The organism is Bradyrhizobium sp. AUGA SZCCT0176 (assembly GCF_018130145.1).
Taxonomy (GTDB): domain Bacteria; phylum Pseudomonadota; class Alphaproteobacteria; order Rhizobiales; family Xanthobacteraceae; genus Bradyrhizobium.
The window spans coordinates 739,952-854,193 of the sequence record NZ_JAFCMB010000001.1; the positions used below are offsets into that span (position 1 = coordinate 739,952).

A 114,242-nucleotide genomic window follows, 5' to 3' on the forward strand; every position below is an offset into this window, starting at 1 on the left:
CCGCGGAAGGCCCGCAGGGCATCGGCTATTCCAACGACAATGTCGGCGCCTATGCCGAGCGCATGCTGCTCAGCGAAGCGCTGCTGCTGGAAGTCCCGAACGGCCTGGCGGCCGAGCATGCGGCGCTGACCGAGCCGCTGGCGGTTGGCGTTCACGCGGTTGCCAAAGCCAATATCAGCGGCAACGAAGTGCCGCTGGTGATCGGCTGCGGCCCGGTGGGGCTCGCCGTCATCGCCGCCCTCAAGATCAAGGGGTTGCACCCGATCGTGGCGGCGGATTATTCGCCGGCGCGCCGGGCGCTGGCCGAAAAGCTTGGCGCCGACATCGTCGTGGACCCTGCGCGCACGCAACCTTATACGACCTGGGCGGAGCACGCCGCGATGTCGCCGGAGGAAAAAGCCGCGCGGCCGCCGCTGCAGGCCCTGTTGCCGGCGCTGAAGCCTGCGCTGATCTTCGAATGCGTCGGCATCCCCGGCGTGATCCAGCAGGTGTTCGAGGGTGCGCCGCGCGATGCGCGCATCGTCGTGGTCGGCGTCTGCATGGAGACCGACCGTTCCGAGCCGATGCTTGGCATCCTCAAGGAGCTCAACGTCCAATATGTGCTCGGCTACACGCCGGATGAATTCGCCTATTCCTTGCGCCTGATCGCGGAAGGCGAGGTCGATGCGGCCTCGCTGGTGACCGCAAGCGTCGGCATCGACGGCGTCGCGCAGGCCTTTGCGGATCTGGCCAATCCGGAGCGGCATACCAAGATCATCGTGGAGCCGTGGCGGTGATTCCGTCGTCCCGGACAAGCGAAGCGCGATCCGGGACCCATACGCCGCGGCAGTAGTTGTTGAGCGCAATGGTCGACGGTTTCTTTCAACAACAGACCGGGATTATGGGTCCTGGCGTTCGCCGGGACGACGGCGTGATCCGTGTGCTAGGCAGGGCCGATGAACAGCACACCAGCCCAGCCAAAACCTCCCGTCGGTGCGATCGCGGCCGGTATCGTCCTCAGCGTCGTCATTCTCCTGCTATGGGCCCTGCAGCTGGTGACCGTGGCCAGCCTCGGTCAGAGCGATCCGGCGGGCAACGGCCTGGCGCAGGCCTATGCCGCGATCCAGATGATCGTGCTGTGGCTGCTGCTGATGGTCCTGACGATTCTCGCCGGCGCCAGAGGTGTAGCACCCCGGGCCGCCAAAATTGCCGCGCTTGTCATCGTTCCGGCTTCGGGTCTCGTTACGTCCGCGGCCGCCGGTTTGCTTTCGCGGCCTTTCGTCTCGCCGTTTTTGTGGCCAATCGTTATTCCGGCGCTGGTTCCGCCGCTGATCGTTATGTGGTGTCTGTTCGCGCTGTCGGCTGCGCGGTTGCGCGCAGGCACCATCCGGATTGTGGGCGGCGCCCTGCTGGCGATGGCCGTTGCGGTTTGCGTCTCGATCTGGCCGCTGTCGCACATGCGCAAGGCGGTGGACGATCAGGAGGTCGCCCGGCTGCAGCAATACGATACCGATCTCGCGCGCGTGGCCGCCAATGCGCCGCTATGGGAATGGACGCCGTTCCTCGACACGCGTGACGGGACCAAGCAACAGAAGGTGCTCGACGATATTCGCAAGCTCGATCAGCGTCAGGTCCAGGCCGAAGCGATGCTTGAGCGTGGTGACTTTCCGCTTCGTTACCTCGCCTTCTTCGATCTCGATCCGACGCCGGCGCTGTGTGCGAAAGCCCGCGCGTTGCTCGGCAAGCGCGCTGAATCGCTGATGCTTGATAGCGCCAAGCCCCAACCCTATGCCGCGATCGCCGACCAGGTATCCGCTGCGCTCGCCGCGATGGGCTGGCTGGTCGGATATGGCTGTTCCTGCGATACGGAATCGACGGCGTGGGAAACCATGGCGAAGGCGTATACCGACCCCCTCTACGACGTTCATCGCCTGGCCGAGCTTCGTGACCCCAAACAATTGGGACGAACTGCGCGGGAGCGTCCGGAGCGCTTCTCGATGTTGAACGCGCAGTCGCATTTGCGGGGATGGCTCAGGTTTGTCGATGAGGCGGGCCTGCAGGCGCAGGCGCTGGCCGGCGCCCGCCAGGTGGGCAGCCGCACCGCCGACGCCGTCGAAATCCTGCGCGACAAATACGACGAGGAAAGCCGCTGGAAACTGCAGCGCTTCCTCGTCAGGCTCGACCTCGAGGCGACGCAGCCTCTGTGCATGAACGCGCTGAGCGAGCTGCACGCCCAGTTTGCAAAAATCTACCGCCCGGCGCCGGCCGACGAGCCGCGGCCCTATTCGGAACTGCTGCAACGGCTGGGGACCAGCGAGCAACTGCCCAATCTGATATGGCTGTCGCGGCATGGCTGCGCCGCGGGGCCCGAACTGGATGAGGCCATAGCGCTGGTGAAGGCGTATCAGGACTCGGCCGATCGGGCGAAAATGCTGGCAACGCTGACCGCGCTTCGATCGGCGCGTTAGCACCAAAGCCGGCGCGCGTGTAGAGTGATAAAAAACCAGTCGCAAGGGGAGACGAGTAAATGATCACACTGACCGCAAAAGACGTCCTGCCGGAAGACGGCGCTGATGGCACGCTGGTGGGGCGGGTCTGGATGCCTGATCTCGCAGGCCCGGCCGTGGTCGCAGTCCGCAACGACGGCGTCTTCGATGTCAGCGCGCGGTTCTCCACCGTCAGTGCCCTGTGCGAGGAGGCCAACCCCGCGAACGCGCTGCGCGACACCGCGGGGACGCGGGTCGGCGATCTCGAAAGCATCGTCGCCAACACGCCGCCCGATCGCCGCGACAGGGCAAAGCCCTGGCTGCTGGCGCCGCTCGACCTGCAGGTCCTCAAAGCCGCCGGCGTCACCTTTGCGATCTCGATGCTGGAGCGCGTGATCGAGGAGCGGGCGCGCGGCAATCCGGCCTCGGCGGAAGCGATCCGCAAGGAAGTGGTGCGGCTGGTCGGCGACGACCTTTCAAAGCTCAAGCCTGGCTCGGGCGAAGCGATGAAGCTGAAGGCGGTGCTGATCGAGCAGAACGCCTGGAGCCAGTATCTGGAAGTCGGCATCGGTCCGGACGCCGAAGTGTTCACCAAGGCGCCGACGATGTCTTCCGTCGGCACGGGCATGGATGCCGGCCTGCATCCGAAATCGACCTGGAACAATCCGGAGCCGGAAGTCGTGCTGGTCGTGTCGAGCCGCGGCGCGATCGTCGGCGCGATGCTCGGCAACGACGTCAATCTGCGCGACTTCGAGGGGCGCTCGGCGCTGCTGTTGTCGAAAGCCAAGGACAACAACGCCTCCTGCGCCGTCGGCCCGCTGCTGCGGCTGTTCGACAACGGTTTTTCGCTCGATGACGTGCGCAAAATGGATGTCGGGCTGACCGTGAAGGGACAGGACGGTTTCGTCCTCGACGGCCATTCCTCGATCAGCAAGATCAGCCGCGATCCCACTGACCTCGTCGCCCAGACCATCGGGCCGGTGCATCAATATCCCGATGGCTTTGCGCTGTTCCTCGGCACCATGTTCGCGCCCGTGAAAGACCGCGATGCGCCGGGCGAGGGCTTTACCCACAAGCGCGACGACATCGTCACGATCTCGGCGCCGCAGCTTGGCAAGCTCGTCAACCGCATGCGCACCAGCGACGAGTGCGAGCCCTGGACCTTCGGCATCGGCGAACTGATGCGGAACCTGGCCAAGCGGAAGGTGCTGTAGCGTTGCTTCGTAGGGTGGGCAAAGCGCAAGCGTGCCCACCATTTCGCTTCGTGCAGGTGATGGTGGGCACGGCGCAAGGGCGCCTTTGCCCACCCTACGATGCCTGTGATTACGGCATCACGAGCGTAATGACACCGTCGTCGACGGTGCCGCCCTTGATGCCGTCGCGCGCCATCTCTTCGATGACAGGCCATTTCTCGCGGAACAGAACCGATGCCTCCTGCATGCTTGGCGCGTCGACCTTGACGCAGCAGGCCCGACGTTCACCGTCATTCGCGATCTGGAAGAAGAAACTGTAGCCACCCGGTTCCCCATCGCCATTCATCTGATTTCGTTGTTGTCGCATTCAGTGTCCCCTGATTTGCGTCGATCGGAGACCAATTGCGTTTTCAATTTGGATTTTCGTGCGGCGCGATTGTGTCGCCGGAAATTTTCGCCGCACCTGTTGCAAACATAAGACAATTGGAACCAGCGCAGCTCTGCGAACTGCCCATCTCATTGGCAGATGCCTGAGTGTTGTTCAGCGGACTAGAGCCTTTTCCGTTCCGATGGAATCGGAACGGGGCTCTAGATTCTGCTTTGACGCGTTTTCTTGACGCGACCCGGTGTCCACTTGGCTGGAAAACGCTCTACCGCCACATCCCGCGCATGCGAGCACCGACGTCAATGCGCGGACCGTTGCTTGCGGGCCGGGAAGCGGCTCCGGTCACCGCGAGCGGCCAGGTCGTCTTGTCGAACAAGGCGAGCAGGCGATCGGGAATGAAACGGGTTCTCGACGCATAGACGTGGCGGTCGCCCTTCGCGTGCTGCCCGTGCGTGAAGAAACGCTGTGGGACGAGAAGATGCAGATCATCCTTGGCCCTGGTCATGGCGACGTAGAGCAGCCGTCGTTCTTCTTCGATCTCGGCCGTCGTTCCGGTACCGAGGTCGGAGGGCATGCAGCCGTCGACCACATTGAGCACGAACACCGACTTCCACTCCTGGCCCTTGGCGGAGTGAATCGTCGACAGGATCAAATAGTCCTCGTCGAGCAGGGGAACCCCGGCCTGGTCGCTGGTGGCGTCGGGTGGATCGAGCGTCAGTTCGGTGAGGAAGCGTTCACGGGAGGCATATCCGCTCGCGATTTGTTCAAGCTGGACAAGATCGGCCCGGCGGGTTTCGGCATCCTCGTGAATTCGATCCAGATGCGGTTCGTACCACAAACGCGCGCGTTCGAGGTCGGCCGGCCAGGTTGAATGACGCAGGTCCGCAAGGACGGAAGTGAATGTTTTCCAGTCCTCGCCGGCGCGCGGCGGGATTGGCGCCCGGGCAAGCGCTGCAATCGGATCGGGATCGTTGGCCATGTGATCAAGCACGCGCTGCGCCGAGGCGGGGCCGACGCCCGGGATCAGGTGCATCAGCCGAAAGCCGGCCACACGATCTCGCGGGTTCTCGACGAAGCGCAGCAACGCCAGCATGTCCTTGACGTGGGCAGCGTCGAGAAACTTGAGGCCGCCAAACTTGACGAAGGGGATGTTGCGCCGGGTCAACTCGACTTCCAGCGAACCGCTATGGCTGGATGTCCGGAACAGAACGGCCTGCTCCTTCAGCCGCGCGCCGGACTCCCGGTTCTCCAGAACGCGTTCCACGATGCAGCGCGCCTGGTCGGCTTCGTCGCGCACCGTGACAAGCTGGGGTTTTGTCCCCGAATTCCGGTCGGTCCAGAGATTCTTGGTGAAGCGCTCGCGGGCCAGATCGATCACGCCATTGGCCGCGGCCAGAATGGCCTGTGTCGACCGATAGTTTCGATCAAGCGTGATGATGCTGGCCGGTGGCGAGAATTGTGTCGGGAAGTCGAGGATGTTGCGCACCGTCGCAGCGCGGAATGAATAGATCGCCTGCGCATCGTCGCCGACGACGGTGAGGCCGTGGCCGCCTGGCTTGAGTGCCAGCAGAATGGACGACTGCAGGCGGTTGGTGTCCTGGTATTCATCGACCAGGACATGGTCGAAGCGGCCGCCGATATCGTCGGCGATTTCAGCATCGTTCATGGTCTGCGCCCAGTAGAGCAGGAGGTCGTCATAGTCGAGCACGTTCTGGCGCTGTTTGGCCTCGACATAGCCGGCGAACAATTCTTTCAATTCGGCTGCCCATCCGGCGCACCAGGGGAATGAAGCCCCCAAAACCTGCTCGATCGGCGCCTCGGCGTTGACGCATCGCGAGTAGATCGAAAGACACGTACCCTTGGTCGGGAAACGGTTTTCGGTCTTGGAGAAGCCGAGATCATGCCGGACCAGATTCATGAGGTCGGCTGAGTCCTCGCGGTCGTGGATCGTGAAGGCGGGGTTGAGGCCGATCTGGTCGGAGTATTCGCGAAGCAGACGCGCGCCGATACCGTGGAAGGTGCCTGCCCAGGACAGCGCATCGGTCATCACGCCGGCATTGTCACCCATAACCTTCCGCGCGATCCGCTCAACGCGCCTGGTCATTTCGGATGCAGCACGGCGTGAAAACGTCATGAGAAGAATGCGGCGGGGGTCGGCACCGCTGACGATCAGGTGGGCCACGCGATGCGCAAGCGTGTTGGTCTTGCCGGATCCGGCTCCGGCAATCACCAGGAGCGGCGCAACAGGGCCCGGTCCGATCGCGCCATGCTCGACCGCGCGGCGCTGTTCCGGATTGAGATTGTCGAGATAGGCAGCGGCAATTGACACGAATGGTTCGTCCCCAGGAGCGAATCAACGGTCACTGATTCTCGCTTTGTTCGCAATGATCCCGCGCCACTGCCGGGCAGGGAACTCAGCAAGTTCCAGGGCGTTTGAATGGGATATGCGTTCTCATTCAGCAGAGGTGATAACTGCTTCAACGTGCATCCATTCTCGTCCCTGGCCAGACCATCTGGAAAAAGGGCGAAGCAAGCCGGGTGGCTGTGCTGAACGACGCGGCCGAATATTTCGCGGCCCTGCGGGACGTGCTGCTCCGCGCGGAGCGGCAGGTCTATATCGTCGGCTGGGATATTCACAGCGAGACCGATCTGGTGGGGCCGTCAGGCCGTGCCGAAGATGGATTGCCGGTCAAGCTCGGCGCCTTTCTGAAGGCGTTGCTGCAGAGCAAGCCGGCGCTGCACATCAACATCCTGACCTGGGATTTTGCGGCGCTGTATGCCGCGGAGCGCGAATGGAATTCCGCTGCAAAATTCACCGCGGGCTGTGACGGACGGCTTTGCTTCTGCCTGGATGCCTGTCTGCCGCTGGGCTCCGCCCAGCATCAGAAGATCGTCGTGGCCGACAATGCGATCGCCTTCGTCGGTGGCCTCGACCTCACGATCCGCAGGTGGGACACCAGCGAGCACCGTCTCGACCATCCGTTGCGCCGCGATCCCGACGGCAAGCCTTACCCGCCATTCCATGATGTCCAGTGCATGGTCGAGGGCCCGGCGGCAGCCGCGCTCGGCGAAATCGCAATGGCGAGGTGGACGGCGGCCGGCTGCACCAGTGAACCGCTGCTGCCCGTCGCAGGCGATCATTGGCCGGCATCCGTACCGGCGCAGGCGCAAGCGATTACGGCCGGCATCGCGAGAACCGAACCGAAAACCGAGACCTGCGAGGAAATAGATGAGGTCGCCCGGTTGTTCGAGGCCTCGATCAACGCGGCGAACCGCTTCATCTATATCGAGAACCAGTTCACCAGCGCCAACGAGATCGCGCGCTCGCTGGCGCGGCGGATGGTGGACGTTCCCGCGCTGCGTGTTCTCATCGTGACCCCGAAGGGGCATTCGTCATGGTTCGAATCCCAGGCGATGCAGGGCGGCCGGGGAGGCTTCCTCGATCCGTTCGTTGCCGCCGGGGTTACCGATCGTCTTCGTATCCTTTATCCCTCGGTCGCCGATGAGAAATCATCCGCAGCGGTGATGGTGCACAGCAAAGTCATGATCGTCGACGACGGCTTTCTCCGCGTCGGCTCCGCCAATATCAACAACCGCTCGATGGGGGCGGATACCGAATGCGACCTGGCATTCGAGGCGACGTCCGAACGTCACCGTGATTTCATCCGCAGCCAGCGGCGCCGCTTGATCGGGCATTTTTGCGGGCTTGACGAAGCTGTCATCGCGGACAATGAGGACGATTTGTTTGGATTTATCGACCGCCATGCGGCGAGTGGCGCGGGCAGGGCGCTGGTGCCGATCGATTTTGAACATGCGCCGGCGCTGATCGGCATCGTCCAGCCGCTCGCGGATCCAAGGCATCCGCTCAACCTCCAGCGCGCCGCGCGGCGGATGTGGAACGGGCGTACCGTGATGGCGGCGGCCGGCACCGCGGCCGCGCTGGCGGGACTGGCCCTTGCCTGGCGCTATACGCCGCTGAGCAACTACACCGATCTCGGATACGTAGCCTCGCTGATTTCGCAGCACGCGCAATCGGCATTCGCGCCGCTGTATGCGGTTGCGCTGTTCGTGCTGGGCGGGCTGGTGGTATTTCCAGTGATCGTCCTGATTGCCGCGACGGCGGCGGCGCTGGGGCCCTGGATCGGCGCCCTGAGCGCCACGGTTGGGGTCCTCTTGAGCTCACTGCTGCTGTTCATGATCGGCCGTCTCATGGGTCACAAACGCCTTCAGGCGGTACTCGGCGCCCGCGCCTTGCGCGTTCAGAACCGCATCACCGGCCGGGGTGTTGTCGCGGTGGCGATGATCCGGATGGTCCCGATCGCTCCCTTTACGCTGGTCAACCTTCTGGCTGGCGCGAGCCAGCTCCGACTGAGCGACTTTCTGATCGGAACCCTGCTTGGAATGGCGCCGGGCATCATCACGATGGCCGCGCTGGGCGCGCAGATCGCGGACTTCGCCAGGAATGCCTCATGGTCGAACATCGTGCCGCTCGGCCTGACCATCGTGCTGTGGATCGCCGTTTGTCTCGCGGTCCAGTTCCTGGTGACCTGGCTGAGCGGTCGGCGAACGTGACGGGTACGCTGCGCGTGATGACATGGAACGTGCACGGCACGTTCAATCTCAATCCCGACTTCGACCTTGAAGGTGTCTGTTCGGTTATTGAGAAATGGTCGCCTGACGTCGTGGCCCTGCAGGAGGTCGACTCGCGCGGACGCCTCGACGATGTGTTCGGACGGCTGGCGGACGCCGTAGGCGAGCACCGCGTGGAAGCCCACTCGATCGTCACGCAGGATGGTCACTATGGCCAGGTCCTGCTGAGCCGATGGCCCTTCGCCTGCGAACCCACAGTGACCGACGTCTCCTATCAGGAGAGGGAACCGCGCCGGGCGATTTCCGCGCGCATCCTCGCGCCGATCGGCGAGGTGAATGTGGTGGCGACCCATCTTGGTCTGAGCATGCACGAACGTTACGCGCAGGCGCAGGCGCTCGCCGCGCTGGTGAATGCGCCCTGGACCATCGTCCTCGGTGACTTCAACGACTGGTTCTGGTTCAAGTCCGTGCGCCGGGCCCTGGCAGCGCGATGTCCGGTTCGAACGCGCCTGCGGACGTTCCCGTCGCGATTCCCCGTCCTGCGCCTCGACCGCGTCTACGCCACCCCGAGCGGGACGATTGTGAAGGCGTGGACCGATCACGAGGCGAGGAGTTGTTCAGACCATCTGCCGGTTATTGCGGACATCGCGTTTTCTCATGATAATTTGTGATATCGGTTGATAATTCCAACTGTGCGATCGCCGCCATGAATGATTTGCGCATCCGGCCGATGCGGCCGGACGACATCTCGATAGCCGTCGACTGGGCGGCGGCCGAAGGCTGGAACCCGGGCTTCGCCGACGCCGCCTGTTTCGCAACCGTTGATCCCCAGGGCTTTTTCATCGGCGAGCTCGATGGCGCTCCGGCGGCGATGGTCTCCTGCGTCAATTACAGCGATCATTTTTCCTTCCTCGGTTTCTATATCGTGCGCGCGGATCTGCGCGGCCGCGGTTACGGGCTGGGGATTTGGAACGCGGCCATCGCGCATGCGGGCCAGCGGGTGATCGGGCTCGACGGCGTGGTCGCGCAGCAGCAAAACTATCGGCGGTCCGGGTTCGAATTGGCTTATGCCAACATCCGTTACGGCGGCACCGTCGCGGCCCCGGCCGTGCCATCTGGCGTCGTGGCGCTGACCGAACTTCCGTTGGCGGCCGTGGCGGCCTACGACGCGACCGTGTTTCCGGCGCCGCGCACCGCGTTCCTGCGCGCCTGGATCAACGCGCCCGGGCATAGCGGTCGCGCCCTCGTGCGCGATGGCGCGCTTGCCGGATGGGGCGTGATCCGCGCATGCCGGAAGGGCCACAAGATCGGCCCGCTGGTGGCCGACGATCGCGCCACGGCCGAGGTCGTTCTATCGGCTTTGCTGGCCAGCGTGGGCGGCGGCGAGATCTTCCTCGACGTTCCCGGCATCAACCGCGACGCCGTCGCGTTGGCGCAGGATCTGGGGCTCACGCCGGTGTTCGAAACGGCGCGGATGTATACCGGCACGATCCCGCCGTTGCGGCTGGAACGGGTGTTCGGCGTTACGACGTTTGAGCTCGGGTAGCGGCGCTATTCTGCGGGCGCGAGCTGTCCGCCAGGTCGTGTCGCCGCGGTCTCGCGCACCCGGACCCGGGCACGGCGCTTGCGCCACCAGATCACGACGCCGGTCACCGACAGCGCCGCAACCACCAGCCCCATGATCGAGATCAGGATGCGGCCGGGCAGCCCGACGATACGGCCGGAATGCAGGGGGAACTGCGCCTGCACGAAGATGTCGGCGGCGGTGCCGACCCACGGCAGCCGCGCGCCTATCGGACGCCCGTCCTCGCTGTCGTAGTAAAGCTGCGCCGGTCCGACGCCGCCGCTGCCGTGATCGTCGCCGGGGTGGAAGAAGCCCGCGGCATAGACGCCGTGCGCCGGACCGTAATTGATCGAGCCGACCGGCGTGGTCCAGCCGCGGCTCTTGCCGTCGGCCGCCGCACGTGCGGCGATGTCGGCAAAGCTGACCTTGGGTTCGATCGGATCGTCGAGATGCCGGTACGGACGCTGCTCATAGGGCGTCGGGGTATAATCCGACACCGTCTTCATCAACGGCGAGAACACCTCGAAATACAAATTGAGCGAGAACGCCGTGAAGGCGATCACGAACAGCAGCGCCCAGGTCCACAGGCTGAAGGCGCGGTGGATGTCGAAATTGATCCGGTAGGTGCTGCCCGAGGTTTTGATCTTCCAGGCCGGCGCCCAGCGCACCCAAAAGCCACGGCCGAGCTCGCGCTCGACGGCAGGTGCGCGGCCCGCCCGGGCGCGGCGACGCGACGGCAGCGTCAGATAGAAACCGACGAAGCAATCGATGGTCCATATGATGGCAATGACGCCGAGCACGCGCATGCCCCAGCGGTCACTGCCCCAGAACTCCGGAATGTGCATGGTGTAGTGCAGCTTGTAGAGGAACGAGACGAAGTTCTCGCGCGTCACCGGCCACACCGCGCCCCAGTAGCGCCGGCCGAGCTCTGCGCCGGTGTTGGGATCGAGGAATATCTGGTTGTAATCGAGGCTATATCGCTTGCCGGTGGCGGGATCGATCCGAGGCAACACGAAGAACCACAGCGAGTGGTCTTTTTCCGGCGTCATGAACATGTGGACGACGCGCGCGCGTGGATCGCGCTGCTCGATCAGCTTGGCGAGATCGATGGAGGGAATCGCCGGACCGCTGCTGGTCACGTCGAACAGCTGCTTGTTGAGCAAATCGTCGATCTCGTGATCCCACGAGATGATCGCGCCGGTAATGCCCGAAAAAAACAGAAAGCCGGCCGTGAGAAGGCCGGCCCAGCGATGTAGTCGCCCGAAGATCGATCTCATGGCGTTCGCCCGTTCTCTTGGGGTTGCCTCACCATCGATAGGTTACCTTGCCGATCGCCTTGCGCCCCTCCGCGTAGAAGCATCCCGAGAGGCTGTAGCAGGCAGCGACATAGCGCGTGTCGGCGAAATTGGTGACGTTCAGCGACAGGCGCCAATTGTCCTTGTTGTAGGCGAGCAGCGCATCCAGCACGGTGGCCGCTTCGACCTTGAAGGTGTTTTCGTTATCGCCCCAGGTCGCGCCGACATAGCGGATGCCGCCGCCGAACTGGACCCCGGCAAGCGGCCCGCTCCGCAGCGTGTAGTCGCTCCACAGCGAGGTGCGGTTGAGCGGCACCGTGGGGGGCGCCTTGCCGACATTTACCGGGTCCTGCGTGATCACGGCGTCGACATAGGCGTAGGCCGCGCGCAGGTTCCAGCCGTCGGCCAGCGACACCGTGCCTTCGAGCTCGATGCCGCGGGACTTCACCTGGCCGGTCTGTTCAGCGGTATAGAGCGGTGGCGGGTATGTAACGACGTTGGAGCGCGTCAGGTCGAACGCCGCGAACGTGAACAGGGCGTTCAGGCCGACCGGCTGGTACTTGACGCCTACCTCATACTGAACGCCGGTCTCCGGGTTGAGCAACTGGCCCGCCGCGTTGGTCGCCAGCACCGGCAGGAAAGATTCGGAATAGCTGAAATATGGCGCGATTCCATTGTCGAAATTGTACATGACCGCTGCGCGGCCGGTGAACGCCGAGGCGTCGGTCGTGGCCGAGGTGTTGAAGAGACCGCTGTCGACCTTCGTGGTGACGAAATCCTGGCGGCCGCCGAGCTGGAACGAGAGCCGGCCGAGCTTGATCTGGTCCTGCGCGTAGAGACCGACCTGCGATTGCTTGATGCCGGTGTTGTCGCTCATGGCCCCAATGGTCCAGTCGTAGCTGTAGACCGGGGTGAACACGTTGATCTCGGGGGCCGAGGTCGTCACGCTGTAGGCGGTGTCGCGGAATGAGGTGTTGCGGTAGTCTATGCCCACCAGCGTCGTGTGGCTGAGGAAGCCGGTGGTGAACCTGCCCTGCAGCTGATTGTCGACCGCGAAGGAATTGATGTACGAGTTGCTGGTGCTGCCGTAACGCGCAAGCAGACCCGCAGCCTCGTTGGTGTAGCCGCCGCCATAGAACACTTTTTCTTCGTTGTGCTGGTAGGCGTAGCGCAGATTCTGCCGGAAGGTGACGGCGTCGCTGAAGTCGTGCGAGAGCTGGTAGCCGACGGTCGCGATCTCGGTGTTGAAAGCGTCGAAACTGGGCACGCCCGCGAAAAACGAGACCGGGATGGTACGGCCGTTATTGGGCCACACCGTGCCCGAAGCCGGCAGGAACTGCAGTCCCCATCCTGCCCTGTCCCTCTGATAGTTGGCCAGGAAGGTGATGGTCGTATCCTCGTTCGGCTTGAAGGTGACGGCCGGCGCGATAAAGACGCGGTTGTCCTTGGTGAAGTCGACCTGGGTCTCGCCATCGCGAACGACGCCGGTCAGCCGCCACAGCACGGTGCCTTCCTTGTTGGCGGGGCCGCCCATGTCGAACTGGCCCTGATAGCGGTTGAAGCTGCCGCCCGAGATCGAGGCTTCACCGAACTGCTGCGCGGTCGGCAGCTTGGTAACGTAATTGAGGATGCCGCCGGTGCCGCTACCGCCATACATCGCCGACGACGGCCCCTTGAGGACCTCCAGGCGCTCGGCACCGTATGGATCGAGACCGTTGAAATGTACGTAGTTGCTGGATGGCACCCGCAGGCCGTCGATGTAGAGTCCCGGCATGGTCATGTCGAAGCCGCGGATCTGCAGGCCACCGAAGCGCGTGTCTGAACCGCCGTTGACATCGCCGCTGACGCCGGCGGTGTAGCGCAACGCCTCACCGATCGACACCGCACCCTGGTTTCTGACCTGATCGGTGGTGACGACGGAAATCGACTGTGGCGTTTCGATGAGCGGCGTGTCGGTCTTGGTCGCGGTGCCGGAGCGAGTCGCGACGAAGCCCTGCACCGGACCATTGGCGCGCTCGCCGGCGCCGGGGCCGGATGGGATCGCAGCCGGCACCGCTAGCGGCGCCCGGGCTGCGCGATTGGCGCGTGCGCCGCGCGTGGTTGCCGCGCGGCGGGATGGTTGGGCCGTGGCCGGGCGCGCCCGCTGCTGCGGCGATTCCACTGTGATTGGCGGGAGTGACGACTGCGCCAGCGCGGCGCCCGTCGGCAGGACGAGGGCAAATCCGCTGACTGCCCCGAGGCAGATCATCCGTGTCAGCTGAAGTCGAGTGGCGGAAGGCGAGTGGAACTCTTTTGGTCTCACGCTGCGTGTATCCTGAAGCCTGCCGGCTTGGCCGGTACGATTTTTTGAGGCCTCGCTCTAACGCAGGCACCTTCGCAGCGCGATGGGTGGTTACTAGAATTGCTCCAGATTGAGCAGTTCCGTTTACGGGTGGCCGCAACTGACGTGTGCAGACCAACAACGCAAATGCGGGCTAGCGCGGGCAATACTTTGGCAATCGCACGTGCGGTGGGATGCGGTGGCCGCTGATGTTGCGACTGACGAGCGTGGCTGAAGCGGACCGGGAAGTCGTGTGGTCCTGACGCCGCGATGCTGGCAATTCCGCCGTTGCGGCTGGAGCGGGTATTCGGCGTTACGACCTTTGAGTTGGGATAGCGGTCGGCGTTGCGGGAACGATCGGCCATATCAGCTGTTTATGAGATCACGAGCATCTTGGAGATGCAGCACGGTCGGCGATTGGCACCCGATGCTTGCAACGGAGCGGCAAAAAGCCCCGGCTGCTTTCAGGAGGAGCGAGATGGCCATCCATTTCAACCACACGATCTTGTCGACCCGCGACAGCAAGGCCTCGGCTAATTTCCTGGCCGAGATGCTGAATCTTCCGGCCCCGACGCGGTGGGGGCCATTTCAGATGGTCGCCACCGAAAACGGAGCCAATCTCGATTACATGGACACCGACGGCGAAATCACGCCGCAGCACTACGCCTTCCTGGTTAGCGAAGCCGAATTCGACGAGATTCTCGGCCGGATTACGGATCGAAAGCTGTCCTACTGGGCCGATCCCGGGCGGAGCCAATCAGGGGAGATCAATCGTCACGACGGCGGACGCGGTGTCTATTTCCAGGACCCGAACGGCCACCTGCTTGAACTTATCACCCGCCCGTATGGCAGCGGCGGGTGGAATCCTTGAGGTCCGGTCGTGCGACGTCCGCTCCACTTCCAGAGCAGACATCGCACGGCACTTGGACGTGATCATGGTTTACGATCGTCGAAGCACCGAGGCTCTCGGATATCGAAGAACCGCCGCTACCTCACCGCGATCGGTGACACCGTCGAGCCGGAGCCGCCCTGAATCTTGAGCGGCTGCATCACGAAGGCGAATTCTCCGACGCCCTTTTGCGCGAGTTCGTCAAGCTTGAGGTTCTCCAGCAGGTGGATGCCGTTTACGACAAGCGCGATCTGGTGCACCGGCAGCGACAATTGCTTGTCGGGGTTGGGCGAGACTTCGACTGGCCAGTTGTCGGCACCGAGCAGCATCGGGTCTTTCGTGGCGAGCCAGAGCGCGGCCGGCACGCCGATGCCGGGGCAGGATTTCACGTAGCGTGGATTGTCCTTGCCATAGATCTTGCCCCAGCCGGTGTGGATGAGCACCGCGTCGCCGGGCTGCAGCGTCAGGTTCTGCTTCTTCAGCGCGCCTTCGAGATCCTCCACGGTGATTTCGTAATTGTCACCCAGCATCTCGACGCCCTTGAAGCCCGCGACGTCGATCAGGACGCCGCGGGTGAACAGCGTGCCGACATTGTGGATGCCGAACTTCTTGAAGCCGTTGCGCTCGGCGTTCTCGTCGACCTTCTGGCAATTGTACCAGCTGTTGAGATGGGTCTGGTGTGCAAAGCCGTCGAACTGCGTGCCGACCTGGCCGAGTTCGGTGACGACGAGTTCTTCGTTCGAACCGCGCATGTTGGAGAACTGGTTCATGAAGGGTGCGCTTGGTGTGCACGTCGAAGCGCCGTGTCCCGAAAAACGGCATGCTGGGACCGAGCACGTATGCGAGCTCGATGACCTCGCCGCTCTTGATCAGCTTCGCGGCGTTCATCACGGCCGCTGGTTTCTGGTGATTGGCCGAACCGCGCTCGTCGGCGGCGCCCCATTTCGAGGGGCAGCGCTGGCTTTCCGCCGGAACGGTCCAGCTTGGCGCTTGCGCATAGGCGGCGGCGGAAAACGCAAGCGTGATCGCCGCACCCAAAGTGAATGCTTTCATCCCAATTCCTCCCAAGAGCGGGTGCTCTGGAAAACGGCACCCCAGGATAGAGTATGCGGGTCCCGTCCGAGCGGTTCAAGGCATGACAACGTGCCTGAGACGATCTGCCATCCGGGCGAGGTAATCCAGATTGTGCTGCAACGGAATTGCAGAAGCACGCTAAGATAGCGCGAAGCAGACGCAACTATCGACGTCGGTTGGGTGCCAAAGCAGACCCTGCACCGCAGCAAACAACATGGTGCCTCCGACGAAAAACACGCTAGATTGAAGTCGCCACGTGCTCGCGATTCGGAGGAGCCATGTCAACACAGCGCCGGCGAGGCTTGCAGGGTGCGGGTCCAGCGAAGCGACCAACCGTCGATAAATATCCTGCCCGGCGATTTCCAATCCAACATGGAATTCAGAAACTGGAAGAAGAACTGAATGCCTTCAACGACCGGATCGCAGAATTGGAAGATGAAGGCCACCGCGGTCATGCGATGAACGTGTTGAAGGCAAATGCGATAGATCTTGCGCAACGGATCGACGAACTTCGCAGCGTGCTGGTCGAACCCACAACGAGAGGTCGGTCTCCGTAGGCTGCTCCAGGCGATGCCCTCAGGCTCAGTCTCTGATGCCCTCAGGCTCAGTCTCTTAGAGCTTTCTCGTGAGCTTTTAGCGCGGCAGCCATCAGCTTCGGCAGGCTCCTGGCATAGGACTCAATGAATGCCGCATCGCCGCACGCTTGAGGGGCGCGGGCGGCCTGCTCGGCGATGCGAGCGGCCTTCGCCTCGCACTTCGCGAATATGTGCCAAAACCATTCCGGCTTTTTAGCCATCGCATGCTTATGCCTCTTGAGGACTGCGGCCCCAACGGCGCTCATCGCACTTACCGCACCCGCGCTCAGAGTACTGAGGGCTTGCGCGCTGATGATATCTTCGCGCGCTTGCGCGGGGCCGGCGGATGCGGTTGCTCGAGCTTTGGTCGGCATGATCGGCTCCTGATGCGCCCCATCGATTGCACCCAGCATCAGCCCGCGAAGTTGAGGAACACTCAATTTAAATAGGTTGCGAACCGTTTTGGATTTCGCTCCGTTTTATCTTTCTTTTTAGGTTCCCGAAGGCACTGCTTCAAAGCAGTGCAGGCGCGGACACGGACGGTCGTGTCGCCGCTTGCGCCGCCGGGCGCCTCATTTTTCCAGCCCTCGGGCGATCTTGCCCTTGATCTTCTTCGCTTCGGCTGGATCGGGCTTGAGCGACAACGCCTGTTCCCAGGATTTGCGTGCCTCGTCCTGGCGTCCCGCCCGCCAGTGCACATCGCCGAGATGGTCTCTTATTTCGCTATACGTTGGTTCGAGAGCGGCCGCGCGCTCCAGGACCTTGATCGCCTCCGGGTAGTCGCCGAGGCGGTAGTGCGCCCAGCCGAGACTGTCGAGCATGTTGCCGTCGTCCGGCCTGAGCTTGACGGCCTTCTCGAGCAGTGCCAGGCCTTCCCTGAGCTTGAGCTTCCGCTCGACCCAGTTATAGCCGAGTTGATTGAGCACGTCGGGTTGATCGGGATCGAGCTCCATCGCCTTGAGAAAATTCACCTCGGCCTGAGGCCATTTGCCGAGCCGCTCAAAGCTCACGCCGCGGTAAAGCCAGTAGGTCCAGTGCGCCTTCTCCGGCTTGCCGGCCAGTTCGATCGCCTTGCCGTAATCCCTGGCGGCGCGATCGAAATCGCTCTTGCCGCGCCAGGCATCGCCGCGACCGCTATACGCCCGCAGATTTTTCGGATCGAGGCGGATCGCCTCGCTGTAATCCTTGATGGCGCGGTCATTGTCGCCCTTGCTGGCGTAGACGCTGCCGCGATTGGCATAGGCCGCCGTATCTTTCGGCCTGAGGCGGATCGCCTCGTCGTACTCCTTGATGGCGCGGTCAGAATCGCCCTTGGCGACGAAAACAGCCGCGCGATTGAAATAGGCGGACACATATTTCGGGTCGAGGCGGATCGCCTCGCTGTAGTCAGCGATGGCGCGGTCGTTTTCGCCCTTCTCCCTGTGCATATTGCCGCGATTGTAATAGGCAATCACATATTTCGGATCGATGCGGATGGCCTCGTCGAAATCTTTAATGGCGCGATCGTTATCGCGTTTGCTGGAGTAGACGACGCCGCGGTTGTAATAGGCCTTCGCATCTTTCGGATCGAGACTGATCGCCTCGTCGTATTCCTTGATGGCGCTGTCGTAATCGCCCTTGGTGACGTAAACCACCCCGCGATTGAAATAGGCCGCCGCATATTTCGGGTCGAGGCGGATCGCCTCGTTGTAGTCCTTGATGGCGAGGTCGTGATCGCCCTTGTCCCTGTAGGCGCTGCCGCGATTGAAATAGGCAACCACAAATTTCGGATCGAGGCGGATCGCCTCGTTGAGATCCTTGATGGCACGTTCGTTGTCGCCCTTGTTGGAGTAGGCGCCGCCCCGATTGCTGTAGGACGTCGCATTTTTCGGATCGAGGCGGATCGCCTCGGCGAAATCCTTGATGGCGCGGTCGTGATCGCCCTTTTCGGAGTAGGCGTGTCCGCGATCATTATAGTCGTCGGCATTCTTTGGGACCAACGCCGTTTGTCCCGCTCTCGGCCGCAGCCGCGCCGCCTCGTCGAAATCCTTCCTGGCCCGGGCGGCGTCTCCCCTGTTTTCATGGGCCCGCCCGCGGATCTCATAGGCAAGCGCATATTTCGGATCGAGGCTGATCGCCTCGTCGTACTCCTTGATGGCGCGGTCGTAATCGCCTTTGAAGAAGTAGGCGCCGCCACGATGCAAATAGGCGCTCGCGTCTTTCGGATTGAGGCGGATCGCCTCGCTGTAATCCTTGATGGCGCGGTCGTGATCGCGCTTGCTGGTGTAGGCAAGCCCGCGATTGAAATAGGCCTCCGCAAAATTCGGATCGAGGAGGATCGCCTCGTCGTGATCCCTGATGGCGCGGTCGTTGTCGCCCTTGCCGGAGTAGGCATTGCCGCGATTGCTATAGGCATCCGCCAATTTCGGATCGAGGCGGATCGCCTCGTCGTGATCCCTGATGGCACGATCGTTATCGCCCTTGCTGTGGTAGGCCTTGCCGCGACCGGTATAAGCAAGCGCATATTTCGGATTGAGGCGGATCGCCTCGTCGTAATCCTTGATGGCGCGGTCGTAATCGCCTTTCAAGAAGTAGGCTCGACCGCGGGCGTTATAGGCACGTTCAACTTTCGGATCGAGGCGGATCGCCTCGTCGTAGTCCTTGATGGCGCGGTCGTTATCGACGGTGCCGTAGGCATAGCCGCGATTGACGTAGGCGTTGGCGCGGCTTGTCTCGCTCTCGGCCGCGCCGCGTCCCAACACCTCCGTGCATCCGGCGATCTTGCGTTCCTGATCGGCGATTTGACCGCAATCCTCCCACGCCTTGTCCGCCGCGGGGGCCGGCGACGCGAGCAGGGGCAGGAGCGCCGGAGCAAGGAAAAGGGTTAGGAAAAGGCAACGCCGAAACATCTCGTACTCCATCCAAAGCGCGTAGGGGGAGGCGGCGCGGCGCATATCGTCGTCACGGCGTGGATCGCGCCCCCGGGTATGGCCAGCATAGCCTGCGACGAGAATGAGGCCGCTCGCGCGATTGCGCAAGGCGAAGATGAAGGCTCGTCCATGCCCATGTGCATTCTGTCGTCTTGTTCGAGCGCGTGCGGCCATGGCGGGCAACTCACCGTTACTTACCGGAAATAGCCGCCGCCCTCTTTCGAACGGCCGCTTCTGGCCGCAAAGGAGACGTTAATGCGCAAACAAATGCATTTGAGCTCGTGACTGATTGCGAATGAACAGGACCAATGTTGTGCATGCCGATGCATCGATGCGCAGGGTTTGAAACGCCTCTCTCAAGATTTGACGAAATCGCGCGATGGCGTACTTCAAATATTGCCGATTGGCTCCAATGAGCATCAGGCGCGACTGTCTGATCCGGGATCTGGCGCTGTAAAGGGCGGAAAGGGATTGAAGCACTATGAGGTGGTGGACTTCACTCCCCGTGACCTTTTCCGGTTTCTGCTAGGTTATCTTCGGGGCCTTCGGTCACGTTGGACGGAGCAGGCCCCCTCGCGAAGGGCGTCGTCATGGCGTCGTAGTTACTCGCAAGACGCAACAGTCGTTTCTTGATGAAGGGGTCGGCTTCGTTGGCAAGTTGCCTGATATGCCGGGCTCGGTCTTTATAAAACGCGTCGTCCATAAAGATCCCCAAATGCGGCAGGTCCGGCATCCAGCGGCTAGTGGCTTGGAACGATTAGCAGAGCCCTGAAGACGCTCGTGTGAACGAGATCACAAGAGCATGCAAAATGAACGATCAGTGGAACTTTGGCGGCTCGGCACGAATGTTCGTCGCGCCAAATGGAGTTGGTAGCCTGATAGCAAAGTGCAACGGACCATCGGGCGCAAACGGCCGCTTCTGGCGCGAAGCGGCCATTCGGCCAGATGCGGATGTCAGTGCCTTACGTCAAACGCGAATCGATCGGTGGCTACAAACGACGACGACATCGCGCGACGCATAGCGCGCTGTATCGGATCAAAGCGCTGTTTCAGCACAAGACTTTGATGGACGTTGCATCGAAGGTTACCAGTCCTCGTCATAGATCCACTCTCTTTGGATTCGAGGCCGCGCCCTTACGTGCGGCGACGGAAGCGTGCGCTCGGGCTTGCGCAAGGTCGGAGTCGGCTGCGCCGGAGGCGGTGACGTCTTGGGCGGGTTCTGCTCGGAAACTCTCGCCAGTACGCGTTTCATCTCTTCCTGGTTCGCCTTGAGCTCCTCAATGGCCTTTGAACTGTCGCGGACTATTTGTTGCTGGTTCGCCTTGAGCTGTTCGATGTTTCGCTCGAGATTCGCGAGATCGCGCGCCATCGTTTGCAGCAACTCTGTGTGATCAGGAAGCGCTGCAGTGGTTGTCGGCGCGGCGTCTTGCGGTGCGGTCTGAGGCAAGGGCGATGCTTGCGGTGGTGTTGGCTCCGCCGCGGCCACTTGAACGGTAGATGGCGCCTGCAGGGCGGGTACCGGCGGATTTTCCGACGGCAATGTTGAAACCAGCTGGGGGGCCCAACGGGCGACAACCAGCTTGGCCCCGGCTCCATAGGAGGACTGCAAAACCAGGGCAGCGACAACGATGCACGCCGCCAGCACCAGGCCGACGAGCGCCCGGCGCGCCGGCTTTCCAGGCGGTGATTGCGGGCGAGGTCCGGCCGAAGGAGGTCCGGCCGAAGGTGGACGCTCGGCATCGTGCTCCATTTTTGCAACCTGTTCACTCACGCGCGCAAGCTCTTCACTCGCGCGTGTGATCTGTCCGTAGGCGTGCGCGAGTCGTTCATCGGTGCGCGGGACCGGGGCATCGGGGGAGGCATTTGCCTTCGAAGTGGGTGTGGAGTTCATTGGCGCTTCCCTTTTCCGTCCAACGTCATCCCAAGGTTGAGGTCGACTATTCGTCGGGTCGACCAGCCGCCGACACTGCGTTCAGTCTTGTTCAAAGAATGGCCGCATGATGGAGAGAATGCTCCTATGCTGGTCGGACATCAGCAGACCAGCCGGGCCGGCCTATAGGTGCCGTCTCCAGGCCTGCTCAAAGCAATCGAACAGGCAATCAGCTCAGATGGTGGGCCTTCTGGAGGCCGTAAACCGATGTTGGAATGCCTTCCATTCGTGCCTTCAACTGGAGGGACAGAAACTGGGAGTAGTGACGTGACTGGTGCAGGTTACCGCCATGGAACCAAAGCCCCTCCTGCTGCGTCGGCTTCCACATATTTCGCTGTTCGCCTTCCCATGGGCCGGGGTCTTTGGTCGTATTCGAGCCCAGTCCCCAGACCTTACCGACCTTGTCGGCAACTTCCCTGGAGATCAGGTCCGCGGCGAAGCCGTTCATCGAACCGTAGCCGGTGGCGTAAACGACGAGCTCAGCCGGCAGCTCGGTCCCGTCGGTCAAGATGACGAAATGTTCCGTGAGCTTTTTGACATCGACGCCGCTCTTCAGCTTGATGCTGCCATTGGCTACCAATTCCGAAGCGCCGACGTCGATGTAGTATCCGGATCCACGCCGCAGGTATTTCATGAACAAACCGGAATCGTCGTCACCATAATCGAGCAGGAAGCCTGCCTTCTCGAGGCGTTTGTAGTAATCGGCATCGCGTTCCCTGATCGCGTTATAAACCGGGATCTGGAACTCGTGCAGAATCTTGTAAGGCAGTGACGCAAAGATCAGGTCGGCCTTGGCCGTTGTCATTCCAGACTGGACCGCCTGTTCGGAGTAAAGCGAGGCCAATCCGAGCTCCATCAGCGAGTCCGACTTCACAACGTGGGTCGTCGAGCGCTGAATCATGGTAACGTCCGCTCCGGCTTCCCAAAGCGCGGCACAAATATCGTGGGCGGAATTGTTCGAGCCGATCACCACGGCTTTCTTGTTCTTGTATTTGTCCGGCCCCGGATGCTGCGACGAATGGTGGTGATCGCCCTTGAAAATCTCCATGCCTTCGAATTTCGGCGTGTTGGGCTTGGCTGACATTCCCGTCGCTAGTACGAGCTGTTTTGGCTTGAGGACGATTTCCTTGCCGTCGCGCTGCACGATGACGGTCCACTCGCGGCTCTTCTCGTCGTAGGATGCCTTCTTGCATTCGGTTGAGCCCCAGTAATTGAGCTCCATCACCTTTGTATACATTTCGAGCCAGTCCCCGATCTTGTCCTTCGGTGAGAAGACCGGCCAGTTCCGGGGAAACGGCAGATAGGGCAGATGATCATACCAAACAGGATCATGCAGGCAGAGTGACTTGTAGCGTTTGCGCCAGCTGTCGCCGGGGCGTTCGTTCTTTTCGATGATGATTGTCGGCACATTGAGCTGGCGCAGCCGGGCTCCGAGTGCGATGCCGCCCTGACCGCCACCAACAATGACACAATAGGGTTGGCGCGTGTAGCCGAGTTCGGCAGCTTCGGCCTCGCGTTCTTCCTTCCACGTTTTTCGATTGCGTTCGGCGCCGTGTTTTGCCCCCATCGGACGGTCGAAGCCCACGGCCTCTTCGTGTCCCTTGAGTTCGCTCATGGTCGTCAGCAACGTCCAGATCCGGCCGTCTTTCAGGCGGATGTGGCCAAAGCCACGCGCGACCTCCGTTTCGAATTGTATCCAGCTCTCTATTATTCCGTCTGTTTCGGAAGCGTCCTCTCCGTCCGCAATTTTCCAGTTCGACGGTTTCGTATCGGCGAGCCGCGCCTTGAGCATGTCGCGAACCTGTTCCTTGCCCTCCATTGTCTTGATATTCCAGGTGAAGGTAACGAGGTCGCGCCAGTAGCAGTCAGCCTGAAAGAGATCGACGGCGCGTTCCACCTCGCCAGCGGACAGCGCTTTGTCGAGCGCGTTGAGCAGATCAGACATTTTTCCGTCCGGGGCCTTGTCGAGCATGATGTCCTCCCTTGTGCCGATGGCAGAGCTGCGCTCTTTTCTCGTTCCGGCGAACTGAAGCCGAGGCGCCCGACGAAAGCGATGAGCTCGCGCAGTGTCATTCGGTCATTCAGGACATATCTAAATTCTAGCACTTTGCGGCGAAGAGGCGAGGGGGAATCAGCCAATCGGGGTCAGAATGCGGCCAGGCATCGGGATTGGGTCCGATACCTGATTTTCAGGGAACGTCCGGTTTTTTGACGCGCAAGCGACCGCAACGAGCAGCGCATGCTGAGCCATCGAGAGATCTCCTCTCGTTCAGAAAGGCTGAGCGCCTGTTTGGCACGGTGCCGATCCGGAGGACGAATGCCGTTGGCCTGCCAGCGATCCCAGATCTCGGATCGCTGGGCCGCCGAGTAGTAAATGCGACGTCGCTGCTTCATGTCCACACTCCATCTTTGCTAAAAGATTAGAGTGTTGCGCTGACCAATTGAGCCCACCCCCCATTTCGGACATTCGATTGCAATGCTAATGCGAACATCACCGCGACACGACGTTACTTCGGAGAATGGACCACTAGCGAATGCAGAGGAGGCCAGCATGACGATTTACATTTCTCAAGGTCGTTACACCGCAGCGGCCATCAAGGGGATGACGGCGAAGCCGGAGGACCGTTCCGAGGCGGTCGCGGAGTTGTTCGCCGCCGCCGGTGCTCGACTGATCAGTTGGTATCTGACTTTGGGACCCTACGATTGGCTAATCATAGCGGAAGCGCCGGATGAACCCACGATGATTTCAGCGGTGCTTGCAGCCGCGGCGGGTGGAAGCCTTTCAGACATAACCACTACCGTGGCGCTCACGGCGAGTGATACGGCAAAGGCCTTCCAGCGGGCAGGCGAGCTTACTCTGAAATTCAGATCGGCGGGCCGTGCTGATTACTACGGAGTAGGGATCGATTCGGGCCGTGAGATCGGCGAGGCTTGAATGCCAAATTCCGGGATCGGCGCTGCCGCCGACATGACGGAGCCAGCAGGGTCGTGGGCAATAGGCGTGCCCGCTGCTGCTTCGTCAGCCGAGCGTGGGCTGCCGGATCGCTAATGCAACTCGAGCGAACGGCCGTTTCCGGCGCAAGGCAGCCGCTTGTTGCTGTTTGCAATTTGGCATCGTTCGGCCGCATTATGCGCGCTTGATGGCTTGCGGGGCATGACGCCCGCGGTGAACCGAAGGGAGGACCGACATGACGGTTTCGACGGAACGCGCAGTCCTTGCCGGTGGCTGCTTCTGGGGTGTGCAGGATTTGCTGCGCCGCTATCCCGGGGTGATTTCAACGCGGGTGGGCTATACCGGCGGCGAGGTGCCGAATGCGACCTACCGCAACCACGGCAATCACGCGGAAGGCATCGAGATCATCTTCGATCCGAAAGTGATCAGCTATCGCAAGCTGCTGGAGTTCTTTTTCCAGATCCACGATCCCTCGACCATGAATCGCCAGGGCAACGATCTGGGCCCGAGCTACCGGTCGGCCATCTTCTATACCAATGACGAGCAGAAGCGGGTCGCGGAAGACACCATCGCCGATGTCGATGCATCCGGATTGTGGCCCGGCAAGGTCGTTACCGAGGTGGCGCCCGTCGGGCCGTTCTGGGAGGCGGAGCCCGAGCATCAGGATTATCTGGAGAAATATCCTGATGGGTACACCTGCCACTTCATCCGGCCGGACTGGACGCTGCCGCACCGGGCGGAGAAAGCGGAGCCGGGGGTGAGGGGAGCCGCGTGACCAAGGCCTCCGATCTGCTGGTGGCCGCCCTCGAAAACGAGGGCGTCGAATACATCTTCGCCATTCCCGGCGAGGAGAATCTCGACGTGCTGGACTCGCTGCGGCGCTCGAAGATCAAGCTGGTGCTGACGCGGCACGAGCAGGCTGCCGGTTTCATGGCGGCCACCTATGGCCGGCTCACCGGACGGGCGGGCGTCTGTCTGACGACGCTCGGTCCCGGCGCGCTCAACCTGACGACATCAGCGGCCTACGCGCATCTCGGCGCGATGCCGATGGTGATGTTGACGGGGCAAAAGGCGATCCGGAGCAGCCGTCAGGCGCGTTTCCAGATCGTCGACATCGTCGCGACCATGCGGCCGCTGACCAAGATGGCGACGCAGATCGTGTCGGCACAGAGTATTCCGACCCTGGTTCGCGATGCTTTCCGCGTGGCGCAGCAGGAGCGGCCGGGCCCGGTGCATCTCGAACTGCCCGAGGACATCGCGGCCGATGACGCCACCGCCGATATGATTCCGCCGCACACCGTCGAGCTGCCGGTGGCGCCATCGGCGGCGATCGATCGCGCCGCCGCCATGATCATGGCCGCCAAGAAGCCGCTCGTGATGCTGGGCGCCGCGGCGAGCCGGACGCTGCTCGCCGAGCCGCTGTCGGCGTTCGTGCGGCGATGCAAGATTCCGTTCTTCAATACCCAGATGGGCAAGGGGGCCGTCAATGCCGGCTCCAATCTCTACATGGGCACGGCGGCGCTGTCGGAACGGGATTGGGTGCACGAGGCCATCGACCAGGCCGACCTGATCATTTCGATCGGCCATGACACCGTCGAGAAGCCGCCGTTCCTGATGGGCCATGACGGCCCGCAGGTGATCCATGTCGGCGTCACGCCGGCGACGGTGGAGCAGGTCTACTTCCCGCAGGCCGAGATCGTCGGCGACGTCGGCGCGGGCCTTGCCGCGCTCGCCGATCGCCTCGAAGGCAAGCTCCCCAACGGTCAGGCATTGCTGGGCCTGCGCGAAGGCATTCTCGCCCATCTCGCCGAGCGCTCGACCGAGGACCGGTTTCCGCTGACGCCGCAGCGCATCGTGCACGACGTCCGCGCCGTCATCCCGCCTGACGGCATCGTGGCCCTCGACAACGGCATGTACAAGATCTGGTTCGCCCGCAACTATCGCACCAGCGTCGCCAACACGCTGCTGCTCGACAACGCGCTGGCGACCATGGGGGCGGGGCTGCCTTCGGCGATCGCAGCGGCGCTGCTCCATCCCAAGCGGCGCGTGCTCGCGGTCTGCGGCGACGGCGGCTTCATGATGAATTCGCAGGAGCTGGAAACGGCGGTGCGGCTCAAGCTGAACCTCGTCGTGCTGATACTGGAGGATCGCGCCTACGGCATGATCCGCTGGAAACAGGAAGTCGACGAGTTTCCCGACTTCGGCCTGGAGTTCGGCAACCCTGATTTCGTCGCTTATGCCAAATCATATGGCGCCAAGGGCGCGCGCGTCGGCAAGGTCTCGGAACTCTCGACGATGCTGGAGGCCGCTTTCAGTGCAGGCGGCGTGCATCTCGTCGTGGTGCCCGTCGACTACAGCGAGAACATGCGCGTGCTGGTCGAGGAGCTGCACGCCGGCGTCCCGGGTGGTTGAAAATTTCAGCGCCGGGCTTGTGACCACTCACCAAAATGGCGACGCAGATCGTCTCCGCGCAAAGCATTCCTGCCCTGGTTCGCCCGGTGCATCTCAAACTGCCCTAGGCGGAAAATTTAATGCGAACCTCGCCGAGAGGACCATAATCGGCCACATGCTCATCGCCTGGCCGCGCCAGTGCCATGCCGGTCAACGTGCCGGTGCTGACCATCGCTCCGGCTTTGAGGCCGATACCGGTACGCGAGAGTTCGTTGGCGAGCCATGTGAGTGGCACCAGCGGATGGTCGATGGCGTCCGCCGCGCGCCCACGGCGTTTCACGACGCCGTTCACCCACAGCACGGCTTCCTGCCCGGCGATGTCCTTGCTGCGCCAATCTGCGATTGGCTCCCCGTAGATGATGAAGCCTGATCCGCTGCCATCGGCCAGAATGGCCGTCAGGGGCGGGAACGACGCGTCGTGCACGAAACGGCATTCGGCAAGCTCGAGCCCGGGGTGAAGCGACAAAATCGCGTCGGCAACTTCGCTTTCAGAATAGGGCTGCTCGCGCGGCGGCATATCCTTTCCCAGCAAAGCTGCGTATTCGATCTCCGAAAGCGGATGCAGCAGCCTGCGCCCTGCAAAATTCGTCGGACTGGCGAGAATGAACTGTTTGAAGACGCGACCGTAGATGGGGCGGTCGGTGCGCAGCGCCCGTTGCATCTCCGCTTTCATCGCGGCGATTTTCCAGCCGCCGACGCTCCAACCGAGTTCCCGGCCGATGTCTGCCGCGATCGTGTAGGCCGTGCCCACATCCGGAGGGACGAGGGAGGGATCAAGCCCGCTTTGCTGGCGATTCTCGCGACGGAGTGTGGACAGCAACGTCGTCAGGCCATGCTGCATTTTGAGTTTCCCGGTTGATTCACGACATGGTCGACGCAACCTGCGCCGCCGCCCTCCGCATCAGCCTTTTGGCGCTTTGTTTTGAGCCGTGAAGATTCCGCTGGCGCGTGCGATCCACCGGTCGTCGGCCATCACCGCCGCCTGTGCGAAGCCGAGCGTATTGCCGGCCCGTACGCGATCCACGACGACCGTGACGTGTTGACCGGCGACTGCCGCGGCCAGGTAATCGATGTTGAGCGACGTGGTCAGGTAGCGCGAGGTCGCCTCAGGGCGGCTAGCCACATTGTGGCCAAGCGCCATGTCACAAAGCGTTGCGATCAGGCCGCCATGGGCGCGGCCGCGCGCATTGCAATGTCGTTCCTCGATGGCAAGCCCGATCTCAATCACCCCGTCGCGTTCGCGTTGCCAAAATGGGCCAATGCTGTCGAGAAATGGACTGGGTTTGACGAACGGTTCCCAGTCGCTCACGCGGCCCTCCGTTGGGCAATGAATTGTTCCAGCTTGAACACCCGCACGGCATTGCCGCCGAGGAAGAGAGCTTTTGCTTCGTCGTCAAGTGCGAGTTCGCCCAGTCCCTCCAGCGCCTTGGCGGCCCTGATCATCGGATAGTTGGTGCCGAACAGGACCTTCTCCCGGCCGTGGCCACGCATGTACTGCACCAGCTCCGCCGGATATCGCTTCGTGGTATAGGCCGATGTGTCGATGAAGACGTTTTCGTGCTTGGTCGCGACCGCGATCATCTCCTGAGTCCAGGGATAGCCGATGTGACCGGCGACGATCCGAAGCTCCGGAAATTCGAGCGCGACCTCGTCGATGTAGGGAATCGGGCGCCCCGTTTCCGACGGCCGCAGCGGGCCGGTATGGCCGACCTGCGTGCAAAACGGAATATCGAGTTCGATGCATTCGGCGTAGAGCGGATAGTAGCGCCGGTCGGTCGGAGGAAGATTCCAAAGCCACGGCACGACCCGCAAAGCCCGAAAGCCAAGCTGCTTCACGGCCCTGCGCAGTTCGCGGACCGCGTCCATCGGTTTGTGCAGGGATGCGCTTGCAACGCCGATGATGCGGTCGGGATACGCGGCTGCAACGGCGGCAACCTCGTCGTTGGAAATCATCCATCCGTCGGGGGCACACCATGCTGCAGCGAGCCCCGCGGTAACATGGCCTTCGTCCATGGCCGAGATAGTCATTTCCGGCGTGATCACCGCAGGCCGGGGTGTCGCGCGTGTCCAGCGGCGAAGCGAGGCGAACATTTCGTTGGCGGAATGGCGTTCGGTTGGATGCTGCATCCACGCATCGACAATCATACTAACTCTCCAGGTTTACGACGGATCGGATCGCGCATTCCGCAAGAAAAGCTGTGTGCTCGCGCGGATCGCTGCGCTCGCGTCCGGATAACCAGGCGCGACAATGTATCTGGGCGGGGCCGATGATCTGGCTGGTGAAAATCGAGATCGGCATACCGCGTATCGCGCCGGATGCGACATGCGGATCGAACCAGCGCGCCATGCCGGCCCGGAAAGCAGAATTGACTTCCTGCTGATCCTTCCGAATTTCGGTCAGCCATTCTGCTCGCGATTGCTCGAACAGGAAATTGGCTTCGCGGCGACTTTCCACGACCCATCGAAGATGGGCTGCGACCAGTTCAGCAACCCCGGTGGCGGCGTCCGGATCCTGGCTCAAAGGCGCGAGCATTGCTGCGTGGTAGGAGCGAAGCGCCCGCAGGAACAGTTCCGCTGCGAGACCACGCTTCGATCCGAAGAAATGGAAGAAGCTGCCGTTTGAGGCGCCGGCCAATTCACAGACCGACATCACAGTGGCCTGGTCGAACCCGACTTTGTCAAAGGTTCGCAGGCCTGCCGCCAAAATCGCGTCTTTCGCAGCGCCGTATGGGTTCATAACCATTAGATTTACATTCTAGAGTGTGACTCTAGTTAGCATTGTGCTCGCCTGAGCACAAGCATTTTCAACCTCGAATGTCCGTTGGGTGAAAGCCGGCTTTTCGGGAATGCCGGATTTGGCGCGAAGCCGACGTTCCGCTATGGCCGATCGCCTGGAGGGCAAACTCCGCAACGCTCGGCGCTGCTGGATTTGCCGGGCTGCCTTCGGCGATCATGGCGGGATTGATTCATCCGAACCGGCGGGTGCTCGCAGTCTGCGGCTACGGCAGCTTCATGATGACGCAGGACTGGAAACGGCGGAGCGGCGGGGCAGTGCGACACAAGACCCGGATATCGCGTTGCCCATCCGGGCTACGGACCACAACATCTAGCCCGACGGGCAAATCACTTCTGACTTACAGAAATCGTGTCAAGTGCAAAATTTCTGTAAATCAAAAATATTTCCGTTGTCGGCCGACCCAAATCAGTGCGCATCTATCGCCATCCCGTCCCACTCAGAGGGCGTCGGCCGTCGTCACGGACGTTGGGCGGGTTGCGGTGGACGCTGGTCTACGTCTGACGATGGCGTGGACCTAGCGTACGGCAAAACCGTGTGGTCCTGGCGCCCGTTGCAGGCGTCAAGCTGTCGAAGAAGCGCGAGCGGAAACGGCAGCGACGGAGTCAACCCAGAACTCGTCTCCGGGGAGAGCACGGCATAAGCCGTAAAGCCATTGCGCAGGGAAGGCCGGGTGTTCTCCGCTGCCCTGTATGCTCGTGTGCAGCCTACTTAGTGCAAACCGCACACGAGACCGCGGGTGCAGCGCGCACCCGGTCTTCCCTGCGCCCTCTTATTTCGAGGGCGGGAAGTTTCCAGCAAAGCTCGGGCGCAATGCGTCGCGAGAATGCGAAGCTGCGTTTAGGTCACGCTGCAACAACAAACACCGCCGTCGTCCCGGCTTTGAGCCGGGACCCATACGCCGCAGCGGTTGTTGTTTCGCACGATAGTCGACGGCTTTTTTCAACAACAGATGACCGGGGTTATGGGTCCCGGCGTTCGCCGGGACGACACCTGTATTTATGCGACCCCTACAGCAAATCCCCGCCCACAGCACTCGCCGTCGTGCCATGCTCGCGGAACGCCTTGATGACGTTCTTGCCGATCTTCCACCGGTGCACCTCGTCCGGACCGTCGACCAGCCGCTGCGAGCGCACCTGCGTGTACCATTTGGCGAGCGGCGTATCCTGGCTGAAGCCGAGCGCGCCGTGGAGCTGGATCGCGGTGTCGATCACCTTGTGCACCATGTGCGCATGGTAGACCTTGGCGATCGAGTTCTCCTGCCGGATATCAAGGCCCTTCTCCGCCTTGTAGGCGATATGGAGGAGCATAAGCCGGCCGATATAGAGCTGCTCGGCGCAGTCGGCGAGCATGAACTGCACGGCTTGCCGGTCGGCGAGCAACTGGCCGAAGGTCGAGCGTTTGGTGATGTGGCCGACCGCCATGTCGAGCGCGCGCTGCGCCTTGGCGACGTTGTGCATGCCGTGGCGAAGGCGGCCATAGGCCAGCCGGTGCTGGCCCATATTGAAACCGTTGCCTTCGCCGCCGAGCAGATTGTCGGCCGGCACTTTCAAATCCTTGATCTCGATCTCGGAGTGGCCACCGTGGATCGCGTCGGCATGCGGCCCCTCGATCGCCATGTTGGCGACGTTGCGCTTGATCTTGTAGCCGGGGTTCGGCAGTTCGACGATGAAAGTCGAGTGCTGCTTGTGACGCGGCGCGTTCGGATCGGTTCTGGCGACCACCAGCGCCATGTCGGCGACGCTGGCCGAGGACGAAAACCATTTCTCGCCGTTGAGGATGTAATTCTCGTTGCCGTCCTTCACGGCCGTGGTCTGCATGCCGGTGGCGTCGGCGCCGGCGGCCTTCTCGGTCATCGAGAAGCAGATGCGCTTGTCGCCGTTCAGCAGGGGTTTAAGGAACTTCTCCTTCTGATATTCCGTGCCGTGGGCCAATATCGTCATCATCGAGGCGTCGTCGGGGCCCTGCGTGTTCATCGACAGCGCCCCGAGCATGCTTTCGCCGAGCTCCATCTGCACCAGCGCGTTGGCCAGCGGACCGAGGCCCATGCCGCCATATTCCTTCGGCACCCACGGGCACCACAGGCCGCGCGCGCGGGCCTTGGCCCGCAGCGGCCCGAGGACTTCAGCGAGCGGCTTGGTATCGAGTTCCTTTTCCGCGGGGATGCACTCTTCCTGCACCCATTTGCGGACCTTCTCGCGGATTGCCTTGGCTTCGGCCGGAATCTCGAAATCGATCGACATGGCACTTCCTCGCTTTTGCTTCTTGTTGGGCAGACTTGATGAATGGCATAAACCCGGGACGTGCCAGCGGCAACGCCAAACAATGTTTAAAGCAGCGGCCCGCCGCGAAGGGAGCGCTCACCATGTCTGATCTTGCCGATCTGTTTCCCGGCTACGCCTCCGAATGGATCAACACGTCGGCGGGCCGCATTTTCGCCCGCGTCGGCGGCAAGGGGCCGCCGCTGTTGCTATTGCACGGATTCTCGTCGACACATGTGATGTGGCACCCGGTCGCGCCGCAGCTGGCGGACAGGTTCACGCTGATCATCGCCGACCTGCCGGGCTATGGCTGGTCGGACATGCCGCGCAGCGACGAGCACCACACGCCCTACACCAAGCGCGCGATGGCGAAGGTGATGGTCGAGGCGATGGAGCAGCTCGGCCACGTTCACTTTGCACTCGCCGGTCACGACCGCGGCGGGCGGGTGTCGTATCGCCTCGCGCTCGACCATCCCGGCCGGCTGTCGAAGCTCGCCGTGCTCGATATCGCGCCAACCTATGATTACTGGGAGAAGCTGAACCGGCTCTCCGCGCTGAAGATCTACCATTGGGCGTTTCTGGCGCAGCCGCATCCGCTGCCGGAAACGCTGATCGACGGCCATGGCGAGTTTTTCCTCCGGCAGAAGATGGCGAGCCAGACCAAGAGCCAGACGCTTGACGCCATCGACCCCCGCGCGCTGGAGCATTACCTGGCGCCGTTCCGCGATCCCGCCCGCGTGCATGCGATGTGCGAGGACTACCGCGCCGGCGCTTATGCCGACTATGAGATCGACAAGGCCGATTTCGACGCCGGCAAGAAGATCACGATCCCGATGCTGGCGCTGTGGGGCGACGCCGGCGTCGCCAGCGCCGCGACGACCCCGCTCGACACCTGGAAGAAGTGGGCGACCAACGTACAGGGCGCGCCGGTCGACAGCGGGCATTTTCTGCCGGAGGAGAATCCGGATGTGACGGCGAGATTGTTGAAGGAGTTTTTCACCGCTGCGTAACTCATTTTCCGTCATTGCGAGGAGCGAAGCGACGAAGCAATCCATCTGTCCGCTATGCTGCGCGATGGATTGCTTCGCTTCGCTCGCAATGACGGGCAAGCGGGGTCGGCTACCTTCTCACCCTGAAAAAATCCTTCAGCAGCGTCGCCGCCTCGGTCTCGCCGACCGACGAATACACTTCCGGCACGTGATGGCAGGTCGGCTGCGCAAAGAACCGCACCCCGGAATCGACCGCGCCGCCCTTCGGGTCGGCGGCGCCGTAATACAGCCGCCGGATGCGCGCAAACGAGATCGCGCCGGCGCACATCGTGCAGGGCTCGAGCGTGACATAGAGGTCGCAATCGACCAGCCGCTCGGTCCCGATGGCCTCCGCGGCCTGCCGGATCGCCAAAACCTCGGCATGGGCGGTCGGATCGCGGTCGGTCAGGGTCCGGTTGCCGGCGGTGGCGATGACCTCATAACCCCGGACAATGACGCATCCGATCGGAACTTCGCCCGCCTTGGCGGCATTTTTGGCCGTTTTGAGCGCCAAATCCATGAAAGAAGGGGCAGTCATCCCTCGTATCATCGGAAGAAACCTGCTACTAGAAGCGCCTTCAGCAAACGTGGATACCGGTTTTGCGTGAGATTGCGCCTTGAGCCAAGTGCGCGCGCGTTACCGCTATGACAGCCGATCCACATCCGCCTGATCGCCATTTCAGCTACGAACGAGAGACTATTCATGCCCCGCGACAACGACAAAGACAACGATTCCCGCGGCCGGCGTGATCGCCCCGGCAGCGGGCGCCCCTCAGGCGGCAAGGGCCGTTCGGGCGCAGCGAGGGGGCCGGAGAAGAAATTCGCCAAGCGCGGTTTTGCCGGCAAGGGTGACGGTGACAAGCGCGACGGCGAGCGGCGTCCCTATGCCGGCAAGCCAGACGGCGCGCGATCGTTCGACAAGAAGCCTTATGCCGGCGGGGCTAAGCCCTACGCCGGCAAGCGCGACGGCGATCGTCCGCCGCGCCGCGATTTCGACGCGCCGCGCCCGCCGCGTGGCGACCGGCCGTTCCGCGATCGCAGCGAGGGCGGCGATCGTCCGCAGCGTTTCAACCGGGATGACCGTCCCCGTGGCGACCGGCCGTTTTCCAGCCGTCCGTCCCGTGGTGACGACGGCGAAAAGCGTTCGTTCAAGCCGCGCGAAGATCGCGGTGGTGAGAAGCGCCCCTACACGCCGCGCGGCGATCGCCCGAACTTCAATCGCGACGACCGTCCGCCGCGCCGGGACCGCGACAGCGGCCCTCGGGACCGCAAGAGCGGCCCTGGGGATCGCGACGATGCTCGTCCGGCCGCGCGCTTTGGCGAGAAGAAATTCGGAGAGAAGCGTCCCTATACGCCGCGCGAAGGCGCCGGCGAGAAGCGGCCGTATACGCCGCGTGGCGAAGGTTTCCGCAAGGACGGCGACCGTCCCCGCGGCGATCGTCCAGAGCGCAAATTTGGCGGCGACAAGAAATTCTCCTCGCGTGGCGCGCCCGACCGCGGCCCGCGCAAGAGCTTCGGCGCCGACCGTAGCGATTCAAAGCCGTGGCAGAAGCGCGAGGATCGTGGCGAGCGCGATGCGCGTCCCGCCCGTGACGGCGCGCGCAGTTTCGACAAGCCGCGCTTTGACCGTTCCCGCGACGACCGCGGCGGTGACGAGCGTCCGCGCTTCTCGCGTTCGCGCGAGGATCGTCCCGCCGGTGATCGTCCGAAGTTCGACCGGCCGCGTCAACGGCCCGAAGGCCGCACCGACTGGCAGGAGCATCCGCGCAGCGAGCCGGGTGACGAACGTCCGCGCCGCGAGAACGAGGACGACAGCAGGATCTTTGCAAAACGTCCGGCGTTCGGCGGCCGTGGCGCTTATCGCGAGCGCAAGACCGAATTCGAAAAGCGCGGGCCGCAGCCGCCGAAGGTCAAGAAGTCAGGTGAGCGCATCGCCAAGGTGGTGTCGCGCGCCGGTCTGGCCTCGCGCCGCGACGCCGAGGAATGGATCACGCAAGGCCGCGTCAGCGTCAACGGCCGCGTCATCAATTCGCCGGCGCTTGATGTCACCGTCAATGATGTAATCACCGTCGATGGCAAGCCGTTGCCGCCGCGCGAGCGCACGCGCCTCTTCATGTTTCACAAGCCGCGCGGCCTGATGACGACGCATGCCGATCCCGAGGGGCGGCCGACGGTATTCGACAATCTGCCCGAAGGCCTGCCGCGGCTGATCTCGATCGGGCGGCTCGATTTCAATACCGAGGGCCTGCTGCTGCTGACCAACGATGGTGGGCTGGCACGCGCGCTCGAACTGCCCGACACCGGCTGGCTGCGGCGCTACCGCGTCCGCGCCCATGGCGAAGTCACGCAGGCGCAGCTCGATGAACTCAAGAAGGGCGTCGAAGTCGACGGCGTCAAATACGGCTCGATCGACGCGACGCTGGAGCGCGACCAGGGCGCCAATGTCTGGCTGGTGTTTGCGATCCGCGAAGGCAAGAACCGCGAAGTCCGTAACGTGATGGCGCATCTCGGCCTCGAAGTGAACCGGCTGATCCGGGTGTCCTACGGCCCGTTCCAGCTCGGCGAACTCGCCGAAGGCCAGGTCGAGGAAGTCAAGACCCGCGTGCTGCGCGAGCAGCTCGGCGAAAAGATTGCTGAGTTGGCAGGCGCTGACTTCAACCGGCCGATGCCGGGTGACAAGGAGCCAACGCCTCCCAAGCCCGTGACCCAGCGAGGCGTGATCGCCGACCGCAAGGGCCGCCGCGTGCTGGTGCAGCGTACTGGCAGCGAGGAAGCCCGCGCGCGCAACGAGGAAGAAGCCAACGGCTACGGCCCGCCGCGCCGCCCGCAGCGCGGCTATCACGGCAAGCGCGATCTGAAGCCGCGGGACGAGTAGTTGGGCTATGCGTGTCGTCGGCGGACGGTTGAAGGGTCGTAATCTGGCCTCGCCCTCATCGCGCGAGATCCGCCCGACCGCGGATCGCTTGCGCGAATCTGTGTTCAACATCCTCATTCACGCCTATGACGATCCGATCGAAGGTGCGCGCGTGCTCGACCTGTTCGCGGGCACCGGCGCGCTCGGCATCGAGGCGACCTCGCGCGGCGCATCATTCACGCTGTTCGTCGACAACGGCGCGGAGGCCCGTGCGTTGTTGCGCAACAATGTCGAGGCGCTCGGCCTCGGCGGCGTGACAAAAGTCTATCGCCGCGACGCCACCAATCTCGGCCCCGCGCATCCGATTGAGCCGTTCTCGCTGGTGTTCCTCGATCCGCCCTACGGCAAGGGACTCGCCGACAAAGCGCTGGCCTCGATGCGCGACGGCGGCTGGCTGACGCCGGGCGCGCTGCTGGTGGTGGAAGAGGCGAAGGCCGCGGCGTTCGCGGTACCTGAAGGGTTCGAAGAGCTGGAGCGGCGGGCGTATGACGATACGGAGTTCGTGTTCCTGCGCGCTGTCGCAAAACCATAACTCGTCATCCCCCGCGAAGGCGGGGGACCCAGTATTCCAGAGGCGGTAATGGTCGATTGAGAGGCCGCGGCGTACTGGGTCGTCCGGTCGTAGGCGAGCGGAAGCGACGCCGTTCTTCGAACGGCTATGCCGGACGATGACAGGTGAGTGGGGCGCGACGTCACGGCCCTATCGTCGCCCGAACAGCTTCTCGATATCCGACAGCTTCAGTTCCACATAGGTCGGGCGGCCGTGGTTGCATTGGCCGGAATTCGGCGTGTCTTCCATCTCGCGCAGCAGGGCGTTCATCTCTTCGGGCTTGAGGCGGCGGCCGGCGCGGACCGAGCCGTGACAGGCCATGGTGGCGGCGACATGCATCAGCCGGCGCTCCAGTGGCAGTGCCTCATCCCATTCCGCCATGTGCTCGGCGAGGTCACGCAACAGACCCGCCGCATTCGCCTTGCCGAGCAGCGACGGCGTCTCGCGCACCGCAACCGCGCCGGGGCCAAAGGAATCGATCGCCAGTCCGAATGTCGCCAGTTCCAGCGAACGATCGAGCAGCTTCTCGACCGTGGCCTCGTCGAGTTCGACGATCTCGGGGATCAGCAATATCTGCCGCTGCACGCCATTGCGCGCCAGCGAGGCCTTCAGCTTCTCGTAGACGATGCGCTCATGGGCGGCGTGCTGGTCCACGACGATAAGCCCGTCGCGGGTCTGCGACACGATATAGGTCTCGTGGATCTGCGTTCGCGCCGCGCCAAGCGGGCGATCGAGCATGTCGGCGGCGGGCTGCGCCTCGAAGCGCACATCGGCCGTCGGCGTGCCGACATCGAATGCGGCCTGTCCGGCTTCCGCAAAGGCCGGCGCTGCCGAGCCTCCGAAGGCGGGCATCGGTCCTGTCGGATAGGAAGGCGAACTGCGCCAATCCCAATTGCTCGGGCGCGGCGCGAAGGATGGGCGGAACGAGGCGAGCGTAGCACCATCGGTGTTCGCAGCCGTGCGCCGGCCTTCGCGCGCGAGGCCGTCCTTGAGTGCATGCACGATCAGCGCACGGACCAGGCCGGCGTTGCGGAACCTGACCTCGGTCTTGGCGGGATGCACGTTGGCATCGACTTCCTGCGGCTCCAGCGTCACGAACAGCGCCACGACCGGATGGCGGTCGCGCGGCAGATAGTCGGAATAGGCCGCGCGCACCGCGCCGAGGATCAGCTTGTCGCGCACCGGGCGGCCGTTGACGAACAGATACTGTCCGAGCGCATTGGCCCGCGTCAGCGAGGGGGCGGCGGCAAAGCCTTCGACCACCACGCCGTCGCGCTCGCTGCGCACTTCGATCGCGCTGGAACGGAAATCCGCGCCGAGGATATCGCCCAGTCGCGTCAGCCGACCCGGAGCACCGGGCAGTGCTGCGGCCCAGGTCACCGGCGCGCGCTCTTCGCCGGCCAGCGTAAAGGCGATGTCGGGCCGCGCCATTGCCAGCCTTCGCACCACTTCGCGGATCGCTTCGGCTTCGGTGCGGTCGGTCTTGAGGAATTTCAGCCGCGCCGGCGTCGCATAAAAGAGATCGCTGACCTCGACGCGGGTGCCCTGGCTCAGCGCCGCCGGCATGATCGGCGACTTCGCGCCGCCTTCGACCGACAGCGACCAGGCATGCGGCTCGCCTGCGTGCCGCGTCGTGATGCCGAGCCTCGCCACCGCGCCGATCGAGGGCAGCGCCTCGCCGCGGAATCCCAGCGTACGAATCCGCAACAGATCCTCGTCGTCGAGCTTGGAGGTGGCGTGGCGATCGACCGCCAGCGTCAGGTCGGCATGGGTCATGCCGCTGCCGTCGTCGGTGATGCCGATCCGACGCCGGCCGCCGCCATCGGTGAAGATGTCGACCCTGGAGGCGCCGGCGTCGATGGCGTTCTCGACCAGTTCCTTGACTACGCTTGCAGGCCGTTCCACCACCTCGCCGGCGGCGATGCGGTTGACGACCTGTTCTGGGAGCTGGCGGACGGGCATGGGCTTCGTTCAGGGACCGATTCTGGGCTTGCAGCATTCTAGGCCGCCGTGACGGCAATTGCATTGGGCGGCGACCGAATCGGTTCCCGCTGGGGATGATCCTGACTATCACATTGAAGATGCTGATGTTCGGCGCCGCAACGCGGAGCTCGCGAGAGATGTCGCTGTCCACGACGTGGGATTGTGAGGTCGCCTGCGCAGGTATATCGTTTAGAAAAGTTATAAACTGACGGGAGGACTGCCATGTGCCAGCTGTTCGCACACCAGCCGCAACGCGACTACGAATCGCAGACCCGATCGCTGCGGATCGGTGGCCATTGCACCTCGATCCGGCTGGAAATGTCGTTCTGGGACACGCTGGAGGAGATCGCGGCGAAGGAGGGAATGAGCCTCGCGAAATTCCTTACCAAGCTGCACAACGAAGTCCTCGACCACCATGGCGAGGTCAACAATTTTGCGTCGCTGCTGCGGTGCTCGTGTCTGATCTATCGCTCGAGGAGTGCGTTGGCAGTGAGTGCCGCGGCGATCGCGGAGTTTGGTGGCAATGCGCCCGTCATTCTCGACGCGGCCGAATAGAGCTTGCGCCTTCCAAATAGAATGCGGCCCTGTCCGGGACAGGGCCGCATTGTTATTCAGGCAGCTAGATTTCCTTGCGTTGCATCGCACCTGCGATGTGATCCGCCTGTCGGATCGCCAATGAGACGATCGTCAGCGTCGGATTGCAGGCAGCTCCGCTGGTGAACTGGCTGCCGTCGGAAATGAACAGATTCTTGATGTCGTGCGTCCGCCCGAACTTGTTGACCACGCCATCCCTTGGCTTCTCGCTCATCCGGTTGGTGCCCAGATTGTGGGTGCTGGGATAGGGCGGCGTCGGATAGGTCACCGTGGCGCCGATCGCCTCGTAGACGGCGGCACCCTGCTTGTAGGCGTGATTGCGCATCGCGATGTCGTTGGGATGGTCGTCGAAATGCACACTCGCCACGGCCATGCCGAACTTGTCCTTGGCCTTGGGATCCAGCGTGATGCGGTTGGTTTCCTGCGGCATGTCCTCGCCGACCAGCCACATGCCGGCCATGCGCGGATAGGCCTCCATCGCGGCTGAGAACGGCCGTCCCCACGCGCCCGGATTGAGGAACGCCGCCATGAAGGGCACACCGATCGACAGCGTTTCCATCTCGTAACCGCCGACGAACCCACGCTTTGGATTGTTGGTGGCCTCATCCCGGATGATGCCGGCCATCGTGGTGCCGCGATACATATGCACCGACTTCTCGAACGCCGCGTAGACGCTGCCGGTCATGTGCCGCATGTAGTTGCGGCCGACCTGGCCGGACGAATTGGCAAGACCGTCGGGGAACATGGTCGATGCGCTGTTGAGCAACAGACGCGGGCTCTCGATCGAGTTGCCGGCAACCGCCACCACGCGCGCCTTCTGGCGTTGCATCGCGCCTGACGCGTCGGCATAGACGACGCCGGTCACTTTGCCCGATGCATCGTGCTCGATCTTGATCGCCATGCTGTTGGGCCGCACCTCGAGATTCCCGGTGTCTTCACCCTTTGGAATCTCGGTATAGAGCGTCGACCACTTCGCACCGGACTTGCAGCCCTGGAAGCAGAATCCGATCTGCTGGCAGGCGGCGCGCCCATCGCGGGGCTCGCTGTTGATGGCCATGTTGCCCGTATGCACGGTCTTGTAGCCGAGCTTCCTGGCGCCGGCCTCGAGCACCCTGAAATTATTGTTGCCGGGCAGGCCGGGAATGCCGTTGGTGCGCGTCACGCCCATCTTGTTTTCGGCCTTGGCGTACCATGGCTCCATTTCGGCGAGCGTGATCGGCCAATCCAGCAGGTTCGCGCCGGGCAATCCGCCATAGGTCGTCTTCACCCTGAATTCGTGCTCGTCGAAACGCAGCGACGCCCCGGCCCAGTGGGTCGTCGAGCCACCGACGGCCTTGACGATCCAGGCCGGCAGGTTGGCGAAGTCCTTGGCGACCCGCCAGCTTCCCGACGTGGTGCGCATGTCGGTCCATGCGAGCTGGGTAAAGCTCTCCCATTCGTCGTTGACGAAGTCATGGTTCTCGATGCGGGCGCCGGCTTCGAGGATCACGACCTTGACGCCCTTCTGTGCAAGTTCATTGCCCAATGTTCCGCCGCCGGCGCCTGAGCCCACGATCACCACCACGCCGCTATCATTCAGATCGAATTTTGCCATTTGGATTCCTCCTCACCGCTGTTTGTTGAGTTGCCTGGGCCTAGACCTTCGGCAGCCAGTCGATGTCGGCGAAGCCACGTTTGATGTAGCCGCCATGCTCGGCGGAGGAACCTTCGTAACCGAACTTCGGCCACAGCTCTTTTTGGTTGTAGAGCGAGACGACGAGGTCGCCACGAATCTTCTGGAAGAATGCGGTCTGCTCGATCCGCTGCAGCAACACCACGCGGTCCGCTTCCCAGGGCACCTGGGCATAGGCAACCTTGTGTCGGTCGTTGGCGTCCTGATCCAGCCGCGTGACGCCGTCATTGATCAGCGACTTCACCGCCGGGTCCTTCGCCGCCTTGCCGTCCCATGGCTTGATCGCGGTGATGTAATAGCTGTCGCCGAGAAAATCGTGCGGATAGATATCGCGCGCCATCTTGACCAGTGTCTTGAGTGTCGCAGGGGTCAACGACGTGGCGTCGTCGGCCCAGGCTTCACCAATGCCGAGACCTGCGCTGGTCGCAATCGCAACGGCCGGTACCGCGGTTGCCGCGCCTTGGAGAAAGATGCGGCGATTGTATTTGCTTCGACGATCGACTTCTCTCATGGGTTCCTCCATTGAACGTTTATTGATTGCGACTAACCGAAGCGGCCACCCCGCTGGATCACTTCGATCTTGTAACCGTCGGGGTCGGCGACGAAGAAAAAGCGCGCCAGCGTCCGGCCGTCATGCTTGAAGTCGCGCAGCGGTCCGGGCGACAGTTTTCCCTGTTCGAGCCGGGCATGTTCGGCATCGACGTCGTCGACGACAACGGCGAGATGGCCGTAGCCATCGCCGAGGGAGTAGGGCTCCTTGCGATCGTAATTGACGGTCAGTTCGACCTCGAAGGGCGAGGAGGGATGGCGCAGATAGATCAGCGCAAAATCCGGAAACTTAAGATGATCGGCGACTTCGAGCCCGAAGGCGCGCGCGTAAAAGTCCAGCGACTTCGCCTCGTCGAGCACGCGGATCATCGAATGAACGGGTTTTGCCATTCAGTTCAGCTCCTTTGGGCAGGCGATGATGGCCATTCGCGTGCACAGAATTTAGGTCGCTGTCCGGAAGCGGTGGTAGTAGCGGGCTGTTTCACGGCAGAACAAAAGCGGCCATGCTGCGGGTCGGGTTCCAGCAACGGGCGAGATCGGGGTGCTAAAAAAACTTGCCAGTCCGCGAACCGGAAGCCCGGCGGGGCGGCTCTATGACACGAGAACGCATGAGTTCTCTCGTGAAATCAAAGGAGCTAGAATGTTCTATCGCAAGAATCTGCCGGGCTGGGAGCGGGCGATGCGGGGTATCGGGGGCATCATGATGATCGCCTATGGGCTGATGGCGATGCCGGGCACGATGGCTGGCTATGCGATCGCCGCTGCCGGAGCGGTCGCGATCGCGACCGGATTCTTCGGATTCTGCCCGATGTGCGCCATGGTCGGCCGCCGGCTGCCCTCGCCATGAATGCGCTTGTCCGAGCAAGCCGCTGCGATCCCGGACTGATCGAGGCGGCGCGGGGCGGGGACGCCGATGCGCTGGTGTCGCTGATATCAGCGGCGCAGCCCGATATCCGTCGCTATGCGGCGCGCAATTGCCGCGCGGCCGACATTGATGATGCGGTTCAGGAAACGCTGCTGCTGCTCTACCGGCGCGTCGGAACGCTGCGGGCGGTGACGTCGTTCTCGGCGTGGCTGTTCGCGGTCGCGCGGCGCGCCTGTCTGCGGCTCTTGCGCCGGTCGATCGGAATGACCGACGCGCCGGCGGAAGACACCGAGGCGCGTCTGGCGCATTGGCGTCCTGAAGACCTTCGCATCGATCTTTCGCGCGCCATCCAGTCGCTGCCCGAGCATTATCGCGAAGTGATCCTGCTGCGCGACATCGAGGAATTGTCGATTGACGAGATCGCCGGCGTGCTCGGCCTGACCCGCGAAAGCGTCAAGGCGCGCATTCACCGCGCGCGGATCATGATCCGGGAATATTTGATTCGCGACTGACACAACAACAGTTCCACATGCCGCATATTGGGTCGATCCGTGGCCAAGTTTTCGCGAAATTGCCCCGAAATCCCTAAACGAAGACCACACGGCGCGGATTGTCTGGCGGCGTGCGCCGTTCGTGACAAATCGCTCAACGCGATGAGCAGCCCCGGACGGATGGCGCATGGAACAACAGAACCGCTCATCGTGAATCAAACCCAGGAGAACTGAATGAAGTTAGTGAAAACCTCGGCGATCGCGCTTGCCATCTCGGCCATGGTGGCCGGTCCCGTGCTGGCGCAGGGTGCCTCGTCCGATAGCAAGATCCGCGGCGGCGTGCAGGGCAAGAGCCAGATGCAGGGCGGGACGTCGGCCACCGACGACGAGGAACTCAATGCACAGCCGAGCGCGGCCGGACAGAAGGCCGCGAAGACCGGTGCGAAGGGCACCGTCGGCGCCGGCAGTGGCGCGGCCAAGGGCACTGGCGGTGCAGCCGGCGATACCGCGACCGGCGGCAAGCGCTACTAGTACCGCGCGCTTCAGCAGGTTCCACTTACAACTCGGAAACTCCGGTCGCGCGTCGGCCGGAGTTTTTTCTGACTCAATCAGAACCGAAGCTCTGGCGCAGCAGACCAATGCTCGCCGCAAACTCCGTCAGTCGTCGAAGCGCACCGCGCCGCGCTTCGACTTGACGTCGCTGCGGCTCTTCTTGCCCTCCAGCCGCCGTTGTTTGGATCCGAAAGTCGGCTTGGTCGCGCGCCGCGGCACCGGCCTCACCATGGCTTCGCGCAACAGTTCGAGCAGGCGGTCGATGGCATCGGCGCGGTTGCGCTCCTGGGTACGGAAGCGCTGGGCGTGGATCACGATCACGCCTTCCTTGGTCATGCGCTGGCCGGCGAGCCGGTTGAGCCGCAGAGCGGCGTCTTCCGGCAGCGTGATCTTGCGCGTGTCGAAACGCAATTGCGCGGCGGTCGAGAGCTTGTTGACGTTCTGCCCGCCCGGACCCGAAGCGCGGACGAAGTCGATCTCGATGTCGTTTTCGTCGATCGTGAGGTCGCGGGAAATCCGCAGCATGGCGTCACCGGGAAAGAAGAAGGAATCGGTGGGCACAAGATAGCGGTTTTGCGCGCGGCGCTGAAGGAAGATGCGTTCGCTGCCCTGGGTGCCGCCTCGGCTAACCGAGGCGGCGTCAATTTTTCATCGCCAACGGCGGAAGTGCCTTATCTTTTGGTCCCGCCCGGTTGGCCGGTGATGGATTGGGTGCCGCCACCCTTCGCGCCTCCGCCCCCGCCCATGCGGTCGCTGGTGTTCGACTTGCTGCTCTTGACAGTGGTTGCCCGCGCGACCGGCTCTTGCGATGTCGTCGGCCCCTTCTTTTCCACCGCGAAGCCGGCCGTGGTTGTGACGAGCATGAGCAAGCTGCCGCATAGCAGCGGTCCGATCAAACGAATTGTCATGATGTTCGCTCCCCGGAATCGGTCGCCGCATAGGCACCGATGCCGCAGCGACCCTATACCTGCGGAGCCTGTCCACCTACCTCCAAACAGACGCCTACCGGCTGTTTCGACCCAACCGCGTCCGGGACAGGAATCTCTGTGCGAGGCAGGGTCTAGTTCGCTTTCGGCGGCGGCGCAGCAACGGCCGGCTGGGCGGCAGCTTGCGGGGCGCGGCCGACGATCACGGTGAGCAGGCCCTTGCCCCACAGCAGCTGTGCGGCCTTTTTGGCGTCGTCGAGCGTCACGGCGTCGACGAGGGCGTTGCGCCGTTCGATGTAATCGATAGGAAGCTTGTCGAGCTGGTATTGCAGCAGCGCCGCGGCGAGCTTCGAGGAGGTGTCGAGCGCCAGCATCTGCGAGCCCTTCAGATAGGACTTGGCCTCGTCCAGTTCCTTCTGGGTCGGGCCGTCCTCGGCGATACGGCGGATCTCCTTTTCAATGGCGTCGACCGTTTCACCGGCGCGGTCGGCGCGGGTGCCGGTATTGCCTACGAACAAGGCGGAGCGGTCCATCCAGAGCAGGGATTCAGAAATCGAATAAGCCAGCCCGCGTTTTTCGCGGACTTCCCTGTAAAGCCGCGACGATGATCCGCCACCGAGGATATGGTTCACGACATAGCCGGCCATGAAATCCGGATCATGGCGACGGATGCCGGGGCCGCCGAACATGACCACGGTTTGCGGCACGTCGAGCGGAACGAAGGCGCGCTGCGGCGGCTGGGCGGCCTGGATTTCGGCGACCGGCGTCAGGCTGGCTTTGGCTGGCAATCCGCCGAACGTCTTGTCGAGGAGTTTGCCGAGCGTGTCGGCGTCGACATCGCCCACCACGGATATCCGCAATGTGTCTTTGGCGATGATGCGGCCGGCATAGGCCTTCATGTCCGACACGTCGATATTGGGCACGCTGTCCAGCGTGCCGTTGGACGGACGGCCATAGGGATGATCGCCGAACGCGACTTCCAGGAACTTGCGGCTCGCCAGCGAGGAGGGGTTGGTGGTCTCGCGCCGCAGACTGGAGATCACCTGCGCGCGGATGCGCTCGACGTCGGCGGCGTCGAAACGCGCCGAGGTCAATGCCAGCTGCAGCAGGTTGAAGGCTTCGTCCTTGTTGTCCTTGAGCATGCGCAGCGAGCCGCGGAAATAATCCCGCGTCGATGAGAAGCTGAGCTCGATGGCGCGCCGGTCAAGCCGCTCGTGAAAGGTCTTGGAGTCGAGATCGCCAGCACCTTCGTCGAGCAGACCGGCGACCAGGTTGCCGGTGCCGGGCTTGTCGGCCGGGTCCTGGCTCGAGCCGCCGCGGAAGGCATATTCCATCGCGATCAGGGGCACGGTGGCGTCCTGCACGAACCAGGCTTCAATGCCGCCGGGTGACACCAGGCGCTGGATTTTCGCGGCGGCGTGCGATGGTGCCGGGGTCAGCAACAGCAGTGCCGCGAGGGCGGCAATGGTTGATGTGAAGCGCCGAGCGCCAATCGAAAAATGGATCACGAGCGCTTCTCCTCGCGTTTCGGCGTGGGGTCCTTGATCAGGTAACCCGTCACCGAACGCTTCTTGTCGAGCCATTTATGGGCGGCGTCACGGACCTGTTCGGCGGTGACGGCGCGGATGCGATCAGGCCAGCTGCGGATGTCCTCGATGCTCAGGCCCGTGGTGAGCGCGCCGCCATACCAGCGCGCCAGCGTCGCCTGATTGTCCTGCGCGTAGATCGCCTCCGCGATCAGCTGGGTCTTGACCCGTTCGATATCCTCGGCGCGGGCGGGATTTTGGATGACGTCCGTTATCACGTCGTCGATCGCCTGCTCGACTGCCGAGAACTCCACGCCGGGTTTCGGCGAGACCGAGATCGAGAATTGCGACGGATCGAGCGAGGTGCCCTGATAGCCGGCACCGGCGTTGATCGCGAGCGGGCGGTCGATCACCAGCGCGCGGTAGAGATAGGAGTTGGAGCCGCCGCCCATCAGTTGCGCAAGCACGTCGAGCGCCGGGCTTTCGCCGGCGGCCGCGGTCGTCGAGGAGGGAACGAGGTAATAGCGCCGCAGGCCGGGCTGTTCGACGCGCGGATCGGACAGCGTCACGGTGCGCGGTGCGGCGGGTGCCGGCTCCTGCGGACGAATGCGCTGCGCGGGAATCGCCGGCTGTGCAGGCACCGCGCCATAGGCGTGCTCTACCATCGGGCGGACCTCCTTGGCGTCGACATCGCCGGCAATCACCAGGGTGGCGTTGTTCGGCGCGTAGAAGCGCTTGTAGAACGCCAACGCGTCCTCGCGGTCGAGCTTCTCGATCTCCTGTCGCCAGCCGATCACGGGGCGGCCATAGGGATGGTTGAGATACAGCGCGGCCATCATCTGTTCGTTCAGCCGCGCGTCCGGGTTGTTGGCGACCCGCATGTTGTATTCCTCGAGCACGACGTCGCGCTCGGGCAGAACATTTTCGTCCTTCAGAATGAGGCCGGTCATGCGGTCGGCCTCGAATTCCATCATCCGGCCGAGCTGGTCGCGCGGCACGCGCTGGAAATAGCCGGTATAGTCGACCGAGGTGAAGGCGTTTTCGTTGCCGCCGATCCGGCGCACGGTTTCAGAGAATTCACCGGCGGGATGCTTGGCAGTGCCCTTGAACATCAAATGCTCGAGGAAATGCGCCAGTCCCGATTTGCCCGGCGTCTCGTCGGCGGAGCCGACCTTGTACCAGATCATCTGCGTCACTACGGGGGTGCGGTGATCGGGGATCACCACCACCTGCAGGCCGTTGCCAAGCGTGAAGCTGGCGGGACGCTCCGACGTCACCGTGGTCTGGGCCGGCGCGCCGCCGGGGGAAAAAGCGATTGTCGAAATCAAAACGGCAGCGAGCGAAACGGCAAAGCGATGTGGGGACATCATGACCTATCTGGAAGCCCGAACCTAAGCGTTCGGGACAAAGCCGCGGCATCGTATACCGCGCGTATCACGCCTGATGTCACGATCCAGAGAGCAAACGCCTGGCCGTACCAACAGCGGTCCTCACAGGTGAGGGCGCGGAGCCGAAATTGGCGTCAGCGTTCCTTGCCCGTCATGACGTCGTACGTCTTGTTCAGCGATTCCTTGGGCCCGGTTCCGTAGGCAAAGTTCGGCGAGGGCGTCTGGTATCCGGACGGAGGCTCGACCAGCGACTGCCGCGGCGGTTCGCCCTTGAACTCCGCCGTCTCGGACTTGTTGCCTTTGAACATGCCAAACAAGCCGCCTTCATAGCCGAGCTGCGATGGGCTCAGCAGTGGGTTGTTTTGGTTGGTGCCCGGCTGAACCGGATCGTTGTTGGTGCGGACGGGCGCGCTGGTCCTGCCGACATTGAGTTCGGATGGCGTCAGGGCACGGGCCGACAGGGCAGGATCCTTGTTGTCTTTCTTGCGGGCCGCGATCGCAGCCTTGCGGCGCGCCTCGTCCGGATCCTTTGGCCAGTTCGGTGCATTCGCTGCGGCCGAGGAGCCGGCCGGCTGCGGCAGATCGAGTTTCGGGGGTACCACCAGCGGGGAACGCTCGCGGTATTCGATGCCCCTGTTTTCCATGTTCGTGCCGCCGAGGCCGCTCATGATGTTGCCGATGATCTTTTCCTCGAAGGTCCTGTCGTCTTCGTCATCGTCATCGGCCGCGCGCACCGGACCGGCGGCCATCACGAGGCCGACGCCCAGGGCAATGGCGGCGAACCGCATCGCCCGCGTCAGCGAGGTTGTCTGCACCATCCAGAAGCTGGCTTCGGTCTCGCGCATTGCGCTCGTTCCCATTCAAATTTCCGCAAAACTTGCCGGGCTGGCCTTGCGACGCAATCCCGAGTTTGCAAGGCAATATTACCGCCAAGGAGCCGCCAACGTACGGCTCGTATCGACCGGGATCAGGGCGCTTTTGCGGCGGGTACCCCCAGGAAGGAATCATACAATAGGGCTGCTACCCCGGCAACAATGGCCACATCCGCAAGGTTAAACACGTACCAATTGAAGGTATTTCCCCCGATCTGGACGTGGAAAAGGGCAAAATCGACCACCGCGCCATAGGCGATCCGGTCAATGGCGTTACCAACAGCCCCGCCGATGATCAGGCCGAGCGCCACGGTGGCCAGCCAATTGCGCGAGTGCGCCATCCAGACCGCCAGAACGACCACGGCCACCGCCTTGATCGCGGTCAGGATGGCCTGGGCCAGGAAGCCGTCGTTCTGGAACCAGCCGAAGCTGATCCCGACATTCCAGGCCAGCACCAGATCGAAAAATGGCGTCACCTTCACCGCTCCCCGCCGGCCGATATCGAACACGAACAGCAGCCAGAGTTTCGAGGCCTGGTCGAGCACCAGGGCTGCGACGGCGGCGATGATCCCGGGGCGGAGGTGAGGGCTCATGGTGACGTGCCCGACACAAACTCTGCCGTCGTCCCGGCGAAGGCCGGGACCCCTAGCGTGAGCGCGATAGCGCTCATCGCGTCGCCGTGTCGGATCATGTTGGAAAGACTCTGGGTCATCTTCCTTTATCTATCTCGGACGCCCGGGGTTATGGGTCCCTGCGTTCGCAGGGACGACGCAGTCAGAAGGTAACTCCCAGCGCTTTCCACTCCCGCAGCGCCTGCGCGTCGCGCGGCGACACGTCGGGATATTCGGCGTCCTCGCCCACGGTCGGCAGGATCTTCCACGACCGCGCGCATTTGGTGCCGACGGCCTTTTCGACCACGACCGCGACGCCGGGAACGTCGGCGAGGGTGAAGGCCGCGGCCGGCGCGTCGTCGTTGGTCACCATCGCGTTCGAGGTGATGCACACTTCGGCCAGATCGACGTCGAACAGCGTGTTGAAGATCGCCTTGTCCGACACGTAGACCAGGGGCGAAGCTTCCAGCGACGAGCCGATGTTCTTGGCGGCGCGTTCGAGTTCGAGTGCGCCGGTGACGACGCGTCTGACGTCGCGGATGGTTTCCCATTTCGCGGCCAGAGCATCGTCACGGAATGAACCCAGATCCGTCGGGAACAGTGTCAGGTGCACCGACGGCGCGGCGCCCGGCCGGTACATCCGCCAGGCTTCGTCGGTCGTGAAGCTCAACACCGGCGCCAGCCATTTCAGGATCGCGTCGCAGATGATGTCGATCGCGGTCAGCGCCGCCTTGCGCACCGGCGAGGACGGCGCATCGCAATACAGCGCGTCTTTCCGGATGTCGAAATAGAACGCCGACAATTCGGTGTTCATGAACGCCGACAGGCTGGCGACAACCGTCTTGTAATCGAACTCGGCATAGGCCTGCCGCACGATCGCGGCTTGTCCCGCCAGTTGATGCAGCATCAGCCGCTCGAGTTCCGGCATCTCCTCATGCGCGACCGCGTCATCGGGGTTGAAGTGGTGCAGCGTGCCGAGCATCCAGCGGATCGAGTTGCGCAGCTTCTTGTAGGTCTCGATGGTATTTTTCAGGATTTCCGGCCCGATGCGCTGGTCGTCGGCATAGTCGGTCGAACAGACCCAGAGCCGCAGGATATCGGCGCCGGAATCCTTCATCACCTTCTGCGGCTCGACGGTGTTGCCGAGCGATTTCGACATCTTGCGGCCGTTCTCGTCCAGCGTGAAGCCGTGCGTCAGCACCACGTCGTAAGGCGCGCGGCCGCGGGTGCCGCAGCTTTCCAGCAGCGAGGAATGAAACCAGCCGCGATGCTGGTCGCTGCCTTCCAGATACATCACGGTATCCTCGCCGCCATCGACCTTGCGGACGATGTTGCCGAGCGTGGGGAAATTCTGGCGGTCTTCCAGCACGAAAGCGTGCGTCGAGCCGGAATCGAACCAGACGTCGCAGATGTCGTCGACCTTCTTCCAGTCTTCGTTCGCGCGGGATCCGAGAAAGCGTTCGCGGGCGCCGTCCATGTACCAGGCGTCGGCGCCTTCCTCCATGAAAGCCTCGGCGATGCGCTGGTTGACGATTTCGTCCTGCAGGATTTCAGCGGAGCCGTCGCCCTTCTCGCGCACGAACACCGCGATCGGCACGCCCCAGGCGCGCTGGCGCGAGATCACCCAGTCGGGGCGGCCGGCGATCATGCCGTTGATGCGGTTTTGCCCGGCGGGCGGCACCCATTGCGTCACCGAGATCGCATGCAGCGCGCGGGCGCGCAGCGTATCGCCGGGCTTGGCCTTGCCGTTATCAGCGATGTCCTTGTCCATCGCGATGAACCATTGCGGCGTGTTGCGGAAGATCACCGGCTTCTTCGAGCGCCAGGAATGCGGATACTGATGTTTGAGGCGGCCGCGTGCCAGAAGCTTGCCGTGTTCGACCAGAACCTTGATCACGGCCTCGTTGGCGTCGCCCTTTTCGCCCTTGTCGTTGATCACGCGCTTGCCGGTAAAGCCCGGGGCGTGGTCGGTGAAGGCGCCGTTCTCGTCGACGGTATAGGGGATCGCGGTGTTGATGCCGCGGCTGTCGAGTTCGCGCGCGTTCGCCATCCAGGCGTCGAAGTCTTCGCGGCCGTGGCCGGGCGCGGTATGCACGAAGCCGGTGCCGGTGTCGTCGGTGACGTGGTCGCCGGGCAGCAGCGGCACGGTGAATTCGTATCCGCCGCTAAAACCTTTCAGCGGATGGGCGCATTCCACCGCGTCGAGCGTGTCGGCCGGCAGCTCGCGCACCTTCTTGTAAGCCGTCACGCGCGCCTGCTTGAACACGCTCTCGGCGAGCGCGTCGGCGAGGATCAGGAGGTCGCCGTTCCTGGCCCAATTGTCCGCGGGCGCATCGGTGACCTCAAACAGACCGTAGGCGATCTTCGGCGAGAAGCTGATGGCGCGGTTGCCGGGCAGCGTCCATGGCGTCGTGGTCCAGATCACGACGGACGCGTTGGCCAGCGCGCCATGCGCCGGCGAGGTCACCGGAAACTTCACCCACACCGTATCCGAGGTGTAGTCCTCATATTCGACCTCGGCCTCGGCGAGCGCGGTCTTCTCCACCACGCTCCACATCACGGGCTTGGAGCCGCGATAGAGCGTGCCGTTGGCGGCGAACTTCATCAGTTCGCGCGCGATCTGGGCTTCGGCGGGATAGCTCATGGTGGCGTAGGGATGATCCCAGTCGCCGATGATGCCGAGCCGCTTGAACTCCTCGCGCTGCACGTTGAGCCAGTGCGTCGCATAGGCGCGGCATTCCTTGCGGAACGCCACCATCGCCGTGGAGTCGCGGAAGTCGGGCTTCGGCTTGCCCTTGGAGCGGTAGTTCTCTTCCTCGATCTTCCATTCGATCGGCAGGCCGTGACAGTCCCAGCCCGGCACATAGTTGGAATCGAAACCGAGCATCTGCTGGCTCTTGGTCACGACGTCCTTGAGGATCTTGTTCAGCGCGTGGCCGATATGGATGTTGCCGTTGGCGTAGGGCGGGCCGTCATGCAGCACGAATTTCGGTCGCCCGTCGGCGGCCTCGCGCAGCTTCTCGTAGAGACCGATCTTGTTCCAGTGGTTGAGGATTTCCGGCTCGAGCTTGGGCAGGCCGGCGCGCATCGGGAATTCCGTCAGCGGCAGGAACAGGGTCTTGGAATAGTCTGGTCCTTCGGACTTTTCGGACTTTTGCGGTTTTTCGGACATGAATGCTCTGGTTTGGCTCAAAGGGCGCGAGATACGCTGGTCATTCGCGGGGTAAACGGGGAAATCCCGGTCTTGCGCCGAGCCAAAGCTCAGGCGGAAGCCGGGCCGCTAATGGGGATGGTGCGCCGCGCAAACATGGGCTTTCCATAGCAGCCGGAAGCGGAAATCGCAAAGGCCCGCAGGGCCCGCATCTCAGGACGACCGTTTCGGCCTTGCCGGGTTTCCGGTGACGGTCACTTCAGCGCCGACGTCGCGCGTGACCACGCTGCCGGCGCCGATCACCGCACCGTCGCCGATACTGACGCCGGGCAGGATAATGGCACCGCCGCCGATCCAGACGTCGCTGCCGATCCGGACCGGGCGCCCGAATTCGAGGCCTTCGCGCCGTGTCCTGGCGTCGCGGGGATGGTCGGCCGCGTAAATCTGCACGGCGGGCCCGATCTGGGTGCGGTCGCCGATTGAGACCTCGACGACATCGAGGATGACGCAGTTGAAGTTCATGAACACGCCGTCGCCGATGCGGATATTGTAGCCGAAATCGCAGAAGAACGGCGGCCGGATCACGGCATCCTTGCCGACATGGCCGAGGCGTTCGCAGAGCAGCGCGTGCCGTTCCGACACCGGCTGTGCCAGTGCCGCGTTGTAGCGCACCAGCCAGGCCTTGTTGACCGCCTGTTCGGCGCCGAGTTCGGCGTCGGGGCGATACAATTCGCCCGCAAGCATCTTTTGCTTTTCGCTTCTGCTCAATCGATTACTCCAAGCGTCGGAAACGCGTCGGGTGCGGCTGCGAGGGCCGCGCGGGCGTGGGCGCTGTCGTCGTCCATCTGGCGGATCAACGCCTCGATGCCGTCGAATTTAAGTTCATCGCGGATGAAGGCGATGAAGGCGACGTCGAGCACCGCGCCATAGAGATCGCCCTTGAAGTCGAACAGGAACACTTCCAGCAGCGGCGCGCCATTGTCGAAGGTCGGGCGGCGGCCATAGCTCGCCACGCCGTTGAGCCGCACCTGATCGTTTCCTTGTCCGCGCCCGACCCGCACCGCATAGATGCCGTGCTTGAGCGCGCAATTCTTGTCGAGGCGGATGTTGGCGGTGGGATAGCCGAGGTCGCGGCCGCGCTTCTCGCCATGGATCACCTCGCCGGTCGCAAACCACGGTCCGCCCAGCATCGCGGTGGCGTCGTCGATCTGGCCCTCCGCCAGCGCCATTCGGATGGCGCTGGACGACACCGGCCGCTCGGCGATGTCGACATGGGCCTGGACGTCGACCTCGATCCCGAGCCGCGGCGCCTCGCTGACCAGAAGGCTGGGCGAGCCGACCCGGCCCTTGCCGAAATGGAAGTCGTAGCCGACCGCGATGCCGCTGATGCCGAGCCGGCCGATCAGGTCATGGTGAATGAAATCTTGCGCCGATGTTCCGGCGCGGCCCTTGTCGAAGGTCATCACCACGGCGCCGGCGAGTCCGGTGGCGGCCAAGAGCCGTAGCTTGTTGGTCTCGTCCGTGAGGCGGAATTGGGGGCTGTTCGGGCTGAAAAAGCTGCGCGGATGCGGCTCGAAGGTCACCGCAAAAGCGGGTTTTCCGTGGGCGCGCCCCATGTTCAGCGCAGCGGCAATCACGGCCCGGTGACCGAGATGGACGCCGTCGAAATTGCCCATGGCGACCACCGCCCCCTTGGGGATGTCGGCGGCGGGGGTGGTGTCTCGAATAACGGTAAAACCAGTTGTCATGTGACGGATTCTTGCAGGATTCTTGCGGATTAAAAAGGCATTGGGCCGCGATGCGCGCGGCCGGACCGTGACGTGGGCGCGCGGGCGAAGTCAAGCCGGACGGCTTTGGTTCAAAACCGAGGCAATCCACCCGCGCCCGATTAACGCGCTGTTTAACGCCTTGATGCTAGGGGTGGGGCGAGGACTGCGGGTCGCGCAGGCCTGCCGATATTTAGTGGCATAAGCGTTAGTGGGGGAAGAGATGGCGGTTGATTTGTCGATGTCGGTTCTGGTGGTCGATGACTACAACACCATGATCCGGATCATCCGAAATCTTTTGAAGCAGCTCGGCTTTGAGAATATCGACGATGCCAGCGACGGTTCGGAAGCGCTGAACAAGATGCGCGGCAAGAAATACGGGCTCGTGATTTCTGACTGGAACATGGAGCCGATGACCGGCTACGACCTGCTCAAGGAAGTCCGCGCCGATCCCAACCTGGCCACCACGCCCTTCATCATGATCACGGCGGAATCCAAGACCGAGAACGTGATCGCGGCCAAGAAGGCCGGTGTGAACAATTACATCGTCAAGCCGTTCAACGCGGCGACGCTGAAGACCAAGATCGAGGCGGTCTTCCCGGATATGGCGACGGCGTAAGGCGCGGTTTAGCCTATCAAGCGACAAACATCAGTTCGTCATGCCCGGCCTTGTGCCGGGCATCCACGTCTTTGGCACCGCACGTCCGTCAAGACGTGGATGGCCGGGACAGGCCCGGCCATGACGGAGTGTGTCGCAGTGGCTGTCTTTTAGCCGGTGAGCATTACCACTTCAGCTCGCGCATCAGCGCCTTTGGCGGATGGCCGAACAATTCTCTGACCGAGGCCGCGTCGAGCTGGTCGATGCCTTCGAATTCCTCGGAATGGATACCGCGGGTCACGAACAGGCAGTCGATGCCGAAACCCAATGCCCCGGTGAGGTCGGTGCGGACGGAATCGCCGATCGCCAGCACCCGGTCGAGCGGGGCGGCATGGCCGCGGTGCTCGGCGGCGAGCGCCATCGCGCGTTCATAGATCGGCAGGTGCGGCTTGCCGTAGAAGATCACCTCGCCGCCGAGTTCGCGATAGAGCTCGGCGATCGCGCCCGCGCAATAGACCAGGCGGTCGCCGCGTTCGACGACGATATCAGGGTTGGCGCAGATCAGCGGCAGCTTGCGTTCGCGCGCCTGCAGCATCATCGCGCGATAGTCTTCGGCCGATTCGGTCTCGTCGTCGAACGGTCCGGTGCAGACGATGTAATCAGCCTGTTCGAGCGGAGCCATCACCGGATCAAGGCCGCGGTAGATCGAATTGTCGCGCTCCGGACCGAGCCAGAATACTTTCTGCCCCGGATGGTCGGCGACAAAGTGCCGGGTCAGATCGCCGGAAGAGACGATCGCGTCATAGGTCTCGTCGGCGACGCCGAGCTTGCGCAACTGCCGCTGCACCGAATCGGCGGGCCGTGGCGCGTTGGTAATGAGGATGACGGTGCCGCCGCGCTGGCGAAAGGTGTGCAGCGCCGCGCAGGCCACCGGAAATGCCTCGAGCCCGTTATGCACCACGCCCCAGATATCGGAGAGGATGACTTCGACGCCATCGACGAGGTCGCTCAGGTTTTCGACGAACCGGAGTGTGGTCATGACATCGGGCGCCGGTTAGCCCGGTCCGGCGGCGCGGCGCGCCAGCGCGGCATTGCCGGTCGCCCGTGTCGAAGGTTCGATCGCCGGGCTGGCGACGGGAGCAGGGATGCTTGCAGGCGGGCTTGGGCCATTGGAACCATTGGTGCTGTTCGAAGTCGTCCCGCCGGTAGCAGATGCCCCCTCGGGCCGCAACGGCCGGGGCGGCGCGAACAGGAAGCCCTGGCCGAATCGGACGTCGAAATCCAGCAGATCGACCACCGCGCGCTCGCCCTCGATCTTTTCGGCAATCAGGTCGATGCCGAAGCGGCCGAGCAGATCCGACAAGTCAGAGGGGTGAATGTCCGACGTCGAGCTCTGCCTGGGATCGAGCAGCAGCGCCGCTGGAACCTTGATGAAGCGGACGCCGCGGTCGGCGAGTTCCCGCGGCTCGACCCGGAGGTCGCTGACATGGTCGATCGAGAAACGGTAGCCGCGCTGCGACAGCGCCGCCAGATGCTCGGTCTCGGTCGGACCGAGGTTGCGGAACGTGGCCTGCTTGAACTCGAGCACGAAGGACGGCGCCAGCGCGCGATTGGCTTCGAGGAAGTCGAGGCATTGCGCGAAGGTGGTGGGATTGGCCAGCGTCGCGGCGGAGACGTTGCAGAACACGCCGACATCCTTGTTGCGCACCATCAGGCGGCGCAGCACTTGCACACAGCGCAACATCACCATGTGGTCGATGCGCCCCATCAGGCCGCCGGCTTCGGCGGTGGCGATGAAATCGTCGGCGGCAAGAATCTGGTCGTTGTCGTCGCGCAGCCGCGTCACCGCCTCGTAGAAGCGCACCTTGCGCTGTGGCAGCGTCACCATCGGCTGCAGATAGATGTCGAGCCGGTTCTCCTCGATGGCGTTCTTCACCGCGGCGAGAAGCTGCGGCTGGCTGCGCGCGGCGGCTTCGGCAGGCGCTGGCGCGGCGACCGGTGCCGGCCTGGCGACGACGGGCGGCGCTGCGGATTCGGTGGATGATGGCGGTGAGGTTCGCGGCTCGGCGACAGGCGCAGCCACGATTGCGGCCGGTGCCGGTTCCGGTGGCGCTGCCGCCGCGCCCGAGGCAATCAAATCCTCATGGCTGGCGACGGATCCCGCGAGCTGCTTGACCAGCACGCCGAGTTCGTTGATCTCGCCGACCACGGCCTGGATGCGGTCGCCGCTGGCGGAATTCGCCGACACCACGCGGCCCTCGACGGCCGCGAGCCGGCGGCCGAATTCGGCGACCTGGCGGGCAAGGTCGGCGGTGCCGCGGGACAGGTCCGCGATCTGGCTGCCGACATCGGAGCGATCACGCAGCCGCATCGAAACCGCGTTGTAGAGGATCAGGAAGGTCAGTGCCGTCAGCGCCACGATCGCGGATTCGGTTCCGTTGATGCCGGCGACCGCATGCAGGACCAAGCCAAGCGAGGCTGCGACCAGCACCATGCAGATGGCGATAAAAATCGTCGAAATGCGAATCATGTCGCGCGCTACGCCTTCAGGTCCGAACTACCCCCGCCCGGGAAAACGCTGGTGTCGTCAGGCATCGTCCGGCTTGCGCTCCCCCAAGCGCAATGACCTTAGCATCAATGTTGATTCGCTGGTCTAGTGTTCTTTTTCAGGAGGCTGGAACCGCCGGTCCCAGCGTGTCGGCCATGGTGGCGCCGCGGCTGCCCATCGGCTTTGGGTGGCCGACGGTGGTATCGACAGCGGTCTGGTGCTCGATTTCGGAATTCAGTTCCGCTCCGAACAGCACGACGATGGCCGACATCCACATCCACATCATCAGGCCGATGGCGGCGCCGAGCGAACCGTAGGTCGCATTGTAATCGCCGAAGTTCGACAGATACCAGGACAACGCCGCGGAACCGGCGATCCACAGCAGGGCGGCGAGCAGCGTGCCGACACTGAGCCATTTCCACTGCGCCGGGCGCCGGCTCGGTCCGAACCGGTAGAGAACGCCGAGCGCCGCCAGCAGGAACGCGAACAACAACGGCCAACGTGCGAGGCTCACGATGAATAGGCTGTCCGGAGGCAGGCCCAGATGATTGAGCGCCAAAGGAAACCCCACCACGGCGCCGACCATCAACAACAGCGCCGCGATGCCGCCGACGGTGAACGTCAGCGACAGCAGGTTCAACCTGATGAAGCTGCGCTTCTCCCGTTCTCCATCGACCGCGTTGAGGGCGTCGATCACGGCCTTGACCCCCGCGTTGGCGCTCCAGATTGCAAGGGCAAGGCCGAACAGGAAGGCTCCGCCGAGCGCAGTGCTGCCCTTGTCGAGCACACGCGAAATCTGGTCCTGCACGATCTGGAATGAGCCCTCCGGCAGCATCAGCGCCAGCGTCTGCAGATTGGCGCCGATGGTCGAGGGATCGGCGAACAGGCCATAGGAAGAAACCAGCGCCGTTACGGCGGGAAACACAGCGAGCAAGCCGAAGAAGACCACGCCTGCGGCCGTGGCGAGCAGGCGGTCGTCATTGGCCTGCTCATAGGTACGCCATAGAATGTCTTTCCAGCCCGCCCAGGGAATGTTGAACGGGCTGCGTGCACGTCGCCCGCGGCCTGGTTGCGAGAGTTCGCGTGTAAAGTCGCTGCCTTTCGCGGCCGCCGGATCGGTCACTGGATTGGCGTGTTCAGGCGCGGACGTCTGGAAATAGCGCTGCGCGGTCAGGATCACGAGAGTGGTGGCCGCAATCAGGATCAGATTATCCGTATGGTCGGAGCGGGCGCGGGACATCAGATTCCCGCGTGTCGTGCCTGCTGCTGCCGCCGCCGCACCGCCGCGTAGCCCAGCAAGCTTGCCATCAGGATCAAGCCGATATTCGCGTTTCTATTGCTGTGCCCCGGCCGGTTTCGCCGCCGCCGATGTTCCACCGGCGCCGCGGGGGCTTGCAGGATCGCCGCGGCCGTATCCCTGACGGCCTCGATCTGGTCGGGCTTGACGGGGCTGGCCTTGATCGCCACCCGCAAGCGGCTGGTGAGCGACGGGAATTGCGGCGGAGGGCGCTTGAGTTTGATGGCCGCCACGGCGGCGCAGATGCAGGCGATGATCGCGAGCAGGCCGCCGACGGCGCCGAACGCCCAAAACTGTCCGTAGTTGATTTCAACCCAGCGAAACAGCGCTGCTGCGCCGACGAGGAGCGCCGCGGTCAGAAAAACTCCGGCGGCCGCGAAGAGACCGGCGGCGATGGCGTAGGAGGTGACAGTGCCGGTGGCCTGGTCGGTCCGGTCGCGCAGATAGGATTGCGTCGCGCGCTTGATCTGGTTGAGCTTCAGTGCAATGCCAGCGCGCAACAAGCCGCTCGAAGGCCCGGGCATGTCAGCTTTTCCTCCACCGGCGAAGGCATGATTGCCTCCGCCATGAATGAACGCGGCTTGTTTTCGAATGTTCCGGAAAGTGACTTACGCCAGCGCCTAAAGATCGTCGGCCGTAATATAAAATACTTCGGCTTCCGAATCCTCGGTGTCGAGCCACATCAGCGGTAATTGCGGATAGGCCGCTTCAAGCGCGGGCCGGCAACGGCCGATCTCGCACAACAGTCCGCCATCCGGCGTCAGATGCTGTTTGGCCTCGTCGAGGATGCGCCTGACGATGTCGAGCCCATCAGCGCCGCCATCGAACGCGAGTTTCGGTTCGACGCGGCATTCGCGCGGCAGCGAGGCCATGCCTTGCGCATCGACATAGGGCGGATTTGAAATGATGAGGTCATAGCGCTTGTCGCCCAGCGGCTTGAACAGGTCGCCGCGGTGCAGGTTAAGGCGATGTTGCAGCCCGTAGTCGGCAACATTGTGCGCGGCGACCTCAAGCGCGATTTTTGAAATATCCACCGCGTCGATTTCGGCGTTGGGGAAACTCCGGCTCGCCAGGATGGCGAGGCAGCCCGAGCCGGTGCAGAGGTCGAGCACATTTTCCACCGCCGCCGGGTCCGAGATCAGCGAACCGCCGGTCACGTCGTCGTCGCCGCCGAAATGGGAATCCAGCAACTCGCCGATGAAGGAGCGCGGCACGATAGTGCGTGCGTCGACAAAGAACGGCAGGCCGCGCATGTAGATCTTGTTGACGAGATAGGCGGTCGGCGTCCGCGTGGTGACGCGGCGCTCGATCAGGCTGAGGATCGCCTTGCCTTCGGCCGCCGTGACCCGCGCGGTGGCAAACGCCTCGAACTGGTCGGGATGAAGGCGCAGCGATTCGCAGACCAGAAACGCGGCCTCGGCGACCGGATCGGTGGTGCCATGCGCGAATACCAGGTCGGCTTCGATAAAGCGGCTCACCGCAAAGCGGACGAAATCCAAGAGCGTCAGCAATTCGCCGGCACCGACTTTTGGGAATTTCGGCTTGGTGTATTTCGGCAGACCGCGTTTGACGGGCGCCTTGCTCTGTTTGGCCATCAGGATTTGGTCCAGCGCGCCGCGGCGTCGTCGTCATGGCCGCGCGCCTCGATCCAGCTGGTTCCTTTCGCGCTTTCTTCGCGCTTCCAGAACGGCGCATTGGCCTTCAGATAATCCATCAGGAACTCCGCCGCCTGAAACGCCGCCTGGCGGTGCGCCGACGCCGCCAGCACCAGTACGATGTTCTCGCCGGGCGTGATGCGCCCGACGCGATGAACCACGGTGAGGCCGGTCAGCGGCCAGCGCGACATCGCTTCGTCGGTGTGCCGCTTGATTTCGGCCTCCGCCATGCCGGGATAGTGCTCGAGCGTCAGCGCCGCGATCGGTTCGCCGTTCTCGCTGCCGCGGCAGATGCCGCTGAAGGTCACGACCGCGCCGACATCGCTGCGGCCCTTGGTCAGCGCCGCAATCTCCTGCGCGATGTCGAAATCGGCTTGCTGGATGCGGATGGTCGCGGCGGCGGTCATGAGGCTTTCTTCTTTTGACGCGTTTTCTTGACGCGAACCGGTACCCACTTCGCTCGAAAACGCTATGCTAATCAACCGCCGGTCATCGGCGGAAAGAACGCGATCTCGCGGGCGCCAGCGATCATCGCATCCGGCTTGACATGGGTATGGTCGATTGCGGCGCGGATCACCCTCGGCTTCTCGAACGCGTAGGCATAGGTCTCGCCGCGCTTGGAGAGCCAGCCGATCAAATCGTCCACCGTGCGCACGGCGGCCGGCGGCTCGACCATTTCCTCCGAAATGCCGATCCGTTCGCGCACCCAGGCGAAATATTTGACCCTCATCCCTCATCCTCCTTGATGAGGTGGTGGATGCCGGCGCGGAAATAATCATAGCCGGTATAGATCGTGACGATCGCCGACGTCCACAGCAGGGCGATCCCGATCATGGTGGTCGGGGAGAAAATCTGTTCGCCCGCTTCACCGGCGATCAGAAAGCCGATCGCGACCAGCTGGACGGTGGTCTTCCATTTCGCGAGCTTGGTGACGGGGACGCTGACCCGGAGCGCCGCGAGGTATTCCCGCAAGCCCGAGACCAGGATTTCGCGGCACAGGATCACGATGGCCGCCCACAGCGTCCAACCATGGATGCTGTTGTCGGCGGCCAGCATCAACAGGCAGGACGCCACCAGCAATTTGTCGGCGATCGGATCGAGCATGCGGCCGAAGGCCGATTGCTGGTCCCACATCCGTGCATAATAGCCATCGAGAACGTCGGTCACGGCGGCGGCGATAAAGATCGCCAGCGCCACCCAGCGCAGCCAGAGCGGGCCGTCCATGATGGATTGGGCATAGACGCAGCCGACCACCACCGGGATGGCGGCGATGCGGGCATAGGTCAGGATATTCGGGAGGGACAGGCTCTTGGACTGGCCCTTGGTGGTTGCGATGTTCATCCGTCTTACCAATACCGCTCAGGCGTGAAGGTCAACCGTGCAGGCCCCAGATGATCTGTCGCAGGCGACGGCCAAATGAAACGCCCATGTGAATCGGCCCCCTTTAACCCGGTTGCGCATGGAAAAACTCGAAAATCTTGCGGGCGCTTTCGGCGCTGACCCCTGGAACCTTGCCAAGGTCGGCGATCGAGGCCCGCTCGATTTCCTTCAGCGTTCCAAAGTGATGCAGCAAGGCACGTTTGCGTGACGGGCCGATGCCCGGAATCTCCTGCAAACCCGCTTCGCGGATGTCCTTTTTGCGCAGTTTGCGGTGCGATCCGATCACGAAACGATGCGCCTCGTCGCGCAGCCGCTGGATGAAATACAGCACGGGGTCGCGCGGTTCGAGCTTGATCGCCTCGCGGTCCGGCATGAACAGCGTTTCCCGGCCGGCGTCGCGGTCCGGCCCCTTGGCCACGGCCAGCAGCGTGACTTGCGTCAGTCCGAGGGTCTCGAAGATCTGCCTTGCCGCGTTGAGCTGGCCGCGGCCGCCGTCAATAATGACCAGATCCGGCCATTGCGGAAACGAATCGTCGTCGGCCTTGATCTCGGCTTTCGCTTTGGCGGTATCGTCTTCCGGCGGTTTCAACAGCCGCTTGAAGCGCCGCTCCAGCACCTCGCGCATCATCGCGTAATCGTCGCCCGGCGTCAGGCCTTCCGACTTGATGTTGAACTTGCGGTACTGGTTCTTGATGAATCCGTCGGGTCCCGCCACGATCATCGCGCCGACCGCGTTGGTGCCCTGGATGTGGCTGTTGTCGTAGACCTCGATGCGCTTGGGCGCATGCGGCAGCCCGAGCGTAGTGACCATGCCCTCCAGCAGGCGGCCTTGGGTCGCGGTATCGCTGAGCTTGCGGCCGAGCGCCTCGCGGGCGTTGGTCAGCGCATGCGCGATCAATTCCTTTTTCTCGCCGCGCTTCGGCGTCGAGACTTCGACCTTGAAGCCGGCCTTGACGGCGAGGGCATCCGCGAGCAGCGCGCTTTCCTCGATCTCATGCGACAGCAGGATCAGTTTCGGCGGCGGCTTGTCGTCGTAGAATTGCGCCAGGAACGAGGCCAGCACTTCTTCCGGCGTGAAGGATTTCTCGGCGCGCGGGAAATAGGCGCGGTTGCCCCAGTTCTGGCCGGTGCGGAAGAAGAACACCTCGACGCAGGAATAGCCGCCCTCCTGGTGGATGGCGAACACGTCGGCTTCTTCCACGGTGCGCGGATTGATGCCCTGCTGCGACTGGATCGCCGACAGTGCGGCGAGGCGGTCGCGGTAGAGTGCGGCAGTCTCGAATTCGAGTTCGGCGGACGCCTTTTCCATCTCGCCGGCCAGTTCTTTTTTGACCAGATGGCTGCGGCCGGACAGGAAGTCGCCCGCCTCGCGCACCAGCTCGGTATAGCCGGGGAAATCGATCTCGCGGGTGCAGGGGCCGGAGCAGCGGCGGATTTGATAGAGCAGGCAGGGCCGGGTGCGGCTCTCGAAGAAACCGTCGGTGCAGGAGCGGATCAAAAACGCGCGCTGCAGCGCCGTGATGGTGCGGTTGACGGCGCCGGCGTTGGCGAACGGACCGAAATACCGTCCGGGCCGCGACTGCGCGCCGCGATGTTTGAGGATCTGCGGCGCCCAGTGGTCGCCGGTGATCAGGATATAGGGAAATGACTTGTCGTCGCGCAGTTGCACGTTGAAGCGCGGCCGCAGCTGCTTGATCAGATTGGCCTCGAGCAGCAGCGCCTCGGTCTCCGTCGTGGTCGAGATGATCTCGACCGCAACGGTGGCCGCAATCATGCGCAGGATCCGCGCCGGCAGCGGCGCGTTGACGCGGGCGTAGGAGGCAAGCCGCTTGCGGACGTTCTTCGCCTTGCCGACGTAAAGCACGTCGTTGCCGGTGTTGAGCATGCGGTAGACACCGGGCGAGGTCGGCGCCAGACGCACGGCGTTTTCGATCGCGGCATGGCCAACCGCGAGCGGGCCTTCGGCCAAGGCCTCCGTGGCGTCCTCGGCGGTTTCCTCCGCGGGTTCCGGCAGGCGGGCCTCTTCCTCGTCCTCGGCCGCAGACGTCTCCGGATCGAGATCGGCAGAGCCAAGCTCCTGCGCAGGGTCCTTTGCAAGGTCCTTTGGGAGCAAATCCGCCTGGGAACCCCGTCGCGGCTTGCCCGGAGCTTTCGGATGGTCGGTAGAATCGTGATCCATGGGCCTAAATTAAGCGCTGCTGGCCGGCATCGCCAGCGTGCCGGCGGCGACCGAGGCCACGCCGGGTAACACATTCTTAAGACTGATGATCGGGCGGTAAGAGGGCTTAACAACCCTTTAACTTAAAACTCTCGATAAATCTTACAGGAAACAAGTGGAATTCCGTAACCAAGCCGGCCTCGGCCGGAAGGGTGCGGCTGTTGCGTGGTGGAGTTGAGTGATGGGCAGCTTTGTTTTGCGGGCGCTGGCGGTGATCGCCGCAGCCTGGACGATGTCGGCGCAGGCGGCCGATATGAATTACGGATCGCGCGCGCCCTATACCGTCAATCAGCCGCTCAACGCCTATAGCTGGGCCGGTCCCTATCTCGGCGGCAATCTCGGCTATGCCTGGGGCTCGGTCGATAACAACCCGACCAAGCCGTCGGGCTTCGCAGGCGGCGTGCAGGCCGGCTACAACTTTCAGAACGGGCCGTGGGTGTTCGGTATCGAGGGCGATATCAACGCGACCGGCGCGGCCGACACCTTCGCGCCGTGGAAGTTCTCCAACCCCTGGTTCGGCACGCTGCGCGGCCGGGTCGGCTATGCGTTCAACAACGTGATGTTCTACGGCACCGGCGGTCTTGCCTTCGGCGAACTGCGCGCCACCACGTTCGGCCTGTCGGAATCCCATACCACGGCGGGCTGGACCGCGGGCGTCGGCGCTGAAATGGGCTTTGCGCCGAACTGGAGCGCCAAGGTCGAATATCTCTATGTCGACCTCTCCAACACCAATTTTGTCATCACCGGAGCATCGAACGGCTACAGCTTCGGGCTGATCCGCGCCGGCGTGAATTATCGCTTCTGAGATCAAGAAAACGCAAAGAAACCATCTGTTGCAGCCTCCCGGCGGCGCCAAGCCGCCGGGATTTTTTTTGTCTCGTGGACAGTGCGCGGCGGCACGCCTAAAATTCGTCGATGCAGCCGGGGCAGCCAAGTCTGACCGCGTTGGGCGCCGCCCGTTTGCGCGCGGCGCATCAGGTGCTGGATAACGCATCGATCCTTTGGGATCCGCTGGCGTTACGCATTCTCGGCGACGATATCCAGGTCTCGCTCGACCATGCCCGGGCCCACACGTCCGGGCCACGCTTGCGCTGGTTCATCGCCGCGCGCTCGCGCATCTCGGAAGAAGCGCTGACGGAAGCGGTGAATAATGGAGCGACGCAGCTCGTGGTGCTCGGCGCAGGGCTCGATACGCTCGCCTACCGGACGGCGCTCGCGGGTGGCCTGCGAATTTTCGAGGTCGATTTTCCCGCCACGCAAGTACGCAAGCGCGACATGCTGGCCGCCGCGGCGATCGCCGTGCCGGACACGCTGACCTATGTCGCGATAGATTTCGAACGGCAGACATTGGCCGAAGCGCTGGACGCCGCAGGCTTTGTCGCCGCCAAACGCAGCTTCTTCAGCTGGCTCGGCGTGGTGCCTTATCTGACCGAGACGGCGGTGTTCTCGACGCTCGGCTATATCGCGCAGCTCGAAGGCGGTGCTGAAGTGGTGTTCGACTATGTCAATCCCGCAAGCTCGGTCGCACCGGCCGGCCGCGCCGCGCATCAAGCGCTTGCCGAGCGGGTGGCCGCGGTTGGCGAAAGCCTTCAGAGCTATTTCGATACCGCATCGCTTTGCGCCCGCATGAGCGCGACCGGCTTTCGGCATGTCGATGATGTCGGCCCTGACAGGATCGCGGCGCGCTTCTTCCCCGAGAGCGAACGTACGGCACCGGCGCGTGCCGGCCACATCATGCACGCCTCCACGTTCTGAGGCGCGCCTCGCGCTCAGCGGGATTTGGTGCAGGCAAAACTTCAGTCCGCTTTCACCGCCAAGCTTCAGCTCACGCGTCAGCTTACGATGAAATCACCAGGTTGACCGCCTTGGGGCCTTTGCCCTTCTTGTCCGGTTCGACCTCGAATGTAATGCGCTGTCCTTCAGTCAAATCCTTCAATCCGGCCCGCTCGACGGCAGTGATGTGAACGAACACGTCGCGACCGCCGTCATCGGGCTTGATGAAGCCGTAGCCACGTTCTCCATTGAAGAACTTGACTGTACCAGTCATGGCCATCGGGAAAACTCCTCCCCGTATTGCTCCGCCGCTACGCGCAATTCGCGTATCGGCCGACCGGACATTCGCTGCCGGAAGCTTGGCCACCTGAACCGATCGGGTCACGCACCGATCAGTCTGGATTTTTTTAGGCCTTGATCACTCCGCCGCAACCATTCGCGGAAGCGGAACGTAAAGCCAGTCATAACGGCCGAGCATAATACGGTTCCGCGCAAATTGACTATGGCTCAATCGCGCTTTTCAGCCCGATGCACTGCCTTGAAGGCTTACCCCCAAAGGTTTGCATTCAAGGCTTGCATTCAAGGAGCCTTCAAGGTTTGGGCGTCTCAAGCCTGAACCGGCCGGCGCCGCCCTGGCCGAGCGGTTTTTCCAGTTCGGGTAAAATGGTCTTCAGCTCGCCCGCCAGCGTCCACGGTGGGTTGACGATCAGAAGCCCGGTTGAGGTGAGGGGACCGCCGGCCTGCTGCGGTGCGACGCTGAATTCGAGCCGCAGACATTTCCCGGCCGGCTTGCCGGTCTCAGCCACAGCGGCGACATGCCGCGCCAGGCCGTCGGTGATGCGCCGGCTTTTGACCGGATACCACAGCAGATAGCTGCCGGTCGGCCACTTCGCATAGGCCTCCGCAAAGCCGTCGCCGAGCTTTTCGAACTCGTCCTTTTGCTCGAACGAAGGGTCGATCAGCACCAGGCCGCGCCGCTCGTTCGGCGGCACGAAGGCCGGCAACGCCGTCCAGCCGTCGAGATCGACCACCCGGGCCTGGGTGTCGCGGCGCAGCGCATCGATCAATTGCTTGTGGGCTTTCGGTTCGATCTCGCATGCCGTGAGGCGGTCCTGCGGCCGCAGCAGCGCGCGCGCGATCAAGGGCGATCCGGGATAGGCTTTCAGCTCGGCTTGCGCGTTGAAGGCCCTGACGATGTCGAGATAGGGCGCCACCAGCGGCAACGCATTTTCCGAGAACCGCGCCTGCATCACCCGCGCGATGCCGGTCAGCCATTCGCCGCTGCGGCGGGCCTCATCGCCGGACAGATCGTAGCGCCCGGCGCCGGCATGGGTGTCGATGACGCGAAAGGCTGCAGGTTTTTCCTGCAGATAGGTCAGCATCCGCACCAGCACGATGTGCTTGATGACATCGGCAAAGCCGCCGGCATGAAAGGCGTGTCGGTAGTTCATGATGAGAAATTCAAGAGCCGTTGGAGAAGACGTCTACGTCTTCTACTCGTCATGGCCGGGCATAGTAAGTCTGCTGCGCAGACTACGTAAACTTGTCTGTGCTCCCGGCCATCCACGTCTTTGAACACCAGACGAAGGAAGACGTGGATGCCCGGGTCATCTAGCGCGAAGACGCGCTTCTGCCCGGGCATGGCGGCGAGGGAGGTTTTAACTCCCCCGCACCGGCGGCATCACGACCTCGTCGCGGCGGCAGGCGCGGCGGTCGATTTCCTCGCAGGAGCGGAATTGCAGGTCCTTGCTCATGCAGACCCTGACTTCGCTGAGGCGCCGGCTGCTGCAGACCACCGAAATCGCCGAGCTGCTCAGGCCGGGATTGACCTTGATAAAGGCTGCCTCGAGCGCCTCGGGGGCGATCGTCTTCGATTCCGACAATTGCAGGAATTCCTCGGGGATCTTCACCGCGGCGCGGGCTTTGCGGATGTTCTCGAAATAGGCCCGCGCGCCAAGGCCGGAACAGGTGCCATGCTTGTCCCACTCGTTGAAGATCAGCCCGGGCGCCGGCATCAGGTCCAGCATCGACGACATGACGTTGCGGTCGAGACGGGGCGACGGCCGCTGGCAATATTCGGGAAAGCCGCGCTCATATTGCGGCCACAGGCCGTGGACCACGAAGGAAAACGGGCGCTCGCACTGGATCTGCGCAGAACGGCCGCTATTGCCGCGTTCGGAGGCGGCCTCGCAGAAGGAGGGCGACCACGACAGGGCCAGCACGTAGAAATCGAACTCGCCAGGGGCGTTCTGCCGGCGGTCCTGTGCGGCGGCGTGGCCCGCGGTGACCAAGACAAGTGCCAGCGAAATCAGCAGCCGCGAAACAATGACCGATGGAAACATCAAACGCTCCCTTACTCGCAAAGCATGACGTACTCGATTACCCCAGCCTAGCAGGGAACCGGAACATTTCAAGAACAAAAATGGCGTTAGGCGCGAATCCGGTGGCGCCGGCCACCGCGATCGAAAAACCCAGGCAGGAAGCTCAGGGTAAGCTTAAGGCCGCGCAGCCTTGCAGCCGGGGTTATAGGCCCAGTTACGGTCCAGCCCGGTGACGCACCATTCGACACCCTGGCCGAAGCCGGCAAAGCCGCCATCCTCGACGATCGAATAGTGCACGTTGCGCACCTTGCCGTCGCTCAGCATCACGTCGCCGGTGCAATAGCGGCGCGGAATGTTGTCGGATTGCCAGGGCCGGAACGTGGTTTCGTGGATCCGGCCATAGGAGGTGATGGTCAGGGGCGAATTCCAGAAGGTGCTTTCCTTCTCGCGGAACTGCGAAATGATGGTCGGCAGCGCCGATTCGCACGGTGCAACGCGCCCGTCATACCGGGGACCGGACAGCCAGAAATTCAATTCCAGCGGATTGGCGGCCTGCGCCGACTGGCCGAATGCCAGGACAGCGAGCGACGCGGCCAAGCCGAGGGTTTTCAACGATGTGAAGAGGGTGCGCATGGGAATTCCGCTGGTCATCCAACCCTCAGGAACGTGCCGTGAAGCCCGGACGAGGTCAAGTGCAGCGCGGCAACACCTTGCAGGCAAGTCGAGGTCCGGCCGTAACCCATTCTTTTCACGGCCGCCGGCGCACTCTATGGTGGCCCCAGCGAATGGAGTCTGCGATGCAAAGAATTGGGGCCGCGTGCCTGGTTGCGATGTGCGGGTTGCTGTCGGCTGCGCCGGCGCAGGCCGACTGGGTGCCGCCGTTCAAGGGCAATGATACCGGCGGCATTGTCGCCTATTCGCTGGCGAGACAGGCGGATGCACGCCAGCTCGCGGTCGATCACTGCGCCGGTTACGGCAAGGTGGTGAAATTCCTGGCAGTGCAGCCCTATGAGGGCGGATACGTCTCCTTCGCCTGCCGCTGGGTGCCCTATGGGACTCACGCCCGGCCGCTGCGCACGCTCTACTGAGCCGGACCTGAACGCCTGAACCACCAGGGGGCGCGAGCATGGCGCGACAGCTTCATTCATTTTGTTTGGCGCTTGGCCTGCTCGCGGTGTGGCCTGCGAGCCATGCCAGCGCCGTCGAGCTGCCGGTGCGCAAGGCCGGCCTGTGGGAAATGAAGGTGGTGCAGACCGGCTCGCCGGTGCCCGAGATGACGATGCAGCAGTGCACCGACGCGACCACCGACAAGGATATGAGCACCTCGTTCTCGCCGATGGCCAAGGACGTCTGCTCGAAAAACGATACCCAGAAGACCGCGACCGGCTACGTCACCGATTCCGTCTGCGGCTCCGGCGGCATGTCGGTCAAATCGCGTGCCGAGATCACTGGCGATTTCAACTCCGCCTACACCGTGAAGTCGACCTCGAACACCACGGGCGCTCCGGCCGGCGTGCCGCGCGATTCCACGACCACGATCGAGGCGAAGTGGCTCGGCGCCTGCAAGGCCGATCAAAAGCCCGGCGACATCATCATGCCCGGCGGCATGAAGATAAATCTCAAGGACATGGAAAAGCTGAAGGGCCTGCTGCCGAAGCAGGCTCCGAAGTAAAGCTTCAGGATTTCTTCTTGCGGTTGATCGGGAGTTTTCGACCGTCTGCAGGGCAGAAGCTGCTGTCCTGGGTCGCTATCACGTCATTAAGTGTTTCGATGAATTCCCGTGCCAGACGAGACGGCAGCAGGTGCCGCGGTCGAACGAGCCTGCCCATTACCTTGATTGAAGGATAGAACGGCCGCATTACCAGATCTGTTGCCGGCGTACCCATCATCGCCAACCCGTCCAGTAGCGCGAGGCCTGCGCCGGCTCGCACCAATGCGCATGCAACGGTGGACTGCGACACCTCGATTGCAGTCTTCAACGGGACGTCCGCATCGGCGAAGGCGCGTACGGCTTGGATTCCCAAGGGGAGTTGCCTGTTCAGACATATCAGCGCTTCATGCTCGAGATCAGCGGGTACGACATGAAGCTTCGATGCCAACGGATGCGTCTGCGGCATGACGCATCCGAAATCGGTCGCCCAGAGATCGCTCACCGACACACCGGACGCGGCAAGGGAGTCGATGACAAATCCCAGGTCCGCCTGGTGGTTGGCGACATGGGTGGCGACCTGGAGCGCACTCATCGACTGCAGCATGATCACGACATCAGGCCGCGACTGGCGAAATTTTGCCACGGCGGCCGGCAGTAACGCATTTGCGAAGGCCGAAATCGCGGCGATGTTGAGCCCGCCCGCTCGCCCCGCCTGCAGGTCGGCGGCGTGCTTCTGGACGACGTCAAAAGCCGCGAACGCGCTGACGGTCTCTGGAAACAACGATTGGGCTTCGGGCGTCGCCAACAATCGCTTCTTTCGCCGCAAAAAGAGCGGAAACCCGAGCCGTCGCTCCGCCTGTTGCAACGTTCGGCTGACGGCCGGCTGCGAAACACGCAGCGCCTCGGCAGCCGCGGTGATGGTACCCAACTCCATGACGCGCCGAAACACCTCCAACTCGCGAATACTCAACATCATAACGCCAGGACATGATTGGAGCAGCTTTTAGTATTTTGAACACATACATCCTGGGCCCACAATGGCTCCCGATAGCCTATGGCCGCTCAGCCGGGCACCGGCCGGCCCTTCGTCCATGGACCTCAACCGATGAACTCACCCCGGATTGCGACGATCACGGCTTTTCCACTCGCGATTCCGTTCGACCACTGGGCGTCCCCGCCGATGTTCGCCGGCCGGCCACGCACGACCCTCGATACTGTTCTGGTGCGGGTAACGACCGATCAGGGCACGGTGGGGTGGGGCGAAGCCTATGGCAGCTTCTGGTCCGCGGTCGTTGCGGCGATCGAGCAATGGGTGTCCCCCCTGGCGATCGGGCAAAGCGTCGATGACGTCGAACTGCCGGCGCGGATTGAACGGACCTTGCACAATCTCGGTCGTGCGGGTGCCACGATCCACGCGATTAGCGGCCTCGACATTGCACTGTGGGACATCCGGGGCAAGCTCGCGGGGATGCCGGTTTCGACCCTGCTGGGCGGGCGACGGCGCGACCGTATCGAGGTCTACGCATCGCTGCTTCAATACAACGGCAATACCGAAGAAATCCGCCGCGTCGTGGACCGTGCGCTCGGCGAAGGTTTTCGCCAAATCAAGTTGCATGAGCGTACGGCTGACGCGGTCGCCTCTGCACGCGCCGCGGCGGGCCTGAGCGTGCCGTTGATGGTCGATACCAATTGCGCGTGGTTGCCGGCGGACGCAGTCGCCGCCGTTACGGAAATGGCGCCTTCCAATCTTCTATGGGTCGAAGAACCCATCTGGCCGCCGGAAGATTTCGCGTCGCTTGCGGCTCTCAGGCAAACGGCTCACGTTCCGACCGCTATCGGAGAGAATGCCGGCAATGCCCTCGATTTCAAGAAGATGCTCGCAGCACGCTGCGTCGATTATGTTCAACCCAGCGCGATCAAGATCGGCGGTCTGACCGCGCTTTGGCAAATCTGCACCGAGTCGGAAGCGGCCGGAACGACCTGCGTGCCCCACTCACCATTCTTCGGCCCCGGCTATCTCGCCACCATTCACGTGCTGGCGGCCAAGGCGAAGGCGAGCGCCCTGGAGAGATTTTATTGCGACCTCGCCTTCGACCCCTGCGGCGGCATCGTTCCGATCGAAGCAGGATTCCTCGCCGTCCCCGACGCCCCGGGCCTCGGAGGCGATCCGGACATGGACTTGATCAATCGATTCCGGCTCTGACGGCCACCAAGAACAGGGAAGGAAACTTCATGCAAAGCATCAACCGGCGTTCGCTGTTGATCGGACTGACATCTGCGGCGACAATGTCCTTCTCCGGAGCGCGCGCCCAGCCGCAACCATATCCGCAGCGTCCAGTCCGCGTCATCGTTCCTTACGCCGCCGGCGGCGCGTCGGACATCGTGGCGCGTCTCGTCGTGGCCGTCATTACCGAGAAGCTCGGCCAATCACTCTTCGTCGATAACCGGGGCGGTGGTGCGAGCATGATAGGCACCCAGGCGATCGCGACAGCCGCGCCCGACGGCTACACGATCGGCGTCGTCGACAGCGCGTTCACCATCAATCCCAGCCTGTTCGGCGCCAAACTGCCGTACGACACCAAAAAGGATTTCGCGCCGGTGTCCCTGCTGGCGCGGACCTCGCTGGTGCTGGTCGTCTCGGAATCTCTTCCGGTCAGCAACGTGAAGGAACTGATCGCGCTCGCCAAATCGAGGCCCGGCGCGCTCAGCATGGCGACCGCCGGCCTCGGCACCGCGGTTCACCTCGGCTGCGAACAATTTCGGCAAGAGGCCGGCATCGACGTTGTCCCGGTGCCTTATCGGGGTGGCGGGCCATCCATCATCGACCTGCTCGGCGGCAAGGTCGATTTTACATTCAGCACGATCCCCGCCGTTCTCGAGCATATTCGCGGCAACAAGTTGAAGGCATTGGGAAGTACGACGGGACGCATCGTGCAACTACCTGACGTGCCCAGCATGGCGGAGGCCGGCATGCCAAAGGTAGACGCCGCGCCGGACTTTGGAATCGTGGCGCCCGCCAATCTACCGCCAGCGATTCTCTCCCAACTCGGCACTGCGGCGCAGGGCGCGCTGAAATCTGAGGGTCTGCGCCGGCGCCTGGATGAAATCGGCTACGAATCCATCGGCTCCACGCCGCAGGAATACATCGCTCATATCGATGCATCGATCGAGAAGTGGCGCCACGTCGTCACTGCCGGCAACATCAAGCCGGAGTAGCGAGCAACCGACGGCAAGAAGATCACACCGGCACCCTGACCGCCGCCCTTAATCCACCCATCGGACTGTCACCGAGCGTGATGTCGCCGCCATGCGAGCGGGCGATGTCGCGGGCGATCGCAAGGCCGAGGCCGGTGCCGCCTTCGTCCTGGTTGCGGGCGTCGTCGAGCCGCAGGAACGGCTTGAACACTTCCTCGCGCATGTTGGCCGGAATGCCCGGTCCGTCGTCGTCGATCGTGACCGTCAGATAGCGGTGGTCGCGATGGCCGGTGATCGAAATCGTATTGGCGTGCCGCGCGGCGTTGGAGACGAGGTTGGCAAGGCAGCGCTTGAACGAGGCCGGTTTGACGGTCACCACCGGCAGGCCGTGGAACGCCACCGTGGCGGTATGGCCGTGGCGCTCGGCATCGCCGCGCAATTCCTCCAGCGCCATCGACATGTCGGTCGGCTGCGCGACCTCGCCGCTGTCGCCGCGGGCAAAGGCGAGATAGGCCTCGAGCATGCCGGACATCTCGTCGACGTCCTTGCGCATGCCGTCGACCTCGGGGCTGTCGCCGATCAGCGCGAGTTCGAGCTTGAAGCGGGTCAGGATGGTGCGCAGATCGTGGCTGACGCCGGCAAGCATCGCGGTGCGTTGCTCGATCGAGCGCTCGATGCGCGCCTTCATCTCCAGGAACGCCTGCGCCGCGCGCCGCACTTCCCGCGCGCCGCGGGGACGGAAGTTCGGCGCCTCGCGGCCCTTGCCGAAACTTTCGGCGGCGTCGGCGAGCCGCAGGATCGGCCTGATCTGGTTGCGCAGGAACAGCACCGCGACGATCAACAGGATCGAGGACGTTCCCAGCATCCAGAAGATGAAGATCTCAGAATTGGAGGCATAGGCCGCACTTCTTTGCGCGAAGATGCGCATCACCGCGTCGTCGAGCTGAATACGGATTTCAACGAGGTTGGATTTGCCCACGGTATCGATCCAGAACGGCCGGCCGATCTGGCGGCCGATCTGAACCGAGAGCGTCTGGTCGAGCAGCGAGAAGAACGGTTTCGGCCCGGGCGGCGGCATGTCGCCGACGGGGAGAAAATCGACCACCAATTGCAGCCGTTGCCCGATACGGCGCAGCTGCGCGCGTTCCTTGTCCTGCGGATAACCCTTGTAGACGTCGATCAGGCTGGCGATATCTTGCACTACGGCAGCCGACAGGCGCCGCGTCACCGTGTTCCAGTGCCGCTCCATGAACACGAACGCGACCACGGTCTGCAGCACCACCATCGGCACGATCATGATCAAAAGCGCGCGGGCGTAGAGGCCGGTCGGCATCCAGCCCTTGAACGCGTTGCCCATCCAGCCATTGACCTTGGAGACCCGGCCTGCGGCGGTGCGGATCAGCGTGAGGCCGGTGTCGAGCGTGCTCATCGCGCTTGGTTCGTTTGGCTCACGGCGACGCCACCAGGCGATAGCCGATGCCGCGCACCGCCTGCAGGAACAACGGATTGGCCGGATCTTTTTCGATCTTGCGGCGCAGCCGGTTGATCTGCACGTCGACGGCGCGCTCGTTGACGGTGCCGCCGCCGGTCAGCGCCGCGCGCGGCACGGTCTCGCCGGGGCTCAGGCTGAGGATGCGCAGCATTTCGCGTTCGCGGTCCGTCAAGTGGATGATCTCGTCGCCCTCGCGCAGCTCGCCGCGTTCGAGATGATAGACGTAGGGCCCGAATGCGATCTGCTCCAGCGCTTCCACTGCCGGCGTTGCGGTGCGCTTCAGGATGTTGCCGATCCGCAAGACCAGTTCGCGCGGCTCGAACGGCTTGGCCACATAATCGTCGGCGCCGATCTGCAGGCCTTCGATGCGGGCTTCCGCCTCATGGCGCGCCGTCAGCATGATGATCGGCACCGAGGAGGAGGTGCGGATGAAGCGGGCAAGATCGAAGCCGGTTTCGCCGGGCATCATGACGTCGAGGATCAAAAGATCGAAATGCAGGCCGAGCAGCTTGGCGCGGGCGTCGGTGGCGCTCGCCGCGGTCGTGACGCGATAGCCCTCGCCGGACAGGAAGCGCGACAGCAAGTCGCGGATACGGCGGTCGTCATCGACCAGCAGCAGATGCGGGGCGTCGTCGGCCATTTGCCGCGGCGTCCGCGCGGAGGCTGCGGCGATGGTTGGGTTGGCAGTTGCGTTTGGAATTCCGTTCGGGGTTCCTTGGGCCACAGTCACTCCCTTGGCTTCTTTCCGCTGCCGAAGATCGTCTCCAGCACCTTGTCCGGGTCGTCGCGATCGATCATCGCGCGCAGAAACTGCCGCACCGTTTCCTGGCCGGCGGGATCGATATCCTGCATGGCGCGGTTGATGCGATCGGTCTGCAGCCCGGCGAGCTTCGCCACCAGGGCCTCGCCCTTCGGGGTGGCGTAAAGAAGGCGCTGCCTGCGGTCGTTATTGCCGGTCTTCTGCACGATATAGCCTTCGTCCAGCAATTGCTTGAGCACCCGGCCCAGCGACTGCTTGGTGATGCGCAATACGTCCAGGAGGTCGGCGACCTTGAGGCCGGGGTAGCGGTGGACGAAATGCATCACCCGGTGATGGGCGCGGCCGAACCCGAACGCCTCGAGCTCATGGTCGGCGTCGCCGACGAAGTCGCGATAGGCGAAGAACAGAAGCTCGATGATATCCCAGCGCAATTCGCCGGCGCGCGGGGGCGGGGACACGCCGTCAGGCCCCTTCGAATCGGGGTCGCCGGCAGGCCTTGAGAAATTTATGTCAGTCATGTTGACATATCTTGGGTTCAATGTTACAAAACTGTCAGCCACGGCGAAACTTTAAGTCGTTTCGGCCTTGGCAACGTTAGGAGCGACCGGAGTAAGCCAGCGATGGCGGCAACGGCCGCGAATTGGACTACCGTGCGATTGTCGAGCGGCATTTGCGCAAACATACTGGACTTCGGCACTCCGCAAAAGCGTGTCCTCAAGGGACTTGCCAGCGATGGAAACCAGCGGCAAGGCCGGTGGTGGTGGTGAAGTCCGGACCAATCAAGCAAGCAGGCTTGACGAAACAGGCCTGCGCCAGGAAACGCACCGGTTCCGACAGCAGGAAGCAAGGGCGGGAAGCAAGACCATGAGTTTGAAATTCGACATCCAGCCTGCGACCAATCCGACGTCCGAAAAGGAGCGCGCGGCAAAGCTCGTGGACCCCGGCTTCGGCCGGGTCTTCACCGACCACATGGCGATCGTCCGCTACAATCAGGCCAAGGGCTGGCATGACGCGCGGGTCGAATCCCGCGCCAATTTTCCGCTCGATCCGGCCGCCGCCGTCCTGCACTACGCGCAGGAGATTTTCGAGGGCCTCAAGGCCTACAAGCGCGACAACGGCGTGAACCTGTTCCGCCCCGACGCCAATGCGAGGCGCTTCAGGAATTCGGCCGAGCGCATGGCGATGGCGCCGATCCCTGAGGACGTCTTCATCGAAGCGGTCGAGCGGCTCGTGCGCATCGACAGCGCCTGGATACCAGGCGGCGAGGGCAGCCTCTATTTGCGGCCCTTCATGATCGCGAGCGAGACCTTTCTCGGCGTCAAGCCTTCTTCCGAGTACATCTTCGCCGTCATCGCCTCGCCGGTCGGCTCCTATTTCAAGGGTGGACCTGCGCCGGTGTCGATCTGGGTGTCGGAGAACTACACGCGCGCCGCGATCGGCGGCACCGGCGCCGTCAAATGCGGCGGCAATTACGCCGCCAGCCTGCGGGCGCAGGCCGAGGCGATCGATCGCGGCTGCGATCAGGTGGTTTTCCTCGATGCGGTCGAGCGCCGCTACATCGAGGAACTGGGCGGCATGAACGTGTTCTTCGTGTTTGACGACGGCTCGCTGCTGACGCCGCCGCTCGGCACCATCCTGCCCGGCATTACCCGCGATTCGATCATTGCGCTGGCAAAGGATTCCGGCACGCGCGTGCGTGAGGAGCTCTACACGATCGACCAGTGGCGCAGCGACGCCGCCAGCGGAAAGCTGAAAGAAGCCTTTGCCTGCGGCACCGCGGCGGTGATCTCGCCGATCGGCAAGGTATGTTCGGCGAGCGGCGATTTCCTCATCAGCGGCGGCGCTGCCGGCCCCGTCGCGATGGGGATGCGCAAGAAGCTGGTCGACATCCAGTACGGCCGTGCGGAAGACCCGCACGAGTGGATCCGAAAGGTCCTGTAACCGGCGGCGGAATCCGCCGCCTCTGAGACAAGCAACGTTTTTTTCGACCTGAGCACGGGGCCGCGCGCGCCTCGCGGAGTCGCGCGCGCGTGCGCGGTCAAGCTGGGAGAGAGGCCATGGGAATTTCCTTCGACAAAATCGATGGTGTCATCTGGTACGATGGCAAGCTCGTGCCGTGGGCTGACGCCAACGTCCATGTGCTGACCCACGGGCTGCATTACGCGAGTTGCGTGTTCGAGGGCGAGCGCGCCTATGGCGGCAGGGTGTTCAAGAGCACGGAACATTCCGAGCGCCTGAAGAGCTCGGCCAACATCCTGGATTTCGAGATTCCGTATTCGGTCGCCGAGATCGATGCCGCCAAGCAGCTCGTGATCGACAGCAACAATCTGCCTGACGCCTATCTCCGCCCGATCGCCTGGCGCGGTTCGGAGATGATGGGCGTGTCGGCGTCATCAAACACCATTCATCTGGCGATCGCCGCCTGGGATTGGCCGAGCTATTTCGATCCGGCCACCAAGATGAAGGGCATCCGCATGTGCCTTGCCGAATACAGGCGCCCCGATCCGATGACGATTCCGGCGATGGCCAAGGCCTCCGGTCTCTACATGATCTGCACCATCTCAAAGCACAGAGCGGAGCGTGCCGGCTATGCCGACGCCATGATGCTGGACTGGCAGGGGCGGGTCGCCGAATGCACCGGCGCCAACATCTTCTTCATCGCCGATGGCAAAATCCACACGCCGATCGCCGACTGCTTCCTCGCCGGCATCACCCGCGCCACCGCGATCGATCTCGCGCAGCGTCGCGGCATCGAGGTGATCGAACGCCGCATCATGCCGGACGAACTCTCTGGTTTCACCGAGTGCTTCATCACCGGCACCGCCGCCGAAATCACCCCGGTGGCTGACATCGCCGAGTGGAAGTTCACGCCCGGCAAGATTTCGGAACAGCTGATGGCGGATTTCGCGGTCGAAGTGCAGCCGAAGGGCAAGGCGGTCGCGGCGTAAGGTGGGCTAGCTCTCTAACTCCCTCGCCCCGCTCTTGCGGGGAGAGGGTGGGGTGAGGGGCCCTTGCCGCAAATTCTGAAGACAAAGGTGAGAGCGGTACCCCCTCACCCGGATCGCAAGAGCGATCCGACCTCTCCCCGCAAGCGGGGCGAGGTGAAGAGGCGCCACGCCCCGCAGCCCGCCCATGAACTGTTTCGCGGCTTTGCGCGACCAACTCCCGGATTTGCGGATAGCGGTTCGTGGAATGGTGAAAATGACCTCAACCCTCTCAACATGCTCGAAATGCGTCGTGGCGGCCGCCTTCGCGGCGGCACTTGCGCTTCTCGGCTCCCCCACAACGAGTGTCAGGGCCGAAGACCGCTCCCCCGTGATCGACTTTCGCAATGGCGACCCGGAGATCAATGCCGCGATCGCGCAGGCGCGTTCCACGCTGCCGAAATTCTGGGCCTCCTACGACGCGCCAAAGCCGTCGGAGACCGGTCACTCTCTCAAGGCGCGTTTTCCATATCCGAACAATAGCGGCGAACATATCTGGATGGCCGAGGTGAAGAAGATTGGAAGCGGTCGCTATTCGGGCAGGTTCGCCAATGCGCCGCGCCAACTGCCCGGCAAGCGGGCCGGCGACCTGGCCGAGTTCAGGGAGGCCGACATCTCGGATTGGATGTTCTTGCGGAACGGCAAGATCGTCGGCGGCGAGACCATCCGGCCGATGCTGAAGAAGATGTCGGAGGCCGACGCCGACGCGCTACGCGCCAGGATGGAAACCCCTTAGACGCCGGGCAGGACGTTCTGGTCAAAACCGGCCCGGTGGGCTAAGTGCGTGGGATGGGCCGAGCGAAACGAGCCCACCCTGTTTTTCCCGGTGAGCGCGGCGCCAAGCGGCTTTGCCCACCCTACACAAGTTGCAACGCCGCCCATGGCCGACAAATCCAAGAAACCCCAGAAGCTGAAGGCGCGCCTGCCGCGCGGGCTGGAGGATCGCGGTCCCGCCGCGATCTCGGCGACGCGGCAGATGGTCGGGAAAATCCGCGAAGTCTATGAGCGCTACGGCTTTGAGCCGGTGGAAACTCCGGCGATGGAATACACCGACGCGCTCGGCAAATTCCTGCCCGACCAGGACCGGCCGAACGAGGGCGTGTTCTCGTTCCAGGACGACGACGAGCAGTGGATCAGCCTGCGCTACGATTTGACCGCGCCGCTGGCGCGCTATGTCGCGGAGAATTTTGACTCGTTGCCGAAGCCCTATCGTTCCTATCGTTTCGGGTGGGTGTTCCGTAACGAGAAGCCGGGTCCGGGGCGCTTCCGCCAATTCATGCAGTTCGACGCCGACACCGTCGGCGCGCCGACGCCGGCCGCCGATGCCGAGATGTGCATGATGGCGGCAGACACCATGGAAGCGCTCGGCATTCCCCGCGGCAGCTATGTGGTGAAGGTCAACAACCGCAAGGTGCTCGACGGGGCGCTCGAAGCGATCGGTCTCGGCGGCGAGGAGAATGCCGGACGCCGGCTCACGGTGCTGCGCGCTATCGACAAGCTCGACAAATTTTCCGCCGACGAAGTTCGCAAGTTGCTCGGTCCCGGACGATGGGATGGAGGCGAAGAAGGCAAGGGCGACTTCACAAACGGAGCCGGCCTAAGCGCCGCGGACGCCGACATCGTTTTGGCCGTCACGCAAAAACGCGACGACTGGAAAGAGGCAATTGCCGCCGCCGATGTTTATCTCGCCAAGAGCGACGTGGGTCAGGCCGGCGTCAGCGAGTTGGAGGAGATTGCCAAACTGGTCACAGCATCCGGTTACGCATCGGATCGCATCCGTATCGATCCTTCCGTCGTCCGCGGTCTCGAATATTACACCGGTGCAGTCTACGAAGTTGAGCTGCTGCTGGAGACCAAAGACGAAAAGGGCCGTCCCGTGCGTTTCGGCTCGGTCGGCGGCGGCGGACGTTACGATGGGCTGGTCTCGCGCTTCCGCGGCGAACCCGTTCCTGCAACCGGCTTCTCCATCGGCGTGTCTCGGCTGCAGGCGGCGCTGACACTGATCGGCAAGGTCGATACCAAGCCCGCTGTCGGGCCTGTTGTCGTCACCGTGTTCGGCGGCGAAATCGCCGATTACCAGAAAATGGTCGCGACGCTGCGCAACGCTGGTATCCGCGCGGAACTATATCTTGGAAACCCGAAGCACAGCCTCGGCCAGCAGATGAAATATGCCGACCGCCGCAACGCGCCCTGCGCGATCATCCAGGGCTCGGACGAGCGGGCGAACGGCAAGGTTCAACTCAAGGATCTCATCCTCGGGGCGGGCCTGACCGAGATCAAGGACCGCGAGGAATATCTGAAGAAGCAGTCCGAGGCCCAATACGAGGTCGATGCAAGCAAGCTCGTCGATGCCGTGCGCGAAGTTTTGGCGCGCCATGACGTGAAGTGGGGATAGCCATTCATTTCCGGCGTCATGCCCGGCCTTGTGCCGGGCATCCACGTCTTGTTTGATGGAAAAGATCGTGGATGATCGGGAGAAGCCCGGCCATGGCGAAAATAAAGTGGGAGAAGAAAAAATGCCCGAGATTACCGTGAGCATGGCCGCCGGCCGCACCGACGAGCAGAAGGCCGGCATGATGCGCGACATCACGCAGGCGCTGGTCAAGAACCTTGGCGTCGACGCCGACGCGGTCGTGATCCAGATCAACGAGGCGCCGCTCGCCCACAAGATGAAGGGCGGCAAGACGTTTGTCGAACGCGCAGCTGCTGCGAAGAAGTAGGGCGCCTGTCGTCCCGGCGAACGCCGGGACCCATACCGCGTTGTGCTCTCGGTTGGAGCAAGGTGGCTGACACCTTCCGCAGCAACAACGTTCGGTGGTTATGGGTCCCGGATCGCGCTTCGCTTGTCCGGGACGACGGCTTGTTGTTTTAGCGGGGCCACCCATGGACGCACGCGGAATCATAAAGATCGGGATGAGCGCCGAGCGCACGCTGGTGGTGCCGCCGGAGCGCACGGTCGGGCATTTCGTGCCTGATATGCCGATGGTCTATGCGACGCCGATGATGATCCTGGAAATGGAGATGGCATCGGGTGACGCCGTCCGGGGCCATCTTCAGCCGGGCTGGATCACGGTCGGCACCGAGGTCGATATCCGCCATATCGGCGCTTCGCTGGTCGGCTCATTGGTGCGGACCACGGCGAAAGTGGTTGCGGTGGAACGCCGCGTGATCCGCTTCGAGGTTGAGGCCTTTGAAGGCGAGCGCAAGATCGGCGACGGCCGCCACGCCCGCGGCCTCGTCAATGTCGAGATGTTTAATAAGCGGCTGGGTGTGAAGTAGAGCGCTCGCTTGTCATGCGCGGGCTTGACCCGCGCATCCATCCCTCTTCGGAAGAGTCTAATCGAAGACGATGGATTGCCGGGCATAGGCGAGCGGAAGCGACGCCGTCCTTCAGGCGGCTGTGCCCGCCAATGACAGTAAAGACTACTTCGCCAGGTCCTTCGAGCGCTGCGTTGCCGCGGCCACCGCGCGCGTCATCAGCTTCTGCATTCCGTCAGAACCCATCAGCACTTCGAGCGCTGCCGCGGTGGTGCCGCCGGGCGAGGTGACGTTCTGGCGCAAGGTCGCCGACGACAGGTCGGAGCGATGCAGCAGCTCGCCGGAGCCGGCGACGGTTTCGCGCGCGAGCTTGGTCGCCAGTTCCTCCGGCAGGCCAGCCGCAACACCGGCGCGCGCCAGTTCTTCGGCGAGCAGGAACACGTAAGCCGGCCCCGAGCCGGACACCGCCGTCACCGCGTCCATCAGGCTTTCCTTGTCGACCCATTCGACCGAGCCCGTCGCGCGCAGCAGCGCGTCGGCGATCGTGCGCTGCGCGGCGCTGACTTTCTTGGCCGCGACCGCAACCGTGATGCCGCGGCCGATCGCGGCCGGCGTGTTCGGCATGGCGCGAACCACGCTGCCGCCGACGATCGCTTCGAGCACCGCAATCGGCGTGCCCGCCATGATCGAGACCACCAGCGTCGACGATTCTGTGAACGCCTTCAGCGCCGCACCGGCTTCGCGGAACGATTGCGGCTTCACCGCCACCACCAGCGTATCGACCTCGCCGACATCCTTCGGCGTTGGGTTCAGCCGGATGCCTTGCGCCGCCAGCGCGTTGATCTCGCTGGCGGGATGCGGCTCGATCACCACGACGCGCTGGGGATCGAGCCCCTGCGCCAGCCAGCCGGTCAGCATCGCGCCGCCCATCTTGCCGGCGCCCGCAAGCGCGATGGTGCCGTGGAGGGATTTCAGTGCGTTGGTCGTGCTCAAGGTGCTCACCACGAATTCGCTGTCGTCCCGGCGAAGGCCGGGACCCATAACCACAGCCGGTTCTAGTGAAGCGCGGAAGGCACGACAAGCGTCTTGCCCGAGCGCTGACGTCACGGCGTATGGGTCCCGGCTCAAGGCCGGGACGACACTGAGTATGTGGAAGGAATGTGGCCTACGCCTCGCCCTCAGTATCAAACATCGCGGCGCTCATGGCTTCCGCGGCGGTCTTGCCGGCCCAGACCACGAACTGGAACGCGGGGTAATAGCGTTCGCAGGCGTGGATGGCGCCGACCAGCATGGCTTCGCATTGCGCGGTCGAGGCGGTGAGGCCGTTCGGCAGCACCAGCGCCTGTCGGTACATGATCATGCCGGTATGGGTCCAGATGTCGAAATGGCCGATCCACAATTGCTCGTTGATCGCAGCGATCAGCCGCTGCACCTCGGGCCGCCGCGCGGGTGGAATCTTCATGTCGAAGGCGCAGGCCAGATGCAGCGCCTCGATCTCGGCCATCCAGGTAAAGGAGAGCTGATAGTCGGTCCAGTCGCCCTTGGAGACGATGGTCACTTCGTCTTCGCCGGAACGCTCATACGCCCAGTTATTGTCGCTGGCGATGTCCTCGACAACCGCGAGCGGGTTGTTCGGGGAATCGATAATGCCTTCGAGGAGGGACATTCCGTCTCGACCTTGCCATTTCACGTGAGTTGATACGCACAACGGGGACCGGCGCGCGCGGGAGCTGATGCGTCGCGGCCGACTGCAATCCCCTGATCGTTCCTGACCTTGTTCTTGATCGTCCCGGGGCTTGCCGGCTCAAGTGATGTGATTTGCGGAATCTGCGCAACCGACCCCGGAGTCCGTCCACAGCCAATGCGCAGGCCGTCCACAGCTCTTCGCAGTTACAACTATTAATTTGAGAACAAATCGGAATCGGATTCTGTGGATTGGAGTCGGCCGCCACCGGAAGAGCACCGGCCCGCCACAATGGTTAATTTTTTCTTAACCTGAATTGACAGCCGCTTCTGTCGGAGCGCATATTTTTCCACAGGGTGGATACGACCCGCTGCTTGCGCCCCTTCGAGGGTACGGTGAACGTATCGAGCCGTTCGAGGCCTCCTTTGCCCTGCGAACGAGTCAGTAACGCAAGCGTCTGACACATCTTGTTCGCCAATGCAGAGGAGTTATCCCATGCGCGATTTTCGCGATGCCAAGGCTATGGCGCATTCGTTGCGCGAGGCTCTCAAGGCCAAATCGGTTTCTCTCACCCACAGCGAAAGCCTGGAACTTGTCGCCAGGACGTTGGGCCTGCCCGACTGGAATCATCTCGCCGCGCGAATTGAGTCGAGCCTGCCTCCGCTCATGCCGGCCGGGGCAACAAATTCGATAACCGTCCCGGCAGGCGCGGGCATCCCGATCGTGCCGATGCGGGACCTCGTGGTGTTTCCACAGATGGTCGCGCCGATTTTCGTCGGGCGCGAAAAAACCCGGCGCGCGATCGAGCGCGCGCTGGCGACGGACCGCCGCGTGCTCGTGGTCACGCAGCGCCGCTCGGCCGACGACGATCCGCAACTGGATGCGCTCTATCCGGTCGGCGTTACCGCTGACGTGATCAATCGCGTGGCGCTGACGGACGGAACGCTCAAGCTGGCGATCTCCGGCCTCGAACGCGCCGCGGTCCGCAAGCCCGTCGCGGAAGAATTTCTGGCGGCCGAGATCGCACCGATCGAGGAGAGCAACGGCCAGACCGACAAGGCCGTTCTGTTGTCGCGCCTCGTCCTCGACGCCTACCGGATGTTCGCCAACGTCGATTACTCCAATGTACCGCCGCAGCTTCAGGCGCGTCTCCACCTTCCTGACATCGGCGATCCCGGCCTGCTGGCCGACACCGTCGCGCCGCTACTGCCGGTCAGCATCGAGCAGCGGCAGCAGCTCTTGGAAACCAGCGACGTCACCGCGCGGCTTGAGGCGATCCTCGACCTGATCAAGGCGGCTCAAAAGGCGGCCTGAGGTTGAATGCGAAGTGGCCGGCGCTCGCTCGTTTACCTCGCCCCGCTTGCGGGGAGAGGTCGGATTGCGGAGCAATCCGGGTGAGGGGGTACAGGTCTTTCAATTGGCACAAGCATTCGTGGAGAGAGCCCCTCACCCCGACCCTCTCCCCGCGAAGAGCGGGGAGAGGGAGAAGCGGAGCCTGCCCTGTCCCGCCGTCATGGGGATCATGCAGATTCCCGGTGCTGATGGTGCTTGCCGATGCCGCGGCCTTTGGTCATATTTGCCGACAGGTCGTCCATTCCGGGCGGCCGATGTTCTCAGGGCGGGGTGAAAATCCCCACCGGCGGTAAGGGTGACGTAGCCCAAGCCCGCGAGCGCCTTCTTCTCGGACTTCCACGGGGAAGAAGGGTCAGCAGATTCGGTGTGATTCCGAAGCCGACGGTTAAAGTCCGGATGAAAGAGAACGGTTGCGGCGGCCCGCGCGTTTGCGTGGGTCAATCGTCGTTCCGTGTGCCCTGATTCTGGTCCTGAAAGAGGAAAGCCATGAATCAGATGTTGCAAGAGCCTGAAGCCCAAATCCAAGAAGCCCAAACAGTGGAATCCGAGATTAGGGTTCCCGAACGCAACAGCGTTCCCGACACGCCCGAGCGCCCGCCGGCGCCCGTGCATCCGCGTTTCGTCAAGCCGCAGCGGGTCGCCTTCGTGCAGGCGTCCTGGCACCGCGACGTGGTCGAGGAATGCCGCATCGCCTTCCTCGAAGAGATCGAGGCGCGGCATATCTCGCGCGCGCAGGTCGATCTGTTCGAGGTGCCGGGCTCGTTCGAGATACCCCTGCATGCGCAGCTGCTCGCCAAGACGCGGCGCTACACCGCGATCGTGGCGGCGGGGCTGGTGGTCGATGGCGGCATCTACCGCCACGAATTCGTCGCCGACACCGTGATCAAGGCGCTGATGGAGGTGCAGCTGAAAACCGAAGTGCCGATCTTCTCGGCGGTGCTGACGCCGCAGCAATTCCACGAAAGCGCCGTGCACCACGATTTCTTCCGCAAGCATTTCGTCATCAAGGGCATCGAAGTCGCCGAAGCCTGCGCCAATACCCTGCACAGCCTGGAGCGGCTGCGCGGCCAGGTCGCCGCGGGGATTACGGGGTGAATCGTAGGATGGGTAGAGCGCAAGCGAAACCCATCATCTCACCTAGTCGCAAGTGATTGATGGGTTTCGCTTCGCTCTACCCATCCTACGACCAGGTCGCGGCGGCGACGTTATGCCGCCGCGGCCATAAGGAAATTTCGCAAATAGAAAAAAATCACAGCAGGAAACGAGGGCCATCATGACCGGACAAAATCCACCCGATTGGCTTGGCCTGACAGGCCGCGTGTGCGTGGTGACGGGCGGAGGCGGCGGCATCGGCCGCGCCACGGCGCTCAGCCTTGCGCAGGCCGGCGCCCGCGTCGCCGCCATTGACCTCGATGAGCGCGGCCTTGAAACCACGCGCAGTGAGCTGCGCCAGTTTGGAGCCGGGCATTTCGTCGGGCGCTGCGACACCGCGAATGCCGAGAGCGTTGCCGGCGTGTCCGAGGCGGTCGAGCAATCGCTCGGGCCATGCGGCGTTCTCGTCAACACCGCCGCAGTGCTGCGGCCGGGTGGCCTTGAGAATCTGACGCTGGCCGAATGGAACGCCGTGCTGTCGGTGAATCTCACCGGCTACTTCCTCTGTGCGCAAAGCTTTGGCCGGCAGATGCGAAAATCCGGGCGCGGCAGCATCGTTCACGTGTCGTCGATCGCCGGCAGCCATGCGCAGGGCCAGAGCGGCGCCTACAGTGTCAGCAAGGCCGGCGTCATTATGCTCTCGCGCCAGCTCGCCAGCGAATGGGGCCCGGCAGGCATCCGCAGCAACGTCGTCAGCCCCGGCATGGTGATCACGCCGATGAGCCAGGCGTTCTACGATACGCCCGGCGTCACCGAACGCCGCTCCGCGGTGGTGCCGTTACGGCGGGTCGGCATGCCGCAGGATATCGCGGACGCCATCCTTTATCTGGCCAGCGACCGCTCGTCCTACGTCAATGGCGACGAGATCACCGTCGACGGCGGCTACGCCAACATGCTGATGAATTTGGTGCCGCGGCCGGGGTTTGAGTGACGAATGCTCACTGACAATGCGCTGCCGATGCCCGATAGCGATGGTGGATCGGGCATCGCTCGGGATCATGCCTTGGTCCGCGAATGACCCGGAACGGACATGGTTCATCTCTGGTGACCCTATCAGATTGCCCATAAAGAATGGTACGATACCGTCGAGAACCTGAGGGCTCCGAACCTGAGGGCCAGCATGACGCGGCGGAAATTTCTCGGTCTACTCGGTGGTGCCGTGGCATTGCCGATCATGGCGCGCGCGCAGCCGGCGATACCCGTGATCGGATATCTCGGCGCGGAATCGGCGGCCCGCTTTGCAAGTCGCCTGGAGGCATTTCGGCGCGGCCTGCGCTCGACCGGCTTCGATGAAGGCCGCAACGTAACGATCGAATATCGTTGGGCAGAAGGTCGCAACGATCGGCTTCCGGCGCTTGCGGCTGAACTGGTTAGCCTTCAGGTCAGCGTAATCGTGGCGCCCGGAAGTGTGCCTTCTGCGCTCGCCGCCAAAGCGGCAACGCGGACGATTCCGATCGTTTTCGAAATCGGCGCAGACCCGGTTGCTGCCGGATTGGTCGCCGGGCTGAGCCGGCCGGAAGACAACATAACCGGTGTAACGTCGCTAAATTGGGCGATCGCGGCGAAGCGGCTCCAACTGCTACACGAAGTCGCGCCCACCGCAGGCAGCTTCGCGGTGCTGGTCAACCCAAGCAATCCGAAAAACGCCGAGGCGGTCGTAGCGGACTTGCGAACAGCGGCCAGAACCCTCGGATGCGATCTGCACGTCCTGCATGCCAGCAAGGAGAGTGATTTCGGTGAGGCCTTTTCGGCATTCGGCAAACTTGGCGCCGGCGGACTTGTGATAGCCAACGATGCGTCTTTTGTGACCCGCAGTGAACAACTTGCCGCACTCACGCTTCGCGATCGAGTGGCTGCTGTCCATCAGTCACGCGAGTTCGCCGCTGCTGGCGGCCTCATGAGTTATGGCGGCAGCGTGGCCGAATCTCATGGCCAGGCCGGCGCCTATGTGGGACGGATTCTGAAGGGCCAGAAAGTTGCGGAGTTGCCGGTCGTGCAAGTCACGAAAGTAGAGATGGTCGTGAACCTGAAGACCGCCAAAGCGCTCGGCCTCACCATGCCCCTGTCGCTGCTCGGCCGCGCCGACGAGGTGATCGAGTAACCTCGTTTTTCTTTTTATGCGTTGCCGCAGGTGCCCGGGTCTCGTTCCGGCACTTTTCGGACCTGCCGCCATGTCACGGTTTGCGCGTCCCGTCCTCGACGATCTCGACGCCATCGAGCGCCTCACCAGGCTGTGTCCGAACGACTGCAAGCCGTCACTGCAAAAGAGATGGCATAGCGCGCGCGGCTGACGACCCAGCCCGACGCCCTTGCGCAGCTTTGTCGCTGCCCGCTCGCGCTGCGCCTGCCGGAGTGATCAGGCAATTCAGCTTGGGGTTGCCAAACCTGGCGGTGCTCCACAAAAAAACAACAATCCGGTAGCTAATGGCGTGGCGCATCGAGGGACATGTCATGGTGCACCGCACCGACGTCGCCGGGGACCGTGTGGGGCAGGCAAGCCCCGGCAATGACCGCGTGTGCCGCGCTGCACTGAAATCGTCCCCGCCTCGAACACAATCCTTCGCCCGGACCTCTGCCCGCCTCTCAGTGAGGCGGCATGAAGTGCTGCCGTCTCACGACGGTAGTCCCGCCGGTCCATGCCATCCATCTCGAACTGCCGACCCCATGAGGCTTTGACACCAGAACTTCCTGCAAGCGTCGCGACGAATTTCGGCCCAATAAACAAACACAAAGGGAGGATGCAGATGACTTTCTACGGACGATCTGTTGTCGGCTGCGCCGCGCTGGCGGTGGCGGCGCTGGTCAGCGTCTCGCCGACGCGCGCCCAGAACGCTGCTTCGCTGAATGCCGAGGCGGCCATGAACGACTGGCCGACCTATCACGGCACCTACAAGTCCTACCATTACAGCGGCCTCGAGCAGATTAACGCCGGCAACGTCAAGAATCTCGAAGTCGCCTGGATGCATTTTCCGGAACGAGCCACCCGCGGCCTGCAGTCAACGCCGCTGGCCCTTGACGGCGTGCTGTACTATTCGGGCTCCTACAGCCGTGTCTACGCGCTGGACGGCGCGACCGGCAAGACGATCTGGGCCTATGCGCCGGAGCTCGACGAGGAGCTGGTCGCCAAGCAGACGCACTCGCCGTACAATCGCGGCATCGCCATCGGAGGCGGCAACCTCTATGTCGGCACCGTCGACGGGCGCCTGATCGCGCTCGATCTGAAGACCGGCAAATCGGTGTGGGACACCAAGCTGCTGGATTCCAAGAAGGTGACCGTCGGCTTCACCGGCGCGCCGCTGGTGGTCAAGGACATGGTGATCATTGGTGCGCAGGGCGGCGAGTGGACCGGTCGCGGACCGATCTTCGGCGTGGACGGCAAGACCGGCCAGAAGAAATGGGAGTTCTTCACGGTGGCCGGGACCGAAGAGGCCATGAAGACCTGGGGCGGCGAGTCCTGGCGGACCGGTGGTGGCGGCGGCTGGATGCCCGGAACCTATGACCCGGAAACCAATTCGGTGTGGTGGGGCACTGCCAACCCGGCGCCGCTCTACGACTGGTCGGGCGCGGACTGGAAGAAGAGCGGGCCGCGGCCGGGCGACAATCTCTACACGACATCGGTCATCGCGCTCGATCCCGATACCGGCAAGCTCAAATTCTATCATCAGGAGCTGCCGCACGATGCCTGGGACTTCGACTCTTCCGTGGGCGAGTTCGTCATGCTGGAGCGTGGCGGCAAGAAGCTCGTCGTGCACGCCAACAAGAGCGGATACGTCTTTGTCTATGATCGGTCCAACGCCAAGGTCGAGAACGTCTGGGCGCTGGTAAAGAACATCAACTTCGTCAAGAGCATCGATCCGAAGACCGGTGAACTGATCGGTCGCCGCGACCTCGTCGAAGGCAAGGTGGACCCGCCATTGTGCCCGGCCATCGCCGGCGGCATCAGCTGGAACTCCGGCGCCTACAGCCCCAAGAACGGGCTGTTCTACCGGATCGGGCAGGAGTGGTGCATGGAGATGAGCGTCGAGAAGACCACGCCGATCCTGGAGCCGATGGCCCAGCTCAACATCGGCGCCACGTTCAAGATTGTGGCGCCGCCGGACGGGCCGGCCCGGGGTCATCTCAGCGCCCGTGATCCTGTCACCGGTGCCAAGAAGTGGGAGGTCGCCTACAAGCAACCGCCGCTCGCCAGCGTTCTGGCCACCGCGGGCAATCTGGTATTCGTGCCGGACGCCGAAGGCATCGTGCACGCCTACAATGCCGACACCGGTGAAGAGCTCTGGTCGCGCAACAACGGCATGGGACATAATGCCGGCATCATCAGCTACATGGCCGGTGGCAAGCAGTACGTCGCCGTACCGGCGGGCTGGGGCAGCCTGGTGGCCGATGAGTTCGTCGCGCTCTATGGCGAGCCCTTCAAGAGCATGTCGAAGAATACCGGTGCTCTGATTGTCTACGCACTCAGACAGTGATGGTGGCGCGGGGCGGCAGGGATCTCCTTGCCGCCCTCGCGGTCAAGGCCCTGCCGCCCTTGCGATCAATACGTTGTCGCTCTTGCGATCAATACATTGTCGCCCTGCGATCAATACGGATGATGGAATGCGAATACCGTTGCTAGTTGTTTCGGCCATCATCTGGCCATTTCTGTCGACCGCCGCTTTTGCCCAACAGGCTGCAAATCCGCTGCCGCAAGCCGAAGCCTCGCCTGATGACATCGAGGGTGGGAAAATGTTCGCCACCACCTGCGGCTTCTGTCACCAGGAGGGCGGCCGCCATGCGGGCAGGGGTCCGAAGCTGTCGAAGTCCGAGCGCAGCGATGAATACCTCGTCGAGCGCATCAAGAAGGGCAAGGTCGGCGCCATGCCCGCCTATGGTTCGGTGTTCAGTGACGGCCAGATCATAGCGATCCTGGCCTACATCAGAGGGCTTGATGACTAGCGCGCTCTCGAGCGACGTGGCGAGCGGCCCGCGTCGCTTGGCCCGATATGCGGCAAGTCTCGCGTTGCTGATGCTCTGGAACGCGCCGGCGGATGCCCGCTCGCTGGAAGCCGTCATCGAGCGCGGTGCGTTGACGCTCTGCGCCAGCTCCAACGCGCTGCCGTTTGCCAGCAAGTCCGGACCGGTCCCGGGATTTCAGATTGAACTCGGCGAAAAAATTGCCGAGCAACTCGGGGTCAAGCTGACGCGGGAGTGGGTGATCAGCGCGATCCAGTATCGCCGCGCCGACTGCGACCTCGTGCTCGACGTCATCGCCCGCAAGGATACGCCGCCCGCCGGCGGTGTGCGGACGTCGCGTCCTTACCATCGCAGCGGCGTCGTGCTCGCGGTGCGCGGCGATTCACAGGCTTCGTCGCTGGCCGGTCTCGGTCCCGATCAGCGGGTCGGGGTACCGGTCGGCTCGGTGGTCTCGATGACGCTCGCCAAGGGCGGCGCGGCCACATCTCCGTTCGCCTTCGAGGACGATATCGTTGCGGCGCTCGCCAATCGCGAGATCGAGGCAGCCGCCGTCACCCCGATGACGGTCGGCTGGTTCAACCAGCAGCACGCCGACAAGCCGCTGCGCCTGATTCCGGCGTTCGGCGACGATCAGGATTTGAACTGGAATATTGCCGCCGGGCTGCTTCGCCCTGACGACCAGCTGCGCGCGCGTGTCGATGCGGCGATCGAGACTCTGCTCGCCGACGGCACCATCGCGCGGATCTATGCCCGCTACGGCATCGAGCTGCGAGTGCCGCAGTGAGGCGCGGTATCGCGCGAGATGCCCCGCGCTTGCCCGACGGGAAAACACTGGCGTGTTGTTACGTATGGTGAGTCAAACGACGCTGCGGAAAATGCCTGGCGTTGGCCGTCGGGCAAAACGCTTCTGGCACTTCTCGGACCTTGATTGCCGAGCCGATGATGTCCGTTTGCCGGGGTAATGCGGACCACACCGAGCAGGCGCCGACTTCCGAAAATGAGCCACATCGGACGTCAGGCCTGATCTGCTTTTGAGGACCGTGCAAAGCGGTTTTCTTAACGAGCGGCTTTCGCGATAGTCCCCAAATGTGCTTGGGATGGACAGTCATGCGGAGCCTTCGCTAGCTCTAAACCCTGTTGGCGACCCAACGCGATGCCCTGCGCAATTGCCCTAGTAACGATCTCAGCTTCAGCGCTAGAGAGCGGCTTTAAAAAAAAGGGCGTCCACGAGCGCTCAATCTGACGGGCGCGAATCAGGTCCCATTCTGTAGCGGGCGGTTTAATGGGCATGTGATTACTCCACCACAAACTCAAGCTGACCCACTATGCGGTCGCGTCGCAGCATATCATTCTGGTCTCCGGGGAGAAGTCTAAACGGCCGGACTGCGAACCGCGCGAAAGCTGATCTGCTCTGAGAAAATAGCTTGCTTACGTCTCCGAATTGATCCCCGGCCACGGGCTCTGAAATCTTTCGGAGAGGGATCAGCCCTGCGGTCGGAACGCAATTAGCTCCGACATTCTCGCTAGCGGCGCATAGCTCTCTATGGTTTGATATTTGAGAATTGATTTTTCGGTCGAGGCGGCTGAGCAGCGTCGAGTGACTGGGAGCGCTACGCCGACGAACACGGGCGTGTCCAGGACCGTCACCTCGAGCCGAAAAGGGCAAGGCGTCCTGCCCGTTTTGATGTACGCCAGTTTCTAATCTAACTCGCATACGCTGCGCGAAAGCGCACGGTGAATCATGAGTCCGTTTGTGGCACTTATCTGACCTGACAGGCTAGGCGGACCATGTGTGTTCTTGAGGGCAAAGCGGACTTCCTCAGTGCGCGCCGTGATTTCCGGGTTTGACCCAACTGAGACATTGGCGGGGCTTCTGTCCCGCGTTTTTCTTTTAGGACCACGGCGGCTCTTTGCTCGCCCCGGCTGCCTCGTGGTGGGTCGTGACACCCGCCGAACGCAACCCGGTCAGCAATACAGTTCTCACAGAGGCAGGATCAAATCCAATTTCCTTGGCGTTTGGTGGATGTGCCTCGCTGTCCTTCAATCGGAGCGCCAAGTGCAATTGCTCGCAAAGGTGCTGAACGACGAGATTGACCTGATCGTCAGTCATGATCGGCTTCTCCTGCTACCATCTTGCTACCCAACCAGATAGCACACATGAAAATAGGGTGGTACGCGATTGGACCGCCCCAAGGATCAAGCCCACGCGATTGCCCATGGGCGGGCCCCCAATCGTCCGTCTGTCGGGGCAGACCGGAAGTGACTAGCGGCGACTAGAACGACGCTTTTGACCCGGAGCGGACCTGGGACTGATTAGCGCGTGAGCAACTCTGAATTTGCGTGAGCCACGCGCCTAATACGGGAGACAGTCGGCACTTTTAGACATCGCGTCGAACCGATTGCGTGGCTCAATTAACGTGTGGAAAGTTGAACGTCATCATGGGTTATTGACGGTTCAGAACGGAAATGACCGCAGCGGCGAATTGGCGCTTTAACCTAACGCCGACAATCGGTCTGTCGGTCTGGCAGCAGATAGGCCTGCCGCGAAGCGGAGGCCAGCGGTCGTTCATCTCTACGCCGGAGAGATTTCAATCCGATAAATTTCCATCTTCTGGCCGATACCCTTCAAGTTCTCGTAGTCGCGCGATGCCGGTCGTCCTTTGACGATGTCACTGACGCCGGGCGCTTCCATTACCGCTTCTGTCAGGCAAACTTCGTTGACGCCGGCGAGACCTTGCACGCGGGCGGCGATGTTCACGTCCTGCCCGAAGTAATCAATCCGGTCGTTGAGCCTTACGGCGATGGCTCTGCCTCTGTGCACACCGACCTTAAGGCCGAGCGGCCGTGAAGCGGTTTGGTTGAACCGTGACAGTTCTTCGACCATCTCGATGGAGGCAAGAACGGCGTCCTGCGGACGCTCGAAGCCAGCCATGACTGCATCCCCGATCGTCTTGACCATGATGCCAGATCGCTCCCGAATGATCTTGTTCAAGATGTCGAAGTGCTGACGCACGAGAAAATAGGCATTCACGTCGCCAACGCTTTCATACAACGGAGTGGAGTCCTTTAGATCGGTGAACAGATAGGTAATGTCGGAGACTGCCAGGCTCTCCCGCTCATCCACCAATTGTGTCTTGTAGAGTTCGCCGAAGCACGGAGTGAGCAGCAGCCGCCTACCGGAAAGAAACGGCTCATACTCGACCAGATGCGGCTCGAACTGGTAAGGGTACTGGAGGAACCAGAAGCGGCCGCGATCGCTCGTGCGGTTCTCAATCTGAATGATGTGCTTGCCTGGGCTAAGATCGGCCGTCTGTCGAAACGCAAAGCGCCCATCGCCAAGTACCATTTCTCTCGGCCCAGTAGGCCGATCCGGAACTGTGAACCGACCCGACTCGAGCCGGACCTGCGTCCCTTGGGGTTCTGCCGGTTCACCGTTCGCGAAGAAAACCAAAAGTAGCTTGTGACTGAGATCGAGCACCTCGAAACGGCCGGCCGTCACGTCAAATTCGAAGCTCCTCTGCTGGTCAGCCTCGATGTCGGCAAATCCCCGCGAGAGTGCTGCGACGAGTTGCTCGTGCGTCATTCCGTGCGGAGGCTTGAAGCCCTTGGAGAAGTTATAACGCAGGTAGTAGTCCTCCACGGACAGCATCTCAGGATGACGAAATACGATATCGCGGACGGCATTCGAGACCGTAAAGGTGACCTGGATGTAGTCGTCTAGCGTCACATCGTTGAGCGCGTTGCAGAACTCGCACTGGAAACGTGGGTGAACCTGGTCTAGCTCTCGAAAGCTGCCTGCGACCTGCGGGCAATAGGCGCAGGTGAGCAGCCACTGCATCTCGAACAGGCCCACCTTCGCGGCGTGCACAAACAGCTCAATTCCTTCGACCTCACTTAGGCCGGTAGCAGCCGCGTATTGGACAGGATTGACGCGAAAGAGATCATAGTCGCCGGCGGTGCGGATAAATCTCTCAAGGCCCGAAAGAATATGCGGCTCCCAGCTCGCTATCGAGTCGAGCTCGGTGAGGCGCTGCCTCAGAAGGCTGTCGTTGACTGGCGATAGCTCTTTCATCTCGATACGCTACCTCGTTGCATCTCAAGAATTCTACACCGCAATTGATCAAGCCATTCGACTAGTCGCGCGGCAATCCGGCGCTCATCCCTCCTCGCGCGATGCGGGCCGCCGCTGATAACCCATTCGTTTGAACCACGTGTTGAGTTCTGGTCGCATCGGGTCATGCGCATCGGCGGTGCCGATCCCAAGAGAAGCGACCAAACTCAATCCCATTATGCGAGCTGCGATCAACCGGTACAGACGCGGCACGGACCCCTGTCGGTTCGTGCGTTGCCTCCGCTCCGCTACTGCGTGCATGCCGATGACATGGAATTATACCACGTGGGCAGGTCCCTTGAGACTCACCCTTTTGGATTACCCCGTCGTCGTCGCGGTCGCGTATAGCCGGAACGGCAGACTCTGGAAGGGCGACTTCCGAGACAAGAAGGTGGTCCGGACATTCGGGACAGCCTCGGACGTTGTGAGGGCTGCGAGTGGCGCAACCAAGGTACTCGAGCGCGATAAACACGAATCCATGATACAAAGCGGCTGATACCATGAGCGACGTCAGTTGAACGGTGAGATCACCGGCGAGCGATCATTCAGCGCATGTTCCGCTCCTGGCACAAAGCATCAGTTATAGCGGTGTAGCGACATGTCCGGAGTCGGGTGTACACCGGAAGTGATCGGCACAGGGTCAAAGTGTCGATTTTGACCGCAAACTGACTTGGAAAATCTCGCGCGACGTCTACTCATCGGGGTAAAGCAGACTTGCAGCCCAGCCGGCGAGGATAGCGGCCCGCACGACTTCCTGTGGTTCATGCGAGATCATCCAGCAACGCCCTCGCATTCCGCAGGTCTGGGCTGTCGAACCCCTCGCTGAACCAGCCGTATATCGGCGCGACCAGGTCGTACGCCGCCTCTCGCTGGCCCTGCTGCTGCCAGAGTTGCGCCAAGACCGTGGCGGTCCGCAATTCCAGAGACTTGGCCTTTTGGTGTTGAGCGATCTCTATGGAACGGCGAAGGCACGCTTCCGCATCCCCCGTCGCCCCCCTCGTGAGCAGCAGTTCACCGTGCGCCCTATGGATCTCGGCCTCGAGAAGCCTTTCGTGAAACGTGCGAGCATGCTCCGCGGCGACCTTGATCCAATCGAGGCCCGCCGCGATGAGGCCTGCCTTCGCACACGCATCCGCTAATCCCACGGTCCGTGTCGTAGCGAGCTTGGCGCCCAGTGCCTGCCAGTCGGCCAAGCCCCGTTCCATCTCGGCGATACCGTCATTGGCTCGACCAAGCGCCGCGCGAGCTCGGCCTCTCGTTATCATGACGTAGGCAGTCCACTGCGGGAAACCGTACGCTGCGCAGATAGCTGAGGACTCGTCGGCGCGTTCCAATCCCCGAGAAAATTCGTGACGATCAACGTGTAGCGCGGATGCGAGGCCGAGGGTCATGGCGTAAATGAAAGGGTTGGATAGCCTCTCGGCATCGGCCAACGCCTTGCCGATCAATGCGCTCGACTTGTCCGGATAGCCGAGGAACCATAGCAGCCACGAGCCATAGGCTTGGCAGAGCACGCTCGGATCCTCGCCGTAGATGAGGATCTCCGCGTGCGCCTTGTCGACATCCCAGAGATCGATGGCCTGACGAAAGCTTTCCCAGCCGGACTCAAATTCGCCGCGAAGAAGCAGGGTACAGCCTTGCGCCCGATGCGCGAGCGCCCGACGCGTATCATTGCCCTGGGCATCCGCCAGGGCCACCAGTTCGGCGCTCAGCTCTTGCGCTTTCAGCAGCGGTTTTCGCAGGAATGCGCTGTTCCAGAGGCCGCGCAGCGCGGTAAAGCGGTGCGGAGTCTCGGTCACGCGGTCGCACAGGTCGCGCGCTCGGCCGTAAATGCCTTCGACGTCAGCGGCCATGTAGCCGCGCGCCGCGATCGTCGGCACGCCGAGGGCAATGAGCAGCTCGAGCTCCTGCCGATCTCGCTCCGCTCCCTCCGATTTCGCCCTCAGCAACTCCAGTGTTTTGGCGTAATGCGTGATCGCTTCTTCGTTGGCGGAACGCGCCGCAGAGCGCCGTCCTGCCCTCAGGCCATAAGCAATGGCATCATCGATGAGCCCCGCCTGCGCATAGTGATGGGCGAGAAGTTCGGGTTGGGTCTCAACGATTTGGGGCGTCAGCTCCGTGATCGCTTGAGCGATGCGGCCATGGAGCTGTCGACGCGTTGAGCGCAGGAGGCTTCGATAGGCGGCATCCTGCACGAGCGCGTGCTTGAAGATGTAGGTCGCTTCGGGTAGCACTCCCCTGGGAAAAATCAGGTCCGCCTTGCTGAGCTGGTCGAGTGCGTCCTCCAGCGCCTTGTCGTGAACCGGCGCAACGGCATCCAGCAGCTGGTAGGAAAACTCTCTTCCAATGGCGGCCCCGATCTGGGCGATCTCCCTCACGGACGCAAGGCGGTCGAGCCTGGCCATCAGGCTGTCGTGCAACGTTCCTGGAATCGCGAGAGGAGGCAGCGGGCCGTGCAGAACATAGCGGTCGGCGGTTTCCTTGAGGAGCCCCGATCCCAAGACTGCCTTAGTGAGCTCTTCCACGAACAGCGGCACTCCGTCGGTCTTTGCTATGATTTCGTCCCGGACGTCGGCTGGCACCACCTTGCGATTTGTTAATCTGTCGATCATTGCTGCCACATGGCGCTGCCCCAGCCGATTCAAAGCGAGTGCTGTCACGTGGGGATAGTGGCCCCACGGCACTTCGAACTCGGGACGGAACGTGACAATCAGCAGGACCGGCCAGCGCTGCAGCCGGTCAATGGTCCGCGTAAACAAATCAAGCGTCGTCGGATCAATCCAGTGTGCATCCTCCAGGATGAACAATACGGGGCATTGCTTCGCGAGGCCGCTGAGCAGTTCGATGAGCGCCAGTAAAGTGCGCTCCTTCTGCTCTCGCGGCGTGAGGCTGGGTGCCACGTACCGGCCCTCGAACGGCAGCGACAAGAGCGTCGCGAAGAGTGGCGCAACATGACCGATCGTCGAGAACGAACGTTTTAGAACCGGTTCCAGCTTGTCGAGCTTGGTCTCGGCGGGGTCGTCAGGCGCAATCCCGGCTGCGCGCTCGAGTTGGGAGATCACGGGATAAAACGGGCTATTCGTATGATGAGGCGAGCACTGATACACGATGCGCGTATGAGCCCCGTCGACGATCTTCTCCCGCAGCGCCGCGACGATCCGCGACTTGCCAATTCCGGCCTCGCCGGACAAGAGGATGACCTGACCTTCGCCATTTTGCGCCTGAACCCAGCGGTCCATCAGAAGGTCGACCTCACGTTCGCGGCCAAAAAAACCGGTTGCACGCTGAGCCTGCCCGGCCTCGAAGCGACTTTCGGCCGTGTGTTCGCCAACGACCCGCCACGACGGAACTGGATTGGCCATTCCCTTGAGAAACCGCGGGCCGAGATCCTCGAGGTCGAATATCCTGCCGAGCAGCTGTCTCGTTCCGTCGCCGATGACAACGGCGTTCGGCTCGGCAATACCCTGCAGGCGGGCTGCAAGGTTGGGCGTCTCGCCGATGACCACCTGCTCCTGAGACGAACCTTCACCCAACGTCTCGCCGACCACCACAAGACCGGTGGCGATGCCCACTCGGACCTCTAGTCGCGCCTTGGTCGGCAACATCAGCTGGCTGATCACATCGACGACTGCGAGTCCCGCTCTGACGGCGCGTTCGGCATCGTCTTCATGAGCCCTTGGATAGCCGAAATAAGCCAGCACGCCGTCGCCCATGAACTTCGCGATAAAGCCGTCGAATCGACGGATCGCCTGGACGCACGCGTCCTGAAACCCCCGGATAACCTCCCTCAGGTCCTCCGGATCGAGGCGACCCGAAAGCGCCGTCGAGCCGGCCATATCGCAAAACATAACCGTCAAGTGACGGCGCTCCGCAGCCAGCGGGGCCGGTTCAAGGCCCGGCGGCTCCTCCGTCGCAACGGCACCTCCTCGAACCTCCCGCGCAAGCCCCATGCCACATTGGCCACAGAAGCTGGCGCTCGGCTCGTTCAGCGAGCCACAAGCGGCGCAGGTCAGCGCAAGCGGTGATCCGCATCTGCTGCAGAACCTGTTCCCCGCCTTGGTCTCGGCCCCGCAGCTCGGACACCTCATGGGCTTCCCCCGGGATGGCTCGGCCCGATCATTCTAGCACAGGCCCGACCCTCCATCATGGTTCCCTGGCCAGACCATAGGGGTGAACGGCCAGGTCGCAGCGGAAGGAGCGACGACTCGAGGCCCTGCTGGCCGACGGCACCATCGCGCGGATCCATGCGCGCTACGGCATCGAGCTGCGACCTCCGCGGTGAGGCGCGGTATCGCGCGAGATGCCCCGCGCTTGCCCGATGGGAAAACACTGGCGTGCTTTTACGTATGGTGAGTCAAACGACGCTGCGGAGAATGCCTGGTGTTGGCCGTCGCGCAAAACGCGTCTGGCACTTTTCGGACCTGGATTGCCGAGCCGATGATGTCCGTTTGCCGCGGTAATGCGGACCACACGGAGGCAGGCGCCGAGTTCCCGAAAATGAACCACATCGGACGTGGATAATCCGGTTCCCAGCCGTCGTCGTGCCAATCGTGAAGTTCCAATTAATCAGCGCGCATCATTGGCGTCTCATTAACCTCTTTGGTCGTTAGCTGGATTGGTTCGGCTGACGACGGCGTGACAAGCGAGATGCTGTCGCCTTCGAGGTTCCACCGTCGCGGGGTCGCCTACGACGATGCCTAAGTCCTGTTTCAGTTCGGGATAGACCGCGCAGACTCGAAGGGCGGCGATTCAAGTCCGCTCACTCACAGTATCGGGAACTCGCTGCCATGGATCGTGCGCAAAAGAACCAATTCACTCCAGGACACTTCCCCTCACCCGTTGCAGAGGGAGGTGTCCAATCCTTCGATGTCGACCACGGCGCCAAAGGTCTGCAGCGCGATCTGGAAGAGCGACTGAAGCCCGATGTCGACGAGCCGGTAAACCGCGGTTCGCCTGATCAGGAAACGCGCTCCTATCGAACCGTTCGGCGGGTGCTGAAGATCGCTGCCGGTCTCGCCATCGTTGCCGTGTTCGGATGGCTGCCAGTCAGAGCAGTCTGGCAGACCTCCAGCGTCGAGGCGGTGGTCAACGCCAGGCTCGTGACGCTAAGGTCGCCGATCGATGGCGAAGTCAGATCGCGGTCTGACCATGCGACGGCGTCGAGCGCGGTGAATGAAGGTGACGTCATCCTTCGCGTCGTGAACGCGCGGGGCGATCGATCCCGGCTGGATGACCTGAGACGACAGATGTCGCGACTGGACAACCAGCGTCCAAGTCTGGCGACCAAACTCGCCTCGGCTCAAGCCGCGCAGCAAGATCTCGCCCGACAGGCCGCCCAATTCAGGGAAGGCCGCATTCTGCAACTCGACGCACGCATCGCTGAAATACAGTCGGTGATCGAAGCCGCCGCGTCTCGACGGGAAGAGGCGACCGCGGCGGTAGAGCGGGCATCGTCGCTGATCAAGTCGGGCAGCGTTTCCACCGTGGAATTCGCCCGCTTGACCCGGGAACAATCGGTGGCCCAGCAAACCGAGATCGGCGCCCGGCGAAGACTTGATGCAGCCAAGGTCGAGCTCACTGCCGCGCAGAAGGGCACGTATCTGGGCGACAGCTACAATGACCGCCCAAGTTCGGTCCAGCGCGAAGAAGAGATGCGGCAACGCGCGAATGATCTTAAAGCCGATCTGGCGCATGCGGATGCCGAGATCGAGTGGCTCGCCAGCGAGATCGCGTCCGAGCAGTTGCAGTATATCAGTCGATCGGAAGCAGACATCAAGGCACCGGTTGCCGGCCGGATCTGGGAGATGATGACTTCGCCAGGCGAGGATGTCCGCGCCGGTCAGGCGTTGATGAAGCTGCTTGATTGCAGCGGCGCTGTCGTAACAGCGAATGCCACCGAAAGTGTCTATAACCGGCTCCAGCTCGGTAAGCAGGCGAGTTTCGAACCAAACGACGGCAGTCCGGCGATCAAGGGCGTGATCGTGAATCTCACTGGCGCGTCTGGTGCGCCCGCGAACCTGGCTATCAATCCCGACGCGCTTAGCAAAGAACCATATCGCGTGACGGTCTCGCTGCCCAGTCTCGAAGCCACGGGCAAAGACTGTGCAGTGGGGCGCACTGGACGGGTGGTGTTCGACCGCGGCACTTCGAAGCCATGATCGAAGCGCTCGCACCAGGCCTCGTTGCTCTCGGTGTCTGTCTCGCAATCCTGCCGATGCTGAGGAGCGACAGCACAATCGCCCGGTTATTGATGACCGGAATGTGCGTTGCCCTGCTGATCCGATACCTCGTGTGGCGCGTCACGCAGACGCTGCCGCCGCCAGGCCTCACTGCCGACGCTCTCGTCGGATATCCGTTCATGCTGGCCGAGATGGCCTCGTTGCTTGCCGTCTGCCTGTCACTACTGTTTCTCAGTCGAACGATCGATCGCTCTGCCGACGCGAAAGGTGGAATAAAGAAAGCCGCTGCGGCTGCGCCGGCTCCGCTCGTCGATGTCTTCATCTGCACGTACAATGAGGAGAAAGCAATCCTGGAGCGCACGATCATCGGTGCCACGGGATTGAAACACGGCAACTATCGTGTCTGGGTCCTGGATGACGGAAAGCGGCTGTGGCTCAAACGGCTTACCGAAGAACTGGGCTGTCACTACCTGACTCGCCCGGACAATCGGCACGCGAAAGCGGGTAACATCAATCACGCATTGCGCCACGTAGCTGGATTGCGCAACAAGCCGGAGTTCGTTGCCATCCTGGATGCCGACTTCGTCCCCATGCCGGAGTTCCTCAGGCGCACTATCAGTTTGATGGCAGACAAGACCGTTGGCGTGGTGCAGACCCCGCAGCACTTTATCAATGCGGATCCGATTCAGTCGAACTTGTCCGCCACAGAAGTGTGGCCCGATGAGCAACGTTTCTTTTTTGATATTCTGATGCCGGCCAAAGACGCCTGGGGTGTCGCCTTCTGCTGCGGAACTTCATCGGTGATCCGCTATTCAGGGCTCATGGAGATTGGCGGCTTCCCGACGGATTCGGTGACCGAGGACTATCTCGTCACTTTGCGCCTGAAGGAGCGGGGTTACCTCACGGTCTATCTGAACGAAAGACTTACGCTCGGATTGGCACCCGAGGGCCTCAAGGAGTACATCACCCAACGCAGCCGATGGTGCCTCGGTTTCATGCAAATCGTGAGAGGCCGCAGCGGTCCGTTTTCACTGCAATCAAAGCTCACCTTGATCGATCGGCTTTCCCTCGTCGACGCTTTCATGAGCTGGGCCGCGGGTTATGGAATGAAGGTGCTCGGCCTTCTCGTGCCGTGGCTCTATCTCATGTTCGGAATCAAGGCGGTTTACGCCGATCTCTTCGAGCTGCTCAAGTATTTCTTGCCTTTCTACGTCTGGCACGCATGCACGATGGGCTGGATTTCCCGGGGCCGCTCCCTGGCGATCATGACGGACGTCTCGCAGTACATCGCGGCCCCGGCGGTCCTGAAAGCAATTGTCGTGGGTCTGATCAGGCCAAAAGGCCACAAGTTTCAGGTCACAGCCAAAGGTGGCGATCGCAATCAGAAGTTCATCGAGTGGCCGCTGCTGCGGCTTTACGGATCTGCGCTGCTGATGACCCTGCTGGCGATCGCTTACGCGTTCATTATTAATCCGCAGGGCGATAGCATCGCGTACGGCGGACTGGCGCTTGCCTGGAGTTTGTACAACTGCGTCATCCTGGCGATCGTGTGCCTCATTTGCTTCGAGCAGCCCCGTCGTCGCAAGGCCGAGCGATTTGATCGTAGTGAGCCGGTTCTCATTCACGAGGGAAGCGAGCCACGGCTGGTTCGTATGGCGGACATCTCGATAACCGGGGCCAGGTTCATCGATCCTTCACCGCCGCCGGTGGGGACTATTCTCAAGTGCAATGTGTATGGTCAAGACATGTCCGCTGCGGTGGTGCGATACACGACCGATGGCTTTGGCGTCCGGTTCGAAGAAAATGTCTCGACGCGGGTCGGCATAGTACGCGCCTTTTACGCAGGAGAGTATGTTCGCGCCTTTCACAGCGTGCGAGCAGTTCCCGTCGGTAAAGCCCTTCTGTTGCGGTTGTTTAATTGAATACTGATTAGGAAAACGACTGGGCGACCATTGCATCACCAGCCGCGGCCCAGGACTCAGGCGAGCATCGCAACTGCTCAAACACGAACACGGGAAGGGTTCGCCGGTATCCGTTTGGATTGAAAACGAAGGTGAAGCTCTCCGACCGACGGGCGGAGGAACTAGTAGTAACGCAGGAATTGCGTCACATCATACGCGATGGAGGCTCCATGACCGATCGCATCAAGATCATCTGCTCCAAATGCCGCAAGAATTTTCACGAGCGCGCGCAGCGACTGAAGCCAGGCTATCAGATGCAATGCCCTCATTGCATGAAGCTGATCACTTTCGACAGCGGTTCTGAAGACCCGGATATTCGACGTCCGCTGAAAGCTGCTCGAGATTTTCGTGCGAGGGCCGAGGAGGCGCTCGCACTGGCCCGAACGGCTACTCAGGGGCAGCGGCGCGATCCTGCATATTAGTTAAGCTCGGCGGGCGACGTCTGTCAGCCTCGCGCGCCCTACCCGCTGCAAGCCCTGTTCTTGTGGCACGAAAAGAGCGGCGGAATGGTCGCTCTGACCATGCCCGTTTCCAGAGGGCAACCGGAAGTCACCGGCGGAGGGCCAAACCGACGCTGATGACCGGGAACGGATGCGGACCGTTGGCCGCAGGCATCCCCGACAAAGGAACGCCGCTGGTTCAGGCGCGTTGAAAAAAGCGAAGCAAATCCATTCTGCCCGGTCGTGCTTGTGACGTCGCGGGGTGACGATTTGTCGGCTCAAGCCTTTTCCCCTGACGGCGAGCGAATGTCACGCCCAGGGCAGGGCTGGTCTGGTCGAACAGGTGGGAACAATGAGGGTCTGCGGAGTGGTGCGGGTCGGTTTGTTGACCGCATTCATTGCAGCGGCTTGGCTCGGCCAACTGGTCCGGGAGGGCCTCGCCCAAACCCGACCATCCGTTTCTGCGAGTGAACCCGCCAAAGCGTCTGCGCCCAAGGCAAGTGCTCCCAGGAAGGAAGCGGGAGCAGCTGTGAGCCCCTACACCGCGGGATTGGTAACCGGTCCGCCGCAAAGCACCGAGTTCGCCATCACTCAGGACATTGCGACCACGTTGGCCAGCGGCCAGGAGACCGGTCCTCGCGGCGAGGTCGCATTACGGGTGCTCCCAATGGTGGGAAACGGTGGCATCCGCAACATCCTGGACGTGCTTACGCTGGCGGGTGCGGACATGGCGATCGCGCCTGTCGTGCTGGTCGACCGGCTGCGGGAGACAAGGACGATCCCGGACATCCAGAACAAGCTCGTCTACATCACCCCGCTTTTTGTCGAAGAGTTCCATCTCCTCGCGCGACCTGAGATCAGAAGCCTGGCGGATCTTGAGGGAAAGACGGTCAATCTCGGCGAAGAAGGCAGTGCTGCCGCTGTGCTTGGCCGTGAGGTGCTCAACCGTCTGGAGGTGAAGTTCAGCGAATTGAACCTGGGGCTGGACGCCGCGCTGGATGGGATGAGGAAGGGGCAAGTCTTCGCCAGCCTGCTGGTTTCGGGAAAACCGGTCAACGCCCTGGCCCGCTACGCGCAAATGGATGGGATTCACCTGCTGCCGATTCCCTATTCCCGGGCGCTGCAGCAAGATTATCTGCCATCGACGTTGCGCCGCGAGGATTACCCAAACATTGTTGTGACCGGTGAAAGCGTCGACACGGTCGCGATCAAATGCGCCCTTTTCGCCTACAACTGGCCGGCCCGCAGCGAGCGGTTTCAGCTCCTGGAACATTTTGTCGAAACGCTGTTCTCGCGGTTTCCCGAATTTCTCGGTGACGCTCACCATCCCAAATGGCGAGAGGTGAATTTGCCTGAGGTGCTGCCTGGTTGGCGGCGATTTCGACCGGCAGAGCGCTGGCTCCAGCGGCAATCGGGCGGAGAGGCCGCGCTTCGCAAGGCGTTCGGCCGGTTCCTCGAGCAAAAGCCAACCAGCAATCCGCCGGACCGCGAAGAGTTGTTCCAGGACTTCATGCGGTGGCAAGAACGCAAGCAGGGCAGGTGAGATTGGGAGATCACGATGCGCAATGCGCTGGTGACCGCAGCTCTCGTCGCGTCACTCGGACTGATCGCCGATGTAAGGCAGCCTGCCGCCCAATTTGGCCAACTGCAATTTGGTCAACCGCAATCTGTTCAACCCCCGTTTGGTCAACCCCAATTTGATCCAGCCCAACCCGCGGCGCCGCGGGTGCTCGCACCGACCAGGGTGCAAACGGCCGACAAGGTCGGAAAAACCAAAACAGCCGCTCGCAAAGTCGGCAAAGCGCACAGGAAGCACCACGTCGTTCGTCCGCCTCCAAATCAGCGGAAGATTGCCGAAAAGAACGGATACAAGCGCGTCAGCGATCTCGTGAATTTCCCAAAGTTCTTTCCCAGCCTGGGGGTCCTCTTTGTCAAACCCGAAACTCTGCCGCTCGGACCGTTCCTGTGCTTCGACCGCAAGGATCGCTTGGTGGCAACCGTGTATATGGTCCCGACAAGAGACATCGACGATCACAAGCCATTGGAGGCGTCGGGGTTCGCTGGCGCAGCGCTTGACCACGTCAGCATCTACTTCAACCCGGGTCACCCCGGAGTGGACGTGCCGCATTATCACATCGTGATCTGGCATGTGACCAGGAAGCAGGAAGCGCGTGTTGCAAAATGACGCGCGCAGCGTAAGCGTGGGAGGGACTGGACATCAGAACCGGCGTCCTGCCGCTTCCGACCTATCGGATTCTGACGGGAGTGGAGCGCCGCATGAACAAGGAGCGCTCCACTGCATAAACGAAGGACTAGCCTTACTTTCCGCCCCTGGGCTTTATTCCCTTCAGCGTGCCTTGCGGCTCTGCGATTCCCTCGGCGATCTTGTCGAGGCCCATCCGAATTCCCGTTCCAGCAAGGAACGAGCCTACAACGACAGCGATATAAGCAAAGCCGCCTGATACAGCGTCAAGTTCGTGGTCAGCAAGAGGACGCATCGTGTTCATATCTGCCGAATAGGTCTGCATGACTGGCTCCACCATTTTGGTTGGGGTCGGGATCATCCAGACCGTGCAATGATGCGTAAAGCAGGTGCGGGAGGGGTGTTGTGACTAAAGTCACACTCGCGCTTTGCAGCGGTGATTGGCGAGGAAGGGCATGCATTTGCTGGCGCCTTCCTCTGCCAATGGCCAACTTCCATAACACCCAACTTGCGATTCAATGTCCGCTACGATGGGGCGGGCTCATTTGGTCAGCGCAACACTCCAATCTTTTGGCAAAGATGGAGTGTGGGCATGAAGCAGCGACGGCGCATTAGTTGGCGGCTCAGCGATCCGAGATCTGGGATCGTTGGCAGGCCGGCGAGCCGATCCAACAGCCGTTTCGGACATGCCCGACCGCGCCGACGATGTTCCGTCCTTGTGATAGAAAGAATATGAAAGAGCGGATAAGATCCGGGACACTCAGTCCTCGCGGCGCCACCAGGCGCATGCCCTCATGGGTTCGCCCGCGGCTATGTCGAAGATGTCGGCTGACTGTGAAGTAGTTTACATTCCCGTGCTCTTGGCCCGGGCTAAGATGGCGGAAGGCTGCTTTCTTGAAGGAGGCGTCAGATGCTCGAGACAATCAAATGGAATTCCCGATATAGCGCTCGCGGATGGGTGACGATGGCTGGCGCGCTCGTTGTCCAACTCCGCGCACTGAATGCATTGCGACAGAAGGGTGAAAGCAAACCAAGGCCGCCACTCTGGAAACACTTCGACGACACCCATCATTGGGACTCAAGCGCGGAGGAATGGGTTCCCAACGATGATCATGATCGTGCAACGCATCATGCGTCCCGCACGCCGAATTCCGAGACTCAGGATCCCTCTCGCTGACGGGCCCGTCGAGCGGTGCGGGCGCGACAAGCGGCTGGATCGAGATGTGCGTTGCTGCTGGCCGCTTGATGGTGGTCAAGCGATTGCCCGGCGTGGGCTCAGAGCCACCGGGTCGTTCCACACGGATGGCAAGCCGCCGGTGTGTGGGCGGGTCTACTCATACGAGCCGCCGACCTTCCCGGCCCGTCGCTGTGCGACAAAACAACCCGACGGCCGCGCCCGGCGTAGCCTTGGCGACCTGTCCGCCGTAGCTCAACGAGCGAAGGCGGAAGTGAAGGCGGAAGTCGGGTAGATCATTTCTGATTATCAAAAATCGTGTCAAGCCCCCAAAATAAAAAATATTTCGCTTTTACAGAAGACAAATCAGGTGCATATGTTTCACCATCCCGTCCCACTCAGAGGGCGTCGGCCGTCGTCACGGACGTTGGACGGGTTGCGGTGGACGCTGAAGTCGCGACTGACGAGCGCGGCTGGGGCGTACGGCAAAGGCGCGTGGTCCTGACGCTCGCGATGGTGGCGTCAAGTTCTTGAGATGCTAACGCTTCTTGGGGCGACGGAGGCAAGAGGCCCGTTCTCCGGGGAGATCGCGTTATAAGCCGTAAAGCCATTGCGCAGGGAAGGCCGGGTGTTCTCCGCTGCCCTGTATGCTCGTGTGCACCTTGTTTTGTGCAAACCGCACGCGAGACCGCGGGTGCAGCGCGCACCCGGTCTTCCCTGCGCCCTCTCGTTTCACGCAACGCGTCGCGAGATCGCGAAGGTGTCTTCAGTGCTCAGTGCAGCAACAAAGAACGCCCGTCGTCCCGGCCTTGAGCTCAGATGCGCAATTGCGCATCGGGGGACCCATAACCACAGGGAGAAGTTTTGCGAATGGTCTCTGCTACCGAGGCTTTATTGAGAGATCACGCGGTATGGGTCGCTGCGTTCGCAGGGACGACATGAAGAGGCGACGTTGCGCCTCTCAATCGAACAAGCTCGAAACCGATTCTTCCGCCGCGGTACGGCCGATGGCTTCGGCGATCAGCGGCGCGATCGAGAGCGTGCGGATGTTGGCGGCTTTGTTGACCGCTTCCGTCGGCAGGATCGAGTCGGTGATGACAAGCTCTTTCAGCCTGGAGCCGGCGATGCGGGCGGCGGCGCCGCCCGACAGTACGCCATGGGAGATGTAGGCGTAGACTTCCTTGGCACCGTTGGCGATCAGGGCGTCGGCCGCGTTCACCAGCGTGCCGCCGGAATCGACGATGTCGTCGATCAGGATGCAGGTATAACCGGCGACGTCGCCGATCACGTTCATGACTTCGGATTCGCCGGCGCGTTCGCGGCGCTTGTCGATGATGGCGAGCGGCGCGTTGATGCGCTTGGAGAGGCCGCGGGCGCGCACCACGCCGCCGACGTCGGGCGACACCACCATCACGTTGGCGAGGTTGAAGCGCTCCTTGATGTCGCGCACCATCAGCGGCGAGGCGTAGAGATTGTCGGTCGGGATGTCGAAGAAGCCCTGGATCTGGCCGGCATGCAGGTCGAGCGTCATGACGCGATCGATACCGGCATGCGTGATCAGATTGGCCACCAGCTTGGCCGAAATCGGTGCGCGCGAGCCGACCTTGCGGTCCTGCCTGGCGTAGCCGAAATAGGGGATCACCGCCGTGATGCGGCGCGCGGAGGAGCGGCGCAGCGCATCGGTGATGATCAGCAATTCCATCAGATGGTCGTTGGCCGGAAACGACGTCGACTGGATGATGAACGCGTCCGAGCCGCGCACGTTCTCGAGCACCTCGACGAAGATTTCGTTATCGGCAAAGCGGCGGACGCTGGCCTTGGTCAGCGGCAGATCCAGCCCTTCGGCGATGGCCTTCGCCAAAGCAGGGTTCGAATTGCCGGCGACCAGCTTGATGGAGCCGTTCTTGGCGGACATCGAGGCCTCTCCCCGCGCCTTGCTGGATACGACGTTCAGCATCTGGGATACCTGTAAACCGGCGGGTTTCGATGCGCGAGGAGATATCAGGCAGGTGGCGCGGCTGGCAACCCGTCGCAGCTGTTTTCCCGGTTAAAAATGAGCCGATACGGGACTTTACGGGGTAGGCTTAATGGCTGCTGAAGCCGAGCGCGGCGACACCAAATACACCCTCGGCGGGTGCTGTCTGCTCCACACTCGCGACCGCGGAGCCGCGGCGGCCGGGCGAGGGGGCTGGCGCCGGCTGCGGTGCTTCCGGCGCGCCGTTGATCATGCCGCTCAGGCCGCTAAGGCCGGCCTGCGCGATTTTCCGCAGCACGAGATCGTCGGCGGCGGCCCAGGCGTCGCGTCCGGCCTTGCCCGCCGGTTCCTCGCCGGACAGCCGCAGCGCGCGCTGCTGGTTGTTGTCGTAGACGTCCCAGACCCAGGCGATCATGGTCTTGCCGCGCACCACCTGCGCCGAGAGATAGCTGCGCACGCGGTAGGAGGCGCCGCCTTCGCGCGAGACGATCTGCAGGTTCCGCAGCTTCGATTCGCTGTCGATGACGCCGACCATGCGGTCGAAGACGTGCGGCGGCGGGCCGTCGATTGATTCAAAGGCCACGGTCGAGCCGCCGCCACTGGTCGCCATCGCGAACGATCCGCTCGCCGCGCCGCCACCGGCGCAGCCGCCAAGCGCACACGAAACGGCGAGCAGCGCCGCGGCGATAATCGCACGCGGGGATCGCAGGCAGGAGGCTGGGATGACGTCCCTCATTGCCCTGCGATATCGTTAAAATGCATTAAGGTCTAGGGCAGGGGATGGCGGCCTACTCAGAAAGCCCGGCGCTCTGGCAGGACAGCCACACCTGGTCGAACATTGGACCGGACTCTCGCTTTATCGCCTGGCCAATCACGGCATTTTCACGATGGGGCCGCATCGGCGAGATGGTGCTTCATGGCGGTCGACATCCATTCCCATTCCCGGTTCGGGCTGCTACTCGGCGATTGGCCCCGCAGGATGGCAACCAACTCCCAATAGCGGCCCGCGCGCGCGTCATGGTAATCATATTTGGCACGCAACCAAGTTCGGAAATCCGGATCGGGCTTGCGCTGCGTGAGTCGGGCCGAGATTTCCACCCATTCCCTTGCAAGTGCCTGGCCGGCTTCCGAAGTCGGTTCAAGGCCGCGCGCGATGGCGTCCTTGGCCTTGACCAGGATGGCGTCGCCTTCGGTCTTCCAGGCGATGGGATCGAAGGTCGCGTCGTCCCAGATGTCCTTGGCATTGTTTCGCATGTTGGCCGCAAATTCGGGATCGCGCAGCATGCCCGAAAGCTCGATCCAGGCGTCACACTGCTCGGGCGTCGGGTCTTCGGGCAGTTCGGGGACGCTGTCTTCGATCATCTGGCGCATCCATTTGGGATCGATGTTCACGCCGTCAGAGACCCGTTCGTAATAAGCTTCGACGACGCTAAGCCGTTCATCGCGCGACAATTTGGTCATGGTCCAGAATCTCCTCAAATCGGCTTCGGTCAGTTCGGGCGAACGAAGCGCCGCACGCAGCGCCGCCGCGATCCGGCGTTGCGCTGCGATTTCGGCCTCGAGCGCCCGCAGGCGAAGCGTCAGTGCTTCGGTCAGCGAAAGCTCCTTCGACAACACCTCGCGAATGGCATCGAGGCCGAGGCCGGCGTCCCGCAGGCAGCTGATAAGGTCGAGGCGGACGAGCTCGCTATCGGTGAAGACGCGATAGCCGCTCTCCGTTCGCCCTGCCGGCGGGAGCAGTCCCTGGTCCGAATAGAAGCGCAGTCGCCGAACGGACACTCCGCTGAGGCGCGACGCTTCGCCGATGCTGTAGGTTCGATGTGTCATGCCGCGGGTTGTGCAGCCTCCACCCAGTGGAGAGTCAAGGCTGGATTCCAGCTCTCGGAGATGATTACGGAATTGCGCTGGCGGAACTCAGTCGGTCAGCGCGATGGCGTGAACATGCCTTCCGTAATCCGGCTCTTTCCGATGCACCGAGCGGCGGTAGCTGTAGAAGCGTTCGTCGGAATAGGTGTCGACGCCGATGTCGTCGATGACAAGCACGCCGGCGTTTTCCAGCCGCATGCGGATGTAGCCGGCAAGGTCGAACATCGAATGGCCGGCGCGCTCGGAGGCAATGAAGTAGGCGGCATTGCCGGCGTCGGCATCCAGAAAACGTTCGACGAATTCGCCGCCGACCTCGTAGGAATGCTGGCGGATCAGGGGGCCGATCGCAGCGACCGTGCCGGTGCGGTCGGCGCCGAGTCTTTCCATCGCATCCACGGTGGATTCGATGATTCCGGTCAGCGCCCCCTTCCAGCCGGCATGGGCCGCGCCGATCACGCGGGCCGTGGGATCGACGAACAGGATCGGCCCGCAATCGGCTGCGGTGACGCCGATCGCAAGGCCTTCGGTGCGGGTGACCAGGGCGTCGGCGCGCGGCTTGTCCCCGGTCCAGGGGCCGGTCGCCACCACGGCATCGGGCGAATGGATCTGATGCACGCTGATAAAACGATCCGGTGCGACGCCCATCTGCTCGGCCATCCGGCGGCGATTTTCCGCGACGTGGGCGGCATCATCGTTCGAGCCGAGGCCGCCATTGAGGCCCTCGTAAATTCCGCCGGATACGCCGCCCTCGCGGGTGAAGAAAGCGTGGCGCAGGCCCGGAATGGCCGAAAGCAGCGACGATCCGTAGGTCATGACGCCTCTTCGTCGGCAGATTCCTGTTCGTCGGACAGGCCCGCGACAGAGGTGAGATGCGGCTCCGTGATCGCCAGCACCTTGAACATCGAGCCCATGCCGCCGCGGCCACTATCGGTCAGCCGCTTCAGCGCATTGGAAATATCGGCGGAAACTTCCGGTGTGGTCTTGCCCATCAGCGTCAATGCGCGGGTCTCGATGCCGAGCCGCTTGAGGAACTCGCCCTGCGTCACCGGACCGTGGGTGCGCGCGCCCATATCTTCGGCGGCGCGCACCAATGCCTGGAAATCGACATGAGCGGTCACGTCGGCCTGTCCTGGATTCTTCAGGGGATCGGTGAAGCTGTGGCGGGCGATGGCCTGGAAGGTGTCGCCGGCGTCGCTGCGCAGATGGCCGTAATCGATGATCAGCGCAGCGCCGTCCTGTTCGCGCACGCGCCTGGCGATCTTCATGATCTCGGCGTCGGGCCGCCATTCGAACACGGCGCCGATCGGGGCGGCACGCACCAGCGGCGGCAGCAGCACCTCGAAGCGGGGGGTCGGTTCGTCGGCGGCCGCGAATACCAGCTTGCCGCCGTCGTCGAGCTTGATCACGCGCTCATGCCAGCCGGTCTCACGCTTCACCACCTGGTGAATCGGCAGCACGTCGAAATACTCGTTGGCGAAAATGACCGCAGGGCCCTCGGGCACGTCGTCGATGCTGTCGTGCCAGCTGAGATTGCGCACGCCCGACAGCGTCGCGCTTTGCTTCTCGCGCAGCACCGGATTGATCTCGACGAGGTGTGTGCTGAGCGACTGATAGAGCGGCGGCAGCACCCGCAGCGCACGCAGCGCGTCCGCCATCATGGTGCCGCGGCCGGGCCCGAGCTCGACCAGCCGCAGCGTCGGCGGCGAGCCGATCGCCTTCCAGACCGAGGCGGCCCACAATCCGAGCAGTTCGCCGAACATCTGGCTTACTTCGGGCGCGGTGGTGAAATCGCCCTCCCGGCCGAGCGGATCGCGCGAGACGTAATAGCCGTGTTCGGGATGCATCAGGCACAATTCCATGTATCGCCAGACCGGCATCGGGCCTGACGATTGGATTAGCTTCCTGATCTCGGACTGCAGCGGCGAATATTCGGTCACGGCCTGCCTTGCCTTAAATGGACTTCTGCGAATGCTCCGGCGCCTTGCGCCATGCCATCACCATCAGGATGGCTCCGGCAATGATCATCGGCACCGACAACAGCATACCCATAGTTAGCCCGCCCCACAAAAATCCGAGCTGCGGGTCCGGCTCACGGAAGAACTCGCTTATTATTCGGGCAATTGCGTAGATCGCGATGAAGCTGCCGAGGATCAGGCCCGGCCGCTTCAGGGCGCCCATCCGAATCATGACCGCCAATATCGTAAACAGCAGGATGCCCTCGAGCGCCGCCTCATAGAGCTGGCTGGGGTGCCGCGGCAGCGGCCCGCCATTGGGGAACACCATCCTCCATGGCACGCTGGAATCGGCCGGCCGGCCCCACAATTCGCTGTTGATGAAGTTGGCGAGCCGCCCGAGGAACAATCCGATCGGCCCGACGCCGGTGGTGATGTCGCCGAGCGACAGGATCGAGATGCCGTGTTTGCGGCAGAACAGCATCACCGCGGCGACGCAGCCGAGGAAGCCGCCGTGAAACGACATGCCGCCGTTCCACAATTCGAAAATCTCGGCCGGGTGCTGCGCAAAATAGGCGGGATTGTAGAACAGCACGTAGCCGGTGCGGCCGCCGACGATGATGCCGATGGTGACCCACAGGATGAAATCGTCGAGCTGCACCAGCGTGATCGGCGCCGGCCCGCCCCATAATTTCTCGCTCTTGACCAGCGAACGCGCATAAATCCATCCCAGCACGATGCCGCCGATATAGGCCAGCGCATACCAGCGGATTGCGATCGGTCCGATCGAGAGCGCGATCGGATCGAATACCGGAAAGGCGATAGTGAGGAATTGCATCTGGCTCACAGGGCTTTGGTGTAGACGGCATAGGCCACGCCGAAGATCGGCGGGGGAGCCTTGTATCGGAATCTTGCGATCAGGTGGCGAGGTTGCGGCGATACAGCGCCAGCAGCCGCTCCCAATGCCGCTCGGCGGCGTCGCGGTGATAGACCGGCCGCTTCGGGAAGGCGAAGCCGTGATGGGTGCCGGGGAAAACCTCGACCTCGTTGTTCGATCCCTTCATGCCCTGCTTCAATTTCTCGATGATCTCGGCCGGCGCGTAGATGTCGGTTTCGGCGCAGGCGAAGTACAATTCAGCCTTGGTCTTGCCGGCGGCAATATGCGGGCTGTCCGGCTGGTCGGTCGCCAGATGCGTGCCGTAGATCGAGGCTGCGGCTTTCACCTGGTCCGGAAAATGCGTCGCCGCGTTGACCGCGTAGCGGCCGCTCATGCAGTAGCCGACGGTACCGACGATGGCGGTGTTCGCGGCCTTTTGGGTCGCGGCATAGGCGAGCAGGGCCTTGGTGTCTTCCATCACCATGGGAATATTGATCGAGGCCATGAACTCGAACATCCGCTTGCGCTCGGGCGCCTCAGGATCCGGCGGAATCGGCCCCAGCTCCATCACGCCGGAGCGGTAATACATATTGGGCAGCATCACGTAATAGCCTGACGTCGCGAGCCGCCGCGCCATGTCGCGCAATTCCTCACGGATCGCCGGCGCGTCCATGTAGAACAGGATGACGGGAAACGGTCCGCCGCGCTCGGGATGGGTGATGAAAGTGGTGGTCTTGCCGTCCTTGGTCTGGATGTCGATCTGCTGGTCGATCATGTGCGTTTCTGTTTTCTGATTCTGGTTTTTGGGGGGGGCGACGTTCGGTACGATTGCAAGGAAAGGAGGGCCTGACAAGGCAAACGGACATCACCTTGGCGTTGAACGGCACCCTTGAACCTGGTCGTTTGGATCGCCATTGTCTTGGTGGAAGCAGACCCAGTTGCAGCGACCGGAGCGTTTAGCGATGACCCAGACCAACAATCGGTTTTTCGACGAGATCGGCCGTTTGATGAACGACGCTGCCGGCGCCGCCCAGGGCGTCAAGCGCGAGGTCGATGCGGTCGTTCGCAACCAGGCCGAACGCATCCTGCGCGACCTCGACCTCGTCAAGCGCGAGGAGTTCGACGCGGTCAAGGACATGGCCCGGCTGGCGCGCGAGGAAAACGAGGCGCTGAAGACCCGGATCGCGGCGCTGGAAGCCAAGATCGGCATTTCGCCGCCCGCGCCCGGTCCGGACAACCCGAAGACGGACTTCTAGGACTCGGCCAGGTACGGTCTCTCCGTTCGTTCGTCCGTACGGGGCAGCGGGCAGGGAGAGGGCACACAATGCTGCCTGCCCCTGCGTCCAGAGCCCGCAGAAAAATCCCCTGATTTCCTTGTCATTTTGGCGCTTTGGGGCTAAAAGCCCGCCACGTCCGCAGCCCCCGCACCCCTGGAGGCTTGCTGTCGGACGCTACCGGGCCGCGTTGCGGCCTTTAACTTTTTAGAAAACAAGGACTTAACACGATGGCGACCGTCAAGGAATTGAAGGCGACCGCGCGTCCGCAGAGCGGCAAGGGGGCCGCCCGGGCAGAGCGTCGCGCCGGGAGAGTTCCCGGAGTGATCTATGGCAACAACCAGCCCCCCGTGACCATCTCGGTCGACGATGCCGAACTGCGCCAGCGCATTCTGGCCGGCCGGTTCCTGACCACGATTTACGACATCGATCTCGAGGGCAAGAAGCACCGCGTGATCCCGCGCGACTTCCATCTCGATCCGGTGCGTGACTTCCCGCTGCATGTCGACTTCATGCGGCTCGGTGAAGGCGCCACCATCCGCGTCAGCGTTCCCCTGCATGTGGTCAACGGCGAAGTCTCGCCCGGCGTCAAGCGCGGCGGAACGGTCAACATCGTCACCCACACCATCGAACTCGAGTGTTCGGTCGACAATATTCCGCAGTACATCGAGGCCGATGCCAGCACGCTGGAAATCAGCCACTCGCTGCATCTGTCCGACATCAAGCTGCCCGCTGGCGTGAAGTCGCTGTCGCGTGAAGATGCGACGCTCGTGACCATCGTGCCGCCGTCCGGCTACGCCGAAGAACTCAAGGCGGCTGCGGCGGCTGCTGCTGGCGGTGCTGCGGCTCCCGGTGCTGCTCCGGCGGCGGGT

The 114,242-nt window shown here is 62.8% G+C and carries 104 protein-coding genes, 1 pseudogene and 1 riboswitch (2 of these 106 running past the window's edge); of the genes and pseudogenes, 45 read left to right on the forward strand and 60 right to left on the reverse strand.

Annotated elements, in window-relative coordinates; translation table 11 throughout:
- The 3 genes from JQ600_RS03425 to JQ600_RS03435 form a co-directional block, all read left to right on the forward strand.
- Window positions 1-776, forward strand: the 3' portion of a protein-coding gene (locus JQ600_RS03425; RefSeq protein ID WP_212389112.1) for a zinc-binding dehydrogenase. It extends 307 nt beyond the left edge of the window; the window shows 776 of its 1,083 coding nt (coding positions 308-1,083); its start codon lies beyond the left edge, outside the window; the stop codon is at window positions 774-776.
- Window positions 777-935: 159 nt separating this feature from the next.
- A complete protein-coding gene (locus JQ600_RS03430) occupies window positions 936-2,447 on the forward strand; it encodes a hypothetical protein (RefSeq protein WP_212389113.1) in 1,512 nt (503 codons plus the stop codon).
- Window positions 2,448-2,506: 59 nt separating this feature from the next.
- Complete coding sequence (locus JQ600_RS03435) at window positions 2,507-3,679, forward strand: fumarylacetoacetate hydrolase family protein (protein WP_212389114.1); 1,173 nt, start codon at window positions 2,507-2,509, stop codon at window positions 3,677-3,679.
- A gap of 109 nt (window positions 3,680-3,788) precedes the next feature.
- On the opposite strand, the gene JQ600_RS03440 is transcribed toward JQ600_RS03435, so the two are convergent.
- Both JQ600_RS03440 and JQ600_RS03445 read right to left on the reverse strand, forming a co-directional pair.
- Complete coding sequence (locus JQ600_RS03440; protein WP_212489681.1) at window positions 3,789-4,004, reverse strand: hypothetical protein; 216 nt, start codon at window positions 4,002-4,004, stop codon at window positions 3,789-3,791.
- 304 nt (window positions 4,005-4,308) lie between these two features.
- A complete protein-coding gene (locus tag JQ600_RS03445; protein WP_212389115.1) occupies window positions 4,309-6,372 on the reverse strand; it encodes an ATP-dependent helicase in 2,064 nt (687 codons plus the stop codon).
- A 209-nt stretch (window positions 6,373-6,581) separates the two neighbouring features.
- On the opposite strand from JQ600_RS03445, the gene JQ600_RS03450 reads away from it, so the two are divergent.
- The 3 genes from JQ600_RS03450 to JQ600_RS03460 are packed head-to-tail and all read left to right on the forward strand — an operon-like array spanning window position 6,582 to window position 10,179.
- A complete protein-coding gene (locus tag JQ600_RS03450) occupies window positions 6,582-8,615 on the forward strand; it encodes a VTT domain-containing protein (protein WP_212489682.1) in 2,034 nt (677 codons plus the stop codon).
- Window positions 8,612-9,304, forward strand: coding sequence for an endonuclease/exonuclease/phosphatase family protein (locus JQ600_RS03455; protein WP_312010979.1), 693 nt, complete (start codon window positions 8,612-8,614; stop codon window positions 9,302-9,304). The genes JQ600_RS03450 and JQ600_RS03455 overlap by 4 nt, the downstream gene beginning before the upstream one ends.
- A 35-nt stretch (window positions 9,305-9,339) precedes the next feature.
- Entirely contained in the window at window positions 9,340-10,179 is an 840-nt protein-coding gene (locus tag JQ600_RS03460) for a GNAT family N-acetyltransferase (protein WP_212389117.1), read from the forward strand.
- Between the two features lie 5 nt (window positions 10,180-10,184).
- On the opposite strand, the gene fsrB is transcribed toward JQ600_RS03460, so the two are convergent.
- Together fsrB and JQ600_RS03470 are read right to left on the reverse strand one after the other, a co-directional pair.
- The gene (gene fsrB / locus JQ600_RS03465; protein WP_212389118.1) at window positions 10,185-11,474 is read right to left on the reverse strand and encodes a siderophore utilization protein FsrB; all 1,290 of its coding nucleotides are present in this window, start codon (window positions 11,472-11,474) and stop codon (window positions 10,185-10,187) included.
- 28 nt (window positions 11,475-11,502) lie between these two features.
- Entirely contained in the window at window positions 11,503-13,491 is a 1,989-nt protein-coding gene (locus tag JQ600_RS03470) for a TonB-dependent siderophore receptor (RefSeq protein ID WP_212389186.1), read from the reverse strand.
- 799 nt (window positions 13,492-14,290) lie between these two features.
- Between JQ600_RS03470 and JQ600_RS03475 the strand changes: the two genes are divergently transcribed.
- Window positions 14,291-14,683, forward strand: coding sequence for a VOC family protein (locus tag JQ600_RS03475; RefSeq protein WP_212265027.1), 393 nt, complete (start codon window positions 14,291-14,293; stop codon window positions 14,681-14,683).
- A gap of 116 nt (window positions 14,684-14,799) precedes the next feature.
- On the opposite strand, the gene JQ600_RS03480 is transcribed toward JQ600_RS03475, so the two are convergent.
- A complete protein-coding gene (locus JQ600_RS03480; RefSeq protein WP_212489683.1) occupies window positions 14,800-15,471 on the reverse strand; it encodes a cyclase family protein in 672 nt (223 codons plus the stop codon).
- Window positions 15,472-16,053: 582 nt separating this feature from the next.
- On the opposite strand from JQ600_RS03480, the gene JQ600_RS03485 reads away from it, so the two are divergent.
- The gene (locus JQ600_RS03485; RefSeq protein WP_212389120.1) at window positions 16,054-16,332 is read left to right on the forward strand and encodes a hypothetical protein; all 279 of its coding nucleotides are present in this window, start codon (window positions 16,054-16,056) and stop codon (window positions 16,330-16,332) included.
- Between the two features lie 47 nt (window positions 16,333-16,379).
- Here the strand turns inward: JQ600_RS03485 and JQ600_RS03490 are convergent, their stop codons facing one another.
- The 5 genes from JQ600_RS03490 to JQ600_RS03510 all read right to left on the reverse strand — a co-directional run bounded on the left by JQ600_RS03490 (window position 16,380) and on the right by JQ600_RS03510 (window position 23,161).
- Complete coding sequence (locus JQ600_RS03490) at window positions 16,380-16,724, reverse strand: hypothetical protein (protein WP_212389121.1); 345 nt, start codon at window positions 16,722-16,724, stop codon at window positions 16,380-16,382.
- A 198-nt stretch (window positions 16,725-16,922) separates the two neighbouring features.
- Window positions 16,923-19,238 carry a tetratricopeptide repeat protein gene (locus JQ600_RS03495; protein WP_212489684.1) on the reverse strand — a complete coding sequence of 772 codons (2,316 nt, stop codon included), beginning with the start codon at window positions 19,236-19,238 and terminating at the stop codon, window positions 16,923-16,925.
- 517 nt (window positions 19,239-19,755) lie between these two features.
- Window positions 19,756-19,962, reverse strand: a complete 207-nt coding sequence (locus JQ600_RS03500; protein WP_212389123.1) for a hypothetical protein — start codon at window positions 19,960-19,962, stop codon at window positions 19,756-19,758.
- Window positions 19,963-20,343: 381 nt separating this feature from the next.
- Window positions 20,344-21,150 (reverse strand): hypothetical protein, encoded by an 807-nt coding sequence (locus JQ600_RS03505; protein ID WP_212489685.1) that lies wholly within the window; start codon window positions 21,148-21,150, stop codon window positions 20,344-20,346.
- A gap of 208 nt (window positions 21,151-21,358) precedes the next feature.
- Window positions 21,359-23,161, reverse strand: a complete 1,803-nt coding sequence (locus JQ600_RS03510; protein ID WP_212389125.1) for an NAD(P)/FAD-dependent oxidoreductase — start codon at window positions 23,159-23,161, stop codon at window positions 21,359-21,361.
- A 579-nt stretch (window positions 23,162-23,740) separates the two neighbouring features.
- On the opposite strand from JQ600_RS03510, the gene JQ600_RS03515 reads away from it, so the two are divergent.
- From JQ600_RS03515 to JQ600_RS03525, 3 genes are all read left to right on the forward strand, one after another.
- Entirely contained in the window at window positions 23,741-24,124 is a 384-nt protein-coding gene (locus JQ600_RS03515; RefSeq protein ID WP_212265020.1) for a GYD domain-containing protein, read from the forward strand.
- Between the two features lie 253 nt (window positions 24,125-24,377).
- On the forward strand, window positions 24,378-24,917 hold the full coding sequence (gene msrA, locus JQ600_RS03520) for a peptide-methionine (S)-S-oxide reductase MsrA (protein ID WP_212265019.1): 540 nt from the start codon (window positions 24,378-24,380) through the stop codon (window positions 24,915-24,917).
- A complete protein-coding gene (locus tag JQ600_RS03525; protein ID WP_212389126.1) occupies window positions 24,914-26,554 on the forward strand; it encodes an acetolactate synthase large subunit in 1,641 nt (546 codons plus the stop codon). The genes msrA and JQ600_RS03525 overlap by 4 nt, the downstream gene beginning before the upstream one ends.
- 103 nt (window positions 26,555-26,657) lie before the next feature.
- On the opposite strand, the gene JQ600_RS03530 is transcribed toward JQ600_RS03525, so the two are convergent.
- The 5 genes from JQ600_RS03530 to JQ600_RS03550 form a co-directional block, all read right to left on the reverse strand.
- Complete coding sequence (locus tag JQ600_RS03530) at window positions 26,658-27,434, reverse strand: 2-keto-4-pentenoate hydratase (protein ID WP_212265017.1); 777 nt, start codon at window positions 27,432-27,434, stop codon at window positions 26,658-26,660.
- A 60-nt stretch (window positions 27,435-27,494) separates the two neighbouring features.
- Complete coding sequence (locus tag JQ600_RS03535) at window positions 27,495-27,902, reverse strand: PaaI family thioesterase (protein ID WP_212265016.1); 408 nt, start codon at window positions 27,900-27,902, stop codon at window positions 27,495-27,497.
- Window positions 27,899-28,738, reverse strand: coding sequence for an amidohydrolase family protein (locus JQ600_RS03540; RefSeq protein ID WP_212389127.1), 840 nt, complete (start codon window positions 28,736-28,738; stop codon window positions 27,899-27,901). The genes JQ600_RS03535 and JQ600_RS03540 overlap by 4 nt, the downstream gene beginning before the upstream one ends.
- Before the next feature lies 1 nt (window position 28,739).
- Complete coding sequence (locus tag JQ600_RS03545) at window positions 28,740-29,330, reverse strand: TetR/AcrR family transcriptional regulator (RefSeq protein WP_212265153.1); 591 nt, start codon at window positions 29,328-29,330, stop codon at window positions 28,740-28,742.
- 1,067 nt (window positions 29,331-30,397) lie between these two features.
- The gene (locus JQ600_RS03550) at window positions 30,398-31,630 is read right to left on the reverse strand and encodes an acyl-CoA dehydrogenase family protein (RefSeq protein ID WP_192738854.1); all 1,233 of its coding nucleotides are present in this window, start codon (window positions 31,628-31,630) and stop codon (window positions 30,398-30,400) included.
- A gap of 122 nt (window positions 31,631-31,752) precedes the next feature.
- Between JQ600_RS03550 and JQ600_RS03555 the strand changes: the two genes are divergently transcribed.
- A complete protein-coding gene (locus JQ600_RS03555) occupies window positions 31,753-32,658 on the forward strand; it encodes an alpha/beta fold hydrolase (protein WP_212390362.1) in 906 nt (301 codons plus the stop codon).
- A gap of 109 nt (window positions 32,659-32,767) precedes the next feature.
- On the opposite strand, the gene JQ600_RS03560 is transcribed toward JQ600_RS03555, so the two are convergent.
- The gene (locus tag JQ600_RS03560; RefSeq protein WP_212269354.1) at window positions 32,768-33,226 is read right to left on the reverse strand and encodes a nucleoside deaminase; all 459 of its coding nucleotides are present in this window, start codon (window positions 33,224-33,226) and stop codon (window positions 32,768-32,770) included.
- A 153-nt stretch (window positions 33,227-33,379) separates the two neighbouring features.
- On the opposite strand from JQ600_RS03560, the gene JQ600_RS03565 reads away from it, so the two are divergent.
- Both JQ600_RS03565 and rsmD read left to right on the forward strand, forming a co-directional pair.
- A complete protein-coding gene (locus tag JQ600_RS03565) occupies window positions 33,380-35,551 on the forward strand; it encodes a pseudouridine synthase (RefSeq protein WP_212390363.1) in 2,172 nt (723 codons plus the stop codon).
- A gap of 7 nt (window positions 35,552-35,558) precedes the next feature.
- Window positions 35,559-36,122: a 16S rRNA (guanine(966)-N(2))-methyltransferase RsmD gene (gene rsmD / locus JQ600_RS03570; RefSeq protein WP_212390364.1), complete on the forward strand. Its 564-nt coding sequence runs from the start codon at window positions 35,559-35,561 to the stop codon at window positions 36,120-36,122.
- 168 nt (window positions 36,123-36,290) lie between these two features.
- On the opposite strand, the gene mutL is transcribed toward rsmD, so the two are convergent.
- A complete protein-coding gene (mutL, locus tag JQ600_RS03575) occupies window positions 36,291-38,102 on the reverse strand; it encodes a DNA mismatch repair endonuclease MutL (protein ID WP_212390365.1) in 1,812 nt (603 codons plus the stop codon).
- 243 nt (window positions 38,103-38,345) lie between these two features.
- On the opposite strand from mutL, the gene JQ600_RS03580 reads away from it, so the two are divergent.
- Window positions 38,346-38,678, forward strand: coding sequence for a ribbon-helix-helix domain-containing protein (locus tag JQ600_RS03580; protein ID WP_192738848.1), 333 nt, complete (start codon window positions 38,346-38,348; stop codon window positions 38,676-38,678).
- A gap of 64 nt (window positions 38,679-38,742) precedes the next feature.
- Here the strand turns inward: JQ600_RS03580 and JQ600_RS03585 are convergent, their stop codons facing one another.
- From JQ600_RS03585 to JQ600_RS03595, 3 genes are read right to left on the reverse strand one after another with little or no spacing between them, the layout of a single operon-like run.
- Entirely contained in the window at window positions 38,743-40,311 is a 1,569-nt protein-coding gene (locus JQ600_RS03585) for a GMC family oxidoreductase (RefSeq protein WP_212390366.1), read from the reverse strand.
- 40 nt (window positions 40,312-40,351) lie between these two features.
- Window positions 40,352-40,900, reverse strand: a complete 549-nt coding sequence (locus JQ600_RS03590; RefSeq protein WP_212269349.1) for a gluconate 2-dehydrogenase subunit 3 family protein — start codon at window positions 40,898-40,900, stop codon at window positions 40,352-40,354.
- 32 nt (window positions 40,901-40,932) lie between these two features.
- A complete protein-coding gene (locus JQ600_RS03595; protein WP_212390367.1) occupies window positions 40,933-41,328 on the reverse strand; it encodes a VOC family protein in 396 nt (131 codons plus the stop codon).
- A 250-nt stretch (window positions 41,329-41,578) separates the two neighbouring features.
- Between JQ600_RS03595 and JQ600_RS03600 the strand changes: the two genes are divergently transcribed.
- The 3 genes from JQ600_RS03600 (at window position 41,579) to JQ600_RS03610 (ending at window position 42,825) form a co-directional block, all read left to right on the forward strand.
- Window positions 41,579-41,785, forward strand: coding sequence for a DUF2892 domain-containing protein (locus JQ600_RS03600; protein ID WP_212269347.1), 207 nt, complete (start codon window positions 41,579-41,581; stop codon window positions 41,783-41,785).
- A complete protein-coding gene (locus JQ600_RS03605) occupies window positions 41,782-42,315 on the forward strand; it encodes an RNA polymerase sigma factor (RefSeq protein ID WP_212390368.1) in 534 nt (177 codons plus the stop codon). The genes JQ600_RS03600 and JQ600_RS03605 overlap by 4 nt, the downstream gene beginning before the upstream one ends.
- Window positions 42,316-42,528: 213 nt before the next feature.
- Window positions 42,529-42,825 carry a hypothetical protein gene (locus JQ600_RS03610; protein WP_212269345.1) on the forward strand — a complete coding sequence of 99 codons (297 nt, stop codon included), beginning with the start codon at window positions 42,529-42,531 and terminating at the stop codon, window positions 42,823-42,825.
- Between the two features lie 126 nt (window positions 42,826-42,951).
- On the opposite strand, the gene arfB is transcribed toward JQ600_RS03610, so the two are convergent.
- The 9 genes from arfB to JQ600_RS03655 all read right to left on the reverse strand — a co-directional run bounded on the left by arfB (window position 42,952) and on the right by JQ600_RS03655 (window position 53,068).
- Window positions 42,952-43,371, reverse strand: coding sequence for an alternative ribosome rescue aminoacyl-tRNA hydrolase ArfB (gene arfB / locus JQ600_RS03615; protein ID WP_212269358.1), 420 nt, complete (start codon window positions 43,369-43,371; stop codon window positions 42,952-42,954).
- Window positions 43,372-43,517: 146 nt separating this feature from the next.
- Window positions 43,518-43,754, reverse strand: coding sequence for a hypothetical protein (locus JQ600_RS03620; RefSeq protein ID WP_212269344.1), 237 nt, complete (start codon window positions 43,752-43,754; stop codon window positions 43,518-43,520).
- A 152-nt stretch (window positions 43,755-43,906) separates the two neighbouring features.
- A complete protein-coding gene (locus JQ600_RS03625) occupies window positions 43,907-45,280 on the reverse strand; it encodes a pitrilysin family protein (RefSeq protein WP_312011064.1) in 1,374 nt (457 codons plus the stop codon).
- Window positions 45,277-46,668 (reverse strand): M16 family metallopeptidase, encoded by a 1,392-nt coding sequence (locus JQ600_RS03630; protein WP_409363323.1) that lies wholly within the window; start codon window positions 46,666-46,668, stop codon window positions 45,277-45,279. Before JQ600_RS03630 ends, JQ600_RS03625 begins: the two co-directional genes overlap by 4 nt.
- Window positions 46,669-46,820: 152 nt before the next feature.
- A complete protein-coding gene (locus tag JQ600_RS03635) occupies window positions 46,821-47,531 on the reverse strand; it encodes a hypothetical protein (protein ID WP_212390406.1) in 711 nt (236 codons plus the stop codon).
- A 122-nt stretch (window positions 47,532-47,653) separates the two neighbouring features.
- The gene (gene lspA, locus JQ600_RS03640; protein ID WP_212269341.1) at window positions 47,654-48,151 is read right to left on the reverse strand and encodes a signal peptidase II; all 498 of its coding nucleotides are present in this window, start codon (window positions 48,149-48,151) and stop codon (window positions 47,654-47,656) included.
- Between the two features lie 181 nt (window positions 48,152-48,332).
- Entirely contained in the window at window positions 48,333-51,341 is a 3,009-nt protein-coding gene (ileS, locus tag JQ600_RS03645) for an isoleucine--tRNA ligase (protein ID WP_212390370.1), read from the reverse strand.
- 192 nt (window positions 51,342-51,533) lie between these two features.
- Window positions 51,534-52,088: a sugar O-acetyltransferase gene (locus JQ600_RS03650; protein WP_212390371.1), complete on the reverse strand. Its 555-nt coding sequence runs from the start codon at window positions 52,086-52,088 to the stop codon at window positions 51,534-51,536.
- A complete protein-coding gene (locus JQ600_RS03655) occupies window positions 52,085-53,068 on the reverse strand; it encodes a bifunctional riboflavin kinase/FAD synthetase (protein ID WP_212390372.1) in 984 nt (327 codons plus the stop codon). Before JQ600_RS03655 ends, JQ600_RS03650 begins: the two co-directional genes overlap by 4 nt.
- A 241-nt stretch (window positions 53,069-53,309) precedes the next feature.
- Here JQ600_RS03655 and JQ600_RS03660 point away from each other — a divergent pair, with 241 nt between their 5' ends.
- Window positions 53,310-53,705 carry a response regulator gene (locus tag JQ600_RS03660; RefSeq protein ID WP_192738834.1) on the forward strand — a complete coding sequence of 132 codons (396 nt, stop codon included), beginning with the start codon at window positions 53,310-53,312 and terminating at the stop codon, window positions 53,703-53,705.
- Window positions 53,706-53,868: 163 nt separating this feature from the next.
- Here the strand turns inward: JQ600_RS03660 and JQ600_RS03665 are convergent, their stop codons facing one another.
- From JQ600_RS03665 to uvrC, 9 genes are all read right to left on the reverse strand, one after another.
- The gene (locus JQ600_RS03665) at window positions 53,869-54,723 is read right to left on the reverse strand and encodes a TIGR01459 family HAD-type hydrolase (RefSeq protein WP_212390373.1); all 855 of its coding nucleotides are present in this window, start codon (window positions 54,721-54,723) and stop codon (window positions 53,869-53,871) included.
- A 15-nt stretch (window positions 54,724-54,738) separates the two neighbouring features.
- Entirely contained in the window at window positions 54,739-56,214 is a 1,476-nt protein-coding gene (locus JQ600_RS03670; protein ID WP_212390374.1) for an EAL domain-containing protein, read from the reverse strand.
- Between the two features lie 136 nt (window positions 56,215-56,350).
- Window positions 56,351-57,472, reverse strand: a complete 1,122-nt coding sequence (locus tag JQ600_RS03675; RefSeq protein WP_212390375.1) for a YihY/virulence factor BrkB family protein — start codon at window positions 57,470-57,472, stop codon at window positions 56,351-56,353.
- Window positions 57,472-58,053 carry a phage holin family protein gene (locus JQ600_RS03680; protein ID WP_212390376.1) on the reverse strand — a complete coding sequence of 194 codons (582 nt, stop codon included), beginning with the start codon at window positions 58,051-58,053 and terminating at the stop codon, window positions 57,472-57,474. The genes JQ600_RS03675 and JQ600_RS03680 overlap by 1 nt, the downstream gene beginning before the upstream one ends.
- Window positions 58,054-58,149: 96 nt before the next feature.
- Complete coding sequence (gene prmB / locus JQ600_RS03685) at window positions 58,150-59,124, reverse strand: 50S ribosomal protein L3 N(5)-glutamine methyltransferase (RefSeq protein WP_212269333.1); 975 nt, start codon at window positions 59,122-59,124, stop codon at window positions 58,150-58,152.
- Window positions 59,124-59,591, reverse strand: coding sequence for a molybdenum cofactor biosynthesis protein MoaE (locus JQ600_RS03690; protein ID WP_211998530.1), 468 nt, complete (start codon window positions 59,589-59,591; stop codon window positions 59,124-59,126). Before JQ600_RS03690 ends, prmB begins: the two co-directional genes overlap by 1 nt.
- Before the next feature lie 71 nt (window positions 59,592-59,662).
- Window positions 59,663-59,914: a molybdopterin converting factor subunit 1 gene (gene moaD, locus JQ600_RS03695; RefSeq protein ID WP_212390377.1), complete on the reverse strand. Its 252-nt coding sequence runs from the start codon at window positions 59,912-59,914 to the stop codon at window positions 59,663-59,665.
- On the reverse strand, window positions 59,911-60,525 hold the full coding sequence (gene pgsA / locus JQ600_RS03700) for a CDP-diacylglycerol--glycerol-3-phosphate 3-phosphatidyltransferase (RefSeq protein ID WP_212034227.1): 615 nt from the start codon (window positions 60,523-60,525) through the stop codon (window positions 59,911-59,913). The genes moaD and pgsA overlap by 4 nt, the downstream gene beginning before the upstream one ends.
- Before the next feature lie 103 nt (window positions 60,526-60,628).
- Window positions 60,629-62,743: an excinuclease ABC subunit UvrC gene (uvrC, locus tag JQ600_RS03705; RefSeq protein WP_212390378.1), complete on the reverse strand. Its 2,115-nt coding sequence runs from the start codon at window positions 62,741-62,743 to the stop codon at window positions 60,629-60,631.
- Window positions 62,744-62,963: 220 nt separating this feature from the next.
- Here uvrC and JQ600_RS03710 point away from each other — a divergent pair, with 220 nt between their 5' ends.
- Both JQ600_RS03710 and JQ600_RS03715 read left to right on the forward strand, forming a co-directional pair.
- Window positions 62,964-63,587 (forward strand): outer membrane protein, encoded by a 624-nt coding sequence (locus tag JQ600_RS03710; RefSeq protein ID WP_212390379.1) that lies wholly within the window; start codon window positions 62,964-62,966, stop codon window positions 63,585-63,587.
- A 110-nt stretch (window positions 63,588-63,697) separates the two neighbouring features.
- Window positions 63,698-64,537, forward strand: coding sequence for a class I SAM-dependent methyltransferase (locus JQ600_RS03715; protein WP_212489686.1), 840 nt, complete (start codon window positions 63,698-63,700; stop codon window positions 64,535-64,537).
- Window positions 64,538-64,619: 82 nt separating this feature from the next.
- On the opposite strand, the gene JQ600_RS03720 is transcribed toward JQ600_RS03715, so the two are convergent.
- From JQ600_RS03720 to JQ600_RS03735, 4 genes are all read right to left on the reverse strand, one after another.
- A complete protein-coding gene (locus tag JQ600_RS03720; protein WP_028350729.1) occupies window positions 64,620-64,835 on the reverse strand; it encodes a cold-shock protein in 216 nt (71 codons plus the stop codon).
- A gap of 310 nt (window positions 64,836-65,145) precedes the next feature.
- Complete coding sequence (locus JQ600_RS03725) at window positions 65,146-66,006, reverse strand: 23S rRNA (adenine(2030)-N(6))-methyltransferase RlmJ (RefSeq protein WP_212390381.1); 861 nt, start codon at window positions 66,004-66,006, stop codon at window positions 65,146-65,148.
- A 207-nt stretch (window positions 66,007-66,213) separates the two neighbouring features.
- On the reverse strand, window positions 66,214-66,897 hold the full coding sequence (locus JQ600_RS03730; protein ID WP_212269329.1) for a ribonuclease T2 family protein: 684 nt from the start codon (window positions 66,895-66,897) through the stop codon (window positions 66,214-66,216).
- 153 nt (window positions 66,898-67,050) lie between these two features.
- Complete coding sequence (locus JQ600_RS03735) at window positions 67,051-67,509, reverse strand: hypothetical protein (protein WP_212269328.1); 459 nt, start codon at window positions 67,507-67,509, stop codon at window positions 67,051-67,053.
- A 164-nt stretch (window positions 67,510-67,673) separates the two neighbouring features.
- On the opposite strand from JQ600_RS03735, the gene JQ600_RS03740 reads away from it, so the two are divergent.
- On the forward strand, window positions 67,674-67,964 hold the full coding sequence (locus JQ600_RS03740; protein WP_212269327.1) for a hypothetical protein: 291 nt from the start codon (window positions 67,674-67,676) through the stop codon (window positions 67,962-67,964).
- A gap of 38 nt (window positions 67,965-68,002) precedes the next feature.
- Window positions 68,003-68,548, forward strand: a complete 546-nt coding sequence (locus tag JQ600_RS03745; RefSeq protein ID WP_212390382.1) for a DUF3617 family protein — start codon at window positions 68,003-68,005, stop codon at window positions 68,546-68,548.
- Window positions 68,549-68,552: 4 nt separating this feature from the next.
- Here JQ600_RS03745 and JQ600_RS03750 read toward each other — a convergent pair whose 3' ends face one another.
- Entirely contained in the window at window positions 68,553-69,500 is a 948-nt protein-coding gene (locus JQ600_RS03750) for a LysR substrate-binding domain-containing protein (protein WP_212489687.1), read from the reverse strand.
- 207 nt (window positions 69,501-69,707) lie between these two features.
- Between JQ600_RS03750 and JQ600_RS03755 the strand changes: the two genes are divergently transcribed.
- Entirely contained in the window at window positions 69,708-70,730 is a 1,023-nt protein-coding gene (locus JQ600_RS03755; RefSeq protein WP_212390384.1) for a mandelate racemase/muconate lactonizing enzyme family protein, read from the forward strand.
- Window positions 70,731-70,759: 29 nt separating this feature from the next.
- The gene (locus tag JQ600_RS03760) at window positions 70,760-71,743 is read left to right on the forward strand and encodes a tripartite tricarboxylate transporter substrate binding protein (protein ID WP_212390385.1); all 984 of its coding nucleotides are present in this window, start codon (window positions 70,760-70,762) and stop codon (window positions 71,741-71,743) included.
- Window positions 71,744-71,765: 22 nt separating this feature from the next.
- On the opposite strand, the gene JQ600_RS03765 is transcribed toward JQ600_RS03760, so the two are convergent.
- From JQ600_RS03765 to JQ600_RS03775, 3 genes are all read right to left on the reverse strand, one after another.
- Window positions 71,766-73,151 carry an ATP-binding protein gene (locus JQ600_RS03765; protein WP_212269325.1) on the reverse strand — a complete coding sequence of 462 codons (1,386 nt, stop codon included), beginning with the start codon at window positions 73,149-73,151 and terminating at the stop codon, window positions 71,766-71,768.
- Between the two features lie 19 nt (window positions 73,152-73,170).
- Window positions 73,171-73,854 (reverse strand): response regulator, encoded by a 684-nt coding sequence (locus tag JQ600_RS03770; protein ID WP_192737696.1) that lies wholly within the window; start codon window positions 73,852-73,854, stop codon window positions 73,171-73,173.
- An 86-nt stretch (window positions 73,855-73,940) separates the two neighbouring features.
- Complete coding sequence (locus JQ600_RS03775; protein ID WP_212269324.1) at window positions 73,941-74,492, reverse strand: MarR family winged helix-turn-helix transcriptional regulator; 552 nt, start codon at window positions 74,490-74,492, stop codon at window positions 73,941-73,943.
- A 346-nt stretch (window positions 74,493-74,838) separates the two neighbouring features.
- Here JQ600_RS03775 and JQ600_RS03780 point away from each other — a divergent pair, with 346 nt between their 5' ends.
- From JQ600_RS03780 to JQ600_RS03805, 6 genes are all read left to right on the forward strand, one after another.
- Window positions 74,839-75,915, forward strand: coding sequence for a branched-chain amino acid aminotransferase (locus JQ600_RS03780; RefSeq protein ID WP_212489688.1), 1,077 nt, complete (start codon window positions 74,839-74,841; stop codon window positions 75,913-75,915).
- 116 nt (window positions 75,916-76,031) lie between these two features.
- Window positions 76,032-76,922 (forward strand): branched-chain amino acid aminotransferase, encoded by an 891-nt coding sequence (locus JQ600_RS03785; protein WP_212390387.1) that lies wholly within the window; start codon window positions 76,032-76,034, stop codon window positions 76,920-76,922.
- A gap of 253 nt (window positions 76,923-77,175) precedes the next feature.
- On the forward strand, window positions 77,176-77,694 hold the full coding sequence (locus JQ600_RS03790; RefSeq protein ID WP_212390388.1) for a YegJ family protein: 519 nt from the start codon (window positions 77,176-77,178) through the stop codon (window positions 77,692-77,694).
- A 144-nt stretch (window positions 77,695-77,838) separates the two neighbouring features.
- Window positions 77,839-79,353 (forward strand): histidine--tRNA ligase, encoded by a 1,515-nt coding sequence (gene hisS / locus JQ600_RS03795; RefSeq protein WP_212390389.1) that lies wholly within the window; start codon window positions 77,839-77,841, stop codon window positions 79,351-79,353.
- Window positions 79,354-79,474: 121 nt separating this feature from the next.
- Window positions 79,475-79,678 carry a tautomerase family protein gene (locus JQ600_RS03800; RefSeq protein WP_025590867.1) on the forward strand — a complete coding sequence of 68 codons (204 nt, stop codon included), beginning with the start codon at window positions 79,475-79,477 and terminating at the stop codon, window positions 79,676-79,678.
- A gap of 163 nt (window positions 79,679-79,841) precedes the next feature.
- Window positions 79,842-80,237: a thioesterase family protein gene (locus JQ600_RS03805; protein WP_212390390.1), complete on the forward strand. Its 396-nt coding sequence runs from the start codon at window positions 79,842-79,844 to the stop codon at window positions 80,235-80,237.
- Between the two features lie 144 nt (window positions 80,238-80,381).
- Here JQ600_RS03805 and proC read toward each other — a convergent pair whose 3' ends face one another.
- Both proC and JQ600_RS03815 read right to left on the reverse strand, forming a co-directional pair.
- Window positions 80,382-81,257 carry a pyrroline-5-carboxylate reductase gene (gene proC / locus JQ600_RS03810; RefSeq protein ID WP_212390391.1) on the reverse strand — a complete coding sequence of 292 codons (876 nt, stop codon included), beginning with the start codon at window positions 81,255-81,257 and terminating at the stop codon, window positions 80,382-80,384.
- A 124-nt stretch (window positions 81,258-81,381) separates the two neighbouring features.
- Entirely contained in the window at window positions 81,382-81,882 is a 501-nt protein-coding gene (locus tag JQ600_RS03815) for a YbjN domain-containing protein (protein ID WP_212034243.1), read from the reverse strand.
- Window positions 81,883-82,395: 513 nt separating this feature from the next.
- On the opposite strand from JQ600_RS03815, the gene JQ600_RS03820 reads away from it, so the two are divergent.
- The 7 genes from JQ600_RS03820 to JQ600_RS03850 all read left to right on the forward strand — a co-directional run bounded on the left by JQ600_RS03820 (window position 82,396) and on the right by JQ600_RS03850 (window position 90,142).
- On the forward strand, window positions 82,396-83,214 hold the full coding sequence (locus JQ600_RS03820) for an LON peptidase substrate-binding domain-containing protein (RefSeq protein ID WP_212390392.1): 819 nt from the start codon (window positions 82,396-82,398) through the stop codon (window positions 83,212-83,214).
- 291 nt (window positions 83,215-83,505) lie between these two features.
- Window positions 83,506-83,665: riboswitch (FMN riboswitch) on the forward strand.
- A 74-nt stretch (window positions 83,666-83,739) separates the two neighbouring features.
- Window positions 83,740-84,348 (forward strand): 6,7-dimethyl-8-ribityllumazine synthase, encoded by a 609-nt coding sequence (locus tag JQ600_RS03825; RefSeq protein ID WP_212390393.1) that lies wholly within the window; start codon window positions 83,740-83,742, stop codon window positions 84,346-84,348.
- Window positions 84,349-84,526: 178 nt separating this feature from the next.
- Window positions 84,527-85,336: an SDR family NAD(P)-dependent oxidoreductase gene (locus tag JQ600_RS03830; RefSeq protein WP_212390394.1), complete on the forward strand. Its 810-nt coding sequence runs from the start codon at window positions 84,527-84,529 to the stop codon at window positions 85,334-85,336.
- Between the two features lie 189 nt (window positions 85,337-85,525).
- On the forward strand, window positions 85,526-86,506 hold the full coding sequence (locus tag JQ600_RS03835; protein WP_212489689.1) for an ABC transporter substrate-binding protein: 981 nt from the start codon (window positions 85,526-85,528) through the stop codon (window positions 86,504-86,506).
- A 643-nt stretch (window positions 86,507-87,149) separates the two neighbouring features.
- A complete protein-coding gene (locus JQ600_RS03840; protein ID WP_212390396.1) occupies window positions 87,150-88,874 on the forward strand; it encodes a PQQ-binding-like beta-propeller repeat protein in 1,725 nt (574 codons plus the stop codon).
- Between the two features lie 127 nt (window positions 88,875-89,001).
- Complete coding sequence (locus JQ600_RS03845) at window positions 89,002-89,340, forward strand: cytochrome c (protein WP_212269312.1); 339 nt, start codon at window positions 89,002-89,004, stop codon at window positions 89,338-89,340.
- A complete protein-coding gene (locus JQ600_RS03850) occupies window positions 89,333-90,142 on the forward strand; it encodes an ABC transporter substrate-binding protein (RefSeq protein ID WP_212489690.1) in 810 nt (269 codons plus the stop codon). The genes JQ600_RS03845 and JQ600_RS03850 overlap by 8 nt, the downstream gene beginning before the upstream one ends.
- Before the next feature lie 1,107 nt (window positions 90,143-91,249).
- Here the strand turns inward: JQ600_RS03850 and JQ600_RS03855 are convergent.
- The 4 genes and pseudogenes from JQ600_RS03855 to JQ600_RS37515 form a co-directional block, all read right to left on the reverse strand.
- A complete protein-coding gene (locus JQ600_RS03855; protein ID WP_212489691.1) occupies window positions 91,250-91,468 on the reverse strand; it encodes a hypothetical protein in 219 nt (72 codons plus the stop codon).
- Between the two features lie 462 nt (window positions 91,469-91,930).
- Entirely contained in the window at window positions 91,931-93,430 is a 1,500-nt protein-coding gene (locus JQ600_RS03860) for an adenylate/guanylate cyclase domain-containing protein (RefSeq protein WP_212489692.1), read from the reverse strand.
- Between the two features lie 800 nt (window positions 93,431-94,230).
- Window positions 94,231-97,326: an AAA family ATPase gene (locus JQ600_RS03865; RefSeq protein ID WP_283814746.1), complete on the reverse strand. Its 3,096-nt coding sequence runs from the start codon at window positions 97,324-97,326 to the stop codon at window positions 94,231-94,233.
- A 105-nt stretch (window positions 97,327-97,431) separates the two neighbouring features.
- Window positions 97,432-97,557, reverse strand: a pseudogene (locus JQ600_RS37515) (double zinc ribbon domain-containing protein); the annotation flags it as partial.
- A gap of 699 nt (window positions 97,558-98,256) precedes the next feature.
- Between JQ600_RS37515 and JQ600_RS03870 the strand changes: the two are divergent.
- The 5 genes from JQ600_RS03870 (at window position 98,257) to JQ600_RS03890 (ending at window position 104,234) form a co-directional block, all read left to right on the forward strand.
- Complete coding sequence (locus JQ600_RS03870) at window positions 98,257-99,627, forward strand: HlyD family secretion protein (protein WP_212390400.1); 1,371 nt, start codon at window positions 98,257-98,259, stop codon at window positions 99,625-99,627.
- Window positions 99,624-101,570 carry a glycosyltransferase gene (locus JQ600_RS03875; RefSeq protein ID WP_212390401.1) on the forward strand — a complete coding sequence of 649 codons (1,947 nt, stop codon included), beginning with the start codon at window positions 99,624-99,626 and terminating at the stop codon, window positions 101,568-101,570. Before JQ600_RS03870 ends, JQ600_RS03875 begins: the two co-directional genes overlap by 4 nt.
- A gap of 209 nt (window positions 101,571-101,779) precedes the next feature.
- A complete protein-coding gene (locus tag JQ600_RS03880) occupies window positions 101,780-102,031 on the forward strand; it encodes a hypothetical protein (RefSeq protein WP_212390402.1) in 252 nt (83 codons plus the stop codon).
- A gap of 547 nt (window positions 102,032-102,578) precedes the next feature.
- On the forward strand, window positions 102,579-103,592 hold the full coding sequence (locus JQ600_RS03885; protein WP_312011066.1) for a TAXI family TRAP transporter solute-binding subunit: 1,014 nt from the start codon (window positions 102,579-102,581) through the stop codon (window positions 103,590-103,592).
- A 15-nt stretch (window positions 103,593-103,607) separates the two neighbouring features.
- Window positions 103,608-104,234 (forward strand): hypothetical protein, encoded by a 627-nt coding sequence (locus JQ600_RS03890; RefSeq protein ID WP_212390403.1) that lies wholly within the window; start codon window positions 103,608-103,610, stop codon window positions 104,232-104,234.
- 133 nt (window positions 104,235-104,367) lie between these two features.
- Here JQ600_RS03890 and JQ600_RS03895 read toward each other — a convergent pair whose 3' ends face one another.
- The 8 genes from JQ600_RS03895 to JQ600_RS03930 form a co-directional block, all read right to left on the reverse strand.
- Entirely contained in the window at window positions 104,368-104,577 is a 210-nt protein-coding gene (locus JQ600_RS03895) for a hypothetical protein (RefSeq protein WP_212390404.1), read from the reverse strand.
- Window positions 104,578-106,387: 1,810 nt separating this feature from the next.
- A complete protein-coding gene (locus JQ600_RS03900; protein ID WP_212270090.1) occupies window positions 106,388-107,341 on the reverse strand; it encodes a ribose-phosphate pyrophosphokinase in 954 nt (317 codons plus the stop codon).
- Between the two features lie 169 nt (window positions 107,342-107,510).
- A complete protein-coding gene (locus JQ600_RS03905) occupies window positions 107,511-108,137 on the reverse strand; it encodes a hypothetical protein (RefSeq protein ID WP_212388470.1) in 627 nt (208 codons plus the stop codon).
- Window positions 108,138-108,283: 146 nt separating this feature from the next.
- The gene (locus JQ600_RS03910; protein WP_212270063.1) at window positions 108,284-109,228 is read right to left on the reverse strand and encodes a MerR family transcriptional regulator; all 945 of its coding nucleotides are present in this window, start codon (window positions 109,226-109,228) and stop codon (window positions 108,284-108,286) included.
- An 87-nt stretch (window positions 109,229-109,315) separates the two neighbouring features.
- Window positions 109,316-110,080 (reverse strand): peptidoglycan editing factor PgeF, encoded by a 765-nt coding sequence (gene pgeF, locus JQ600_RS03915; RefSeq protein WP_212489694.1) that lies wholly within the window; start codon window positions 110,078-110,080, stop codon window positions 109,316-109,318.
- Window positions 110,077-111,204, reverse strand: a complete 1,128-nt coding sequence (locus JQ600_RS03920) for a class I SAM-dependent methyltransferase (RefSeq protein ID WP_212270065.1) — start codon at window positions 111,202-111,204, stop codon at window positions 110,077-110,079. The genes pgeF and JQ600_RS03920 overlap by 4 nt, the downstream gene beginning before the upstream one ends.
- Window positions 111,205-111,217: 13 nt before the next feature.
- On the reverse strand, window positions 111,218-112,057 hold the full coding sequence (gene lgt, locus JQ600_RS03925) for a prolipoprotein diacylglyceryl transferase (protein ID WP_212270066.1): 840 nt from the start codon (window positions 112,055-112,057) through the stop codon (window positions 111,218-111,220).
- Window positions 112,058-112,136: 79 nt separating this feature from the next.
- On the reverse strand, window positions 112,137-112,871 hold the full coding sequence (locus tag JQ600_RS03930) for a dienelactone hydrolase family protein (protein ID WP_212270067.1): 735 nt from the start codon (window positions 112,869-112,871) through the stop codon (window positions 112,137-112,139).
- A 187-nt stretch (window positions 112,872-113,058) separates the two neighbouring features.
- Here JQ600_RS03930 and JQ600_RS03935 point away from each other — a divergent pair, with 187 nt between their 5' ends.
- Both JQ600_RS03935 and JQ600_RS03940 read left to right on the forward strand, forming a co-directional pair.
- Complete coding sequence (locus tag JQ600_RS03935) at window positions 113,059-113,352, forward strand: accessory factor UbiK family protein (protein ID WP_212270068.1); 294 nt, start codon at window positions 113,059-113,061, stop codon at window positions 113,350-113,352.
- A gap of 248 nt (window positions 113,353-113,600) precedes the next feature.
- Window positions 113,601-114,242, forward strand: the 5' portion of a protein-coding gene (locus JQ600_RS03940) for a 50S ribosomal protein L25/general stress protein Ctc (RefSeq protein WP_192737673.1). The gene runs 99 nt beyond the window's last position; the window shows 642 of its 741 coding nt (coding positions 1-642); the start codon lies at window positions 113,601-113,603; its stop codon lies beyond the right edge, outside the window.

Coding starts and splice junctions, on each gene's coding strand:
- JQ600_RS03430 (WP_212389113.1), top strand. CDS start 936: ATGAACAGCACACCAGCCCAGCCAAAACCTCCCGTCGGTGCGATCGCG.
- JQ600_RS03435 (WP_212389114.1), top strand. CDS start 2,507: ATGATCACACTGACCGCAAAAGACGTCCTGCCGGAAGACGGCGCTGAT.
- JQ600_RS03440 (WP_212489681.1), bottom strand. CDS start 4,004: ATGAATGGCGATGGGGAACCGGGTGGCTACAGTTTCTTCTTCCAGATC.
- JQ600_RS03460 (WP_212389117.1), top strand. CDS start 9,340: ATGAATGATTTGCGCATCCGGCCGATGCGGCCGGACGACATCTCGATA.
- fsrB (WP_212389118.1), bottom strand. CDS start 11,474: ATGAGATCGATCTTCGGGCGACTACATCGCTGGGCCGGCCTTCTCACG.
- JQ600_RS03475 (WP_212265027.1), top strand. CDS start 14,291: ATGGCCATCCATTTCAACCACACGATCTTGTCGACCCGCGACAGCAAG.
- JQ600_RS03480 (WP_212489683.1), bottom strand. CDS start 15,471: ATGAACCAGTTCTCCAACATGCGCGGTTCGAACGAAGAACTCGTCGTC.
- JQ600_RS03485 (WP_212389120.1), top strand. CDS start 16,054: ATGTCAACACAGCGCCGGCGAGGCTTGCAGGGTGCGGGTCCAGCGAAG.
- JQ600_RS03490 (WP_212389121.1), bottom strand. CDS start 16,724: ATGCCGACCAAAGCTCGAGCAACCGCATCCGCCGGCCCCGCGCAAGCG.
- JQ600_RS03495 (WP_212489684.1), bottom strand. CDS start 19,238: ATGTTTCGGCGTTGCCTTTTCCTAACCCTTTTCCTTGCTCCGGCGCTC.
- JQ600_RS03500 (WP_212389123.1), bottom strand. CDS start 19,962: ATGGACGACGCGTTTTATAAAGACCGAGCCCGGCATATCAGGCAACTT.
- JQ600_RS03505 (WP_212489685.1), bottom strand. CDS start 21,150: ATGAACTCCACACCCACTTCGAAGGCAAATGCCTCCCCCGATGCCCCG.
- JQ600_RS03510 (WP_212389125.1), bottom strand. CDS start 23,161: ATGCTCGACAAGGCCCCGGACGGAAAAATGTCTGATCTGCTCAACGCG.
- JQ600_RS03515 (WP_212265020.1), top strand. CDS start 23,741: ATGACGATTTACATTTCTCAAGGTCGTTACACCGCAGCGGCCATCAAG.
- msrA (WP_212265019.1), top strand. CDS start 24,378: ATGACGGTTTCGACGGAACGCGCAGTCCTTGCCGGTGGCTGCTTCTGG.
- JQ600_RS03530 (WP_212265017.1), bottom strand. CDS start 27,434: ATGCAGCATGGCCTGACGACGTTGCTGTCCACACTCCGTCGCGAGAAT.
- JQ600_RS03540 (WP_212389127.1), bottom strand. CDS start 28,738: ATGATTGTCGATGCGTGGATGCAGCATCCAACCGAACGCCATTCCGCC.
- JQ600_RS03545 (WP_212265153.1), bottom strand. CDS start 29,330: ATGAACCCATACGGCGCTGCGAAAGACGCGATTTTGGCGGCAGGCCTG.
- JQ600_RS03550 (WP_192738854.1), bottom strand. CDS start 31,630: ATGTCGATCGATTTCGAGATTCCGGCCGAAGCCAAGGCAATCCGCGAG.
- JQ600_RS03555 (WP_212390362.1), top strand. CDS start 31,753: ATGTCTGATCTTGCCGATCTGTTTCCCGGCTACGCCTCCGAATGGATC.
- JQ600_RS03560 (WP_212269354.1), bottom strand. CDS start 33,226: ATGATACGAGGGATGACTGCCCCTTCTTTCATGGATTTGGCGCTCAAA.
- JQ600_RS03565 (WP_212390363.1), top strand. CDS start 33,380: ATGCCCCGCGACAACGACAAAGACAACGATTCCCGCGGCCGGCGTGAT.
- rsmD (WP_212390364.1), top strand. CDS start 35,559: ATGCGTGTCGTCGGCGGACGGTTGAAGGGTCGTAATCTGGCCTCGCCC.
- mutL (WP_212390365.1), bottom strand. CDS start 38,102: ATGCCCGTCCGCCAGCTCCCAGAACAGGTCGTCAACCGCATCGCCGCC.
- JQ600_RS03580 (WP_192738848.1), top strand. CDS start 38,346: ATGTGCCAGCTGTTCGCACACCAGCCGCAACGCGACTACGAATCGCAG.
- JQ600_RS03585 (WP_212390366.1), bottom strand. CDS start 40,311: ATGGCAAAATTCGATCTGAATGATAGCGGCGTGGTGGTGATCGTGGGC.
- JQ600_RS03590 (WP_212269349.1), bottom strand. CDS start 40,900: ATGAGAGAAGTCGATCGTCGAAGCAAATACAATCGCCGCATCTTTCTC.
- JQ600_RS03595 (WP_212390367.1), bottom strand. CDS start 41,328: ATGGCAAAACCCGTTCATTCGATGATCCGCGTGCTCGACGAGGCGAAG.
- JQ600_RS03600 (WP_212269347.1), top strand. CDS start 41,579: ATGTTCTATCGCAAGAATCTGCCGGGCTGGGAGCGGGCGATGCGGGGT.
- JQ600_RS03605 (WP_212390368.1), top strand. CDS start 41,782: ATGAATGCGCTTGTCCGAGCAAGCCGCTGCGATCCCGGACTGATCGAG.
- JQ600_RS03610 (WP_212269345.1), top strand. CDS start 42,529: ATGAAGTTAGTGAAAACCTCGGCGATCGCGCTTGCCATCTCGGCCATG.
- arfB (WP_212269358.1), bottom strand. CDS start 43,371: ATGCTGCGGATTTCCCGCGACCTCACGATCGACGAAAACGACATCGAG.
- JQ600_RS03620 (WP_212269344.1), bottom strand. CDS start 43,754: ATGACAATTCGTTTGATCGGACCGCTGCTATGCGGCAGCTTGCTCATG.
- JQ600_RS03630 (WP_409363323.1), bottom strand. CDS start 46,668: ATGATGTCCCCACATCGCTTTGCCGTTTCGCTCGCTGCCGTTTTGATT.
- JQ600_RS03635 (WP_212390406.1), bottom strand. CDS start 47,531: ATGCGCGAGACCGAAGCCAGCTTCTGGATGGTGCAGACAACCTCGCTG.
- lspA (WP_212269341.1), bottom strand. CDS start 48,151: ATGAGCCCTCACCTCCGCCCCGGGATCATCGCCGCCGTCGCAGCCCTG.
- ileS (WP_212390370.1), bottom strand. CDS start 51,341: ATGTCCGAAAAACCGCAAAAGTCCGAAAAGTCCGAAGGACCAGACTAT.
- JQ600_RS03655 (WP_212390372.1), bottom strand. CDS start 53,068: ATGACAACTGGTTTTACCGTTATTCGAGACACCACCCCCGCCGCCGAC.
- JQ600_RS03660 (WP_192738834.1), top strand. CDS start 53,310: ATGGCGGTTGATTTGTCGATGTCGGTTCTGGTGGTCGATGACTACAAC.
- JQ600_RS03665 (WP_212390373.1), bottom strand. CDS start 54,723: ATGACCACACTCCGGTTCGTCGAAAACCTGAGCGACCTCGTCGATGGC.
- JQ600_RS03670 (WP_212390374.1), bottom strand. CDS start 56,214: ATGATTCGCATTTCGACGATTTTTATCGCCATCTGCATGGTGCTGGTC.
- JQ600_RS03675 (WP_212390375.1), bottom strand. CDS start 57,472: ATGTCCCGCGCCCGCTCCGACCATACGGATAATCTGATCCTGATTGCG.
- JQ600_RS03680 (WP_212390376.1), bottom strand. CDS start 58,053: ATGCCCGGGCCTTCGAGCGGCTTGTTGCGCGCTGGCATTGCACTGAAG.
- prmB (WP_212269333.1), bottom strand. CDS start 59,124: ATGGCCAAACAGAGCAAGGCGCCCGTCAAACGCGGTCTGCCGAAATAC.
- JQ600_RS03690 (WP_211998530.1), bottom strand. CDS start 59,591: ATGACCGCCGCCGCGACCATCCGCATCCAGCAAGCCGATTTCGACATC.
- moaD (WP_212390377.1), bottom strand. CDS start 59,914: ATGAGGGTCAAATATTTCGCCTGGGTGCGCGAACGGATCGGCATTTCG.
- pgsA (WP_212034227.1), bottom strand. CDS start 60,525: ATGAACATCGCAACCACCAAGGGCCAGTCCAAGAGCCTGTCCCTCCCG.
- uvrC (WP_212390378.1), bottom strand. CDS start 62,743: ATGGATCACGATTCTACCGACCATCCGAAAGCTCCGGGCAAGCCGCGA.
- JQ600_RS03710 (WP_212390379.1), top strand. CDS start 62,964: ATGGGCAGCTTTGTTTTGCGGGCGCTGGCGGTGATCGCCGCAGCCTGG.
- JQ600_RS03715 (WP_212489686.1), top strand. CDS start 63,698: ATGCAGCCGGGGCAGCCAAGTCTGACCGCGTTGGGCGCCGCCCGTTTG.
- JQ600_RS03720 (WP_028350729.1), bottom strand. CDS start 64,835: ATGGCCATGACTGGTACAGTCAAGTTCTTCAATGGAGAACGTGGCTAC.
- JQ600_RS03725 (WP_212390381.1), bottom strand. CDS start 66,006: ATGAACTACCGACACGCCTTTCATGCCGGCGGCTTTGCCGATGTCATC.
- JQ600_RS03730 (WP_212269329.1), bottom strand. CDS start 66,897: ATGTTTCCATCGGTCATTGTTTCGCGGCTGCTGATTTCGCTGGCACTT.
- JQ600_RS03735 (WP_212269328.1), bottom strand. CDS start 67,509: ATGCGCACCCTCTTCACATCGTTGAAAACCCTCGGCTTGGCCGCGTCG.
- JQ600_RS03740 (WP_212269327.1), top strand. CDS start 67,674: ATGCAAAGAATTGGGGCCGCGTGCCTGGTTGCGATGTGCGGGTTGCTG.
- JQ600_RS03745 (WP_212390382.1), top strand. CDS start 68,003: ATGGCGCGACAGCTTCATTCATTTTGTTTGGCGCTTGGCCTGCTCGCG.
- JQ600_RS03750 (WP_212489687.1), bottom strand. CDS start 69,500: ATGTTGAGTATTCGCGAGTTGGAGGTGTTTCGGCGCGTCATGGAGTTG.
- JQ600_RS03755 (WP_212390384.1), top strand. CDS start 69,708: ATGTTCGCCGGCCGGCCACGCACGACCCTCGATACTGTTCTGGTGCGG.
- JQ600_RS03760 (WP_212390385.1), top strand. CDS start 70,760: ATGCAAAGCATCAACCGGCGTTCGCTGTTGATCGGACTGACATCTGCG.
- JQ600_RS03765 (WP_212269325.1), bottom strand. CDS start 73,151: ATGAGCACGCTCGACACCGGCCTCACGCTGATCCGCACCGCCGCAGGC.
- JQ600_RS03770 (WP_192737696.1), bottom strand. CDS start 73,854: ATGGCCGACGACGCCCCGCATCTGCTGCTGGTCGATGACGACCGCCGT.
- JQ600_RS03775 (WP_212269324.1), bottom strand. CDS start 74,492: ATGACTGACATAAATTTCTCAAGGCCTGCCGGCGACCCCGATTCGAAG.
- JQ600_RS03780 (WP_212489688.1), top strand. CDS start 74,839: ATGAGTTTGAAATTCGACATCCAGCCTGCGACCAATCCGACGTCCGAA.
- JQ600_RS03785 (WP_212390387.1), top strand. CDS start 76,032: ATGGGAATTTCCTTCGACAAAATCGATGGTGTCATCTGGTACGATGGC.
- JQ600_RS03790 (WP_212390388.1), top strand. CDS start 77,176: ATGACCTCAACCCTCTCAACATGCTCGAAATGCGTCGTGGCGGCCGCC.
- hisS (WP_212390389.1), top strand. CDS start 77,839: ATGGCCGACAAATCCAAGAAACCCCAGAAGCTGAAGGCGCGCCTGCCG.
- JQ600_RS03800 (WP_025590867.1), top strand. CDS start 79,475: ATGCCCGAGATTACCGTGAGCATGGCCGCCGGCCGCACCGACGAGCAG.
- JQ600_RS03805 (WP_212390390.1), top strand. CDS start 79,842: ATGGACGCACGCGGAATCATAAAGATCGGGATGAGCGCCGAGCGCACG.
- proC (WP_212390391.1), bottom strand. CDS start 81,257: ATGGGTCCCGGCCTTCGCCGGGACGACAGCGAATTCGTGGTGAGCACC.
- JQ600_RS03815 (WP_212034243.1), bottom strand. CDS start 81,882: ATGTCCCTCCTCGAAGGCATTATCGATTCCCCGAACAACCCGCTCGCG.
- JQ600_RS03820 (WP_212390392.1), top strand. CDS start 82,396: ATGCGCGATTTTCGCGATGCCAAGGCTATGGCGCATTCGTTGCGCGAG.
- JQ600_RS03825 (WP_212390393.1), top strand. CDS start 83,740: ATGAATCAGATGTTGCAAGAGCCTGAAGCCCAAATCCAAGAAGCCCAA.
- JQ600_RS03830 (WP_212390394.1), top strand. CDS start 84,527: ATGACCGGACAAAATCCACCCGATTGGCTTGGCCTGACAGGCCGCGTG.
- JQ600_RS03835 (WP_212489689.1), top strand. CDS start 85,526: ATGACGCGGCGGAAATTTCTCGGTCTACTCGGTGGTGCCGTGGCATTG.
- JQ600_RS03840 (WP_212390396.1), top strand. CDS start 87,150: ATGACTTTCTACGGACGATCTGTTGTCGGCTGCGCCGCGCTGGCGGTG.
- JQ600_RS03845 (WP_212269312.1), top strand. CDS start 89,002: ATGCGAATACCGTTGCTAGTTGTTTCGGCCATCATCTGGCCATTTCTG.
- JQ600_RS03850 (WP_212489690.1), top strand. CDS start 89,333: ATGACTAGCGCGCTCTCGAGCGACGTGGCGAGCGGCCCGCGTCGCTTG.
- JQ600_RS03855 (WP_212489691.1), bottom strand. CDS start 91,468: ATGACTGACGATCAGGTCAATCTCGTCGTTCAGCACCTTTGCGAGCAA.
- JQ600_RS03860 (WP_212489692.1), bottom strand. CDS start 93,430: ATGAAAGAGCTATCGCCAGTCAACGACAGCCTTCTGAGGCAGCGCCTC.
- JQ600_RS03870 (WP_212390400.1), top strand. CDS start 98,257: ATGGATCGTGCGCAAAAGAACCAATTCACTCCAGGACACTTCCCCTCA.
- JQ600_RS03875 (WP_212390401.1), top strand. CDS start 99,624: ATGATCGAAGCGCTCGCACCAGGCCTCGTTGCTCTCGGTGTCTGTCTC.
- JQ600_RS03880 (WP_212390402.1), top strand. CDS start 101,780: ATGACCGATCGCATCAAGATCATCTGCTCCAAATGCCGCAAGAATTTT.
- JQ600_RS03890 (WP_212390403.1), top strand. CDS start 103,608: ATGCGCAATGCGCTGGTGACCGCAGCTCTCGTCGCGTCACTCGGACTG.
- JQ600_RS03895 (WP_212390404.1), bottom strand. CDS start 104,577: ATGCAGACCTATTCGGCAGATATGAACACGATGCGTCCTCTTGCTGAC.
- JQ600_RS03900 (WP_212270090.1), bottom strand. CDS start 107,341: ATGTCCGCCAAGAACGGCTCCATCAAGCTGGTCGCCGGCAATTCGAAC.
- JQ600_RS03905 (WP_212388470.1), bottom strand. CDS start 108,137: ATGAGGGACGTCATCCCAGCCTCCTGCCTGCGATCCCCGCGTGCGATT.
- JQ600_RS03910 (WP_212270063.1), bottom strand. CDS start 109,228: ATGACACATCGAACCTACAGCATCGGCGAAGCGTCGCGCCTCAGCGGA.
- pgeF (WP_212489694.1), bottom strand. CDS start 110,080: ATGACCTACGGATCGTCGCTGCTTTCGGCCATTCCGGGCCTGCGCCAC.
- lgt (WP_212270066.1), bottom strand. CDS start 112,057: ATGCAATTCCTCACTATCGCCTTTCCGGTATTCGATCCGATCGCGCTC.
- JQ600_RS03930 (WP_212270067.1), bottom strand. CDS start 112,871: ATGATCGACCAGCAGATCGACATCCAGACCAAGGACGGCAAGACCACC.
- JQ600_RS03935 (WP_212270068.1), top strand. CDS start 113,059: ATGACCCAGACCAACAATCGGTTTTTCGACGAGATCGGCCGTTTGATG.